The organism is Nocardia sp. NPDC059691, from assembly GCF_042733915.1.
Lineage (GTDB): Bacteria > Actinomycetota > Actinomycetes > Mycobacteriales > Mycobacteriaceae > Nocardia > Nocardia sichangensis.
Map to the genome: position 1 here is coordinate 1 of NZ_JBHWFB010000022.1, position 107,266 is coordinate 107,266.

The 107,266-nt window shown below is 68.8% G+C and carries 98 protein-coding genes and 1 riboswitch; of the genes, 62 read left to right on the forward strand and 36 right to left on the reverse strand.

Going from position 1 to position 107,266, the window contains the following annotated elements; all coding sequences use genetic code 11:
- Positions 1–453: 453 nt before the first annotated feature.
- Positions 454–1,590, reverse strand: coding sequence for a hypothetical protein (locus tag ACFV2O_RS34375; RefSeq protein ID WP_379255832.1), 1,137 nt, complete (start codon positions 1,588–1,590; stop codon positions 454–456).
- Positions 1,591–1,800: 210 nt separating this feature from the next.
- Between ACFV2O_RS34375 and ACFV2O_RS34380 the strand changes: the two genes are divergently transcribed.
- Entirely contained in the window at positions 1,801–1,980 is a 180-nt protein-coding gene (locus ACFV2O_RS34380; RefSeq protein ID WP_355081194.1) for a hypothetical protein, read from the forward strand.
- 72 nt (positions 1,981–2,052) lie between these two features.
- Here ACFV2O_RS34380 and ACFV2O_RS34385 read toward each other — a convergent pair whose 3' ends face one another.
- The 3 genes from ACFV2O_RS34385 to ACFV2O_RS34395 all read right to left on the reverse strand — a co-directional run bounded on the left by ACFV2O_RS34385 (position 2,053) and on the right by ACFV2O_RS34395 (position 3,920).
- Positions 2,053–2,799, reverse strand: coding sequence for a rhomboid-like protein (locus ACFV2O_RS34385; protein WP_379255834.1), 747 nt, complete (start codon positions 2,797–2,799; stop codon positions 2,053–2,055).
- Between the two features lie 166 nt (positions 2,800–2,965).
- Entirely contained in the window at positions 2,966–3,154 is a 189-nt protein-coding gene (locus ACFV2O_RS34390; protein ID WP_379255836.1) for a hypothetical protein, read from the reverse strand.
- Positions 3,155–3,326: 172 nt separating this feature from the next.
- On the reverse strand, positions 3,327–3,920 hold the full coding sequence (locus ACFV2O_RS34395) for a TetR/AcrR family transcriptional regulator (RefSeq protein ID WP_356968376.1): 594 nt from the start codon (positions 3,918–3,920) through the stop codon (positions 3,327–3,329).
- A 158-nt stretch (positions 3,921–4,078) separates the two neighbouring features.
- Between ACFV2O_RS34395 and ACFV2O_RS34400 the strand changes: the two genes are divergently transcribed.
- The 7 genes from ACFV2O_RS34400 (at position 4,079) to ACFV2O_RS34430 (ending at position 17,321) form a co-directional block, all read left to right on the forward strand.
- Positions 4,079–5,005, forward strand: coding sequence for a ParB/RepB/Spo0J family partition protein (locus ACFV2O_RS34400; RefSeq protein ID WP_379255838.1), 927 nt, complete (start codon positions 4,079–4,081; stop codon positions 5,003–5,005).
- A 55-nt stretch (positions 5,006–5,060) separates the two neighbouring features.
- The gene (locus tag ACFV2O_RS34405) at positions 5,061–7,277 is read left to right on the forward strand and encodes an MMPL family transporter (protein WP_379255839.1); all 2,217 of its coding nucleotides are present in this window, start codon (positions 5,061–5,063) and stop codon (positions 7,275–7,277) included.
- A gap of 15 nt (positions 7,278–7,292) precedes the next feature.
- Positions 7,293–8,438: an LLM class flavin-dependent oxidoreductase gene (locus tag ACFV2O_RS34410; protein WP_379255841.1), complete on the forward strand. Its 1,146-nt coding sequence runs from the start codon at positions 7,293–7,295 to the stop codon at positions 8,436–8,438.
- Positions 8,439–8,566: 128 nt separating this feature from the next.
- Positions 8,567–14,848 (forward strand): SDR family NAD(P)-dependent oxidoreductase, encoded by a 6,282-nt coding sequence (locus ACFV2O_RS34415; protein WP_379255843.1) that lies wholly within the window; start codon positions 8,567–8,569, stop codon positions 14,846–14,848.
- Positions 14,849–14,859: 11 nt separating this feature from the next.
- Positions 14,860–15,822: an AvrD family protein gene (locus ACFV2O_RS34420; protein ID WP_379255845.1), complete on the forward strand. Its 963-nt coding sequence runs from the start codon at positions 14,860–14,862 to the stop codon at positions 15,820–15,822.
- A gap of 62 nt (positions 15,823–15,884) precedes the next feature.
- Positions 15,885–16,634 carry an ATP-binding protein gene (locus ACFV2O_RS34425; protein ID WP_355081177.1) on the forward strand — a complete coding sequence of 250 codons (750 nt, stop codon included), beginning with the start codon at positions 15,885–15,887 and terminating at the stop codon, positions 16,632–16,634.
- Between the two features lie 9 nt (positions 16,635–16,643).
- Positions 16,644–17,321, forward strand: coding sequence for a class I SAM-dependent methyltransferase (locus ACFV2O_RS34430; RefSeq protein WP_355081175.1), 678 nt, complete (start codon positions 16,644–16,646; stop codon positions 17,319–17,321).
- Positions 17,322–17,405: 84 nt separating this feature from the next.
- On the opposite strand, the gene ACFV2O_RS34435 is transcribed toward ACFV2O_RS34430, so the two are convergent.
- A complete protein-coding gene (locus ACFV2O_RS34435) occupies positions 17,406–19,952 on the reverse strand; it encodes an ATP-binding protein (protein WP_379255847.1) in 2,547 nt (848 codons plus the stop codon).
- Between the two features lie 124 nt (positions 19,953–20,076).
- Here ACFV2O_RS34435 and ACFV2O_RS34440 point away from each other — a divergent pair, with 124 nt between their 5' ends.
- A complete protein-coding gene (locus ACFV2O_RS34440; protein ID WP_379255849.1) occupies positions 20,077–21,279 on the forward strand; it encodes a styrene monooxygenase/indole monooxygenase family protein in 1,203 nt (400 codons plus the stop codon).
- Between the two features lie 13 nt (positions 21,280–21,292).
- Here ACFV2O_RS34440 and ACFV2O_RS34445 read toward each other — a convergent pair whose 3' ends face one another.
- Positions 21,293–22,549: a cytochrome P450 gene (locus tag ACFV2O_RS34445; protein ID WP_379255851.1), complete on the reverse strand. Its 1,257-nt coding sequence runs from the start codon at positions 22,547–22,549 to the stop codon at positions 21,293–21,295.
- Between the two features lie 484 nt (positions 22,550–23,033).
- On the opposite strand from ACFV2O_RS34445, the gene ACFV2O_RS34450 reads away from it, so the two are divergent.
- The 5 genes from ACFV2O_RS34450 to ACFV2O_RS34470 all read left to right on the forward strand — a co-directional run bounded on the left by ACFV2O_RS34450 (position 23,034) and on the right by ACFV2O_RS34470 (position 28,275).
- The gene (locus tag ACFV2O_RS34450) at positions 23,034–23,429 is read left to right on the forward strand and encodes a hypothetical protein (RefSeq protein WP_355079285.1); all 396 of its coding nucleotides are present in this window, start codon (positions 23,034–23,036) and stop codon (positions 23,427–23,429) included.
- A 230-nt stretch (positions 23,430–23,659) separates the two neighbouring features.
- Positions 23,660–23,774, forward strand: a riboswitch (TPP riboswitch).
- Positions 23,771–25,135 (forward strand): purine-cytosine permease family protein, encoded by a 1,365-nt coding sequence (locus ACFV2O_RS34455; RefSeq protein ID WP_379255852.1) that lies wholly within the window; start codon positions 23,771–23,773, stop codon positions 25,133–25,135. Its footprint overlaps the riboswitch before it by 4 nt.
- A 21-nt stretch (positions 25,136–25,156) precedes the next feature.
- The gene (locus ACFV2O_RS34460) at positions 25,157–25,990 is read left to right on the forward strand and encodes a DUF72 domain-containing protein (RefSeq protein WP_379255854.1); all 834 of its coding nucleotides are present in this window, start codon (positions 25,157–25,159) and stop codon (positions 25,988–25,990) included.
- Positions 25,987–26,493: an LOG family protein gene (locus ACFV2O_RS34465; RefSeq protein ID WP_379255855.1), complete on the forward strand. Its 507-nt coding sequence runs from the start codon at positions 25,987–25,989 to the stop codon at positions 26,491–26,493. Before ACFV2O_RS34460 ends, ACFV2O_RS34465 begins: the two co-directional genes overlap by 4 nt.
- A 336-nt stretch (positions 26,494–26,829) precedes the next feature.
- A complete protein-coding gene (locus ACFV2O_RS34470) occupies positions 26,830–28,275 on the forward strand; it encodes an alpha/beta fold hydrolase (protein WP_379255857.1) in 1,446 nt (481 codons plus the stop codon).
- Here ACFV2O_RS34470 and ACFV2O_RS34475 read toward each other — a convergent pair.
- The 6 genes from ACFV2O_RS34475 to ACFV2O_RS34500 all read right to left on the reverse strand — a co-directional run bounded on the left by ACFV2O_RS34475 (position 28,272) and on the right by ACFV2O_RS34500 (position 32,983).
- Positions 28,272–28,595: a hypothetical protein gene (locus ACFV2O_RS34475; protein WP_379255859.1), complete on the reverse strand. Its 324-nt coding sequence runs from the start codon at positions 28,593–28,595 to the stop codon at positions 28,272–28,274. The genes ACFV2O_RS34470 and ACFV2O_RS34475 overlap by 4 nt on opposite strands.
- The gene (locus ACFV2O_RS34480) at positions 28,588–28,866 is read right to left on the reverse strand and encodes a hypothetical protein (RefSeq protein WP_355079297.1); all 279 of its coding nucleotides are present in this window, start codon (positions 28,864–28,866) and stop codon (positions 28,588–28,590) included. The genes ACFV2O_RS34475 and ACFV2O_RS34480 overlap by 8 nt, the downstream gene beginning before the upstream one ends.
- Positions 28,867–28,900: 34 nt before the next feature.
- Entirely contained in the window at positions 28,901–30,484 is a 1,584-nt protein-coding gene (locus ACFV2O_RS34485; RefSeq protein ID WP_379255861.1) for a DUF4153 domain-containing protein, read from the reverse strand.
- Between the two features lie 172 nt (positions 30,485–30,656).
- Positions 30,657–31,757 carry an ATP-binding protein gene (locus tag ACFV2O_RS34490; protein WP_379255862.1) on the reverse strand — a complete coding sequence of 367 codons (1,101 nt, stop codon included), beginning with the start codon at positions 31,755–31,757 and terminating at the stop codon, positions 30,657–30,659.
- Positions 31,754–32,449: a response regulator gene (locus ACFV2O_RS34495; RefSeq protein WP_379255863.1), complete on the reverse strand. Its 696-nt coding sequence runs from the start codon at positions 32,447–32,449 to the stop codon at positions 31,754–31,756. Before ACFV2O_RS34495 ends, ACFV2O_RS34490 begins: the two co-directional genes overlap by 4 nt.
- 84 nt (positions 32,450–32,533) lie before the next feature.
- Positions 32,534–32,983, reverse strand: a complete 450-nt coding sequence (locus ACFV2O_RS34500) for a MarR family winged helix-turn-helix transcriptional regulator (RefSeq protein WP_356968407.1) — start codon at positions 32,981–32,983, stop codon at positions 32,534–32,536.
- Positions 32,984–33,138: 155 nt separating this feature from the next.
- Between ACFV2O_RS34500 and ACFV2O_RS34505 the strand changes: the two genes are divergently transcribed.
- Positions 33,139–34,575, forward strand: coding sequence for an MFS transporter (locus ACFV2O_RS34505; protein ID WP_379255865.1), 1,437 nt, complete (start codon positions 33,139–33,141; stop codon positions 34,573–34,575).
- A 21-nt stretch (positions 34,576–34,596) separates the two neighbouring features.
- On the opposite strand, the gene ACFV2O_RS34510 is transcribed toward ACFV2O_RS34505, so the two are convergent.
- Positions 34,597–35,733 carry a lipase family protein gene (locus tag ACFV2O_RS34510; RefSeq protein ID WP_379255866.1) on the reverse strand — a complete coding sequence of 379 codons (1,137 nt, stop codon included), beginning with the start codon at positions 35,731–35,733 and terminating at the stop codon, positions 34,597–34,599.
- Positions 35,734–35,851: 118 nt separating this feature from the next.
- On the opposite strand from ACFV2O_RS34510, the gene ACFV2O_RS34515 reads away from it, so the two are divergent.
- From ACFV2O_RS34515 to ACFV2O_RS34535, 5 genes are all read left to right on the forward strand, one after another.
- Complete coding sequence (locus tag ACFV2O_RS34515) at positions 35,852–36,481, forward strand: TetR/AcrR family transcriptional regulator (protein ID WP_379255868.1); 630 nt, start codon at positions 35,852–35,854, stop codon at positions 36,479–36,481.
- 65 nt (positions 36,482–36,546) lie between these two features.
- Complete coding sequence (locus ACFV2O_RS34520) at positions 36,547–37,260, forward strand: endonuclease/exonuclease/phosphatase family protein (RefSeq protein WP_379255870.1); 714 nt, start codon at positions 36,547–36,549, stop codon at positions 37,258–37,260.
- A gap of 483 nt (positions 37,261–37,743) precedes the next feature.
- Positions 37,744–38,271 carry a hypothetical protein gene (locus ACFV2O_RS34525; RefSeq protein WP_379255871.1) on the forward strand — a complete coding sequence of 176 codons (528 nt, stop codon included), beginning with the start codon at positions 37,744–37,746 and terminating at the stop codon, positions 38,269–38,271.
- Between the two features lie 384 nt (positions 38,272–38,655).
- Positions 38,656–39,228, forward strand: coding sequence for a copper chaperone PCu(A)C (locus tag ACFV2O_RS34530; protein ID WP_379255873.1), 573 nt, complete (start codon positions 38,656–38,658; stop codon positions 39,226–39,228).
- The gene (locus ACFV2O_RS34535; RefSeq protein ID WP_379255874.1) at positions 39,221–40,432 is read left to right on the forward strand and encodes a Dyp-type peroxidase; all 1,212 of its coding nucleotides are present in this window, start codon (positions 39,221–39,223) and stop codon (positions 40,430–40,432) included. The genes ACFV2O_RS34530 and ACFV2O_RS34535 overlap by 8 nt, the downstream gene beginning before the upstream one ends.
- A 33-nt stretch (positions 40,433–40,465) precedes the next feature.
- Here the strand turns inward: ACFV2O_RS34535 and ACFV2O_RS34540 are convergent, their stop codons facing one another.
- Positions 40,466–40,771, reverse strand: a complete 306-nt coding sequence (locus tag ACFV2O_RS34540; protein WP_355079438.1) for a hypothetical protein — start codon at positions 40,769–40,771, stop codon at positions 40,466–40,468.
- Between the two features lie 525 nt (positions 40,772–41,296).
- Between ACFV2O_RS34540 and ACFV2O_RS34545 the strand changes: the two genes are divergently transcribed.
- From ACFV2O_RS34545 to ACFV2O_RS34565, 5 genes are all read left to right on the forward strand, one after another.
- On the forward strand, positions 41,297–42,199 hold the full coding sequence (locus tag ACFV2O_RS34545) for an aromatic prenyltransferase (protein ID WP_379255876.1): 903 nt from the start codon (positions 41,297–41,299) through the stop codon (positions 42,197–42,199).
- 243 nt (positions 42,200–42,442) lie between these two features.
- Positions 42,443–42,955, forward strand: coding sequence for a DNA starvation/stationary phase protection protein (locus ACFV2O_RS34550; RefSeq protein ID WP_355079322.1), 513 nt, complete (start codon positions 42,443–42,445; stop codon positions 42,953–42,955).
- 154 nt (positions 42,956–43,109) lie between these two features.
- Positions 43,110–44,177, forward strand: a complete 1,068-nt coding sequence (locus ACFV2O_RS34555; RefSeq protein WP_379255878.1) for a sensor histidine kinase — start codon at positions 43,110–43,112, stop codon at positions 44,175–44,177.
- The gene (locus tag ACFV2O_RS34560; protein ID WP_379255879.1) at positions 44,174–44,854 is read left to right on the forward strand and encodes a response regulator; all 681 of its coding nucleotides are present in this window, start codon (positions 44,174–44,176) and stop codon (positions 44,852–44,854) included. Before ACFV2O_RS34555 ends, ACFV2O_RS34560 begins: the two co-directional genes overlap by 4 nt.
- Before the next feature lie 155 nt (positions 44,855–45,009).
- Complete coding sequence (locus ACFV2O_RS34565) at positions 45,010–46,047, forward strand: NAD(P)-dependent alcohol dehydrogenase (protein WP_379255881.1); 1,038 nt, start codon at positions 45,010–45,012, stop codon at positions 46,045–46,047.
- A 106-nt stretch (positions 46,048–46,153) separates the two neighbouring features.
- On the opposite strand, the gene ACFV2O_RS34570 is transcribed toward ACFV2O_RS34565, so the two are convergent.
- Genes ACFV2O_RS34570 through ACFV2O_RS34580 form a run of 3 tightly spaced genes read right to left on the reverse strand, consistent with a single transcriptional unit; the run spans position 46,154 to position 49,872 of the window.
- Positions 46,154–46,954: a crotonase/enoyl-CoA hydratase family protein gene (locus ACFV2O_RS34570; RefSeq protein WP_379255882.1), complete on the reverse strand. Its 801-nt coding sequence runs from the start codon at positions 46,952–46,954 to the stop codon at positions 46,154–46,156.
- The gene (locus ACFV2O_RS34575; RefSeq protein ID WP_379255884.1) at positions 46,947–49,097 is read right to left on the reverse strand and encodes an acetate--CoA ligase family protein; all 2,151 of its coding nucleotides are present in this window, start codon (positions 49,095–49,097) and stop codon (positions 46,947–46,949) included. Before ACFV2O_RS34575 ends, ACFV2O_RS34570 begins: the two co-directional genes overlap by 8 nt.
- 1 nt (position 49,098) lies before the next feature.
- The gene (locus ACFV2O_RS34580; RefSeq protein ID WP_379255886.1) at positions 49,099–49,872 is read right to left on the reverse strand and encodes an enoyl-CoA hydratase/isomerase family protein; all 774 of its coding nucleotides are present in this window, start codon (positions 49,870–49,872) and stop codon (positions 49,099–49,101) included.
- Positions 49,873–50,029: 157 nt separating this feature from the next.
- On the opposite strand from ACFV2O_RS34580, the gene ACFV2O_RS34585 reads away from it, so the two are divergent.
- Positions 50,030–51,424: an amino acid permease gene (locus tag ACFV2O_RS34585; RefSeq protein ID WP_379255888.1), complete on the forward strand. Its 1,395-nt coding sequence runs from the start codon at positions 50,030–50,032 to the stop codon at positions 51,422–51,424.
- Positions 51,425–51,441: 17 nt separating this feature from the next.
- On the opposite strand, the gene ACFV2O_RS34590 is transcribed toward ACFV2O_RS34585, so the two are convergent.
- Complete coding sequence (locus tag ACFV2O_RS34590) at positions 51,442–52,341, reverse strand: MurR/RpiR family transcriptional regulator (protein ID WP_379255890.1); 900 nt, start codon at positions 52,339–52,341, stop codon at positions 51,442–51,444.
- 276 nt (positions 52,342–52,617) lie between these two features.
- Here ACFV2O_RS34590 and ACFV2O_RS34595 point away from each other — a divergent pair, with 276 nt between their 5' ends.
- Complete coding sequence (locus ACFV2O_RS34595) at positions 52,618–53,031, forward strand: nuclear transport factor 2 family protein (RefSeq protein WP_379255891.1); 414 nt, start codon at positions 52,618–52,620, stop codon at positions 53,029–53,031.
- 60 nt (positions 53,032–53,091) lie between these two features.
- Here ACFV2O_RS34595 and ACFV2O_RS34600 read toward each other — a convergent pair whose 3' ends face one another.
- A complete protein-coding gene (locus ACFV2O_RS34600) occupies positions 53,092–53,850 on the reverse strand; it encodes a dienelactone hydrolase family protein (RefSeq protein ID WP_364435462.1) in 759 nt (252 codons plus the stop codon).
- A 364-nt stretch (positions 53,851–54,214) separates the two neighbouring features.
- On the opposite strand from ACFV2O_RS34600, the gene ACFV2O_RS34605 reads away from it, so the two are divergent.
- Positions 54,215–55,321: a class II histone deacetylase gene (locus tag ACFV2O_RS34605; RefSeq protein ID WP_379255892.1), complete on the forward strand. Its 1,107-nt coding sequence runs from the start codon at positions 54,215–54,217 to the stop codon at positions 55,319–55,321.
- A gap of 147 nt (positions 55,322–55,468) precedes the next feature.
- On the opposite strand, the gene ACFV2O_RS34610 is transcribed toward ACFV2O_RS34605, so the two are convergent.
- Entirely contained in the window at positions 55,469–55,621 is a 153-nt protein-coding gene (locus ACFV2O_RS34610) for a hypothetical protein (RefSeq protein WP_355079345.1), read from the reverse strand.
- Between the two features lie 300 nt (positions 55,622–55,921).
- Complete coding sequence (locus ACFV2O_RS34615) at positions 55,922–56,737, reverse strand: class I SAM-dependent methyltransferase (RefSeq protein WP_379255893.1); 816 nt, start codon at positions 56,735–56,737, stop codon at positions 55,922–55,924.
- Between the two features lie 88 nt (positions 56,738–56,825).
- Here ACFV2O_RS34615 and ACFV2O_RS34620 point away from each other — a divergent pair, with 88 nt between their 5' ends.
- Positions 56,826–57,245 carry a YrdB family protein gene (locus tag ACFV2O_RS34620; protein WP_355079349.1) on the forward strand — a complete coding sequence of 140 codons (420 nt, stop codon included), beginning with the start codon at positions 56,826–56,828 and terminating at the stop codon, positions 57,243–57,245.
- Positions 57,246–57,425: 180 nt separating this feature from the next.
- Here the strand turns inward: ACFV2O_RS34620 and ACFV2O_RS34625 are convergent, their stop codons facing one another.
- Positions 57,426–57,911 carry a MarR family winged helix-turn-helix transcriptional regulator gene (locus ACFV2O_RS34625; protein ID WP_379255894.1) on the reverse strand — a complete coding sequence of 162 codons (486 nt, stop codon included), beginning with the start codon at positions 57,909–57,911 and terminating at the stop codon, positions 57,426–57,428.
- Between the two features lie 104 nt (positions 57,912–58,015).
- On the opposite strand from ACFV2O_RS34625, the gene ACFV2O_RS34630 reads away from it, so the two are divergent.
- The 8 genes from ACFV2O_RS34630 (at position 58,016) to helR (ending at position 67,586) form a co-directional block, all read left to right on the forward strand.
- Positions 58,016–59,644, forward strand: coding sequence for an FAD-dependent monooxygenase (locus ACFV2O_RS34630; RefSeq protein WP_379255896.1), 1,629 nt, complete (start codon positions 58,016–58,018; stop codon positions 59,642–59,644).
- Positions 59,645–59,687: 43 nt separating this feature from the next.
- On the forward strand, positions 59,688–60,533 hold the full coding sequence (locus ACFV2O_RS34635; protein WP_379255897.1) for a helix-turn-helix domain-containing protein: 846 nt from the start codon (positions 59,688–59,690) through the stop codon (positions 60,531–60,533).
- 532 nt (positions 60,534–61,065) lie between these two features.
- A complete protein-coding gene (locus tag ACFV2O_RS34640; RefSeq protein ID WP_379255898.1) occupies positions 61,066–61,710 on the forward strand; it encodes an ABC transporter permease in 645 nt (214 codons plus the stop codon).
- Complete coding sequence (locus ACFV2O_RS34645; RefSeq protein ID WP_379255900.1) at positions 61,707–62,990, forward strand: ATP-binding cassette domain-containing protein; 1,284 nt, start codon at positions 61,707–61,709, stop codon at positions 62,988–62,990. The genes ACFV2O_RS34640 and ACFV2O_RS34645 overlap by 4 nt, the downstream gene beginning before the upstream one ends.
- Complete coding sequence (locus ACFV2O_RS34650) at positions 62,987–63,724, forward strand: ABC transporter permease (protein WP_355079361.1); 738 nt, start codon at positions 62,987–62,989, stop codon at positions 63,722–63,724. The genes ACFV2O_RS34645 and ACFV2O_RS34650 overlap by 4 nt, the downstream gene beginning before the upstream one ends.
- Complete coding sequence (locus ACFV2O_RS34655; protein WP_379255901.1) at positions 63,721–64,707, forward strand: glycine betaine ABC transporter substrate-binding protein; 987 nt, start codon at positions 63,721–63,723, stop codon at positions 64,705–64,707. Before ACFV2O_RS34650 ends, ACFV2O_RS34655 begins: the two co-directional genes overlap by 4 nt.
- 69 nt (positions 64,708–64,776) lie before the next feature.
- Positions 64,777–65,223, forward strand: coding sequence for a nitroreductase/quinone reductase family protein (locus tag ACFV2O_RS34660; protein ID WP_379255903.1), 447 nt, complete (start codon positions 64,777–64,779; stop codon positions 65,221–65,223).
- Positions 65,224–65,375: 152 nt separating this feature from the next.
- Positions 65,376–67,586, forward strand: a complete 2,211-nt coding sequence (helR, locus tag ACFV2O_RS34665) for an RNA polymerase recycling motor ATPase HelR (RefSeq protein ID WP_379255905.1) — start codon at positions 65,376–65,378, stop codon at positions 67,584–67,586.
- On the opposite strand, the gene ACFV2O_RS34670 is transcribed toward helR, so the two are convergent.
- Complete coding sequence (locus ACFV2O_RS34670; protein WP_379255907.1) at positions 67,571–67,906, reverse strand: cupin domain-containing protein; 336 nt, start codon at positions 67,904–67,906, stop codon at positions 67,571–67,573. The two genes, helR and ACFV2O_RS34670, sit on opposite strands and share 16 nt — an antisense overlap.
- Positions 67,907–67,977: 71 nt before the next feature.
- Here ACFV2O_RS34670 and ACFV2O_RS34675 point away from each other — a divergent pair, with 71 nt between their 5' ends.
- On the forward strand, positions 67,978–68,925 hold the full coding sequence (locus ACFV2O_RS34675) for a GlxA family transcriptional regulator (RefSeq protein ID WP_379255909.1): 948 nt from the start codon (positions 67,978–67,980) through the stop codon (positions 68,923–68,925).
- Between the two features lie 9 nt (positions 68,926–68,934).
- On the opposite strand, the gene ACFV2O_RS34680 is transcribed toward ACFV2O_RS34675, so the two are convergent.
- The gene (locus tag ACFV2O_RS34680) at positions 68,935–69,522 is read right to left on the reverse strand and encodes an LppA family lipoprotein (protein ID WP_379255910.1); all 588 of its coding nucleotides are present in this window, start codon (positions 69,520–69,522) and stop codon (positions 68,935–68,937) included.
- Positions 69,523–69,668: 146 nt separating this feature from the next.
- Here ACFV2O_RS34680 and ACFV2O_RS34685 point away from each other — a divergent pair, with 146 nt between their 5' ends.
- The 4 genes from ACFV2O_RS34685 (at position 69,669) to ACFV2O_RS34700 (ending at position 72,828) form a co-directional block, all read left to right on the forward strand.
- Entirely contained in the window at positions 69,669–70,358 is a 690-nt protein-coding gene (locus ACFV2O_RS34685) for a TetR/AcrR family transcriptional regulator (RefSeq protein ID WP_379255911.1), read from the forward strand.
- Positions 70,309–71,532 (forward strand): oxygenase MpaB family protein, encoded by a 1,224-nt coding sequence (locus ACFV2O_RS34690; protein ID WP_379255912.1) that lies wholly within the window; start codon positions 70,309–70,311, stop codon positions 71,530–71,532. The genes ACFV2O_RS34685 and ACFV2O_RS34690 overlap by 50 nt, the downstream gene beginning before the upstream one ends.
- Before the next feature lie 54 nt (positions 71,533–71,586).
- On the forward strand, positions 71,587–71,841 hold the full coding sequence (locus ACFV2O_RS34695; RefSeq protein ID WP_379255914.1) for a hypothetical protein: 255 nt from the start codon (positions 71,587–71,589) through the stop codon (positions 71,839–71,841).
- 312 nt (positions 71,842–72,153) lie between these two features.
- Entirely contained in the window at positions 72,154–72,828 is a 675-nt protein-coding gene (locus tag ACFV2O_RS34700; RefSeq protein ID WP_379255916.1) for a hypothetical protein, read from the forward strand.
- Between the two features lie 67 nt (positions 72,829–72,895).
- On the opposite strand, the gene ACFV2O_RS34705 is transcribed toward ACFV2O_RS34700, so the two are convergent.
- Positions 72,896–74,428 carry an FAD-dependent oxidoreductase gene (locus tag ACFV2O_RS34705; protein WP_379255918.1) on the reverse strand — a complete coding sequence of 511 codons (1,533 nt, stop codon included), beginning with the start codon at positions 74,426–74,428 and terminating at the stop codon, positions 72,896–72,898.
- 193 nt (positions 74,429–74,621) lie between these two features.
- Here ACFV2O_RS34705 and ACFV2O_RS34710 point away from each other — a divergent pair, with 193 nt between their 5' ends.
- The 7 genes from ACFV2O_RS34710 to katG all read left to right on the forward strand — a co-directional run bounded on the left by ACFV2O_RS34710 (position 74,622) and on the right by katG (position 81,013).
- Complete coding sequence (locus ACFV2O_RS34710) at positions 74,622–74,894, forward strand: hypothetical protein (protein ID WP_379255920.1); 273 nt, start codon at positions 74,622–74,624, stop codon at positions 74,892–74,894.
- The gene (locus ACFV2O_RS34715; RefSeq protein ID WP_379255922.1) at positions 74,876–75,280 is read left to right on the forward strand and encodes a glycoside hydrolase family 19 protein; all 405 of its coding nucleotides are present in this window, start codon (positions 74,876–74,878) and stop codon (positions 75,278–75,280) included. The genes ACFV2O_RS34710 and ACFV2O_RS34715 overlap by 19 nt, the downstream gene beginning before the upstream one ends.
- A gap of 135 nt (positions 75,281–75,415) precedes the next feature.
- On the forward strand, positions 75,416–76,177 hold the full coding sequence (locus ACFV2O_RS34720) for an enoyl-CoA hydratase (protein ID WP_379255923.1): 762 nt from the start codon (positions 75,416–75,418) through the stop codon (positions 76,175–76,177).
- A gap of 193 nt (positions 76,178–76,370) precedes the next feature.
- The gene (locus ACFV2O_RS34725; RefSeq protein ID WP_379255924.1) at positions 76,371–76,886 is read left to right on the forward strand and encodes a hypothetical protein; all 516 of its coding nucleotides are present in this window, start codon (positions 76,371–76,373) and stop codon (positions 76,884–76,886) included.
- Between the two features lie 12 nt (positions 76,887–76,898).
- Positions 76,899–78,068: a zinc-dependent alcohol dehydrogenase gene (locus ACFV2O_RS34730; RefSeq protein WP_355079390.1), complete on the forward strand. Its 1,170-nt coding sequence runs from the start codon at positions 76,899–76,901 to the stop codon at positions 78,066–78,068.
- 234 nt (positions 78,069–78,302) lie between these two features.
- Entirely contained in the window at positions 78,303–78,746 is a 444-nt protein-coding gene (locus tag ACFV2O_RS34735) for a Fur family transcriptional regulator (protein ID WP_355079392.1), read from the forward strand.
- Between the two features lie 35 nt (positions 78,747–78,781).
- On the forward strand, positions 78,782–81,013 hold the full coding sequence (katG, locus tag ACFV2O_RS34740) for a catalase/peroxidase HPI (protein ID WP_379255926.1): 2,232 nt from the start codon (positions 78,782–78,784) through the stop codon (positions 81,011–81,013).
- A 118-nt stretch (positions 81,014–81,131) separates the two neighbouring features.
- On the opposite strand, the gene phoU is transcribed toward katG, so the two are convergent.
- On the reverse strand, positions 81,132–81,797 hold the full coding sequence (phoU, locus tag ACFV2O_RS34745; protein ID WP_379255928.1) for a phosphate signaling complex protein PhoU: 666 nt from the start codon (positions 81,795–81,797) through the stop codon (positions 81,132–81,134).
- A gap of 148 nt (positions 81,798–81,945) precedes the next feature.
- On the opposite strand from phoU, the gene ACFV2O_RS34750 reads away from it, so the two are divergent.
- Complete coding sequence (locus tag ACFV2O_RS34750) at positions 81,946–82,908, forward strand: MBL fold metallo-hydrolase (protein WP_379255929.1); 963 nt, start codon at positions 81,946–81,948, stop codon at positions 82,906–82,908.
- A 69-nt stretch (positions 82,909–82,977) separates the two neighbouring features.
- Here ACFV2O_RS34750 and ACFV2O_RS34755 read toward each other — a convergent pair whose 3' ends face one another.
- Positions 82,978–83,106, reverse strand: coding sequence for a hypothetical protein (locus ACFV2O_RS34755; RefSeq protein ID WP_379255931.1), 129 nt, complete (start codon positions 83,104–83,106; stop codon positions 82,978–82,980).
- Between the two features lie 161 nt (positions 83,107–83,267).
- Here ACFV2O_RS34755 and ACFV2O_RS34760 point away from each other — a divergent pair, with 161 nt between their 5' ends.
- Positions 83,268–83,894, forward strand: coding sequence for a hypothetical protein (locus ACFV2O_RS34760; protein WP_379255932.1), 627 nt, complete (start codon positions 83,268–83,270; stop codon positions 83,892–83,894).
- Between the two features lie 3 nt (positions 83,895–83,897).
- On the opposite strand, the gene otsB is transcribed toward ACFV2O_RS34760, so the two are convergent.
- Positions 83,898–87,878 (reverse strand): trehalose-phosphatase, encoded by a 3,981-nt coding sequence (gene otsB / locus ACFV2O_RS34765; RefSeq protein ID WP_379255933.1) that lies wholly within the window; start codon positions 87,876–87,878, stop codon positions 83,898–83,900.
- 141 nt (positions 87,879–88,019) lie between these two features.
- On the opposite strand from otsB, the gene ACFV2O_RS34770 reads away from it, so the two are divergent.
- The 8 genes from ACFV2O_RS34770 to ACFV2O_RS34805 all read left to right on the forward strand — a co-directional run bounded on the left by ACFV2O_RS34770 (position 88,020) and on the right by ACFV2O_RS34805 (position 95,999).
- On the forward strand, positions 88,020–89,015 hold the full coding sequence (locus ACFV2O_RS34770; RefSeq protein ID WP_355079404.1) for an Acg family FMN-binding oxidoreductase: 996 nt from the start codon (positions 88,020–88,022) through the stop codon (positions 89,013–89,015).
- An 87-nt stretch (positions 89,016–89,102) separates the two neighbouring features.
- The gene (locus ACFV2O_RS34775; RefSeq protein WP_379255935.1) at positions 89,103–89,369 is read left to right on the forward strand and encodes a hypothetical protein; all 267 of its coding nucleotides are present in this window, start codon (positions 89,103–89,105) and stop codon (positions 89,367–89,369) included.
- 121 nt (positions 89,370–89,490) lie between these two features.
- A complete protein-coding gene (locus ACFV2O_RS34780; protein WP_379255937.1) occupies positions 89,491–90,498 on the forward strand; it encodes an Acg family FMN-binding oxidoreductase in 1,008 nt (335 codons plus the stop codon).
- A gap of 59 nt (positions 90,499–90,557) precedes the next feature.
- On the forward strand, positions 90,558–91,442 hold the full coding sequence (locus tag ACFV2O_RS34785) for a DUF302 domain-containing protein (RefSeq protein ID WP_379255939.1): 885 nt from the start codon (positions 90,558–90,560) through the stop codon (positions 91,440–91,442).
- Between the two features lie 146 nt (positions 91,443–91,588).
- Positions 91,589–92,245 carry a DUF2267 domain-containing protein gene (locus ACFV2O_RS34790; RefSeq protein ID WP_364435374.1) on the forward strand — a complete coding sequence of 219 codons (657 nt, stop codon included), beginning with the start codon at positions 91,589–91,591 and terminating at the stop codon, positions 92,243–92,245.
- A 164-nt stretch (positions 92,246–92,409) separates the two neighbouring features.
- Positions 92,410–93,066 carry a response regulator transcription factor gene (locus ACFV2O_RS34795; RefSeq protein ID WP_355079413.1) on the forward strand — a complete coding sequence of 219 codons (657 nt, stop codon included), beginning with the start codon at positions 92,410–92,412 and terminating at the stop codon, positions 93,064–93,066.
- Positions 93,067–93,135: 69 nt separating this feature from the next.
- Complete coding sequence (locus tag ACFV2O_RS34800; RefSeq protein WP_364435370.1) at positions 93,136–94,899, forward strand: GAF domain-containing sensor histidine kinase; 1,764 nt, start codon at positions 93,136–93,138, stop codon at positions 94,897–94,899.
- Positions 94,900–94,949: 50 nt separating this feature from the next.
- Positions 94,950–95,999, forward strand: a complete 1,050-nt coding sequence (locus ACFV2O_RS34805; RefSeq protein WP_379255942.1) for a methyltransferase — start codon at positions 94,950–94,952, stop codon at positions 95,997–95,999.
- Positions 96,000–96,202: 203 nt separating this feature from the next.
- On the opposite strand, the gene ACFV2O_RS34810 is transcribed toward ACFV2O_RS34805, so the two are convergent.
- The 8 genes from ACFV2O_RS34810 to ACFV2O_RS34845 form a co-directional block, all read right to left on the reverse strand.
- Positions 96,203–97,540 (reverse strand): hypothetical protein, encoded by a 1,338-nt coding sequence (locus ACFV2O_RS34810; protein WP_379255944.1) that lies wholly within the window; start codon positions 97,538–97,540, stop codon positions 96,203–96,205.
- Positions 97,537–97,923 carry a hypothetical protein gene (locus ACFV2O_RS34815; protein ID WP_379255946.1) on the reverse strand — a complete coding sequence of 129 codons (387 nt, stop codon included), beginning with the start codon at positions 97,921–97,923 and terminating at the stop codon, positions 97,537–97,539. Before ACFV2O_RS34815 ends, ACFV2O_RS34810 begins: the two co-directional genes overlap by 4 nt.
- Positions 97,923–98,117, reverse strand: a complete 195-nt coding sequence (locus ACFV2O_RS34820; protein ID WP_379255948.1) for a hypothetical protein — start codon at positions 98,115–98,117, stop codon at positions 97,923–97,925. Before ACFV2O_RS34820 ends, ACFV2O_RS34815 begins: the two co-directional genes overlap by 1 nt.
- On the reverse strand, positions 98,114–99,988 hold the full coding sequence (locus ACFV2O_RS34825; RefSeq protein ID WP_379255956.1) for a hypothetical protein: 1,875 nt from the start codon (positions 99,986–99,988) through the stop codon (positions 98,114–98,116). The genes ACFV2O_RS34820 and ACFV2O_RS34825 overlap by 4 nt, the downstream gene beginning before the upstream one ends.
- A 77-nt stretch (positions 99,989–100,065) precedes the next feature.
- On the reverse strand, positions 100,066–100,941 hold the full coding sequence (locus ACFV2O_RS34830) for a 1-acyl-sn-glycerol-3-phosphate acyltransferase (protein WP_379255950.1): 876 nt from the start codon (positions 100,939–100,941) through the stop codon (positions 100,066–100,068).
- Between the two features lie 16 nt (positions 100,942–100,957).
- Positions 100,958–101,608, reverse strand: coding sequence for a hypothetical protein (locus ACFV2O_RS34835; protein WP_379255951.1), 651 nt, complete (start codon positions 101,606–101,608; stop codon positions 100,958–100,960).
- Positions 101,605–102,168 carry a hypothetical protein gene (locus ACFV2O_RS34840; protein WP_355079429.1) on the reverse strand — a complete coding sequence of 188 codons (564 nt, stop codon included), beginning with the start codon at positions 102,166–102,168 and terminating at the stop codon, positions 101,605–101,607. The genes ACFV2O_RS34835 and ACFV2O_RS34840 overlap by 4 nt, the downstream gene beginning before the upstream one ends.
- A 353-nt stretch (positions 102,169–102,521) precedes the next feature.
- Positions 102,522–102,788, reverse strand: coding sequence for a hypothetical protein (locus ACFV2O_RS34845; protein WP_355079431.1), 267 nt, complete (start codon positions 102,786–102,788; stop codon positions 102,522–102,524).
- A gap of 131 nt (positions 102,789–102,919) precedes the next feature.
- Here ACFV2O_RS34845 and ACFV2O_RS34850 point away from each other — a divergent pair, with 131 nt between their 5' ends.
- The 3 genes from ACFV2O_RS34850 to ACFV2O_RS34860 form a co-directional block, all read left to right on the forward strand.
- Entirely contained in the window at positions 102,920–104,008 is a 1,089-nt protein-coding gene (locus tag ACFV2O_RS34850) for a FadR/GntR family transcriptional regulator (protein WP_379255953.1), read from the forward strand.
- 3 nt (positions 104,009–104,011) lie between these two features.
- Positions 104,012–104,746, forward strand: a complete 735-nt coding sequence (locus tag ACFV2O_RS34855) for a cache domain-containing protein (protein ID WP_379255954.1) — start codon at positions 104,012–104,014, stop codon at positions 104,744–104,746.
- 598 nt (positions 104,747–105,344) lie between these two features.
- The coding region (locus ACFV2O_RS34860) for an amino acid adenylation domain-containing protein (RefSeq protein ID WP_379255955.1) at positions 105,345–107,266 on the forward strand (1,922 nt) is incomplete at its 3' end.

A 107,266-nucleotide genomic window follows, 5' to 3' on the forward strand; every position in this document is an offset into this window, starting at 1 on the left:
CCCGAACCACTCACCACCACACCAGCAACAACCAAAGCCGAGACCGTTATCGGAGCAGATACACGCATTCGGCCACACCCAATCCTCGACGTCGTCCGCGTCTCGGGACGGATGCACCGCACGGGACCACGGAGTCCTTCTGCCGGGCCGTATCCACGACCCCGGCCCGCTTCCTCTGTGCGAAGCGAACCTTCGATAACATAAGGTACACAACGCCGAAAATATCGCGGGTGGGATCACGGAAATTCGCAGTAACTTAGCGCTTCTGGCGACAGCCCCTGAAACCAGGGTACCGGCCCGAGCCGCCCCATGCCCGTGCCCGTTTCGTCCGCTGCCATCACAGGCTCGATGCGGTGATCCCTTGGCGCACCGCACTTGTCGGCCGCGGCAGCGTCGCTCGAGCTACTTCTTCGCGAGCCTCCGGCGGCGTGATGCGCGTCGCCTGCACCGAAGTCAGTCTCGCGCCATTCCGGTTCGCGCGACCTCGCTCGGCGCCGCCGCCGCGGTCGCCACGGTGGCCGCGGCGGCGCGCTCGGCCTCCTCGACAGTGCAGCGGCCCAGGCCGCACGCCGTCGCCACACCGTAGGCGGATCGCCCGGCGGCCGCTTCGAACAAGGCCAGGCTTCGGATACCGTCTTGCGCTTCCGCGGGAGACACGACCCCGGCGATGACGCGCCAGTCCGGGTCCAGCCGGCGCAGCGGCCGGTAGAACGCCGGCTCCAGCGGAGCAGGATGAGCACCGTAGGCACAGGGGATGTGCGCGGGTGGCAGCGGCACGGCGCGAGCGCGCAGGTCTCGTGCGACGGTGTTCAACAGCTGCACGGCCGGCGCGAGACTACGCGGGGCGAGAAGTTCTTTGTGCTGGTAGTCGCCATAGCACAGATGCAGGACGGTTCGCGCGCCTAGATCGTGTGCCCGCGCGAGGAAATCGGCCAACTGTCGCGCGACCAGACGCCCGACCGGAGCCTGCGCACCGAATCGCGCCGCCTTCACCAGTGCGAGCTGGGCGATCGGCGACTCCACCTGCCAGGTGATCATGTCGCCGTGCTCGGCGGTGACTCGGGCCATTTCGGCCAGCACGGCCTCCACGAAAACCGGCAGGTTGCGCAGCGCGGGAGTCACCGTCCGGAGGTGGCGCAGCGCGCGCCCGAGCGGAAGACCGTCGGCCACCGCGGCGCCTCCGAACACGAACAACGCCAAGTCCAGCGGATTCGGTTGACTGATCTGCAATCTCGTGTCGGCGAGTCCCGGATGTCGATCCCGCAGCGCGCGAAAGGCGGTGACGGCCGCGCCGATACGGTCGACGCGATCCATCGCCACGTGCCGGGGTTCGAGGGTGGCGCCAGGGCGAATGCCGTACACGCGCATGTCGGCGTAATCGGCGAAGTCCCCGCTGCGCACCACTTCGAAGACGTCGTCGTGTTTCTCCCGCTCCCGCAGGTACTCCACGACCCAGGTGGGATCCAGGTCCCGCGGTACGCCGGTGAGCCGGCGGCCCTGGCTGCGCTGGACGAACCACTCCAGCACGTCACCGTCATCGGTCGTCAATGGTGCGGGCAAGCTGCCCACGAAGTGCACGAGTCGGGTCATCGCCTGTCCAACACGTAGTCCACCCGAACGGATCAGGTGTTCACCTACCGCTCAGGGCCCCGATCCGGCAGCCGCCAAGCAGGATAGGCCGATCGATAGCCAGAAGTTCGCCACTGCTGGGAAGCCGACGCTGGACTACTGCGGCGGCTTTTCGGAAACGCACCGCGTGGTGCAATAGCGTCTGCCGGAACTACCTGGTAGAACTCGGCCATGGTCGATCGAACGCGGTTCGCGCGGTTGGCGCTGGACCAGGTTGCCGCCGAGTTGGACGGCACGGCTCTTCGCGGCGGCTACCTCACCTCGGAGCGGATGCGATTTCTCGCGACAAAGGTCCGCGACGCCGGACAGGCCTACGACAAAGCTCTCGAATCGAACGCGGCCCCGGAATAAGCTCCGAAGACTTGCCGACCGCCGATTACGGGAGGCCGGAAGAACGATCCGGCCGCCCATCCTTTCCCTGCGCTACCCGTGCCCGTTCGGCGGAATTCGAGACCCGGTGGCCTGCGCACGACCGCTCGGCGCTCGGTCGACGTGGATCCGGCGTCGCCAGATATCGGAGGGATTCCAGTCCGGCGCGGTCCGCCCACGCGTCAGGGGGAACGCGGCCAGCCCGATCAGCAGCGCCGAAAAATGCCCGATGCCGGTGAAGGTGGGGTGGATGAGCAGCGGGATGGCGAACCACACCAGGATTCCGCCGAGGTACAGCCACCGCCACGGCCGGGCGACATGGTAGGTCAGGACTCCGATGATCGCGGCGAGGAAGTAACTGACGCCGATATCGCGGACATCGATCATCCCGGGATCGGCGTAGCCGTGGCGGATGGCCAGGGCCAGGATGCCCTCGCTGAGGTACGTGGCTCCGACGTGCGCACCCAGACCGACGGTCGCCCAGCGCAACGCGCCGAGCCACCGTTCGGCCGGCGCGTGGAAGACGCAGAACAGCACGAAGTAGGGCAGCCAGAAGTAGCCGTCGATCCACAGCAGACTGGTCACGAGGACGTGCACCGGATCGGACTCGAGGTGGCGCAGGTTGGTGGAACGTTCACCCAGCAGCCGCTCCAGATCGCCGCGCGGCACCAGGTGCTGGATGATCGTGGTCCCCAGCAGCACAGCCAGCCAGGCGAAGGTCCACGGGGCGGTGCGGACGTACTGCCAGATGGACGCCGTGCGGCTGGGTCGCGTGCCGCCGACGTCGGCTGCTCGAGTCATGGCGCGGCCTTCCCTGTGGAGTCCTCCGCCCGGAGGACGCGACCGCCCGGCAGGATTGCCGACTCGAGACGCGCGCTCCTGGCTCTGCCAGGTGAAACACTACTCTCGGACCGGCTGGAGATCCCGCCGATGACCTGTCCGCGCCCGGCGAACCCGCCGAGCGAAGTCAGCCCGCCGCCAGCCCGGGACCGTACGCGGTCGAACGGAGAATTATCCCGCTCAGGTCCGCGGCCAGGTAGGGGCCGCCGTCCAGTCCGGCCGATACCTTCTGCTCCGCGTCCAAGCGGTACTCCAGGTCGACCTGCAAGCTGTATTTCGCGCCCGACTTGGCGAAACTCAACTGGGTTACGGCCATCCGACCCTACAAGCTGTGCCCGAACAACCGACGAGCCGACTGTCGCCGTCCCGTCCGCAGCGCTTGGACGATCCCGCGATCATGAGCGCGCCGTCGCCGACGAAGGCCTCCACCACGATGTGCGACACTGGAAATGTTCAGCCGCAGAGCTTTCCGCGCACTGCCGAGCCGTCTAGGTCGACGAGCAGCCGTCCTCGGGCGACTCCGGGGCAAGCGGCCCGGTGCGGTTGGCGGTGAGCATTCGGACGGCCGTGATGCGCAGGTCCGGACGGGGTCGCCGGGCGGTGAGCTCGGCCAGGCAGATCTCGCCGACCATGGCCACCTTCATCCGGGAGGCCGCGTCGGGGTCCGGCCATCCGGCGGCCACCATATCCGGTCGTCCCACCGCGATGAACAGCTCGTGGCGACGGCGGATCTCCTCGCGCAGATCCGGGTCGGTGCGCGCCTGCACCATGAACGCCTCGGTGCCGCGGGCATCCAGGCAGGCGTCCAGGAATGCGTCCAGGCTGGGGCCGATCCGTTCGATCCCCGGCGGAATCCCGGCCAGCGCCGCGGCCACCGACTGCGACAGCGCGTCGAAGAAGCGGCGGTGCAGCGCGATGACGTAGCTGCGGCGGTTGACGAAGTGGTGATAGAAGGTGCCCTTGGCCATCCCGGCTTCCTCGACCACCGCGTTGATCGAGAGACGGTGCAGCCCTTCGCGTTCCGCCACCACGGTGCCCGCGATGAGCAGCGCCGTGCGACCGGGGTCGGCAATGACTGTCATGTTTCCGAACTCTCCCCACTCTTTCTGAAAAGCCTAGTGTCGTGCACCGGCCGCACCTACGCTGTGACCGATCGGTCGGTCGAAGCCTAGCTGGGTTCCGGATGGGCCATCGGGTCATCGAGGACCGATCTGATTCCGGGCGACCCTGGGGGTTCGAAATGTCCGCTGAGTTTAAATTGGTGAGCGGCGATGTGGTGCCGCTGGCGTCGAACGCGTGCTATCTCGTATCGATCGACGACCTGTTGCCCGCGGATTCGCCGCGGTCCAACGGAGAGGATCGCAGGCATATCGCGCGACTGGCCGAGAGCGATACCGAATTACCGCCGATTCTGGTGCATCGCAGCACCATGCGCGTCATCGACGGAATGCATCGGTTGCGCGCCGCGCAATGGCTCGGACGCGAGCACATCGACGTCGTGTTCTTCGACGGGACACCGGCCGAGGCCTTTCTGCGCGGAGTCGAGCTCAATACGACACACGGTCTGCCGCTGACGCTTTCGGACCGCAAAGCAGCGGCCGAACGGATCATCGAGACGATGCCGGAATTGTCCGATCGGGCCATCGCGTCCACCGCGGGACTGTCCGCGCGCACGGTGGCCACGATTCGCCAACGTTCGAGTGCGGAGATTCCGCAGTCGAACATCCGCGTCGGCGCCGACGGCAGGCGCAGGCCGATGGACCGCGCGCAGCGCAGGCGCCGGGTCGCCGAGCTGCTGGCGGCCTCGCCGGACATGCCGCTGCGCGCGCTGGCCGCCGCGGCCGAGGTATCCATCAGCACGGCACACGCGATCCGCAAACGCCTGCGCGAGACCGGGTCCTGCGATCGCGACAACACCGCGGAACAGCCCGAGGGCAGCGCGCTGCTGCTGCAACAGCTCACCCGCGACCCGGCCATGCGGCACAGCCAGCAGGGCCGTGACCTGCTGCGCTGGCTGCACACCCATTCGATGCAGCGCGAAGTGTGGACCGCGCTGGTGGCCATGGTCCCACCGCATTGCATCCCGGCCGTCGCCGAACTCGCCAGCCGCAATGCCAAGGAATGGCGAGCGCTGGCCAGCTACATCGATCCCGGCGCCGCCGAATAGCGCCCGGCCGCATCGGCATTCGCCATCGCCGGAGTTCGAGAAAAGGTCATTCATCATGCTTGTTGGTCTCGCACGCCTGGCAACCCGGCGCCCGCGATCCATCCTGTACGGCGCGCTGCTCATCGGGATCGTCTGCGTCGGGCTCGGCTGGTCGGCGCCCGCCCACCTGAAGTCCGGCGGTTACATCCCGTCCGACACCGAATCCACCGCGGTCGCGGCGTTCCTCAATCGCGAATTCCCGGGTGCGGCACCGAATCTCGTGCTGCTGGTCACCGCGCCCGACGGGCTGGACAGCCCCGCGGCCCGCACGGTCGGCGAGCGCCTGGCCACGGATCTGCGCGTCCGCGACGAGGTCGACGCGGTCCAGTCCTACTGGGAGCTCCCGCCGGATCTGCGGCAAGGGCTGCGCGGCAACGACGGCCGCGCCGGCCTTGTCCTGGCTCATGTCACCGGCGACGACACCGACGCGCCGAAACGGGCGGGCGCGATCGCCGAACACGTGAGCGGCGACTTCGACGGCGTCTCCGTGCGGGCGGGCGGCCAGGCGGTGGCGTTCGACGAGATGAGTCATCAGATCGTCACCGATCTCCTGGTCACCGAGGCGATCGCGATACCGCTGACCGGCCTGGCCCTGATCCTGGTCTTCGGCAGCCTGACCGCCGCGCTGATCCCGCTGTCGGTCGGCGTGTTCAACATCTTCGCGACGCTGCCGATCCTGCGGCTGCTCACCGAGGTCGGCGACGTGTCGATCTTCGCGCTGAACATGATGAGCGCGCTGGGTTTCGCGGTCGCGATCGATTCGAGCCTGTTCATGGTCAGCAGGTTTCGTGAGGAACTCGCCGCAGGGCACGACACCGGCTCCGCGGTCTCGCGCACGGCGCGCACCGCGGGCCGCACCGTGCTGTTCTCCGGTGTGGTGATCGCGCTGTCGCTGTCGACGCTGCTGGTCTTCCCGCTGTATTTCCTGCGGTCGCTGGCCTATGCGGGGCTGGCGGTGCTCGGCGCGGCCGTATTCACCACGCTGCTGCTGGTGCCCGCCGCGCTCGCGCTGCTCGGCCCCCGCGTCGACGCGTTCGACCTGCGGGTGCTCCTGCGCCGCCGACTCCGGCGGCCGCAACCCGAGCCCGTCGAGGTCACCGCAGGCAGGTGGTATCGCCTGGTGCAGTTGGTCATGCGCCGCCCGGTGGTGGCCGCGCTCTCGGTGATCGCCTTGTTGCTGGTGCTGGGTTCGCCGTTTCTGTCCATCCGGTTCGGCGCCGCCGACGACCGGGTCATCGCGGGGGCGTCCAGCCACGTGGTCGGCGACGCCTTGCGCACCGGTTTCCGGGAGAACGCCATGGCCGGTGTGGTCGTGGCCATGCCCGGGTACCGGGGCGGCGACGCCGACATCGCGGCCTACGCGGAGCGTTTGTCACGAGTGGAGCACGTGACGTCCGTGCTCTCCGCGGCCGGCGTCTACGCCGGCGGGCTGAAAGTGGCCTCCGCGCCGCCCGGGATGCGCGACGACGCGGGCACGTACCTGCGGGTGGGCACCCGGCTCGACCCGTACTCCCCTGCCGCGATCGACCAGCTCGACCAGGTGCGCGCGGTCCCCGCACCGGGCCGGGCGCTGCTCGGTGGCGCGGCGGCCGAAAGTGTCGACTCACTCGACGCGCTCGCGGCGAAAGTGCCGGTGGCCGTCTTCGTGATCGTGCTGTCGACACTGGTGGTGCTGTTCTTCTTCACCGGCAGCGTGCTGCTGCCGATCAAAGCGCTGCTGCTCAACACGCTTTCGCTGGCGGCGACCTTCGGCGCCATGGTCTGGATCTTCCAGGAAGGGCACCTTGCGGGCCCGCTCGGCTTCACCCCGACGGGCTACCTCGTGCCGACCATGCCGATCCTCATGTTCTGCATCGCCTTCGGCGTCTCGATGGACTACGAGGTGTTCCTGTTGTCCCGGATTCGCGAGGAGTGGCTGTCCTCCGGCGACAACACCCGCGCGGTGGCGACCGGCGTCGCGCGCACCGCGCGGATCTTCACGGCGGCCGCCTGCCTGATGGCGATCGCCTTCGCGGGCATGGTGACCTCACACGTGTCGTTCATCCAGCTGTTCGGCCTCGGCCTGACCCTGGCCGTGCTCAGCGACGCGACATTGATCCGCGGCGTGCTCGCGCCCGCCCTGATGCGCCTGCTCGGCGCGGCCAACTGGTGGGCCCCGCGTCGGCTCGCCCGGTGGCACGAACGTATCGAAATCACCGAGACCAGCGCAGCTCTCGAGCCAGTACCCAAGTAGTGCGATAGGAACAACATGGCGAAATTCCGCACAGGCGTGATGGATTCCGGCGTCTACACCCGGTTCGCGCCCGATCTGCAATTTCGCGGCAGCCGCTCGGTGGCGATGGCGGGCGGGGCGGACTCGCTCTGGGTGACCGACCATTTGCCCTCGATCCTGCCCGCCTCGATCTGGAAACCGCGGCACGTCGGCATCACCCGGCTCGCACCGCACGCCGACGGCATCTACGAACCGTGGACGGCGCTGGGCTATCTCGCCGCGCAGAACCGCTTCGCCCGCCTACGGCTCGGCGTCGGCGTCACCGACGCGGGCCGCCGCAATCCCGCCGTGACCGCGCAGGCCGCGGCCACGCTGCACCAATTGAGCCGGGGCCGAGCCATTCTCGGCATCGGCACCGGCATACGGGACAACAACGAGCCCTACGGCGTGGACTGGTCGGCTCCGGTCGGACGGTTCGAGGAGGCGCTGGCGACCATCCGGGCCCTGTGGGATTCCCACGGCAGCCTGGTCACCAGGGATTCCCCGTATTTCCCCTTGCGCGACGCGGTCTTCGACGTGCCGCCGTACCGGGGCACCCGTCCGGAGATCTGGGTCGCCGCCGGGGGCCCGCGCATGCTGCGGGCCGCCGGGCGCTACGCCGACGTGTGGTTCCCCGGCTTCGCGCAGCGCCCACACGAATACCGGCATCGCCTCGACCTGGTTCGCACCGCGGCCTCCGACGCGGGCCGCGACCCGTCGTCGGTCGCGCCGGCCGCCGTGTTCAGCGTGCTCACCGCCGCCCGTCCCGGGCAGGTGGACGCGCTCGTCGAGAGCGTGGGCGCGCGGGCGCTGACCCTGTGCGCCCCCGGGGAGATGTGGACCAGGCACGGCGCGATCCACCCGCTGGGCGAGGACTTCACCGGCCTGCAGGACTACCTGCCGCAGACGTTGGACGAGCGCACCGTCCTGGACTACATCGAGAAGGTCCCGGCCGCACTGGTACGGGAATTCTGTCTGGCCGGAACGCCGGACGAGATCGTCGAGCAACTCGCGCACTGGCGCGACCACGGTCTGCGCTATGCCGTGCTCATGAATCTCAGCGCAATTCATCCGAGCATCACACGAGGGATGTTTTCGAACGCGCCCCTGGTGGCGACGTTACGTAAATTGAAACGTCTGTAACACAAGACAATTGACGGCCGAGCCGCCCGAGCAATAGCATGCATTCGAGCGAAGGAGCTCGTCACAATATTTGTGCTGCTGCGGTCGGGGGGCTCAGCATGGTCCCGCATTCAAGGCCAGGAGAAATAATGGTCGACATTGCAATAGTGGGTATCGGCTGCCGGTTTCCAGGCGGTGTATTCGATGCGGAAAGCTACTGGAATTTTCTGTTGAACAAAGGCGACGGGATCGTCGATATCCCGCCGGACCGTTGGAGTATCGAAAAGTACTACGACCCGGATCCGGACGCGCCGGGTCGTATGTACACCCGGCGCGGCGGATTTCTCACCCAGCCGCTGTGGGATTTCGACGCCGACTTCTTCGGCATCGCCCAGAAGGAGGCCGCCATCCTCGACCCCCAGCAGCGGCTGCTGCTCGAGGTGACCTGGGAGGCGCTCGACGACGCGGGCATGGCCGGCCGGGTCTCCGGCCACCGGGTCGGCGTCTACGTCGGCGGCTTCATCCTCGACAACGTGCTCGGGCGCAGCGGTCCGCTGGTCCGCTCGGCGATCACCAGCCACACCGCGATGAGCGCCTCGCACACGTTGTTGTCCAACCGCATCTCCTATCTGCTCGACCTGCACGGCCCGAGCCTGACGGTCGACACCGCCTGCTCGTCCTCGCTGGTGGCCACGCATCTGGCGGTGCAGGCGATCGCCAACGGCGAGTGCGAGATCGCGCTGGTCGGCGGGGCGAACGCGATGCTGCAGCCGGAGACGTTCATCTCGATGTGCAAAGGCCGGTTCCTGGCGGTCGACGGTCGCTGCAAGACCTTCGACGCCGCCGCCGACGGTTACGGCCGGGCCGAGGGCGCGGGCGCGGTGCTGCTCAAGCCGCTGGACGTCGCACAGCGCGACAACGACCGCGTCTACGCCGTCATCCGCGCGACGGGGGTCAACCAGGACGGCCGCACCATGGCCATACCGGTGCCGAATCCCGTCGCGCAGGAACAACTCGCTCGCCAGGTGCGCGACGACGCGGGTGTCGCGGCGCACGAAGTGAGCTACCTCGAGGCGCACGGCACCGGCACCGCGGTCGGCGATCCGATCGAGCTGTCCGCGCTGGGCGCGGTGTACGGCGCGGTGGACGGCCGCGGCGAACCGGTGCCGGTCGGCTCGGTGAAGAACAATTTCGGGCACACCGAGGCCGCGGCCGGGGTCGCGAGCCTGATCAAGGCCGCGCTCACCCTGCACCACCGCACGGTCGCGCCCCAATTCGAGCTGATCACGCCGAATCCGGCGATCGAGTTCGACGAGCTACGACTACGGGTGCCGCTGAGCGCCGAACCGCTGTCCGCGGAGCCAGGGAAGGGTGTGGTCGCGGTCAACGGCTTCGGCTACGGCGGCACCAACGCCCACGCCGTACTCGTCGAAGCGCCGCAGGCGGCCGCACGAACCGAGGACGAGCGCCCGGTACCGCGGGTGCTGCCGATCTCCGGCCGCCACGACACCGCCGTGCGCACGCTCGCCGGTGAACTCGCCGACGCGCTCGACCGGCATCCCGCCGAGTCGGTGACCGCCGCCGCCTGGACCCGCCGCGCCCACCACCCGCTGCGGGTCGGCTTCGCCTACGACGACGCCGACGATCTGCGCACCCAGTTGCGCGCCTTCGCCGCCGGAGAGGGTCGCGCCCCGTCCCGGATCATCGGCGACGGAGAGGTCGAACCCGTCTTCGTCTTCAGCGGAATGGGCCCCCAGTGGTGGGGCATGGGCCGCGAGCTGCTCACCAGCGACAGCACGTTCGCCAAGGTCGCCAGGGAGATCGACCGTGAGTTCGTCTCGATCGCGGGCTGGTCGATCCTGGACGAGATGCTCGCCGACGAGGACGGCTCGCGGATCATGCAGACCGCCTACGCCCAGCCCGCCAACTTCGTGCTGCAGGCCGCGCTGACCGCCGAACTGGCCGAGTACGGCGTGTATCCGGCGGTGGTCGTCGGGCACAGCGTCGGCGAGGTCACCGCCGCGTACGTGTCCGGCGCGCTCTCGCTTCGCGACGCGCTCACCGTCAGCTACCACCGCGCGCGACTGCAGGCGACCACCGCGGGCACCGGCGGCATGCTCGCCCTGGGCATGTCCGAGAGCGAAGCGCGCGAGTTGCTCGCCCGCACCGACAGCATCTCGATCGCCGCGGTGAACAGCCCCGGCGCGGTCACCCTCGCCGGCGACAGCCAGGACCTCGAACTGCTGCGCGACACGCTTTCTGCCACCGGCACATTCGCGCGCAGCCTGCGGGTCGAGGTGCCGTACCACAGCCATCTGATGGACCCGATCCTCGACGACCTGCGGGACGCGCTGGCCCAACTGGCGCCGCGAGACGCGAAACTCACCACGTACTCCACCGTGACCGCCGCCGAGATCGCGGGCACGGACTGGGACGCGGACTACTGGTGCCGCAACGTCCGCGAGCCGGTCCGGTTCGCCGACGCCATCGCAGCGCTGGTCGACGCGGGTCACCGGGTCTTCCTCGAGGTGGGCCCGCATCCGGTGCTCAGCGGCAACATCCGCGAGGTGCTGATCCATCGTGGCGTGATCGGCGCCGCGGTGACCACGCTCTCGCGCGATCTGCGCGATCGCAACAACGTGCTGCGCGCCGTCGCGGACCTGTATGTCGCGGGCTCGCTGGACGGTTCGGCCGTGCCGGGCCGTCCGGACTCGATCGTCGAGCACCTCGACCTGCCCGCCTACCCGTGGCAGCGCAAGCGGGTCTGGCACGACGAGGCGGTGACCCTGCTCGATCGCCTGGGCAGGCCGGACGGCTACGCGCTGCTGGGCGATCCCACGACGGCGGGGAGCCCGGAATGGGAGGTGCAGCTGTCGGTGTCGCGGCTGCCTTGGCTACGCGACCACGTCGTGGCGGGACATGTCGTGCTGCCCGGCGCGGCCTATCTCGATGCCGCGCTCAGCGCCGCCGTCGAGCGCACCGGACGCACGAGCCTCGGCCTCGAGTCGGTGGAATTCGTCGCGCCGCTGGTGATCGACGAGCACGACATCCCGGTACTGCGGGTGAGCGTCGAGGAGTCGACCAAACGCTTCCAGATCCGCTCACGCTCGGCCACCGCCGCCACCTGGACGCTCAACGCCCACGGCAGGCTCATCGAAGCCGATTTCACCGCCGCGGTCGTGGATGTCGACGCCCCCGAGCACGGCGTCGCGGTCGCGGGCCCGGATCTGTATCGCGGTCTGGCGGCGCGTGGGCTGGACTACGGTCCCGCCTTCCAGCGCATCGTGTCGGCCGTCGTCGGCGCGGACGCGGTGGTCGCCTCGCTCGCGCCGATCGAGGAGGAGACGCCGATCCGGCACCTGGCCCACCCGGCCCTCGTCGACGCCGCGTTGCAGTGCGTCGCCGCGCTGGCAGCGGACTCGGACACCGACGTGGCGATCGTGCCTGCCGCCATCGCCGGGGTGCGCAGGCTGGGCCCGCTGCCGGAGCGACCTCGTGTCGTGGTGACCCGGCGCGGAGTCGACCCGCTGCGCGCCGACATCGCGATCGTCGGCGAACAGGGCGAGGTGGCCATGCGGCTGCTCGGCGTCGAGTTCCGTCCGGTCAGCGCGGCGATCGATGTCACCCATCAGCTGGATCGCGTTTTCTACCAGCCGCTCTGGGAGATCGTCGAGACACCGTCCGGTGCGCGGCCCGCCGAGGAGGAGGCCGTGGTCGCCGTCTGCGTCGGCGCGGACGCCGCCGACCGCGCGGCGTCGCTGCTGGGCGAGCGGACCGCCGTCACCGTCGTGCTCGCCGACCCCGAGGCCGACGACAACGACGAGCGCCTGCGACTGTCGCTGCGCTCACCCGAGGGCGTACCGATCGCCGAACGGATCCGGGTGGTCAGCGTGTTCGGCGACGCGTTCGACGGGTCGCGCAACGTCTACTGGCTCGCGCGTGTGGCCAATGCGGTCGAGCATCTGCTCGCCGACGCGCCGCAGGTCCGTGTCCGCAGCGTCGTCGTCACCGAGGACGCGCTGTGCACGCCCGCCGACAGCGCCGCCAAGGTGGCGCACGGCGCACTGGTGGGCGCGCGGCGCGCGCTGCTCAACGAACAACCCGCGGCGGGCTGGCGGCTGGTCGACGCGTCCTCGCGCTCGGAAACGCCGCTGGCGGATCTCGTCTTCGCCGACGACCTGCTCGACGAGATCGGTGTGCGGGGAACCGACCACTGGGCGGTGCGGCTGGACCGGAATTTCGGCACGTATCTCGACGAGCGCAACCGGGCCACCCCGCTGTCGGATCCGGAAGCCTCGTTCGTGGTGGAGATTCCCAAGTCGCGGCTGATGTCGGATCTGGCGTTGCGCGAAACCGAGCGGGTCGCGCCGGGACCCGGCGAGATCGAGATCCGGATGGAAGCGGCCGGGCTGAATTACAAGGACGCGATGAAGGTCATCGGCGTGCTCACCGAAAAGGAGCTCGCGGGCACGTATTTCGGCACGACGGTCGGTATGGAGGGCTCCGGTGTGGTCGAGCGTGTCGGCCCCGGCGTCACCGATGTCGCGATCGGCGACCGGATGATGGTGTGTGCCCGCGACATCCTCCGCAAGTACGTCACCATGCCCGCCGACGCGGGCGCGACCATGCCGCACCGGCTGCTACCCGGCGAGGACTACGATCCGTTGACCTGCGGATCCGGGTTGCCTTATCTCACCGCCGAATTCGGATTGCGGACGCTGGCGCGCCTGCGGCCGGAGGAGACCGTGCTCGTGCACGGCGCGGCGGGCGGCATGGGCATGGCCGCGGTGCAGGTCGCGCTGGACATCGGCGCCACCGTGATCGCGACGGCGGGCACGCCCGAGCGGCGCGCGCAGGTGCGCGCGCTCGGCGCGCACCACGTGTTCGAGTCGCGGTCGGCCGACTTCGTCGACCAGATCGCCGATCTCACCGGCGGCCGCGGCGTCGATGTGGTCTACAGTTCGGCGCCCGGCGAGATCCTGCGCCAGAACTTCCGGGTGGCCGCGGAATTCGGCCGCGTCGTCGACATCGGCAAGGCCGACATCTACACCGGCGGCGTCATCGATCTGGGGCCGTTCGACCGCAACCTCACGTTCTTCTCCGTCGACATGGACCGCGCGCTGGCCCACGATCCCGAACTGCTGCGCACGCCGATGCGTGCCAGCCACGCGGCATTGCGCGCGGGCGCCTACCGATACCTGCCGCACACGGCCTATCCGGTGTCGGAGCTGGCCGCGGCGTTCGAGTCCGTCGCACGATCCGATCAGGTCGGCCGGGTTGTGCTGGACCTGCGCGAGGAACAGCCGATGGTGCGCCCGAGACTCGCCCACCCCCGGATCGACCCGGACGGCTGCTATCTGGTGACCGGCGGCTTCGGCGGCTTCGGCCTGGCCACCGCCCGGTGGCTGGTCGCCGAGGGCGCACGTAGGCTGGTGCTGGTCGGCCGCAGCGGCGCGTCCACCCCGCAGGCCCGGCAACAGGTCGCGGCGTTCACCGCGGCGGGCGTGACGGTGCTCGAGGAGCGGGTGGACGTCGCCGACTACGCCGCGACGGCCGCGTTGGTGGATCGCATCCGGTCGGTCGCGCCGCTGCGCGGGATCTTCCACGCGGCGGGAGTGGTGAACAACCTGCCGATCCCGCAGATCACCCGGGAATCGCTCGACGAGCTGTTCGCCAAGGTGCGCGGAGCGCAGCATCTGGACCGGGCGGTCGAGGAGGCGGGCATCGAGCTGGACATGTTCGTGCTGTACTCCTCGATCAGCGCGCTGGGCTGCATCACCCCGCAGATCGGCTACGCCGCCGCCAACGCCGCCCTGGACGCACTCGCCGCCGACCGCCGTGCCCGTGGCGCCGCGGCACTGGCGGTGAACTGGGGCTTCATGAGCGGCGGCGGCATGGCCGACAAGACCGAGGCGCTGGTGGACTACGTGAAGTCGATCGGTTTCCTGCCCATCGACATGGACCGGGCGACCGCTCTGCTGCGCGAATGCCTGGCGCTGGACACCACCCAGGTCGCGGTGGCGGACATCGACTGGACGGTGTGGTCGCGGGTGGCCCGGCCGTCCACCGACACCCGTCGCTTCCGGCAGCTGCTCGCCGACATCGGCGTCGGCGGCGAGGCCGGCGGCGCGCTGCGTACCGAAATCCTCACGCTGCCCGCCGAGCAGCGCGCCGACTTCGTCGCCCAGCGCCTCGCCGATCAGCTCGCGGTGGTGCTCGGCGTGAACACCGACGCCATCAACATCGACGAGCCGGTCACCGACCTCGGCATGGACTCGCTCATGGCGATGGAATTCGGGGCCCGCACCGAGAAGGAACTCGACGTCAAGATCTCCGCGCTCGAACTCAGCCGGGGCCTGTCGCTGCGCGGCATCGGCGCCAAGGTGGTCAGCCAGTTCGCCGAGCCCGCCCAGGCGCAGGCCGCGGCATGAAAGGCACCGACATGTCCACCGAACTCATCGCTTACGCCGATATCGACACCGTGCTGGGGCACCGCGACGGACGCTTCTTCGGCGAGGGCTACAAGCGGATCGCCCACCGCATCTTCGACATCACCCTCGACCGCGACGCGCACGACCGTCCCCGGCTGACGGCGACCGCGGGGGTGCACTATCCGCTGGACTGGTCGCGCAAGAGCACCCGCGTGCTGGTCCCGCACGTGAGCAGCATCGATTGCTCGATCTTCGGCTACCGGCTGCTCGAGGTGATCCTGCGCGAGTGCTACGGGCTCACCGACAGCGAGATCCGTTCGTGCTGGGTTCCTTTCGTCCAGTTCAGCAGTGGGACCATCGCGACGGAGTCGCTGGAGGAGTTCCCGATCAGCGCGACGGTGGTCGCGGTGGAGGGCGACACGATCAGCATCACCGGGGCGCTGGGCGGCGGTATGAGCCTGGAGGCCACCGTGGCGTTGCCCGCGCCACCGCGTCCGGCCCAGGCCGCAGGGCACACCGTGCACGAGACGGGCCGGGGGTACTTCCACGGCGGGGTGTACGCCCGCGGACAGTACCTGCGCAATGTCGTCGTCTCCGACGGCGGCAGCCGGGCGCAGGCCGATTTCGCGCTCGCGGAACCGGATCCGGCCGGGCCGTGGCACGGTGTGGCCGACGCCTACCAGCCCTCGGTCACGCTGGTCGACGCGACGGTGATCCTGGCGCAGCTGTCCCAGGTCGTGCTCTACGAACTGGACAACATCGCGCGCAAGGACAGCGAGACGTTGTGGATGCGCCGGATGACCGCCCGCGCGTCCGCTCCCCCGGCACCGTTCACCTCGGGCACCGCGACCACGCACATGGCGCGATCGATGGTCCTCGCCTTCGGCGGCGGCGACTGGCGCATCTCCAGCTGGGCGTCGGACTTCGCCGGGTGCGAGATCCGATACGACCTCGCGCACCGACTGCCCGCCTAACCCGCGCAATTCCGAACGTTCAGAAAGGCACCCCCATGTCGGGAAACAATTATCGACGCATCGTGATATCCGGGACCTACTCGACCGGAAAGACCACGACCTCCACGGCGCTGTCCCTGCTGACCGGGATTCCCCGGGTGGACGCCTCGTCCGCGCGCGAAGTGGTCACCGAGCTCTATCCGGGCATGCGGTTCCAGGACCTGAGCACCACCGAACTGATGGCGCTCGGCTTCCGCAGGCTGGAGTTGCGCATCCAGGCCGAGGCGATCCTCGATGCCCAGGGCGGATTCATCGCCGACGGTTCGGTGCTCAACGAGTGGGTCTACGGCACCACGCGGCTGATCACCGGCCCGAACCCCGGGTCGACCCGGTGGCACAAGGCCGTCAAGAACACCCTCACCTTGCCCGGCCGGCCGTTCTACCGCCGCTATCTCAACGCCTACGGCGATATGGCCCGGCAGCGGGCCCGGCAGAACTACGACATCTTCTTCCACCTTCCGGTGGAGGTGCCGATGGATCCCGACGGCCACCGGCCGGTCGACGAGCGCTACCGCGCCATCTCCGATCGGCAACTGCTGCACGCGATCAGCGAGCTCGGGCAGCCGGTGGTGACGGTGCGCGGCACCCCCGAACAGCGCCTGGAATCCATCGTCTCGATGCTCGACATCCCCACCGTGATGGACATCGACGTCGCGGTGAAGGAGGCGATGGAGATCGTGCGCAGCAGCCGCGAGCGGGTTCAGGAAACGATCATCTCCCAGGCACAACCGAACACTCTCGGCCGCAAGATCAAGTTCGCCACCCGCGTTTAGGAGCACGCCATGACCGTCCTGCTGGACAAGACCAAACGCTACAACCCGATCGACTCGTGGTTCTACGACAACTTCATCTCCGATGCCGTACGGGAGATGACCCCGACCCTGTTCGACGACATCGTCGCCCAGCTCGACGACGGCGCCCAGGTGCTCGACGTCGGTTGCGGCGGTGGGCAACTCGCGGTCGGGCTGGCCACCGCCGGGACCACGTTGCGGCTGACCGGCATCGATCTGTCCCCGCAGCAGGTGCGCAGGGCACGCAAGCGCGGCGCGGCGCTGGGCAGCCGGATCCAGTTCCGGGAAGGCTCGGCGATGGATCTGCCGTTCCCCGACGCCGCCTACGACGCGGTGATCAGCTCCGGCTCGATCAAGCACTGGCCGAATCAGCGCAAGGGTCTCGCGGAGATGATCCGGGTGCTGCGGCCGGGCGGTCTGCTGCTGGTGATCGAGGCGGATCGGGGCTGCACCTTCGAGGACGCGCGGTCGTTCGTCGACCGCTGGAAGCTGCCGCAGCCGATGGCGCGCGCCTGCCTGCCGTTCTTCCGCACCTACATCGCCGGCTACGGCATCGACCTGGAGGACGGCCGCGAGCTGGTGGCCGATCTCCCGGTCACCGAGGCGACGGTGCGGCGCATCTCGGGCGAGCCCGGTATTCAGATCACCGCGCGCAAACTGGACGAGTGAACACGGCTCCCGTCGGCGAATCCTGCCCGTGATCGAGCCGGGCGGCGGCACGGCCGAGACGCCGCCCGGCTCGACCCGGTGTTCTCACGAGCGCCGGCCGCGCTGGGGCTTGCGTGCGGCTTCGTCGGCTACCTGAGCCTGCCGTTCGGCGGGCACCAAGGCGCGGATGTCCTCTCGGGAGCCGATCATCAGTTTCGCCAGGATCGAGCTCATCTGGGCGTCGACGGTCTTGAACGAGCTGCCGCGCCGGGCGGCGATGGCGGTGTTCGTCCAACCGGCCGCCGCCAGCACGGCCACTTCCTGTTCGGCCGCCGACAATTCCTCCCAGTGCGAGGGACGGCGCTGCCGGACCGGATGTTCGACAGGTAGCCGGTCCAGCGACAGCTTCCCCAAAGCCAGCTGCACCACCTCGCCCAGCTCCGGACGCAGCAGCGCACCCTCGCGCTCGGCCTCCGCGAAGGCGGACTCGCCCAGGACCGCCCGGGCGGTGCCTGCGGCGATCTCGGTCTCGATGGCGAACGGGCCGAGATTGGACATGTTCACGCCGATTCTGTCGCGCAACGTTGCGCCGCCACCGACCAGGCGCGCGATATCGCGCGCCCGCGCGGTCACCGTGCCGGAGCCGCCGCCGGTGTCGGTGTCGCGGATCGAGCGCGCCAGTGCCCAGGCGGTGATGTGGACGGCCCACACCACGCCCCACTGATCGCGCATCGCCAGCTGAGTGGTCAGCGCGGTCCGTATCACGGTGAGCGCTTGTTCCGTGTCGCCGTGTCCGGTCAGCGCGATCCCCCGCGCCAAACCGGCCCACGACGCGGCCCATCGCGCGCCGGAGCGCTCGGCGTGGTCCAGGTGCCGCCGGGAGGTCTCCAAAGCCTGCGCCGGTGTGCCGAGCAACGCCGCGGCCAGCGCTTCGAACAGTTCGCTCATCGCGGCCCCGCCGCGGTCGCCGTCGGCCAGGAACCGGTTCCGAGCGCGGGCCAGCACGGCGATCGCGCGCACATCCCGGCGCACCAGCATCAGCTCGGCGCCTCTGGCGAATTCCACCGGGGCGGGCAGCTCGATGTCGTCGAGCCGCTCGCGCCACCCCGCACGAGCCGCTGGGTCGGGCAGGCAGAGTGCGACGCATTCGTCCAGCATCCGATCGGCGTCGTGGTGCATGCCCTGGCACAGGCTGATCCACGTGATCAGCGACATCGCCGTCACCTGCAACGGCACCGGCTGCGGGTCCAGCGTCCGGCTGGCGGCCAGCGTGCGCTCGGCCCAGCGGCGCGGTTCGCGCAGCGAACCGCTGAGGAACGGGATGCGCAGCGCGATCAGCCCGGCGGCGATCTCCAGCCCCACCACGGCCTCCTCCGGCACCGCGAGGCTGCCCGCTATGGCGCACAGCAGGTTGTCCCAGGCCGCGCGCGCCCAATCCAGCAGATCCTGCTCGTCCGGCCCGAACCATCCCGCTCCGGCCGCAACGACCTTGTCGCGGTAGTAGCGGCGGTGCCTGCCTGCCAGCCGGGCCGGTTCGCCGTCGCGTTCGGCCAGTCGCTGCTGGGCGAACAAGCGGACGCTCTCCAACAGCGAGTACCGCACCGTTGTCGCGGTCAAATGCACCGTGACCAGTGATTGGTCCGCGAGCCGTTCGAGCAGGCCGTCGATCTCCGCGCGAGCCAACCCGCCCGGCTCGTCGTCGGCACAGACCGCCTCGATCGCCTCCAGCTCCGCGCCGACGTCCGACTCCGCCGGGTCCGCGTTCTCCGGGTCGACGTCGTACCCGGCCGCGAACACCGACATCCGGTCGAACAGCAGCCGCTCTTTGTCCCGGCACAGGTCGTACGACCAGGCGATGACGTCGCGGATACCTTGATGCCGTGCCTCCGCGCCGATCCGGGGACCGTGCGACCAGCGCAGCCGCCGGTCGCTCGCCTCGCCGGTGAGGTCACGCAGGATCATCCGCAGCGGCTGCCGCAACAGCCGTGCGGCGGCCAGACGGATGTAGAGCGGATGGTTGTGCACATGGCGGCAGATCTCCACCGCCAGGTCGGTCTCCTCCTCGGCGACGGTGTGCCCGGTCAGACCGGCGCGCGCACGGAACAGGGTGAGCGCCTGTTCCCGCGACAGGGCGGGCACCGGCACCAACTGCTCGTCGACCCAGCCGATCGCCTCGCGGCTGGTGGCCAGCACGGTCAGCCCCGGCGCCGCCTCCAGCAGGTCGGCGATCACCCGCCCCGCGCCGTCCAGCACGTGTTCGCAGTTGTCCATCACCAGGATCGTCTGCAGGGTGCGCCCGACCGCGTCGCGGCGGCGCAGCGTGTCCAGCACCGCCTCCCACGCCGACCGCCCGGAGAAGTCGGCGTCGATGAGCGAGCGGGCGAGGAGTTCCTCGACCGCCGCAGCGCCGGAGTCCCGGGACAGCAGCGCCAGGCGCACCCAGTGCACCGGCACGCGTCGCGCCTTGTGGAACCGCTGCGCCGCCTCGGTCGCCAGCCTGGTCTTGCCGATGCCACCCGCGCCGATCAGCGTGACCAGGCGGGTTCCGCCCAGCAGCGCCATGCCGATCTTCTCCAATTCGCGCTCACGCCCGACGAAGTCACTGGTGGCCGCGGGTGCAGACCCCAGACCCGGCGTACGTCCTTCCGACACAACAGGGCAGCGTAGTCGGGTCGCGGCGGCGGATACGCGGGTCTCTACCGATGCGCGGTGTCCACCTATACGCGGACGATTGCGCTGTCACGGCAGTCGATCGCACGACCGGAAGGACACGATGGTGGGACGGATACTGGTACTCGGGGCGGGCGAATGCGGGTTACCCCTCGCCCACCGTCTGCTGCGCGGCGGCCGGACGGTGACGCTGGTGACCGATCGGGACGCCGACGCGGTCCTCGCGGGCACCGTGACCAGCACCCAGGTCAAGTTCCCGCCCACCCTGGACCTCGAATCGGATATCGGCCTGGGCTTCTGGCGCTCGACCGCGCCGAATATCGAGGGCATCCGGTTCACCATGGCCATCGATCGCGCGGCGGTGGTCGGCTGGACCGGACGATTCACCCGCCCGGCCCAGAGCGTTGATCAGCGGACGGTGTTCGCCCGCTGGCTCGGCGAGTTCCTGGCCGAGGGCGGCGACTTGCGCATCGCCGAGCCCTCGGTACCGGAACTCGACCAGCACGCCGCCGACCACGACCTGACCGTGGTGACCCGTGCGGGTCGTGAGCTGGCCGGCTGCTTCGAAGCCGATGCGGCGTGGCCGGTAGCCGCCGCACCGATGCGGCGACTGGCGGTGCTCTATCTCGACGGCGTCCAGCCGGACCCGGAGAACCTCGGCTACTACACCACGCTGCCCGAGCACGGTGAGGTGATCTCCTATCCCGGGCTGACCGGACGACCGGGGCAGGAACGCCGCTGCGAAATCCTGCTTTTCGAGGCCCGGCCGGGCGGCGTGCTGGACGTTTTCGACCAGCACGCCACGCCCACGCAACGCTGGGCGCAAACCCGGGAACTGCTGGACGCGCACCTGCCCGCCGAACTCGCCGAGCGCTACCGGCACGCTCAGCCGACCGATGCCGGAGCGACGCTGGTGGGCGCGGTGACTCCGGTCATGCGTCGTCCGGTGGGCACCCTGCCGTCGGGCAGGCCGGTGCTGGGCGGAGGCGACGTCGTCTGCCGGATGGACCCTGGCGGCGCACAGGGCGCCAACAACGCCGTGCACTGCGCGGTCCGCTACGGTGAGGCGATCCTGCACGATCCCGACGGCCCCTACGACCGCGCGTGGATGGAGTGGGCGGCCGCGCCGTGGCTGACGGCCGTCGCGCACCCCGCCGCGCGGTGGACGGCCACGGTGCTCGATCCGCCACCCGCCCTGCGCGAGATGATGCTGGCCGCCCAGCACGACACGACGCTGGCGGACGCCTTCGCCGACACCTTCGCCCGGCCGGCGAACCTCACCCGGCTCGCGGCGACAGCGCCGTCCTGACCGACTGCCGGATTCAGGATTGCCAGGGCGGCGTTTCGGGAAAGACGACCGGCAGCGCGGTCAGAGCGCGGTGAAAAGGCCCCGGCCGCCAGGTCAATTTGTGCACCGGCACGGCGGGCCGCAGTTCCGGCAGCGCGTCCAGCAACTGGTCCACCGCGTCCTGGCCGATCAGGTAGGCCGCGCTGCGGGCCGGACAGGCGTGTGGCCCGGCGCCCCAGGCCAGATGTGATCGGTTGCCGCTGTGGTCGTGCCCGCTGATCGCCGGATCGTTGTTGCAGGCGGCGAAGCTGATGACGACCGGCTGATGCGCGGGCAGCCAGACGTCGTCGATCAGGATCGGCTGGCGCGGATAGGTGACCGAGAAATTCGCCATCGGCGGGTCGGTGAACAACACCTCGTCGAGGGCGTCTCGGGTGGACAGGCTCCCGCCGAGGACGTCGCCGCCGAACCGGTCGTCGGTGAGGATCAGCACCAGGGTGTTGATGATCAGGTTCTGCAGCGGTTCGATGCCCGCCCCGTAGAGCACGACGAGCTGGTGGATCACCTCCGCGTCGTCCAAACCGGCCGGATGCCGCAGCAGCCGCGTCGTGATGTCCTGGCCGGGCTCGGCGCGCTTGAGTTCGAGCAGCCGCAGCAGCGCGGTGACGAGCAGGCGATTGCCCTCCTCGGCGTCCACCCCGTCGAACACGGCGCGGGTCGCGGCGGCGACTTCCTGCCCGATCTCCGGCGGGCAGCCCAGCATGGCGTTGATCGCCTCGAAGGCGAGCGGAAAAGCGTACTGCGACACCAGATCGGCGCTGCCCGCCGCGCAGAAGGCGTTGATCAGCGGGACCGCGATCCGCTCCACCGTCTCGTGTAAGGCGTGCAGATCGACGGCATCGATGCTCGCGGTGTTCGCCTGGCGGTAGCGCGCGTGCTCCTCGCCCGTGCTGCGCATGGCGTTGGGGCGCCACTCCAGCACCGGCAGCACCGGGCAGTCGGTGGGGACGTTCGCCTGCCAGGCGCGCGGGTCGGCGGGAAAGTGCGCCGGATCGTGCATGATTCGCACCGCCGTGTGATAGCTCAGTACCAAGGTCGCCGACACGCCCGGCGCGAGCTCGACCGGCGCCATCGAACCGTAACGGGCGCGCATGTCGCGGTAGGCGGCATGCGGATCGGACGCGAACTCCGGGGAATACAGCGATACGCGCTCGATGTCGTGGTCGATCGGCGAACCATGGTGTACGCCGGAGTTATTCGCGGTGCGATCGAGGTCTCGGGACGTGGTCAACGCGTCACTCCCACGGTAGAAGCGTGCACGGCGAGCGCGGGCGCACTCGGCGCGGATCGTCGCGGCGTCGTCCGGTCCATACGGCGCACCACTGCGACGCATCGTCCCGACCGCGCAGCGGATCGACACACAGGATGGTCGCGTAGGTAGAACGCGGGCATCGGTAGCCGCGCATGAGCTGCGATGATGCTACTGTTCCGCTGCACCGCAACCTGATTCGAGACGGCTCGACGCACGGTCGTCCTCCCCTGGCCGACATGGTCACCGACGGACGTTCACCGGCGGCGCCGCGCGGGCACGCGAATCCCTCTAGGACGCTGGGTATTCGCTACAGAACGCAGGACCGACGGACGCGTCCGCTCCGAAACGGCGGCCCGGCCGCGCGCCCGCATCCCCGGGAGCACAAGCACTTCGACGTGCAAGTGGCTGGTGTATAACTTCCATCGGCCCGGTCGACTCCACCGACAAGCGATAGCGAGAAACGATGCACGGTTACCTGAACCAGGTGTCCCAGAGCACGACCCCCTCCGGCTATCCCACGCGCGAGCCCGAGACCCGTGCCGTCACGCCGCCGCGCACCGCGGATCTCGTAGTCAGCGCGCTGTTGTGGTTCCTGCCCGCGACGCTGGCGGCGATGTCGACGATCCTCGCGCCGTGGTTCCTGATGGCGGGCGGCATCTGCGAGTCCAAGCCGGAGTGCCGGGTCGACACCAGCGCGGGCGTCTGGATCATGGTCGGCGGCGGAATCGTGGGCTTCGCCCTGGGCGCGTTGCTGTCGGTGCTGGCCGCCCGGCAGGGACGGGCGATGTTCCCTGGCGCGTTGGTCGGTGCGGTGCTGGTCCTGCTCGCGTGGTTCGCCGCCTCGTTCCTCATGGGCTGAACCGCGCGACGGCCGCCGCGACGGACCCGTGACCGCGCGGCGCTCGGGGAGGTCAGTGCGCGTCGTAGATGCCACGACAAGGGGCCGGCGCCGTGGTGCGCGCCCGCTCGTCGGTCCAGTGCGCGAAGCGCTCCGGGGCCATGGGAACTCGCCACTGCGCCACGGACCTCGGGCCGCTCTGTTCTCGTTCCCAACTCACGAAACTGGCGCGGGTGTACTATTCGCCGGAATCACCCCACCGCGGGAGCTCGGGCACGGCCGGGCTGAGAGGGCGGACCGCGCGCGTCGCCGACCGCATGAACCTGTCCGGGTAATGCCGGCGTAGGGAGAGCGTTTCCGTCATGTCGTCGACCCGCGCGAGCGCGGCGCAAGAAGCCCCGCTCACCCTCGACCAGCCCGCGCCGAAAGTGCTCTCGTTCTGGGACCAGAGCGCGTTCTGGGCCAATCTCGGCGTCAGCCTCATCGCGTTCTCCGGCGCGTACACGGTGCTCGCGCCGAACGCCGACGGCGCCGCGCAGATCTCGATCGCGGCGGGCATCCTGGCGACCGTCCTCGGCACCCTGGTGGGCGGACTGATGCTCGGCGCCGCCGCGCTGACCGGCGCGCGTACCGGACAGCCCGCGATGGTGCTGCTGCGTGGGCTGTTCGGCGCGAAACTCAGTTATCTGCCGACCATCCTCAATATCGCGCAATTGATCGGTTGGGGCACGTTCGAGCTGATCGTCATCGGCGACGCGGCCGGGGAGTTGTTCGGCGGCGGCCCGCACTGGCTCTACGTGGTGGTCGCTGGCCTGCTCACGACCGTCCTCACGATATGGCCGCTGGGCTCGGTCCGTCTGCTGCGCAGGTTCGTGACCGCCGGTGTCGTGATCGCCCTGATCTGGTTCTACGCGCAGTTCTTCCGCGCCGGTCTGCCCGATCTGCGGGCGAACCCTGGGCCGAGCGGGAGCGGGCCGTTCGGCGTCGACTGGAACCTCTTCTGGGTCGCCACCGATGCCGCCTTGGCCGTCTCGATCTCGTGGGTTCCGGTCGCCGCCGACTACACCCGGCACTCCCGCACCGGCCGCTCGGCGTTCGGCGCGGCCAGCGGCGCGTACGCGCTCACCCAGATCATCGCCTACGTCCTCGGCCTTTTCGCGCTGGCGCTGGCAACCGGCGCAGGCGGGCCGTACGCACCGTTCCTGCAGGTGAGCCTCGGTGCGCTGTTCTTCTTCGTCTTCGTGCTGCGGGAGGCGGACCAATCGTTCGCCAATGTGTACTCCACCGCCGTGTCGATCCAGAACCTCGCGCCGCGCGTCGACCGCAGGGTGCTCTCGATCGGCCTCGGCGCCCTGATCACGGTGCTGGCCCTGCGGTTGGACATGAGCAACTATTTCGGCTTCCTCGGACTCATCGGTTCGGTGTTCGTACCGCTGCTCGGCGTGCTGGTCGCCGACTTCTTCCTGCGGGCCCACCGCGAGTGGAACACCGCTCCCGACGCGCCGGCGCGGTGGGGCATGGTGGTCGCGTGGCTGGCTGGCTTCGCGGTGTATCAACTGATCAACCCGGGTGACGCCGGCGTGTGGACCGAGTTCTGGGATCGGGTTCGGCAGGCTTTGCACTTCACCGCGCAGGCGTGGATGAGCGCATCGCTGCTGTCGTTCCTGGCGGCGCTGGCGGCGGCCTGGCTGGTCGGCAAGGTGGCGGCGAGGACCGCATCGGCGTAGCGAATGCGCCACCATGGAGACATGGGCCAGATCAGGATCGGCACGTCGGGCTGGGTCTACCCGCCCTGGCGCGGGACGTTCTACCCGCAGGGCCTGGCGCACAAGCGCGAGTTGGCCTATCTCTCGGAGCAGCTCGACAGCGTGGAGATCAACGGCTCGTTCTACGCACTGCAACGCCCGTCCAGCTACCAGAAGTGGGCGGAGCAGACTCCGGACGATTTCCTCTTCGCGGTGAAGGGCAGCCGGTTCATTACACACATGAAGCGGCTGCGCGACGGAGACGAACTGCTGGCCAACTTCCTGGCCTCCGGCCCGCTGGCGCTCGGGCCCAAGTTGGGGCCGATTCTGTGGCAGCTGCCGCCGACCTTCCGCTTCGACGCCGATGTGCTGGACGCCTTCTTGTCCGGGCTGCCGCGCAGCACCGAGCAGGCCGCCGAGATCGCACGCCGGCACGATCACCGCGTCGATCCCGCGCATACGAGCACCGACGCCGACCGGCCGTTGCGGCACGCCCTGGAGGTCCGGCACGACAGCTTCGTGACCCCGGCCTGCACCGATCTGCTCGGCCGCCACCAGGTCGCCCTCGTGGTCGCCGACGCGGCGGGCAAGTATCCGCTGCTGGAAGAAGTCACCGCCGACTTCGTCTACATCCGGTTGCACGGGCACGACGAGCTCTACGTCAGCGGATACACCGACGAGGGTTTGGACATGTGGGCGGAGAAGATCCGCTCGTGGGCCGGATCGCTGGACGTCTACACCTATTTCGACAACGACGCGAAAGTGCGGGCACCGCGCGACGCGATGGCGTTGCGGGAGCGCCTGGCGTCGCTCGTGTCGCCATGGCCTGCGGGATGACGAAGGTGACGCGGCAGGTCGCGGTGTGCGGACCCAGGGAGTGCACGCGGCAGGAAGCGGAGTGGGCGCGTGCGGTCGGCGAACTCTTGGCGCGGGCCGGGATCACCGTCTTGTGTGGCGGCGGGTCCGGGGTGATGGCCGCGGTCGCCACCGGTGCCGCCGGAGTCGGTGGACTGGTGATCGGCGTGCGTCCGGACACCGACCGCGACGCGGTGTGTCCCGGGCTGTCGGCGGTGCTGTTCACGAACATGGGTGAGGCGCGCAACGCGATCCTCGTCGAGTCGGCGGACGCGGTGATCGTCATCGGCGGTTCGTGGGGCACGCTGTCGGAGGTCGCGCTGGCCCGCAGGCGTGGTGGCATTCCGGTTGTCTCCCTGGGCGGTTGGCAGATTCGCGACGCGAATGGACGTCCGGTGGCGGCCACGGTGGGCGCGGCCGATCCGGCCGACGCGGTGCGCCGGGCGCTGGACGGGATCGATTCCGCACCGGCCGAGCCGACCTGAGGCCGATCGATCCGGGGCGGACGGCGCGGTGCACAAGGCGTCGGGAGCCGACCATGCCTCGCGCCGCATGCACCGCGGACGGTCGTTGCGCCAGGCGTGAATTCGGCTCAACCGCGCTGCGCCGAAAATCGGCGCTGCGATTGCCCTCTGTGGCCGGCGCGACACTGCCACTAGTTTTCCGGATCGCCGAATCGCCTGATGGGTGCGGTCGGACGTAGTCCGTCCTCAGCCCGCGCATGGCCGAGGCGAAGGGGAAGGTACGCCTGATCTGCGCTCTCCCAGATCTTTCCGATCACGCAATCTTGCGCATCACGCAAGTTTCGCTACCGTGGAGCCGTGGCATTTGTACTCGGCTTGCGCGAACGCAAGAAACTCGCCACCCGCGAGGCGCTCGGTTTCGCGGCGCTGCGACTGGCCGTGGAGCGGGGGCTGGACAACGTTCTCGTCGAGGACATCGCCGCGGCGGCCGGGGTGTCGCCGCGGACGTTCAACAACTACTTCGCGAGCAAGTACGAGGCCGTCTGCTCGGTGGCGGTGGACCGGGCCCGCCGGATCGCGGACGACCTGCGCGCCCGCCCGGTCGCCGAGCCGCTGTGGCCCGCGGTGATCCACGCCGTGCTGGCGGAATTCCGCGACGCCGAGCCACCCGATCCCGCCTGGACCGCGGGGGTTCGCCTGATCACCCGAGCGCCGCTGCTGCAAGGTGAGTACCGCAGATCCCAGGCGGTGATCGAGGACGCGCTGGCCGAAGCCATCGCCGAGCGCACCGGCCGCCCGATCGACGCCGATATGTTCCCGCGGATCATGGCCGGCGCTCTCGCGGCAGCGCTGTGCGTGGCCGTCGACCGATGGGTCGATGCCGATCCACCCGTTCCCGCGCTACCGATCATCCGGGAGGCGTTGCGGCAGTTGTCCCTTCTCCCAGGAGCGTTTCCGATGGATGTCCCCACCCAGCACACTCTCGCCGTCCCCGGCGCGACCCTCTACTACGAGATCCGCGGCACCGGACCGCTGTTGCTGCTGATTCCCGGCGGCAACGGTGACGCCGCATCCTTCGACGCCGTCGCCGAGCGGCTCGCCGACCGCTACACCGTGGTCGCCTACGACCGGCGCGGCTTCACTCGCAGCCCCCTCGACGGACCGCCGCACGATCGCGTGATCACCGACGGCGCGGACGCCGCCGCGCTGCTCGCGCACCTCACCGACCAGCCCGCCCACGTCCTCGGTAGCAGTTCCGGGGCGATCGTGGCGCTCGAATTGCTGCGCGCCCGGCCGGAACTGGTGCGCACGCTCGTGGCGCACGAACCACCGCTGGCCACGCTGCTGCCCGACGGCGAGAAGTGGCTGGCCTTCCTGGACAGCATCCACGAGCAGAGCAAGACCGAAGGCACCTCCGCCGCCATGGCCGCGTTCTCGGCGGGCATCGGCATGCGGCCCACGCCGCCTCCCCCGCTCGAACAGCTGCCGCCGGAAGCCGTCGCGACAGTCACCAGGATCCAGCAGAACTTGGTCTTCTGGATGGAACACGAGCTGAGACAGTATCCCCGGTACGCCCCGGATCTCGCGGCGTTGCGCGCGTCGTCGGACCGGCTGGTACTCGGCGTCGGACGCGAATCGAGAGACACCTTTCCCGGACTTCCGAACGCCGTACTCGCGAAGGAACTCGGCCTGGACCTCGTCGAGTTCGCGGGCGACCACGTCGGCTATCGCATCGCCGCCGACGAGTTCGCCGCGCAACTCGATCGCGTCCTGACCCGCGACACACCAGCCGCCGCGGACTAAGCCGACTGGCGCAGGGGATGCAGGGCGGCCAGCGCCCGCAGGGCGTCGGCGCGTGAGATGGGCTGGTCGTTCTCCAGGGCGGCCAGTTCCAGTTCGATCCAGTCGCGGATGAGCGCGGACATGGTCACGTCGCGCTGCTCGGCGGCCTTTTTGACCCGCTGGTGCAATTCCAGTGGGATGCGCAGCGACGTGGTGACGGTGACCGTGTCCTCGGCGCGCAACGGCGGGGGCAACTCGGCCGCGTCGACCGGCGCGTCACTGTATTCCAGACCGGAGAGGAAGTCCCGGAGGGCCTCCGGGTTCGTCGGATAGTCAGTCATCGGTGTGCTCCCAACGCTCGAGTTCGGCCACCTGGGCCTCGGTCATCTCGACCGCGCCCAGGATGTCCCACTGCCAGCCTTCGGTGCGGCGGACAGCGACGATGAGCGGCCGGCCCGCCTCGGTCCGGCCCCACACCGTCAGGACCGCGAGCTCGTTCCGGCCGTGCGCCTGCCGAGGCCATCGGCGGGCGCCCATGAGCACCTGCAGCACTTCACGCGGGTCGATTCCCACCAGCGACAACAGTGCCCACTCAGGCCAGTTATAACCCACGATCAGCGATAATACAAGTGTATTACAAGGAAGCTCACCGCGCTCTCGCTCGGGACAGATTCCAGCTCTGCCAGCTGTCCTCGCCCAGGTCGGAGCGCAACCTGGCACGTACGTCCGCACGCAGCGGCTCGGGCAGCCGTTCGGTCGCGGGCATGATGTCCGGCGACAGCGTCACGAGGTATTCGGTGTCCAGCGCTTTGCCCCGCTGCCAGCGATCGATGTTCTCCTCGGCGATCAGTCGCTCCGGGTCCACCACGGCCAGCGCCACTAAGGTCGCCATGGCGGTGCCGAGCACGGCACGCGGCAACCATGCCCGGCGCAGTCGCAGCACCGCGAACAGGACCAGGACGTAGACCAGGCCGAGCCACAGTTCACAGACTTCCACCAGCAGGCGCAACACCGTGAAGCCGTAGGCTCGCTGGTAGGTCCACATCCGGCCGAGCGCCGAGGCGACGATCACCAGCGCCAGCAGGCTCACCGCCGTGAGCAGACCGCGCAGCCACCACCGGTCGGCGGGCGTGTCCTGGGAAGCCCAGCGCAACACGACCACGAGCACCGCGAGGGTCAGGACGGTGACCGCCGACAGCTGCCAGAAGCCGGCGCGGGCGTACTCGGCGTAGGTCAAGCCCGACGTCTTCCGGACATGCTCGTCGCCGCCGAACAGCACGACGAACTGGGTCGCGACGAAGGCCGCGAACAGGATCGCGAGCGCACCGACCGGCAGTGCCCATTCCGAACGGCGCAGTGTTCGCCCACCCGCGCGCGCGGTGGCAGGCGGCGGCGGGCCCGCGAGCACGAACAAGGCACTGACCGCACCGAGCGCGACCACCGCGAACAGGACGATCCACCGCACCACCGAGGGGATGTCCAGGTCCGGCGTCACGGTCTCGAGCAACGCGGCGAACATCGCGTCGGCGCTGCCGAGCAGCGGAACGAAGACCGCGAGCAGCGCGACGGTCACCGCCACCGACAGCCCGAGCCGCCGGGCCCGCGGCGTGTGCGCACCGCGCACCCTGGCGGTACCGGCGTACACCCACGGCACGGCGGAGACCGCCTCCAGGCCGACCGCCAGGGTGTCGTAGAGGATGCCGTTCGCCGAGCGGCGTCCCACGACCGCCAGCGAACCGGCGACACACGCCGCGAGCACGCACAAGGCGAACAGCCAGCCCGCGGCGCGGACGGCGCCTACCGCGAGCAGGGCGAGCGCGAGCGTCGCCCACCACGCGCGTCCCGCGAACCGCGCTCTTCGCGCGTAATGCGATGTCGCCACCGATCGTTCGGCCGCTTGTTCCGCGTCCCCTGTGCTGTCTTTCGTCGTGCTCGCCACGGCCCTGCGGGCGTTCCGGTCGACGAGGACGACCGCCGTCGCCGCGATCGCGGCGGCGAGAACCCAGCCGATGCCGGGCCGGTCCCAGCGGACGAGGATCGCCGCCGCCAGACCGGAGACGAGCGCGGCAGGCACCACGCCGGGAGGACAGACCACACGCCGCCACTTGGGTGGCCGCTGCCACGCGGTCGGGCCGCCCGGGGAGGGCTGGGCGGATCCGCCGGCCGGTGTACCCGCAGCGGCGATGCCTGCCGCCCGCATGTCCGATCCGGCGACCGGTGGATCGACCATCGCAGTGCCGGAACTGATTGCGGCAGAGATGGATTCGGTGCTCGACGCAGCAGAGGCCTCGGGTTCGGCCGTCGAGGCGGATTCGGGTTCGGGAGGCATGGTTCGTCCCTTCGATAGGCGTGCGGAATCACCCCGGAACCGTTCTGGTGGTCCGGGTCGGATGAGTGGCAGGTCAGCGCCCGGGCAGAACGACCCGGATACGGGAGCCCGGCTCGGCGACCGCGATGGTGCCGCCGTGCAGGTCGACCACCCAGCGGGCGATGGCGAGGCCGAGCCCGGTGCCGCCGCCCGTGGTCCGGCCGCCCCTGGTGAACCGGTCGAATACCCGGGCGCGTTCGGCGTGCGGGACGCCGGGGCCGTCGTCGTCGACGTCGATGACGGCCTCGCCTTGCGAGACCCGCACGGCCACGCGGACTTCCCCGCCCGCAGGCCCGTGGCGAGCGGCGTTGTCGAGCAAGTTGAGCAGCACTTGGTGCAGACGCGCACGGTCGGCGTACACGCGGGCGGCGCCGGGCAGCACGTCGGTGCGGAATCGCACGCCGCGCCCGAGCGCGGCGGTCATGACCTCCGCTTCGGCGACGACGTCGGCCAGCAGCGGCGCGATCGGCAACTCCTCGCGGTCGAGCGGGAAGGCGCCCGCTTCGATGCTGGAGAGATCGAGCAATTCGGACACCAGCAGGGTGAGCCGTTCGGTTTGGGCCAGTGCGGTGCGCAGGGTCGCCGGGTCGGGTTGGGAGACGCCGTCGACGAGGTTCTCCAGTACCGCCTGCAAAGCGGTGATGGGCGTGCGCAATTCGTGCGAGACGTTGGCGATCAGGTCGCGGCGTTGCCGGTCGGCCGCCGCGAGGTCGGCCGCCATCTGGTTGAACGCCTCGGCCAGTTGCCCGACTTCGTCCCGGGAACTCGCCCGCACCCGCAGGGTGTAGTCGCCGTGGGCCATCCGTTTCGCCGCCGCGGTCATCTCGCGCAGCGGCCTGGTGATGCCGTGGGCGAGGAATTGCGAAGTGAGCAGCGCGATCACCACCGCGGTGAGCGTGGTGCGCGGGGGCAGCCATCCGATCTTGAACCGGAAGAATCCGAACGCGACCCCGCCGGAGCACAGCATGAGGATGGCGAGCTTCAGCTTGATCGACTTCACCGGGTCCAGCGGCCGGGGCAACAGCTCGGCGATCCGATCGCTCACTCGGCGCGCCCACCGCCGTTCGCCGTATTCCGCTCCCCCGCCGCGTATTTCGCGTTTCACGTCCGGTGCGCTCTCGGGTTCGGTACTCATCGGGCATCCAGGGCGTACCCGACGCCGCGCACGGTGCGGATCAGGTCGGCGCCGAGTTTGCGACGCAACGCCTTGATGTGGCTGTCGACCGCGCGGGTGCCCGCCGCGTCGGACCAGTCCCAGACGTCTTCGAGCAGCCGCTCGCGCGCGAGCACCGCGCGCGGGCGGCGGGCCAGCCGGGCCAGCAGATCGAATTCCAATGGTGTGAGCAGGGCCTCGACGTCCCCGCGCCAGACCCGGCGCTGGTCGACGTCGATTCGCAGATCACCGACCAGGATCGTCGCGCCGTCGCGGTCGGCGGCCCGGTCCAGCCGGCGCAGCAGCGCGTGCACCCGGGCCGCGAGCACGCGCAGTGAGAAAGGTTTCGTGAGGTAGTCGTCCGCGCCGACACCCAACCCGACGAGCTGGTCGGTTTCCTCGGCGCGCGCGGTGAGCATGAGTACGGGCACCGGGCGGCGCGCCTGAATACGGCGGCACACCTCCAATCCGTCGAACCCCGGCAGCATGACGTCGAGCACCACGAGGTCCGGTCCGACGGCCTCGGCGGCGGCGACGGCCGAGGGACCGTCGTGCGCCAAGTCGACGGTGTACCCCTCCGCCCGCAGGCGAGCCGCGACGGATTCGGCGATGGTCATCTCGTCGTCCACCACCAGGATCCGCCGTGCGGACTGCGCCGGTGCGCTGTGTTCCATGCACCGAACCCTAGCCACCGGCTGTGGAGAGATCCGGGCTCGATTGTGGAGATTTCGTGTGCATCCGCGCGGGCGCGCCCGCGTTCAGGGCCGGGGCCACGGACGCTTGTCGATGCGTTCGATGTCGGTGTTGAACCGCTTCAGGAATTCGGCGAACGCGGCGATGTCCTGCGCCGTCCAGTTCGCCAGGACGTTTTCGAGAGCGCGGACGTTGTAGGCGCGTTCGGCGTCGAGCTGGCGCCCGCCCTCGGCGGTGATCCGGAATTTGCGCGCCATGCCGCCGTCCGGATCCGGAATACGTTCGATCAGACCGGCTCCGCGCATGGCGGTGGTCTGCCGGTGCAGCGTCGAAGTGTCCAGGCCGAAGGCATCGCTGAGTTCTCCCACGGACATCGGACCCTGCACCCGCAGCCTGCTCAGCACCGTGTAGGCGCTGCGGTCGAGGTGGCCACGGCCCCGGCGGGCCTTGGCACTGAGGCTGTGCCGCCCCAGCAGCATGGTCTCGAACTCCACCGAAGATACGGGCTTGTCCACACAACGCTCCTGCCGATATTCGCCAGCTACGGGCCCATCTCCGCACCTATACCACACTCCCGCGGCCCGACCAGCACATTTGCATAGTACAACTCTTGTGCATCATGCAATTCATATGTATCGTGCACAAGAATCGAAAAGAGAGGAAGACCCGCGTGACAGCACCATCGGCAGCTCGGTCCGAGGGCATCGTCGGCGTACTCGCGGCGGCAGGCATCGTCGCCGCACTGATGCAGACCCTGGTGGTGCCGTTGATCGGGGACCTGCCCCGCATCCTGGACACCACACCGTCCAACGCGTCCTGGGTGATCACGGCGACGCTGCTCGCCGGCGCGGTGGCCACCCCGATCACCGGACGCCTCGGCGATCTCTACGGCAAGCGCCGCATGCTGCTGGCGTGCACGGTTCCGCTCATCGCCGGATCGCTGGTTTGCGCGCTGGCGAGTTCGGTGGTGCCGATGATCGCCGGTCGCGGCCTGCAGGGCATCGGCATGGGTGTCGTCCCGCTCGGCATCAGCGCGTTGCGGGACGTCCTGCCCGCCGAACGACTCGGCACGTCCATCGCGGTGATGAGCGCGTCGATGGGAATCGGTGGCGCGCTGGGTCTTCCGCTGGCCGCGGCGGTGGCCGAGAACGCCAGCTGGCGCGTGTTGTTCTGGGGCTCGGCGGTGCTGAGCGCTGGTGTCGCCACGCTGATCTGGCTGCTGGTGCCCGCCATCCCGGCACGCGGCGGCGGCGGTTTCGACGTTCCCGGCGCACTCGGTCTCGGCACGGCGCTGGTGTGCCTGTTGCTCGCGGTGTCCAAGGGCGCCGATTGGGGCTGGACGAGCGGAACCATCCTCGGCCTGTTCGCGGTCGCGGTCCTGGTCCTCGCGGTGTGGGGCTGGTGGGAACTGCGTACCGCGGACCCGCTGGTCGACCTGCGCGTGACCGCGCGCACGCAGGTCCTGCTGACCAACGCGGCCTCGATCGTGGTCGGGTTCGCCATGTACGCGCAGTCTTTGATCATCCCGCAGCTGCTGCAACTGCCGGTGGTCACCGGGTACGGCCTCGGGCAGTCCATGCTGGCGATGGGATTGTGGATGGCCCCCGCCGGCCTGGTGATGATGGCGGTTTCCCCGCTCGGTGCCCGGCTGTCGGCCGCGCGCGGGCCCAAGGTGACGCTCGCCGTCGGCAGCTTGGTGATCGCCCTCGGATACGGTTCGTCGGTCGTGCTGATGGGGTCGACCTGGGGGCTACTCGTCGTGACCTGCGTGTGCAGCGGTGGCGTCGGCCTCGCCTACGGCTCGATGCCCGCGCTCATCATGGGCGCGGTCCCGCTGTCGGAAACCGCGTCGGCCAACAGCTTCAACACCTTGATGCGCTCGATCGGCACCACGGTGTCGGCCGCGGTCGTCGGCGTCGTCCTCGCGCAGATGAGCACCCGCCTCGGTGGGCACACCATCCCCACCGAGGCCGGCTTCCGCACCGGATTGCTGATCGCTTGCGGCGTCGCGGTGCTGGCGGCGCTGATCGCGCTGGCCATTCCGGTTCGCAAGTCTGCCGCGACGCTGCCGGAGGCCGACCTCGAGCCCGCGGCCGCGCGCGCCTGAGCGCCGCGGCCCGCGCGGGGGTCAGGCGAACAGGCGGGCGACGAACGGAATGCTGTCGGACAGCGAAGCGGCCATCGTGGCGCTGTGATCCTTGCCCGGATACACGTGGACCTCGGGCCGGACGCCGTGCGATTCCAGATCGGTGACCAGCTTCGCGGTCAGGGGAGCAGGGACGTCGGTGTCGTTGGTGCCCTGTCCGATGAACAGCGGCCGGTCGTAGCCCGTGAGCGGAACGTCCATGACGGAGCGGGCGGTGGCGACGAAATCGCCGTCCGCCAGCGGGCGCGAGAACAACCGGTTGACCGAGATCCCTTGCGCCCGCTCGGCCAGCGGCTGGAAGCACAGCGATTCCGCGGCGGTGGCCAATTGCTTGCCGACCGGGCTGAGGTAACTGTCGAGATCGAAGCCCGGTCGCGCCGCCCGCAGTCCGTTCATGACATACGCGATATAGGCGGTGAGGTGCGAATTGTCGATCGGAGGGGCGTCGGGCCCGAGGAACGAGGCGGCCTCGACGACATTGGAGGCGGGGCCGGTGGCGACCGCGCCGCGATAGTCCAGTTCAGGGGCGTACGCCGTGGCCAGCGAGGCGGTGAACACCGCGGCTCCGCCACCCTGTGACTGCCCGATGGCCACCCATTTCGACGACAGCGAATCCTCGACGGCGCGGGCCGCGCGCACCATGTCGATTCCGGCGTGCGCCTCGGCGCGTCCGTCCAGATACGCGTGCGGCCCCGGGGTGCCCAGACCGATGTAGTCGGTCGCGACGACGGCGTAGCCCTGGCGCAACCAGGTCGCCAGGTAATCCAGGTCGCGCTTGCTACGGCCCGCGGTCGACGGCGCGCATTCGTCGGCGAGGCCGACCGTCCCGTGCTCCCAGGACAGCACCGGCCAGCCACCGCTCGGCGGCGTCCCCGCCGGAACGAAGACCGCACCACCGGCCAGCGCCGGCCGGTCATCGGAGGTCCTGGTCCAATACGTCAGGCGGCGGGCCGCGCCCGCGCCCTCGATCCAAAGCTGTTCGGGCAGCGCCTCGTCGCTGGCGACCGCGCCCGGAGCCGCGCCCGGCCCCGTGGGGTCGGCCACGGCCGCCCCCACCGGCGGACCCGCGAAAAGCAATGCGGCCGCGGCCACGGTGATTCCTGCACGTCGCACCGACATGGCGCCACCTCTCGGTTCTCAATTTGGTGTCTCGTCGAGACACTGTAGCCCGATTTTCGGCTAATGTGTCACTTTGAGACACCAATGGGGACGACATCGCCGAGAGAGAATGCGGGGCATGACGGGTGTGAACGGTCCACGCGACCGCGAGAAGGCGCGGGTGCGGCGGGAATTGGTCGACGCGGCGCTGCGGCTGTTCGAGCTGCATGGGTTCGAGCAGACCACCGTGCAGCAGATCGCCGACACGGTACAGGTCTCCCGGCGGACCTTCCACCGTCATTTTCCGTCGAAGCTCGCGGTGGTGTTCAGCCACGAGGAAGACCTCATGGCCCAGTTGCTCGCTGCCGTCGACCGACGCCCGGCGAGCGAATCGGTGCTGACCGCGGTGCGCGCGGCGCTGCGCGACTTCTTGCTCGACGAGCGGGACGCACCGTCGCGGGACCGCCAGGCGGAGACCGCGCGCCGAGCCAGGCAGCTGCTGGTCGGCAATCCGGAATTGCGCCGGGAGAACTTCATCGGGGCGCTGGGACGCCAGCGCGCGATGGCGCTGAACTTCGCCGCCCGCGCCGGGCTTCCCGCCGATGACCTGCGACCGCAGCTCACCGCCGCGGCCTGTTTCGCGGCCTTCGGTGTCGGCCTCGATCACTGGATGATGGGAGCGGACCACTCGATCCCGGCCTTGCACCGGGTCCTCGATCGCGCGATCGCGTCGCTCCAGCAGGGCATCGACATCCAGGGCGCCGGCTGAACGCGCGCCGGATCGGCACAGCCCGCGCCGCAACCTGTTTCAATCGGTCGCATACCATCGCGAAGGTGATCACGGTGGCCACTTGGAACGTCCTGCATCGCGTCCACGCCGAGAACTGGTACGAGGACGTCGCCACCCGCTGGCCGGACGAGGGCGCACGGATCGCCGAAGTCACCGCGCGGGTGGCCGAACGCACCGAGCGGATCATCGCGTTACAGGAGGTCAGCGGCGATCAACTGGCCAGCCTGCGAATGGCGCTGCCGGATCGAACCTTCCACGCGATGCGGTATCAGCGGTTGCCGACGCCGCGGCGCATGCCCAGTTCCTTGCTCGACGGCGGGGAGTACCTGGTGGTGCTCACCGCGGAGCCGAGCAGGGAGGTGACCGCCGAATCCTTCGCGCACGACCACGGCAAGGGCGCCCTCGTCGTCGACGTCGGCGGGCTGACGGTCATCGCCACCCATGTCACCGGCGATCGGCGGCGCACCGACCAGCTCGCCCGCCTGGCCGAACTCGCCACCGATACCCCGGAGGACGCCGCGGTGCTGCTGGGTGACTTCAACATCGACCGCGCCACCGTCGCCGCAGGGTTGGGCGACCACTTCATGGTCGCCGAACACGTCGCGGGTGGGCTGCCCACCCGCCCGCGTTCCTCGGGAACGAAGTCACAGCACATCGACCACGTGGTGGTCCACGGCGCGACCGTCACGGCGGCGTCGGTCGACGACATCGGCGGGGTGTCCGACCACAATCTCGTCCACGCGAGCGTCATGGTGTGAGTCGGCCGGGGTCCGCGTCGATGCCGTCGTGCTGCCGATGCCGGGCGGGCCACGAGTTCGGTGCCGCGGCGATTCCGGTCGATCCGTGCAGGAGCTCGCAACGGAACTTCCGGAAAGTGGGGATGCCACAGCATGATCGGCGAGTTCGGGGAAGGAGCCGGGATGTCCGCAGGCGCGAAATCTCCCGCGCTCACAGCGGGTTCCGCAGCGGCGGCGCGTCTTCGACCCCACTGAGTCGTTGCCGTGTCACGTGCGCCGCAACAGCTCCCGACTGGTAACACCCAAGTCCCGAATTCCGGGAAGCACGAACGACCTCGGCGCGGACGACGAACGTCGTCACCCGCTCGCGGCAGAGATACTCCAGGCCAGAACGATTCGGCTCCGGTCTGTGGCCGGGACCCGTCGAGTCGAGTCCGGCGCGCGGGTCTGTCGGGCATCCGATCCGGCGCCTCCCCGCGCTACGACGGGCGGTAGTATGAGTCGGTGCGTAATCCGACGGTAGTGGCGGCGCGGCTGCGCGGCGCGTTCGTCGGATCCGCGGCCGGGGCGGTGAGCATCGCCGCGCACGCGCTCGGCGGCGGTGCGATGGCACCCGGCGCGGCGCCGATCGCCCTGCTGATCGCCGCGTGCGCGGCGGTCGGCGTGCTGGCCGGTGCGCGACCCCACCGGCACGGGCGCGGCGAGATGATGGCCACGCTGGCGGTGGCGCAAGCCGTCGCGCATTTCGCGTCCACCCTGTCGGCCGCTCATCACCACGACGCGGGCGCGACCTCGGTCATGCTCGGCACGCATCTCGCGGCCGTCCCGCTCGGCGCGCTGCTCATCCGCGCCGCCGAACACGCTGTCGTGCGCGCGGTTTCCGATGTGCGCCACACGGTGCGCGTGCTCGGCGAAGGTCCCAGCGCGCCGGTCCGGATCGGCTCGCCCGCGTTCGGGCATGTTCTCCCCCATCCGCGCCGCCCGCTACTGAGTTCGGGCCCCGGTCTGCGCGGCCCGCCACCTATCCGCTGACCCCTACATCGCGCCGACGAGCCTCGCCGAAGTGCCGGGCCGCGCTCGACGACCCAGCCGACGATGCGCTTCGGATCATGGCTTCCCGCTCCGGCTCGCGAACGCCGTTCCGACCTCGGGAATCACGGCGGTACAGCGCCGGAGAATCGACTCGCCGTGAACCGGATTGCGAAGCGGGCGTTTTCGGCGACTCGCAGTGCGGCTTCAGGGCCAGATCGGCTGCCGCCGACTCGGATGCCCGGCCTCCTCGCGGCGGGCCGGATGTGGCGTGTCCACCGACAGCACCGAGTGACCCGAGCCCGCCGACGGATCGGTCGATGCCCGGAGCTCCCGAGGCCTTCGTCAGCGCGCACCACACCGAATCTCACGACTTGCGGAGTTCTCATGACCGTCAACCTTTTCGTCGCACCGCGCACCGCTCGCCTCCTGCGTGGCGCGCTCGCCGCCGCGGCGGTGCCCCTTCTGCTGACCGCGTGTTCGTCGGCCGACAAGACCGGCACCGTCGCATCCGCCGATGCGGTGACCATCTCCGACCAGTGGGTCAAGGCCGCCGACAGCGGGATGTCGGCCGCCTTCGGCGACCTGACCAACAGCGGCGACACCCCGCGCACCATCGTCTCGGCCACCAGTCCCGCCTCCGGCCGGATCGAGTTGCACGAGGTGGTCACCGACGCGAACGGCACCAAGGCGATGCGGCCCAAGCCCGGCGGCTTCGTCGTTCCGGCGCACGGCCGCACCCAGCTGCGGCCGGGCGGCGACCACATCATGTTCATGGACCTGCACGGGCCGCTGCGCACGGGGTCGGAGACGTCGGTCACGCTGACCTTCGACGACGGCTCGACCACCACCTTCACCGCTCAGGTGCGCGACTTCGCGGGCAACCAGGAGAATTACGTGCCCGATCACGCGGGCGGCGAGGCACATGCAGGCGCGCAGACCCCCGCGCACGGTGGCTGACCGCAACGAACCGCGTCCCGCACGGATCAACCGGCGGCGTCTGCTGGGCGGCGGAGCCGCCGCGGCCGGCGTCGCCGGTGTCGGGCTCGGCGCGTCCGCGCGTACCGGACGGCGGGAATCCGGTCCCTCGGCCCGGGAAGCGACGGTGCCGTTCTACGGCCCGCACCAAGCCGGGATCGACACCCTCCCGCAGTCGCACGCGGCATTCGTCGCCTTCGATCTGCGACCGGGTGTCCGGCGCGATGACCTCGTCGGACTGCTGAGGATATGGACCGGGGACGCCGCCCGGCTGACCGAGGGGCGGCCCGCGCTCGCGGACACCGAAGCCGAACTCGCGCTGCACCCGGCGCGGCTCACCGTCACGGTGGGTTTCGGGCCCGCGGTGTTCACGGCGGCCGGGCTCGAGCATCGCAGGCCGTCGTGGCTGCGGCCGTTGCCCCCTTTCGCCATCGACCGGCTCGAATCCGCCTGGACCGGAGGCGATCTGCTCCTGCAGATATGCGCCGAGGAGGCGACCACGGTGTCACACGCGGTGCGTGTGCTCTGCCGGAGCGTGACCTCGCTGGTCACCGTGCGCTGGGTGCAACGCGGATTTCGCGATGCCGCACCAGGCCGGACACCGCGCAACCTGATGGGCCAGGTCGACGGCACGGTGAACCTGGCGCCCGGCACACCGGAGTTCGCCCGTCTGGTGTGGGACGACGGGGCCACGCAGCCCTGGCTGCGCGGCGGAACCTCGTGCGTACTGCGGCGGATCGCGATGACGCTGGACACCTGGGACCGGATCGACCGAGAGGAAAGGGAACTCACCGTCGGCCGCACCATCGCCGACGGCGCGCCGCTGACCGGAACCGGCGAGTTCGACGAGCCGGACTTCGCGGCCGTCGACGCGAACGGGATACCGGTCATCCCACCGTCATCGCACATCGCTCGCGCCCATCACACCCACGACGGCGAGCGTTTCCTGCGGCGCGGCTACAACTACGACGACGCCCCCACGCCGGGCGCGACCTCCAACTCGGGTCTGCTGTTCGCCGCCTATCAGCGGGACGTGGACACCCAGTTCCTTCCGGTCCAGCGTCGGCTCGCGGAATTCGACGCTCTCAATGTGTGGACCACACCCATCGGTTCCGCGGTGTTCGCGATCCCGCCCGGGGTCGCGTCACCGGGCGGCTATCTCGGGCAACCGCTGTTCGAGGCGTGAGAAGTGTTCGGCGCCCATGCGGCGCCGGACACCTCAGGTCCACAACACGGCCACCAAGACGTTCACGATCGCCAGCACGCCCGCGGCATCGGTCAACCACGGCACCGGCTTGCCTCGCTTCTCGTCCGCGTGCCCGATCTCCGCGAACGCCGCCACCGCCACCGCGACGACCAGCTTCACGCCGATCTTCACCATGTTCGGGTCCTTGCCGAGCGAATCGATCGACTCGGCCATGCCGACCAAGATCAATCCGGTGACCACCTGCAACCGCGCACCCCAGACCATCACCTCCGAGACCCGAGGCCGCCCCGCCACATAACCACCCACTACCGCCGCCATGCCGAGCAGGTGAGCGACGACTACGACGTTGTAGATCAACTCTGACACGTTCACGCAGCAAACTTGCCATGGTTCGGGCGCGAGTGCACTTCGCGATTTCGCTGCCCGATGGGACGAACTCGCCCGCACCGGTGCAGCGCATTCGAAGAGCTCGGTCACCGAACTACGTCGCGTACAGCGTCACCTGACGGATGTGGCGGGGATGCCGCACGACCCCACAGTGGACCACACGACTTGCATCACACCTGCTCGAAGGACCAACCACATGGTCGAAATCCGACGCGGTCGCACACGGTGGCGAACCAGCAAGACTGTCACCACAATCGCGGCCGCTGTCGCCGCGGGCGGACCCGCCGCCGCGACCCTACCGAAGCGAACTGCCGGACCGGCTACGACGCCGACCAGCCCGCGGAGAAACGCCGGCGTCCGTGTAGCGACACGGCCGGCCGCGCGACTATCGTGACGAGTCGATCTGTTGGTGGACTTGGCTTTTCACCCCCCGGTGGGAGTATTCGAGGTTGACGTATGAGCAGCACATCGGTCACTGTCACGCTCGACCGGCTGCGCCGGGATCTGCGCGAATTCGCGCGCTTGGCCGAAGCGCGTTACGACCCCGCGGTGGTGGATCCGGCGCTGGACGCTCTCGCCGATCTGTGGACCGGCTCGGTGGTCGGTGTGCGCACCACGACCCATCCGGTGCCCGAGCGCGAGGTCAACGCCAGGGTGCAGCACTCGGGCCCGCCGGCAGAACTGGTCGAGACGCTGCGCGGTGCCGGACTGATCACCTTCACCGGACATCCCATGGAGAAATTGCTGGCGGAGGTCTGTGCCGAGGTCCCGGCGGGATCGGCCGTCGACCTGTCCCTCACCGGTGGTGTGCAGAAGGTCTGGCTGTTCTTCGCCGATGTCCTCGAGGTCGAGCGGATGCTCGCGTTCCCGGGGATTCCGGACGCGGCGCGCTCGCACACCGAGCACTTGACCCGCTACGGCGGCAAGGTCGGCATTCTGGCGCTCGATTTCGCCGGTCGCACCATGAACTTGTATTCCCAGGTGCTGCCGCCCGGTGCGATCACTTCCGACGACATCGCCGCAATCCTGACCGACCTGGATTTCGTCGCGGCCACCGACGAAGAACTGACGCTGTTCGACGGCACATTCAACGTCTACCGCACCTTCTCTTGGACCTCGCCGCGCATGCGACGCATCTGCTTCCCGCAGCGTTATCAGGAATCGAATTTTCCGCGCGACCTCGATCCGGTGCTGGCCCGTTTCGTCGACGGGGCGCCGCGTGCCTTCGAAGGGCCACGCGGCTTCACCCTCTACGCCGCCTACGGTCCGCACTCGCGGTACTACAAAGTGCAAGCCGAATACACGACCGTCCATCGTGCCGTCATCCCCGGCGGCGGCGCCGCGCCGCGAGCGAAATAGGCGCGGCTCGTAGTGACCGCCGCTGACGAAGATGGCCTCGAGGTGCGGCGGACGTTCGGCGGCGGCGAGCGCCTGCATCGAGTGCGCGCAGACGATGGCGGCGTCGACCGGGCGCACACGTTCCTGACGTGACCTCGAGCCGTGCGCACGCCGAGGAGGGGTGATCCACGCGACAGTGCAATCTGGAATGATTCCAATAAAGTCGGAGTTGTTCTTCGTGAAGATCACGAGAGGAGTGCAACCATGACTACGGCACACAAGACTCAGCACCGAACCAATCGCCGTCTCGCCGACGAGGTCCGCAATTTCACCGGTTCACCCCGCCTGGCCGCCGATCTGCAGCGCGTTCTCGTCGATCTCGTCGAACTGCACTTGCAAGGCAAGCAGGCCCACTGGAACGTCGTCGGCGCCAATTTCCGCGATCTGCACCTGCAACTCGATGAGCTCGTCGATGCGGCACGGGAGGGCAGCGACACGATCGCCGAGCGGATGCGAGCCCTCGACGTGGTCCCAGACGGACGCTCCGACACCGTCGCCGCGACGACGAGCCTCCCGCCGTTCCCCGCCCAAGAGGTGAACTCCGCCGACGTCGTCGACTTGATCACGACCCGCACCTACGCGGCGATCGACACCATCCGCGACGTGCACGACGCGGTGGACGCCGAGGACCCCAGCACCAGCGATCTGCTGCATCAGATCACCGCGTCGCTGGAGAAACTGGCGTGGATGATCAAGTCGGAGAACCGCAAGGTCTGACGGCACGAGCGCGATACGCCGAGTGGAAGCACCCGCCGTTCCCTTCCAGGGGTCCGAGCGCGATCATTGAGGCGTGCACGACCTGATCCGCTCGGTGTGGCACGAGCCGCACGCCCCAGACGCTCCACCTCGGTCATGGCGGGATCGGGCGCTCGTGGGAACGTTCATCGCGCTCGCGGTTCTCGAAGGTTCGCTTCGACAAGACATCTCGCACCGGTTCGTGTGGATCGCGGTCGCGGTCGCGATCATGCCCACGCTGTTGTGGCGCCGGAGCCGACCGCTGTCGATGGTCAGCATCGCCTTCGTCGGCTCGACCTCGGCGACGGTGCTGCTGGGTGGCGATCAGTCGGACATCGCCGCCATGGGGGCGACGCTGCTGCTGCCGTACGCGTTGTACCGGTGGGGGTCCGGGCGCGACATCGTGATCGGATCGGCGATCGTCTTCCCCAGTGCGGGCATCGCGATGCTGACCGGCGGCCTCCCCGCCGCCGATGCGGCCGGAGCGTTCATCGTGCTGTTCGCGGCCGTCGCGCTGGGCTTGGCGTTCCGGTACCGGGCACGGGCGAAGGCTCGGGAACTCGATCAGGTCAAGCTCGTCGAACGCGAACGACTGGCCCGCGATCTGCACGACACCGTCGCGCATCATGTGTCGGCCATGGCGATTCGCGCCCAAGCCGGTCTGGCGATCGCGGAGTCCACGCCCGGCGCCGCCGTCGACGCGCTGCGCCTGATCGAGGCCGAAGCCGCGCGCACGCTCGCCGAGATGCGCGCCATCGTGCGTGTGCTCCGGCGAGACCAGCCGATCGATGATGGGGACCGCTCGCCCAATCCCGGCATCACCGATCTGGAACAGCTCGCCGGTTCCACCGGCAACGGTCCTACCGTAGAGGTGGAGATCAGTGGTGATGTCACCGATCTGCCCGCGACGGTCGGCACCGCGATCTACCGCTTGGCCCAGGAGTCGATCACCAACGCGGTGCGTCACGCCCGGCACGCCACCCGCATCGAAGTGCGTGTCACCAGCGACGACACCGCGGTCCGACTGCTCGTCCGTGACGACGGCGACGGCGGTCCCGCACGCCCGGCCGGATCTCCGGGTTACGGGCTGGCCGGCATGGCCGAGCGCGCCGACCTGCTCGGCGGCACCTGCGCGGCGGGCCCGAACTCCGACCGCGGGTGGACCGTGACGGCGGTGCTGCCCCGGGAGGTTGCGGCGACATGACCGCAGGCGAGCCGACGACGTCGAATCTGCGGGTGGTCGTCGCCGACGACCAGGAGATCGTCCGCACCGGGCTGGTGATGATCCTCGACGCCCAACCGGGTATCGAAGTCGTCGGCGCGGCCGGGGACGGGGCCCAGGCCGTCCGGCTCGCTCGCGATCTGCGCCCAGATGTGTGCTTGTTCGATATCCGCATGCCGGGCGTCGACGGCATCGAGGCCACCCGCCTGCTCGCCGGGCCTGCCGTCGACGACCCCCTCGCCGTGGTCGTCATCACCACCTTCGACCTCGACGAGTACGTTTACGCGGCGCTGCGTGCCGGCGCACGCGGATTCCTTTTGAAAGAGGCCGGACCCGCGATGCTCGCGCAGGCCGTCCATGCCGCCGCTCGCGGCGACGCGCTCATCGCCCCGAGTATCACCGCGCGTCTGCTCACCGCCTTCGCAAGCACCGGACGCGCCGCAGCGCCTGCCCGGCCCGCCATGGAACTCACCGAGCGCGAGGAGCACGTACTGGCCACCGTCGCCCGAGGGCGAACCAACAACGAGATAGCCGCGGAGCTGCACATCAGCCTCAGCACGGTCAAGACCCACATCGCGAGCCTCATGGCCAAACTCGGGGCGCGCAACCGGGTGGAACTCGTCATCTGGGCGTACGAGACCGACCGCGTCGGGCGCTGACCGGAGCACCTCGGCCGAAAGTATCCCCGGGCCCCGTCCTATCGGCCGACTCGGATCGAACCGCTCGTCCGATGTGGTCCGTCGGCCGGTTCGCCAGGATGGTTGCACAACCGACGCCGCTCGCGGCCCGGCGTGACCATTCGAGGGAGAAAACCATGTCGGCATCGACGAACGCGACCACGCCCGAACGCGACGCCACGATGAAGGCGATCGTCCAACGCGGTTACGGTGCACCGGAACAGGTACTCGCACCGGACGACATCGCCCGCCCCGCTCCCTCCGACGACGAGGTCCTGGTCCGCATGCGCGCCACCAGCGTGAACACCCCGGACTGGCTCGCGGTGACCGGTGTGCCGTACCTCCTGCGACTGGGGTTCGGACTCCGCCGGCCTGCGACACCGGTGCGCGGAAGTGACATCGCGGGAACCGTGGAGGCCGTCGGAAAGAACGTGACCGGCTTCCGCCCCGGCGACGAGGTATTCGGTTCGCTGTGGGGCAACAGCGCGAAATCGCTGGCAGGCACGTTCGCCGAATTCACGGTGGTACCGGCGTCCCAGCTGATCGGCAAACCCGCCGAACTGTCGTTCGCGGAGGCCGCGGCATCGGTCATGTCGGGCATCACGGCGCTGCTGGCAATGCGCGACGTGGGCCGGGCCGGGCCGGGGAAACGGGTCCTGATCAACGGCGCGTCAGGCGGTGTCGGAACGCTCGCGGTGCAGATCGCCAAGACGCTCGGCGCTCAGGTCACCGGCGTGTGCAGCACCCGCAACATCGAGCTCGTGCAGTCGTTGGGCGCCGACCACATCATCGACTACACCCAGGAGGACTACACCCGCGGCACACAACGCTACGACGTGATCCTCGACAACGTGTTGAACCATCCGCCCTCCGCGACAGCCGATCTGCTGACACCCACCGGAATATTCATCCCCAACAGCATCGGCAGCGCCAGAGGACTTTTCGGGAGCCTGCCGAGGATCGCCCGAGCGAAGATGATGGGTTGGGGTTCGACCGACGTCCGCACCGTCACCTGCCTCCCCGGCCAGGACGATTTGAACGATCTCGCCGCGCTCTTGGTGTCCGGCGACGTCAAGGTGATCATCGAGCGGGCCTATCCCCTCGGCGAAGCCGCGCACGCGGTCGCCCACATGCTCGGGCACCACGCCAGAGGCAAGATCGTCATCACCGATTAGCTTGCCCGGCGACCGCGGTCCAGCCTTCGCCGCACCTGTATCGGAGGGGCCTCGTTGGTTGAACCGCGCCGTCGGCGGAGTGGCTTGTGCGCCACCGGGGAGTTGCTCACCCACCAGTGAACTCGGGTGGTCTGCGCTCCAGCACGGCCGAGACGGCCTCGCGATGGTCCTCGGTGTGATGCGCGGCGGCCTGCATGGCCGCAGACAGCTCGAGCAGGCTTTCCAAGCTCTGGTGTGTTCCTTCGCGCAGCAGCCGCTTGGTCATTCGCAGCACATGCGGCGGATTGGCGCACACGCGGGCAGCGAGCCGGTGGGCCGCGTCCAAGAGTGCGCCGGGCTCCACCACCTCCGAGACCAACCCCCAGTCGAGTGCGGTGTGCGCGTCGATCGGCTCACCGGTGAACGCCATTTCGCAGGCCCTGGCCATGCCGATCGCCCTGGGCAGCAGCCAGGCTCCGCCGTCGCCGGGGACCAGGCCGAGCTTGACGAAGCTCTCGGCGAACACGGCGGTGGCGACGGCGATCCGCAGGTCGCACAGCAAGGCCAGGTCGCAACCCGCGCCGATGGCCGGGCCGTTGACGGCGGCGATGGTGGGTATCTCGCAGTGATACAGCGCTCTCGGGATCCGCTGGATCCCGTGACGGTATTCCTGACGTAGCCGCGCCGGTGTGCCGCCGAACATTCCGGCCCGGTCGCGCATGTGCTTGACGTTGCCGCCGGAGGAGAACGCCGAGCCTGCACCGGTGAGGATGGCCGCCCGGAGGCTGTGGTCCTGGTTGGCCGCCGCCACCGCGTCCTCGAGGGCGCTGATGGTGTCCGCTTCGGAGATCGGATTGCGGGCTCGCGGGTTGTTCAGGGTCCAGACGACCACATCGCCGGTCCGGTCGATCAGGATCGGGTCACTCATCGCGACCTCCGGACGCCGACTCGGACAGGACGATTCGCACATCCACCGGCGTGAGGTCGTGCCCGGACGCGATCACCGGATTGAGATCGAGTTCGGCTATCTCCGGGTGCGCGGCGACGAAATCCCCGATGCGCACGAGGAATCGCGCGAGCCCGTCACGATCGACCTCGGGCAGGTGCCGGTAGCCGTCGAGCATGCGGGAGGCGATGGTCTCCTCGATCATCTGGTGAGCTTCCGACTCGGTGAGGGGGACGGCTCGGAACGCGATATCCCGGACCGCCTCGACCAGCACCCCACCGGTGCCGAAAGCCAGCACCGGCCCGAAGATCGGATCCCGGGTCGCGCCGACGAGCAACTCCACACCAGCGTCGGCCATGGGGGTCACGATCATTCCGTCGATCCTGGCGTCGGGCACCTTCGCGGTCACCGCGTCGACAATGGAGTCGGCGTTCTCGGTCGCGGTGGAGGCCACCACTCCCAGCCGGACGCCACCGACGTCCGACTTGTGGATCACCTGGGCTGAGACGACTTTCAGTGCACACGGTCGCCGGTACGCGGCGACTGCAGGAGCCACCGCATCCACGTCGCGCGCGAAGGTCCACATGCCGACCTCCACTCCCGCGTCGGCCAGCACCCGCCGCGCGGTCGGCTCGTCGAGGATCCCCGAACCCGGGATGGGCGGGGCGGGCGGCGGCAGTGTCAGCGAGGAGCGCCGGGCGCGCTCGGCGATCAGGCGGCCGCGCCGGTGCAGAGCCGCCGCCGCTCGCACGGCGTGCTCGATCGAGCCGAGCACCGGTACGCCGCCGGCGCGCAGCCGGTCGTGATTGGCGATATCGAGACCGGCGTAGCAGCTCTGGATCACCAAGGGCACCTTGTATTCGGCCGAAAGCGCGAGCAGGACGCCCGCCGTCGCGTCTTCGCTGTCGCGCAATCCCGCGTCGAAACGCAGGTGGTAGCCACCGAACAGCCCGATGATCAGCACGAGGCCCACCGCGGGATCGCGCATGAGGATCTCGGCGGCTTCGGCGAAGACCATCGGGTCGGTATCGGTGGCGCCGGCCACATCGACGGGGCCCGAGACCGCGGCCGCCGCGCCGAGCACTTTCCGCAATTGTTGCCGGGTGTGCTCGGCGAGCCGTGCGGATTCGATCCCGTGCGCGGCCAGGCCATCCGCCGCCAGCGCGGCGTGTCCACCGCCGTCGCTGAGAATCGCGACCGTGCGCCCCGGGGTGATCGGAGCACACACGGCGAGGGCTCCCGCGACGACCGCGAGTTCGTCGGAGCGATCGACCAGTTCCACCCCGGCTTGGCGCAGGACGGCGGTCGCCACCGCGTCCGAGCCCGCGATCGAGCCGGTATGCGAGGCCGCCGCGCGCCGGCCCTCCTCCGAGCGGCCGCCGCGCAGCAGGACGACGGGCGTGTCCGGCGCGGTCCGAGCGGCCGCCACCAGGAACGACCGCCCGTCGGCGAATCCCTCGGAATGGACCGCCACGACACCGGTTTCCGGATGACGGGCGAGTTCGACCAGGCATTCGTCGTAACGGACGTCGGCTTGGTTGCCCAACCCCACGTACGCGTGAAAGCCGGGACCTCTGAGGACGTTGTTGTCGTTCACCAGCGACAACAGCATGTTCCCGCTCTGCGTGATGACGCTGATCGGTCCGCGCGGAACACCCTGCAGCCCTACCAGATTCGCACCCGAAGTGAGGTTGAGCAGGCCGGAGGTGTTGGGACCGATGACGCGAATGCCGGTCTCGTCGATCGCGGCTGCCAGCTCGGCGGCGAGATCGGCGCCGTCCACGCCGATCTCACCGAAACCGTTGGCGAGCACCACTGCTCCGGCGATGCCCGCGGCCGCGCATTCACGCAACGCGCCGGGCACGGCGGCGGCGGGCAGGGCGATCAGCGCGACATCGGCGCCGGGAGGAACCTGATCGAGCGATGCGCAGACATCCAGGCCGAGTATTTGTCCGGCATTGGGATTGACCGGGTAGACGGGGTTTTCGTAACCGGCCTCCCGCAGAGCGCGAATGGCCTGGTGACCGCGCTTCGCCGGGTCGGAAGACGCACCGACCACCACGACGGAGCGTGGATCCAACAGACGTTCGAGCGCGGTGCGGACCGAGGCGTCGAGTGTGGGCACGTCACTTCCCTTCGAACACAGGGGTGCGGCGTTCGGCGAACGCCGCGACGCCCTCGGCCCAGTCCCTGGTCGCCATCAACTCCAGGATCTGGCGCGGCTCACCGGCGAGCGCGACTTCCAGGGGATCGTCACGGCGCAGCGCGGCCTTCATCCGCGCCAGCGACAACGGCGCTTTCCCCGCCAATGCGTCGGCGAGTCCGCGCGCCGTATCGAGAAGGACGTCGCCGGGCACCGACGCGTAGGCCAAACCCCACTCGAATGCTTGTGTGCCGGAGCAGCGCTCGCCGAGGACGAGCAGATCGGTGGCGCGGCGCAGACCGACCAAACGCGGTAACCGATGGGTGACTCCGCCGCCGACGAACGTCCCGATGCTCACCTCGGGGAAACCGAGCTGCGCGTCATCGGCCATCACGAGGAAGTCCGCGCTCACCGCCATTTCGGCGCCTGCGCCCAGCGCGTATCCGCCGACGGCGGCGACGACCGGCGTGTCCATTCGCTGGATCTGCTCGCACGCCCGCTGGGCGAGATCGAGGTAGTGCGCTTGCTCGGTGGGCGTGCGAGAGCCGACGTGATGCGCCTTCAGGTCGGCGCCGGCGCAGAACGCGCGGCCCGCACCGTGCAGCACCACGCAGCGCACCGCCGGATCGGAATCGGCGACCACCAGGTGGCCGATCAACGCTTCGTAGAGCTCTTCGCTGACCGCGTTGAGCCGTTCCGGACGGTTCAACGTCAGCGTCGCTATCGGACCGGACCTGCTCACCAGCACCATGGACATTCGCTCATCTCCTCCTGCTCGGGTCGACGTCACACTATGCCATAACATTTGCATTCCCATCTCTGAATGCAAATCGATTTGCATGCACGGGAACGCGGGTGTTGCATGACCGACCATCAGTTACCCGGGTCACAGCCCACGGTCCTTGGGAGGCATCGTGCCCACCTCAATTCCCCCTACGCGAAATCTCCAGCACACCATCACCACTCGTCAGCTCACGATGATCGGGATCGGCGGCGTCATCGGCGCCGGGTTGTTCGTCGGCAGCGGCACCGCGATCGCGGCCGCCGGACCCGGCATCGTCCTGGCCTATCTGCTCACCGGCCTGGTCGTGATCCTGGTGATGCGCATGCTGGCCGAACTGGCCACGGCGCGCCCGGAGACCGGTTCGTTCTCGAGTTACGCCTCACGCGAACTCGGGCCATGGGCCGGACTGTCGGTCGGCTGGGTGTACAGCTACCACTGGTCGGTGACGGTCGCTTTCGAGGCCGTCGCCGGTGGCGCGATCGCCAACCAGCTGGCGCCCGCGGTGCCCGCCTGGGCGTTCGCCCTGCTCTTCCTGAGCGCCCTGACCGGAGTGAACTTGGCCGCGGTGAGCTCGTTCGCGCGTTTCGAGTTCTGGTTCGCCTTGATCAAGGTCGCCGCGATCGTCGTCTTCATCGGCGTCGGCATCGCGGCGATCTGCGGCGCGTTCGCCCACTACACCGCACCGGGCACGACGAACCTGCTGGGACGAGGCGGGTTGCTGCCCAACGGATTCACTCCCCTGCTGGCCGCATCGCTGACGGTCTTCTTCTCCTACTTCGGCACCGAATTGGTCACCATCGCCGCCGGTGAGGCCGACGATCCGGTCAACGCCGTGCGGGCGAGCATGCGCAGCGTCGCCGGGCGCATCCTCGTCTTCTACGTGGGCTCGATCCTGGTCGTCGTGACCTTGCTGCCGTGGGACAGCGCCGAGATCACCGAAAGTCCGTACACCGCGGTGCTGAATCTGCTGGGGATTCCCGGTGCCAGGACCATCATGAACCTGATCGTGCTCACCGCGGTGCTGTCGTGCCTGAATTCGGGGCTCTACTCCGCGTCGCGCATGCTGTTCGCGCTGGCCCAACGCGGAGAGGGGCCGCGACCGCTGGGCCGCGTCACCCGCTCCGGTGTGCCGACGGCCGGGGTTCTCGCCGCCGCGAGCGCCGGATTCCTGGCCGTGGCCGCGAACTACTTCCTACCCACCGGAGCGGTTTTCAGCTTCCTGCTCAGCTCGTCCGGCGCCGTCGCGGTGGTGGTCTACCTGTGCATCTGCGCCACGTACATCGCCGGCCGACGCAACCGCGCCGCCGTGGAATCCGCCGCGCCGGCCGTACGGATGTGGGGGGCTCCCTATCTGCCGTACCTGGTCTTGGTCACTCTGCTGGGCATCGTGGTGGGGATGGTGTTCGGTTCCGATACCCGAACGCCGCTGGCGCTCACCCTGGTGGTCACGACCCTGGCCGTCGCCGCGGGCCTGCTGCACCAACGTCGCGCCGACCGGGTCGCGGCGATGACGCCGGTGAAATAGCCACCGGCAGAACAGGATCAGACGCCGTCGGCGGCGTATACGCCGAATTCGCCCAGCAGTCTTTCCTCCTCCAACAAGGTCTCGCGGACCTCACGGCCGAGGAGGTGCGCCACCGCGCCGGACAACGCCTGGACGATCGACGTGAAGGCGGTGATCGAGCGCAGCACGCTCGCGCTCGACGCCTCGACGTAGAAGGTCTCGTGCGCCGCCGCCGCCAGCGGCGAGGCCGGGGTGTCGGTCAGGGCCACGACGTGGGCGCCACGCTGGCGGGCCCACCGCGCCGCACGGACCGTGTCGGAGCTGTAGCGATGGATCGATATCGCCACGAAGCAATCCCCCGCGCGAACACGGCGCAGTTCGTCGGTCAGCGACCCCCTGGTCCCCGTCACGGTCGCCACGTCCTCACGCAACAGACCGAGCAGGTAGCCCAGCAGATATGCAGGCGCGTGGCACTTGCGCAGGCCCATCACGTGGACGCGGGGCGCGCGCGCCAGCTGGGCGGCCACCGCGTCCCAAGTGGTGTCCGCGATGCCCGCGAAGGAACGGGCGATGTTCGCCTGGTCCAGCACCACCTGGCTCTCCCGCAGGCCCGCACCCTGCGCCACCAAGTGTTCGAGGTTCTCGAAACGGCGCAGCAACTGCGCCCGCTCCTGCAGCCGCTCCTGACACAGGCGGGCCAAGCCGGGATATCCCTTCAGCCCGAGGCCATTCGCGAACCGCACCACCGTCGCCTCGTTGACGCCGACCGCGCTCGCCAGATCGGACACGGTCATGAACGCCACCGCCTCCGGGTCGGACAGCACGCGCTCGGCCAGCTTCTTGTGCGAGGCCGACAGCGAATCCCATCTGGCGCGGATCTCGGTGACCAGATCGTCGAATGTCGCCGGACCCGTCGCCGACTCCGCATTCGCGCCCACCGCGCCTCCTCCACCACTTCGACCACCACGGATTCTTTCCCAATCTATCCGACCGAGCCGAGCGGCCCCCCGGGGTCGGCCCCCGATCCGGGGCGCAGGAAATCGGTCGCGCTGGAGCGCACATCCCGTCCCACCGCCCGGGGCGCACCGGATTTCGCGGCATTGTCGCGTTCGCCGTCTGATGCACGCCGCGAACACGACTTCATTGGTGATGCCAATCAAAGGTAGGTATAGTTGGCACCGCCAATGTTAGTGTCGCCAACGAAAGAGGCTCTCATGTCCACGAACACCCTGATCGCCGATCGGATCGAGATCGCCGATCTGTTCGCGCGCCTGGCGCGCCTGCTCGACGAGAAGCGATGGGAGGACGCGGCCACCGTCTTCGCCGACGATGTGGCGATCCACTCGCCCCGCAACGGCGACCTCCAGGGCATCGACAACCTGGTCGGCCTCATGCGACAGGCCGAGGTCGCGGACGAGCACACCCAGCACGTGACCACTGATCTACTGGTGGACGTCCACGGCGACCAGGCGGCCGCCTCGGCGAACTCGCTCGTGTACTTCTTCCGTGAAGGCCGAGCACCCCATCGAACGAGCGGCCTGCGCATGGCCTGCACCGTCGTACGGACGCAGGCGGGCTGGCGACTCAGGGAGTCGCGGACCACACTTGCCTGGATGCACGAGGAGTGATCTCTCCCCACCCCGCCGGCTCGGCCCGGCGGGCTCCGGGATCGTTACCGCGTAACCGGATCAGGACGCGGTCAGCTCGGCGGCGAAGAGCTCGCGCACCCGCTGCCAGGAATCCTCGGCGGCTTGCTTGTCATACACCTCACGGCCGGGGAAGAAGAAGGCGTGCCGAGCCTCGGGATACACCACCACGTCGTGCCGGACACCCGCCGCCGACAACGCCGCACCGATCCGCTCCCGCTGATCGGCATCGATGATGTGATCCTGCCCGCCGAAGAACAGCGCCAGCCGAGCGGTGATACCAGGCGTCGCCGCCGACAGCGGATCCGGAACGCTCAACGCCATACCCGAGTCGGGCACCCATCCCGGGTAGTAGATGGCGGCGGCGCGCAGCGGCAGCCGGGTCGCCGCGAAATAGGTGACGTGGCCACCGAGGCTGAAGCCCAGCATGCCGACCCGGTCACCGGCCCCGGCATGCTCGCGGGCATGGTCGGCGGCGGCGCGCAGGTCCGCCTCGACACCGTCGCGGGTCAATCGGCCCAGCAGTTCGAACGCGCGGGCCCGGTTGGCATCGCTCTCCTCGAACCCGGCAGAGGTCTCGGGACCGCTGCGGTGGTACAGATTCGGCGCGATCGCCACATATCCCAGGGCGGCGACATCGCGCACGACGGCCCGGACCTCATCGGTCAACCCCCACAACTCGGCTCCGACCAGGACGAGCGGGTAGTCGCCCGCCCCCTCCGGCCGGGCGAGATAAGCCGCCATGGGTGTCGCGTCGTCCTGGGGGATTTCGATCTGCTCGGCCGTGATCTCGTATGTCACGAGGCCACTCTAACCGCTTCGGATCGCCACCGCGCCAGAGGAAATCGCGCACCGGCTCTCCGGAATCACGGGCACTGCGCCAGGACGCCCAGCGGACCGCACCCGGGCGGCGGATCCGGCCCGACGTCCTCGGCTGCGCCGGGATCGTCGGCGACCGCCTATCCGATGTGTAGCGGCTCCCGCCCCGGACCGCGAGGGCCCCCGACTCGAGCGGCGAGGGTTCGCGCCGCACACCGTCACAGGTGGCAAGTCGTCCGGTTGCGGCGAGGTCGCTGCTGGGCCTGTAATGAGCGCGAGCACCCGCTGAGGCGGGGTGATACCCAGGTGGACGGCGTGGCGGTCCGCCGACCGCGAGGAGTGCACGATGACAACCGGATACGTGTGGAACACCCTCTACGGGTGGGCCGACACCGGCAGCGGCAGTTTGTTCCCGTCCGACGTCACGGTCGGTCTCCAGCCGATCGGCCACCACCTCGCGCATCCCGACACCAAACGACGCTTCCACGAATTGGTCTCGGTGTCCGGACTGCTGGACGAGTTGCACTCGATCAAGGCGGAACCGGCCGACGAGGCCGACATCTTGCGGGTGCACACCACGCAACATCTGGAGCGCATCAAGACCGAGAGTCTGCAGCCGAAGGGCGGGGATGCCGGCGACGGCGTCTCGTCCTTCGGCAAGGGCGGATACGAGATCGCCGCACTTTCGGCGGGCGGTGCGATCGCACTCGTGAAACATGTGCTGGCCGGGACGGTCGACCATGGTTACGCGCTGGTCAATCCGCCTGGGCACCACGCTACCCACGCAACCGGCATGGGCTTCTGCATCTTCAACAACATCTCCATCGCCGCCGCCTACGCGAAAGACGTACTCGGCGTAGGACGCGTCGCCGTCGTCGATTGGGACGTCCACCACGGCAACGGCACTCAGGACATCTGGTATGAGGATCCGTCGGTCCTTACCATCTCGATCCACCAGCATCTGTGTTTCCCACCGGATTCCGGCTACCGGGAGGAGCGCGGCACGGGCGACGGACACGGCTACGCGATCAACGTGCCGCTCCCGCCGGGCAGTGGAGACGCCGCGTATCTCCACGCGATCGACCGAGTCGTCGAACCCGCGCTGCACGCCTTCGCGCCCGAGCTGATCATCGTCGCGTCCGGTTTCGACGCGAGCATCCTCGATCCGCTGGCTCGGCAGATGGTCACCAGCGGCGGCTTCCGGCACCTGACCCGCCGGATGCTGGACATCGCCGCCGCGACCTCCGCGGGCCGGATCGCCTTCGTGCAAGAAGGCGGCTACAGCCCGCACTATGTTCCGTTCTGCGGGCTGGCGGTGCTCCGCGAACTGCTGGGCGAACCGTTCGTGGACGACCCGTACACACCGATCGTCACAACGCAAGGCGGCGACGTCCTCCTCGACCACGAGGCGGCCGCGATCGAAGCGGCCGCCGCCTTGGTCGCCGATCTCTGACCCCAGTCGGCCCATGGCGACACCTGCTGTCCGGCGCAGATTCAGAACGGCTCGGCGGGACGCGCTTTCGCCGAACCGCCGCACCGGGATTCGCTGGACAATCGCTACCGGTGACGACGACAACTGCGCCTCCGCTGGAGACATCGTTCAGTTCGCGGCGAACGCTTCGCCACGAATCCACTTCAGCAGGGTCGGATTGTCCACGGTGGTGATGACGCTGACCTCGTGCCCGGCATCGAGCGCCTGGCCGGTGAGCAGACGGCCGGTGGGACCATTGGCTCCGAACACTGTGATACGCATGGCAAACTGTTCCTTCCCGAGCACGACACGCACTGACAATCGGTTCGGAGGGCCGTGCACAGCCGAGTGACGCCTATCGCCCGTGCCCGAAAGGCTTCGGTCACGGCCACGGCGACGATCTCGACCGTCACGACCAACCGAGCGACCACAAGACGCCGGTGACGGCGCCCGCGTGACAGGTACGGACGCGTGACATGTGTCACCTGAAGGGCGACACCGGTTGGACCAGGTCCAGCGCCTGGCGCATCGGTCGGTCTCGGCTCGGAGTCACCTATGCCGAGGAGGCGAGGACGCCCGGGTTCACACCGTGCCGGCGTGGACCAGGTGCGGCACCGAATTCGCCGGCCGAGCGGCGGCTCCGACGCCATACGCGCTCAACAACTCTGTCGCAGTACGGTCTTCGATCCGTGTGAAGCCGAAGGACAGCAACGCATCGCGGATCTCCTCCGCGGTGAAGAAGCTGAGCCATGGCTCACCGACCGCGGCGACGCGATCCGCGCGTGCCTGCCTGTCGTCGGCCGCGACGTCATGCGGCGCCGAGGAGGGCGGGTACAGATAGTCGAAGACCACCTCCGCGGCGGCGCCGTGACCGGCGATGTAGCGCAGTGTGTCATCGATCGATGCCCTGGTCAGGTACATGACAACACCCAGCCAGACGAACAACGCGTCGCTGCTGCGGTCCAGACCGGCCGCGGCCAATCCGGCGGCGAGCGTGGACTCTTCGAAGTCGATCGGGGCGAACGTCAGCGATGGCGGGACGGCGATTTCGGCCTCGGCAAGCCTGCGCCGCTTCCATTGCTGGGTGTCGGGATGATCGACCTCGAAGAATCGCACGTTCTCGTGGGCATTGCGGTAGGCGCTGGTGTCCAGCCCCGCACCGAGGACGACTACTTGGTTCGTCCCCCGGGCCACCGCGGCCGCCACCACGTCATCGGCGAAGCGGCTGCGCGCCGCGATGAACAAGCGCCGTCGACGAGCCAGATCCTGGTCGATCCCTCGCTCGAATTCGCTGGCGCCTATGGCTGCTTCGCCGACGATCCGCACAGCCAGCGGATCCGTGAACACCCGCGGCTCGTCGGCGATTTGATGGTGGGCCCTCGCTCGCGCTACGGCCATGGCGGTTCTACTCGGTTCCCCGACCTGCATGCCGCCACCCTACCGATCGGACCGGATCACCCACACACCAGACGGTGACCGTCGCCGCTTGACGCACCACCACCTAGATGAGAGCATTGCTCTCAAGAAAGAGCGGTTATCACTGGAGGTAGTTGTGCTCGGCGCGGTCAAAGCGGCCAATCTCGGCCTGATGTTCTTGTTGGAGTTGAGCGTGCTGGGGAGCGCCGGATATTGGGGTTTCACCGTGAATGCGCAGTGGCCGATCAAGGTCGTGGCGGGCATCGGCGCACCCCTGCTGCTCGCGGTGCTGTGGGGACTGTTCGCCGCAGGCGGCGGAACCAATGCCACATACCCTTTGCACGGTTTCGCTCGAATGCTGTTCGAATTGGCCTGGTTCGGCACCGGCGCATTGGCGCTGTACGGCGCCGCGTCACTCACCCCGGCCGCGATCCTGTTCGTCTGCTACCTCGTCAACGGCGTGCTGCGCCTGGCATGGAACCAGGGGTGACGCGGCACCGACGCAGCTCCACGCCGAGAAGCCCGCCGAAGACCAGTTCCCCGCGGAGAACGGCGATTCGAATTCCCGTCCCATTCCGCGCTCCCGGTCGCGCGGCCCGCAGTCGGGCGCGCCGTCCACGATGGTTCACCGATCCCGGCCGCCGCTGGTGAGTAATACCGCACCGCAACACTATTCGATGAGAGGGTCCTCGACGACGGTGTCCAGGTGCGTCGACAGGTCGTCGACCAGGCGACCGAGCAGGCGAACGAGGTCGCGCTGATCGGACTCCGACCATCCGGACAGGGCCTGGCCGAACCAGCCGTCGATGACTCGCAGATAACGGCCGATCAGCTTCTCCCCAGCCGGAGTGAGGGTAATCAATCGGGCGCGTTGGTCGTCCGGGTCCGGGACACGCCGCACCAAGCGGCGCCGTTCGAGACCGTTGAGCAGGCGCGTGACGTGCGGCCCGGCCACCTGCATCCGGGCCGCTATCTCCCCCACCCGCAACGGTCGCCCGGCGGATTCCAGGATCACGAGGATTGTGACCGCGGGCCGCTCCAGGGTGATTCCGGCTGCCGCCGTGGCCGTTTCGAACAACTGCCCACGACCCAGCGTGTTGCTCAGCTGCGCCATGCGCGGCAGCAGCCCCTTCAGCGCGTCGTTGTCGCCGCTCATTTCCCACCTTGTTCAGATACCTAAGTTAGGTATATAGTACTCGGCATCCCACCCCCTCGACAGCGAGGGCGTGCGGTCGAAAAATAGATACCTAAGGTAGGTAGATGAAAATGCAGACATCAACGGACGTCCTGATCGTCGGCGCGGGCCCGACCGGTCTTGCCCTCGCGATCGACCTGGCCCGCCGAGGCGTCGGTTACCGCATCGTCGACCGCGCCGCCGGACCCAGCACGGCGTCGCGCGCCAAGACGATCCAGCCCCGAGCCCTGGAGGTCGCCGACGACCTCGGCGTGATCGATCGAGTGTTCGAGCTGGGGCGGGTGCATGTGCCGACCCGGCACTACGACCGTGACCGCGTGATCTCCGAGGCCGTGGAGGCCGCGCTGGGCGTACGCGATCCAGGGGTGCCGTACCCGCCGGTGTGGTTGTCACAGCCGCTGTTCGAGCAGATCTTGCGCGATCGGCTCGCCGAACTCGGCGGCCGGGTCGAGTGGGGAGCCGAGGTGACGGCCGTCGCACAGACAGATGACGCCGTGGAGGTGACCGTGTCCACGACCACCGGTGATCGGCGAATGCGCGCCCTCTACGTCGTCGGTTGCGACGGTGGGCGCAGCGTGGTCCGGGAGCGGATCGGCGCCACACTCGCCGGGGTGTCCTATGGCGACCACCGCTGGTGGCTCGGCGATGTGCGGATCGAGGGCTTGGACAATCGCTGCCAGCACGTGTGGATGAGCCCCGAGCACGGGATCCTCTCGCTGTTCCCGCTGCCCAGCACCGATGTCTGGCAAATCCAGGCGTCCATTCCCGCCGATGACCCCGATCCTGCCGCGCCGACACTCGACCTGTTCCGGCGCCTGTTCGCCGAGCATTCCGGACTGGGAGAGGTCCGCATCGAGGACGCCGGTTGGTTGTCGCTCTACCGGATCAACGTCTGCCTGGTCGACCGTTACCGGGTCGGGCGGGTCTTCCTCGCCGGGGATGCCGCGCATATCCACTCCCCCGCCGGTGGGCAGGGCATGAACACCGGCATCCAGGACGCCTACAACCTCGGCTGGAAACTCGCCGCCGTTCTCGACGGGGCCGATGAAAGCCTGTTGGACACTTATGAACTCGAACGCCGTGCGGTCGCGCGGGCCGTCCTCGACGACAGCACCGACCGTATGCACGCACTCATGCGCTCCGCGGGCAACGGCGACGGAGCGTCGGCCGTCCGCAGGCTCACCGACGATTTCACCACCGGGCTCACCGTCGCCTACCCCGACAGTCCGCTCACCGGCCCCGGCCCGAGGACCGGCCGCGTTCGCGCCGGTGACCGCGCTCCCGACGCCGTCGGTATCGAGGCCTCGTCCGGTCGCGAAGTCCGGGTGTTCGATCTGCTGCGCGGTCCCCATTGGACCCTGCTCACCTTCGACCAGGGCAACGCTCCCGACCAGACCGAAGCCCGCGGCACCGCAGCGACGCGAAGGATCCGGATCACAACCGACACAGCCGCTACCGGGGCCGACACTCTGATCGATGGGGACGGCAGTGTCCACCGCAACTACGAGATCACCGGTGGCACCGCGGTACTCATTCGTCCCGACGGCTACATCGCAGCCGTGTTCCGCGACGAACCCACGGTCGCGGGCTGGCGGCACCGCTCGGCCGACATCGGAGAGGACGTGCGGCCGGGCGTGGAGAACCAGGACTCGACGCGATCGGCGTATGGGGATGACAGAGCAAACCCGTCCTGAGCGGCCCGCTCCCATCGCGGGTCGAGGCGGTTAGCCTGAGCGGGTGGGACCGATCGGGCTCGAGCATGACACAGGGTGGGATTTTCGCCGTTCGTCCGGTGACGCGCCGGTGGGCGGCACGGCGATGATCGGGTATCGCGCTCGTGGGGCCGGCGGGTTGGACCTCCGGGTCACCGCGCTACCGGCGGTCACGGTGCTGATCGAGTTCGGGGAGAACGAACTGATCGTCGACAGCACGGCGGGCCGGCAGGCACTCAGCGGCTTCGTCTCCGGGTTTCCGCACGGGACGATGCGGGTGCGCACCGAGCGGGCCGAATGCATCGAGGCGCGCTTGTCGCCGCCGCAGTTCTATTCGTTGTCGACTATCGATCCGGTCGATCTGGGCCGCACGGTCGTCGGCTTGGACGATCTGTGGGGTCGCGGGGCGCTGTTGTTGCGTGAGCGGCTCGCCGGTGCCGCGACATGGGAGGAGCGTTTCGCGCTGACGAATTCGTTTCTGCGGCAGTGTGCCGACCCGACCCGGACCCCGGACCCGGAAGTCGTCGCCAGTTGGCGACGCATCGTCGCGAGCCGAGGGCAGGTCTCGGTCGGCGAACTCGCCGGATCCTGCGGATGGAGCCGCAAACGGCTGTGGTCCAGGTTCGAAGCCCAGATCGGACTGACCCCGAAGCGGGCCGCGATGCTGGTCCGGTTCCGGCACGCGGTCGAAGGCCTGCTGACGGGCCTTCCTGCCGCCGACGTCGCGGCGACCTGCGGCTACACCGACCAGTCCCACCTCTGCCGGGACGTGTCGAGCTTCGCGGAGATCACGCCGGGTGCGCTGACGGCGGAGCCGCTCACCGCCATCTCGAAACACCGCTACCGAGTGTGGGGAACATTCTTCCGGTGAACGCCTTCAGCTCCAATTGGGGCAGGCGGAGAGCCGATTCCGCGCATTCGACGCCCGATCACTCCCGACGGGAACGATCGCGTCGCCCATTTCGATCCGGCTGACTGTAATGCTGGCCGCACCGGGGTGGGCGTGGTTTCCTCTGACCCGATCATCCGGTTCGAGCGAAAGGCCCTGGTATGTCCGCCGATCACACAGCCGGCATCGCATCCGCTCCACAGGTGGTCGGGTCAGGCGGTCACGTCGGCGCGCCGAGCACCGTGATGGCGGGCAATGCCAGGCTCTATTCGACGGTCGACCCCGTCACACAGGCGGCATAACCCGTTCTCGTGACCAGAGGACTCGTGCCCACAGAACTCCTGTCTGGCAAAGAATCGGTTACGGTCGAAAAGGAGCGCGAATTCGGCCGTGCGGCGATTCGCTTTCCGCGCGCCGCCGGAAATCGAACCCGCATCGTCCACGACTTTTCGCCGGCTCGCGCGGCTGTACACGGACAGGTACCGACCGGTCTTCCGCTGACGATGGGAATCCCGTGAATTTATGGAGCTATATCCAGGGGCGGGGCGAAGTCCTGGCGTTCCTGACCTATCAACACGCCTCCCTGGCGTTCCAAACCGTGCTGGTCGGAACCGTGGTCGCCGTCCTCATCGCGGTGGCGGTCTATCGGCTTCCGCTGCTGTCCGCGCTCTCGCTGACCACCAGCCGGGTCGCGCTGACGATTCCTTCGCTGGCACTGCTGGCGATCCTGCTGGTCCCGTTCGGGCTGGGGGTGGTCCCGTCGTTCGTGATGCTGGCGTTCTTCGCGGCGTTGCCGGTGGTCGGCAACGCGATCGTGGGGTTGCGGTCGGTGCCGGCCTCGGTCGTCGAATCCGCCCGTGGGATCGGCTTCTCGCGCCGGCGCATTCTGCTGACCGTCGAATTGCCGATCGCCTGGCCGGTGATTCTCACCGGTATCAGGGTGTCCACCCAGATGATCGTCGGGGTCGCCGCCATCGTGGCCTACGTCCTCGGACCGGGCCTCGGATCGCTGATCTTCAACGGACTCTCCCGCCTCGGCGGCGCGAACTCCCTGGAGATGGCGCTCACCGGAACCATCCTCATCGTCATCATCGCGCTGGTGTTCGACGCACTCCTCGTCCTGCTCGGACGCCTCACGATCGCAAAGGGACTGTCATGACCGACGATGTGACCACCGGGCCCGCTCCCGCGCCGACGCAACGCTCGGTGACCGGCGCGTCCATCACACTGGACTCGGTCGTCAAGCGCTACAAAGGCCAGGACAAGCCTGCGGTGCGGCGCCTCGACCTCGAGATCGAGGCGGGAGACATCGTCGCGTTCGTCGGCCCGTCCGGGTGCGGCAAGACGACCACTTTGAAGATGATCAACCGCTTGATCGAGCCGACCGAGGGCCGCATCTTCATCGGCGGCCGCGATGTCACCAGGGAGGACCCCGACAAGCTCCGGCAATCGATCGGATACGTCATCCAGTCCGGCGGCCTGTTCCCGCACTGGAGCGTCGCCAGGAACGTCGGCGCCATCCCCCGGGTGCTCGGGTGGGACAGGAAGCGAATCGCCGAACGCACCGAGTACCTGCTGGATCTGGTCGGTCTGGATCCCGCCACCTTCGCCGACCGGCTGCCGAAGGACATGTCCGGCGGACAGCAGCAGCGGGTCGGCGTAGCGCGTGCGCTCGCCGCCGACCCGCCGGTGCTGCTCATGGACGAGCCGTTCGGCGCGGTCGACCCGATCACCCGGGTTCGCCTGCAGGACAGCTTGATCGCGATCCAGCAGGAACTCGGCAAGACCATCGTGATCGTCACCCACGACTTCGAAGAGGCCACCAAGCTCGGCGACAAGGTGCTCATCCTGTCCGAAGGCGGTCAGGTCGAGCAGTACGCGAGCCCGGAGGAGATCCTCACCGATCCGGCCACACCGTTCGTGGAGGAGTTCGTCGGGTCCGGCGCGAAGCTGGCCTATCTGACCGTGTCGCGGGTGCGCGACGTCGCGTACGACGACGTGATCACCGCGCGGATCGGCGAGTCGGCGCAGGGCGTGATCGACCGCGCCGAGTCCGCCGGACAGACCTGGGTCGTCGTCGTCGACGAGGCCGGGCGGCCCCGGTCGTGGCCTTCGCTCACGGAGCTGGCGACCAAACCGGAGGTCTCCGACTACCTGGATCGGCGGTTGCCCGTGGTCGCACGCTCCTCGACGCTCAACGACGCGCTCGACGCCATGCTCGCCACCAGCCAAGGCGCCGCCCTGGTCACCGACGGCCGCGGCGCGGTCCTCGGCTCGCTCAGCATCGACACGGTCACCGACGTGATCCGGACCAAACTCGCCGAAGGCCGCGCCGACGCGGAGGACCTCTCCTACGTCACCTACGTCGACGGAACCGATCCGGCGCCCACGCCGGTGGTCGCCGCCGACGAGGAACCCGGATCGGACGAGCCGTCATGAGCCGCCTGCGCCGCCTGCCGATCGACGTGTGGTTCGAACCGATCGTCATCCTCGTCATCGCTGTCGGATATGTCCTCTGGTACCGGTCGACGACATTCACCGCGACCGAGCAGGCGTCCCTCGGCTGGGACAACCTGCAGACCACGATCGTCCAGCACATCGAGCTGACCGTGGTGGCCACGGTGATCGTGGTGGTCGTCGCGATTCCGCTCGGCATCGCGCTGACCCGCCCGGCGTTGCGGCGGCTCGAGCCCATCGCGGTCAATATCGCCAATATCGGTCAGGCCGCGCCCGCGGTCGGGCTGCTCGTGCTGTTCACCTTCTGGCTGGGCACGGGATTCCGCACGGCGATCGTCGGTCTCGTCGTGTACGCGGTGCTGCCCATCCTGCAGAACACGATCGTCGGGCTCCGGCAAGTCGATCAGCGCACCATCGAGGCGTCCCGCGGCATCGGCTATTCCGCCGCGCGCACGCTGTTGCAGGTCGAACTGCCGCTCGCGGTCCCGGTGATTCTGAACGGGGTGCGCACGGCGTTGGTGATCCTCGTGGGCACCGCGACGTTGAGCACGTTCATCGGCGCGACCAGCCTCGGCACGCTGATCACCACCGGCGTCACCCTCTTCCTGCCCAAACTGCTGGTCTCCGGCGCGATTCTGGTCGGACTCCTGGCGTTGATCATCGACTGGCTCGGCCGACTGGTGGAACTGGCCGCGACCCCACGAGGTATCTCATGAGGTCGCCACGAGCCCGGCTGGTCGCCCTGCTCTGCGCACTCGTCGTATCGGCGGCGGCGCTCGCCGGGTGCGGTCTGGTGAGCTCCTCGGGAACCTTCCATGACGCGCGCCTGCCCGGCGGTGACCGGCCGCTGGACGGCGCCGAGCTGGTCGTCACCTCCAAGAGCTTCACCGAGGGCGTGCTGCTGGGCAAGATCACCGCGACCTACCTGGCGGCGGCGGGCGCGAAGGTCACCGACCTGACCGGGGCGCCGGGCTCGGCCTCGTCCCGGCAGGCTCAGCTGGGCGGCGACGCCGATGTGCTCTGGGAGTACACCGGCACCGGCTGGGTCAACTACCACAACCAGACCGAGACGATCTCCGACCCGACCGAACTCTGGCAGCGCGTGCACGACATCGAGAAGCGCGACCACGATCTGGAGTGGCTGCCGCCGGCGAACTTCAACGACACGTACGCCTTCGGCGCGTCGACCCCGACCGCCGAACGCCTGCGCGTGAAGTCGCTGTCCGACGTGGCCGCGCTCCCCGTGCCCGACCGTACCTTCTGCGTCGACGACGAATTCTTCAGCCGCTCCGACGGTTTCATTCCGATGCTGCAGAAATACGGTATCCCCTACAACGATCCGAACGGTGTCCCCTCCAGCAACGTCACGCGGATGGACGCCGGTGTCGTCTACACAGCCACGGCCAAGAGCGCCCCGTGCAATTTCGGCATGATCTACACCACCGACGGCCGGGTCAAGAACCTGAACCTGGTGGTCCTCGATGACGACCGGAAGTTCTTCCTGCCCTACAGCGGCACCGCCGTCGTGCGCGGCGCGATCATCGATCGGTACCCGCAATTGCGCGCGCTGCTCGCAACCATCTCCGAGCACCTCACCGACGAGCTGATGCAGGACCTCAACGGCCGGGTCGACATCGACGGCGAAGACCCCGCCGACGTCGCCTACGACTGGCTCGAGAGCGCGAGGCTGGTCGAGTAGGGCCGGGACGATTTCGGCCGCCGCGACATGCCCGGAATGGACCTCGCCCTTCGGACAGTTGCCATCCACATGACCGAGTTCGACAAGGACAGACTGGCTTCCGACACCCACGCGCTGGACGGCTTCAACCGCGGCATCGTGGAAGAGTTCCGCGCCAACGGCGGCGAGGTCGGCGGCTTACCGGGCGGCAGGCTACTGCTGCTCCACACGACGGGCGCGAAGTCGGGCGCGGCACGGCTGTCACCGCTGGCGTATGTGACCGTCGACGGGCGGATGCTGGTCGTCGGCTCCTACCTCGGCTCGCCCAAGGATCCGGCGTGGGTGCACAACCTGCGTGCCGACGCGCGTGCCCGAGTCGAGGTCGGCACCGATGTCTATGCCGTGATCGCTCGTGAGTTGCCGCGCGACGAACGCGACCGGTATTTCGAGCGAGTCGTCGAGCTGGCGCCCGTTCTCGCGGAGTACCAGGCGAAGACCGAACGCGTCATTCCGCTGTTCGAACTCACCCGCGTCTGACCCCCTCCACCTACAACCTATAGCGCACCCGGGGGCTTGCGGCAAGACCCGGGTCGTGCCGCAGAATCGCTGGCTGCGGCGTTACTGCTCGATGTGCTCAGGCGAGCAGCGGCGTCCGCGCGGGATCGTCGAGCCACGAAACGGAGGGGCCTGTGTCAACTCAGGGGTACGAGGACGAATTGCGGTCCGAGCGGAGCTACGTGGCCGGGCTCTACGCGCGGCTCGACGCCGAGCGCGCGCGAGCGAGGAGCGGATACACCGCGGCTCTGCGCGGAAACGGCGGAACGCCGATGGAACGGGATGTCGAGGTGCGCACGCTGGCCAGGGAGGTGAAGCGGCTGGACGTAGCGGACAACGGGCTGTGTTTCGGGCGATTGGACGCCTTGTCGGGCGAACGTTCCTACATCGGCCGGATCGGCCTGTTCGACGCGCAGAACGAGTACGAACCGCTGTTGCTCGACTGGCGGGCGCCCGCGGCGCGCGCGTTCTACGTCGCCACCGCCGCCAGCCCGGAGAACATGCGCAGGCGCAGGCAGTTCCACACCCGCGGGCGCCGAGTGGTCGATTTCACCGACGAGGTCCTCGGCCGCCCCGGCGGCGCCGAGCGCGGCGACGCGGCGCTGCTCGCGGCGGTCGACGCGCCGCGCGGCGAGGGGATGCGCGACATCGTGGCGACGATCCAGGCCGAACAGGACGAGATCATCCGGCTCGACCACCCGGGCGTGCTGGTGATCGAGGGTGGCCCCGGCACCGGCAAGACCGTAGTGGCGTTGCACCGCGTCGCGTATCTGCTCTACACCCAGCGGGAGCGGATGGAACGCCACGGCGTGCTCGTGGTCGGCCCCAATCCGGCGTTCCTGAACCACATCGGCCGCGTTCTGCCGTCGCTGGGCGAGACGAACGTCGTGTTCACGACCACCGGCGACCTGGTGCCCGGCCTGCACGTCACCGCGGAGGACGACCCGGACGCCGCCCGGCACAAAGGGTCGCTGCGGATCCTGGACGTGCTCGCGGCGGCCGTAGCCGATCGGCAGCGGGTGCCGGAGCATCCGCTGTCGATCGAGTTGTCCGACGTCACCGTGCGAATCGACGCCGAAACCGCGGAGTGGGGCCGGGAGGAGGCGCGGGCGAGCGGGCTACCGCACAACGAAGCTCGCGCCGTGTTCACCGAGATCGTCACCTGGGTGCTCACCGAGCGGGCGATCGCCCGCATCGGCCGGGGCTGGCTGACCCGCGACGACCGCGAAGCATGGGAGAACCTGCGGTCGGACCTGCGCGCGGAACTCGCGGACAACGACCGGTTCACCGCCGCGCTCGACGAACTCTGGCCGATCCTGACACCGGAGACGCTGTTGGCGGAGCTGTACGAATCCCCGGAACGGCTGGCAGCGGCGGGCGCCGACCCGGCCCTCTTGCGCCGCAGAGGCGGTGCCTGGACGGTGTCGGACGTGCCGCTGCTCGATGAATTGGTCGATCTGCTCGGCCGTGTGAAGCGGGACGACGACGCCGAGCGGGAACAGCAGGCCCAGGCCGAGTACGCGGCGGGTGTACTGGACATTCTGGTCGGCCGCGAGGACATGATGGACGACGAGGACCACTTGTTCGCCCAGGACCTGCTCTACGCGGAGGATTTGGCGGATCGCTTCCTCGAGCGCGACAGCCGGGAACTCGCCGAACGCGCGGCGGCGGACCGGGACTGGACCTACCGGCACGTCGTGGTGGACGAAGCCCAGGAACTGTCCGAAATGGATTGGCGGGTGCTGATGCGGCGCTGCCCCGGACGGTCTTTCACGATCGTCGGCGATCTCGCCCAACGCCGGTCGGCCGCCGGAGCGACCTCGTGGGGCGCGATGCTGGATCGGTACGTACCGGGCCGGTGGGTCTACCGATCGCTGACGGTGAACTACCGCACCCCGGCGGAGATCATGACCGTCGCCGCCGAGTTGCTCGCCACGTTCGCACCCGGCGTCCAGCCACCGGAGTCCGTTCGCGCATGCGGGGTACGGCCGTGGTCCAGGCAGGTCGCCGCCGACGAAATGGGTTTCGCCATAGACGAATTCGTCTGCGACGAAGCCTCACGCGAAGGCACCAGCGTCGTGATCGGGCCACCGGACGTGCCGGGCGCGGTGGCAGCGGCGGAGACCAAGGGTTTGGAATACGACGCCGTCCTGGTCGTGGAGCCGGAACGAATTCTGGCCGACGGCCCGCGCGGCGCGGCCGAACTCTACGTCGCCCTCACTCGCGCCACCCAACGTCTCGGCGTGCTGCACCAGGGGCCACTCCCGCAGGCGCTGACCGGCCTCGCCGAAACCTCGACGCCCGTCAGCGCCGGAGACCGCCGGCGCGATCAGCCTTCCGGGTAGAAGACGAACAGCGTGCAGCCGGTCGCAGTCCCTGGCACATGCCACGATCCGGCCGGGGCGTGCAGGAACGTCCCGGCCGGGTAGTCGCGCGCGCCGTCGTTGAAGGTGCCCGCGACCACGTAGACCTCCTCGGGGCCGGGCTCGTGGACGTCGCGGCGCGGCCACGACGTACCCGGGTCCATCTCCAGCACGTTGGCGCTCGCACCGGACGGCCCGGTCCACAGGTGCCGTACCCGGATTCCGGGAAACAGCTCCCGGACCGGGGATTCCGCGACGGACACAGCGGTGTAGCCCTCCTGGGCGAGGATTTCGGAATGCACGGCTTTCACGGTGCCGCGTGGAAGCAGGCCGAGAAAGTGTCCAGTCGGACACCACCGGGTACATTCTTGCCATGCATCGCGTGGTGGCCCTGGTGCGGCCGGTGCAGTCGACATTCGAGCTGGGCTGCGCCGCGGAGGTATTCGGCACACAGCGGGCCGGGGTGCCGCACTATTACGAGTTCGAGGTGTGCACGGAGACGCCAGGGCCGGTGCCGACATCGGCCGGGTACACGCTCGAAGTGTCGCAGGGCCTTTCGGCGCTCGCTTCGGCGGACACCGTGCTCATCCCGGGCTGGGCGCCGGTGGAGGCGCCGCTCTCGGCGCCCGTGCGTCGCGCGCTGCTGCGGGCGCACGCCCGTGGGGCGCGGCTCGTGACGATCTGCTCCGGAGTGTTCGCGCTGGCCCGCACGGGCTTGCTGGACGGACGCTCGGCGACGACGCACTGGGCGCGCGCCGCACAGCTGGCGCGGGAATTCCCGGAGGTTCGGGTGGAACCGGACGTGCTCTATGTGGACCACGGCGATGTCGCCACGAGCGCCGGAGCGGGCGCGGGCATCGACCTGTGCCTGCACCTCGTCCGGAAGGACCACGGGGCCGCGCATGCCACCCTCGTCGCGCGGCACATGGTGATGCCGCCGCACCGCGAGGGCGGCCAAGCACAGTACGCCCCGCCCGCACCACCCACGGACGCGCTGGACGGCCTGCTCGAGTGGGCAGGCGCGCGGCTCGGGACAGCGCTGTCGGTAGGCGATCTGGCCGCACACCTCAGCGTCTCGCCGCGCACGCTGGCCCGGCGTTTCGCCGATCAGCTCGGTACGAGCCCGGGGGCATGGCTGCTGTCGCGCCGGGTGGCCGAGGCGCGCACCCTCCTGGAGGAGACGAACCTGCCGGTGGAGGCGATCGCGGCACGGGTCGGCCTGACCTCCGCGGTCAACCTGCGCCGCCGCTTCCGCGCCCAGGTGGGCACGACCCCGGGCGCCTACCGGCGAGCGTTCCGTGGCTCGGGAATACGGATGTGACAGGGAAAGTCACCGAGGCGACCGCTCATCCGCGGGTAGTCGGCAACCCACGGTCGCGGTGATCGTCATCGACCGGGCATCGGCGAACACCGACAGCTCGGTGTTGCTGTCCCACTCGGCCCCATCCGGGCCTTCGAACGTGACGTACCGGTCCGGCGACGATGCCGCGCTCGACAGCATGTCCGTCGCACCCACCGACGCGGCCAGCGCTCGGGCCGTTTCCTGGAACCCGGGCCAGGCTCCTGCGGGCAGGGAACCGTCGGCGCGATAGCGCGGCAAGACGACACGCCTGCCGCCGGTGTGCGCATAGGGCCCATAGCAAGGTCCCACGGCGCGGTCCTCGCTTCGGATCCACCGCAGCGCCGGTTCGATCGCCGAGGCGGCGTTCGCGATCTCCTCGACGACCGACGCCATCCGCTGCTCGGCCACCTCCGAAGCCGGCAGTCCGGCCAATTCCGCTGCCGCGGCGGCAATCTCCTCGGGCGAAGGCGGCGGGGCGGGCTCACCGAGCAAGGTCGCGCATCCGCCCGTCCAAGCCGCGACCGCGAGCACGGCGGACCAGCGCAGCGCTACGGTCGGCCATCGCGGTCCGGTCATCGTCTCCCACGTTTCCCGCGGCCGCACGGATCGCGAGTCCGCCTCCCGCGCAATTCTATTCGTGGCGGGTGATACGGGAGCGACAAACATGGCGCGGCGACGAACGCGACCGGTGTCGCGGCCGCATTCTTCGAATCATTGACTCAATGACACAGTCTTTGTATGTTTGTATCACGAGCGAGGGTTCCGACCGCGTCGACGAACGGATCATGGACGCCGCGCTCGAACGCATCCTGCAGGTCGGGATCCGCCGAGCCAGCCTGGAGGACATCGCCCGCATGGCCGAGCTCAGCCGGATCACCATCCACCGCCGGTTCGCGGGCAAGGACAACCTGATCCAAGCGGTACTGGCCCGCGAGACCCGGCGCATGCTCGCGGAGGTGACCGCGATCGCCGCCACCGCCACCGGCGTGGACGCCCAGATCGAGGACACCATGCTGTACGTCCTCTTGCAGACCCGCATCCACCGCCTGGTCACCCAGCTGCTGCGGGTCGCCCCGGACGAAGCGTTGCGCTTCTCCACCGTGCAGGGCGAACGCCTGGTGTCCATCGGCATCGAGTACATCGTCGGCATGCTCACTCATGCCCAGTCCGCGGGCCTCGTCGACGAGTACGACCCGCGCCCGGTGGCCGAACTCGTCGCCCGCCTGGCCCACTCGCTGATGCTCACCCCCGGCGGCGGCAGCGTCGACTTCACCGACGACGACCGCGCCCGCGCCTTTGTCCGCACCACCATCGTGCCTTTGATGAAACACGGCATCACCCGCCCTGACGAGGAGCCCACCCATGACGACGTCCGCGACAATCCCGGCCCGGCATCCCGGTCGGCCTCGTAAGGCGCCCGGCCTGGGCCCGTTCGCCGCGCTGCTGCGCATCGGGAAACCCTCCCCGCAGCGCTGGCAGCTGCTCGGCGCCTCGTTGCTCGTCGGCGACGAGCCGATGGACAGCCTCGTCGAGTGGATGTACACCGAAGGCATGGCCGTCACGCGGCCGTTGTTCGAGCAGGCACTCCGGTCGGGCATCGACAGCATCCCCGGCGCGCCCGCGCCGCTGCGCGAGTTCTTCACCGCCGTCGAGGACACCCCCGCCTGGGTCGACCCGAAGTTGTTGCGCGACGGCGAGCGTGTGTTCCGTTCCGGCGGCAACGACGGGCTGTATTTCGCCCGTGACGTCTCCTTCATCGGCGGCTATCTGGCCTCCGGCTTCAACAAGACCCTGCTGCGCACCGGCGCCCTGGAGAAAGGCCCCGCCCGCCGGTTCGCCGAGACCCTGCAATGGGCGATGGACGTGTCCACCGAGAACGGCATGGACCGTTACGGTGTCGGCTACCGCTCCACCCTGCACGTGCGCCTCATCCACTCGCTGGTCCGCAGGCACGTCGCCGCCATGCCCGACTGGCGCACCGAGGAATGGGGCCTGCCGATCAACCAGACCGACATGGCCGCCACCCTGGTCGGCGCCCTGCTCGCGCCCGTCGTCGGCGGCATGGCGCTCGGCGTCATCCTCTCCCCCCGTGAGCTGGCCGCCGCCGCCCACCTCACCCGCTACGTCGGCTGGCTGATCGGCGTCGAAGAGCAATGGCTGCCCACCAGCTTCCGCGACGGCATCGCCATCCTCGACCACTGCCTGACCGCCATCACCAATCCCGACGAGACCAGCCGCCAGCTCGCCCTACCTATGGCCGATGATCCACTGAACTGGTCCTATCCCAACCTGCCCACGCTGCGCGGCCGGCTCGCCCGCGCCCAGCACCTGTCCGTCAGCAGCGCCTTCCTCGGACCCAAGGCGATGCGTATCCTCGGCCTGCCCGCCTATGTCCCGCCCTGGTACCCCGCGCTGCGCATCCCCGTCAACCTCGTGCGCACCGCCTACACCCACCTGACTCCCGGCGGCCTCGACCGCGCCGCCATCCACGGACGCGAGCAGCAGGAAGCCTTCCTGCGGCGCCTCATCGGCGAAACCAGCGCCACGATAGGGCATTCCGCGCTGCGGCTGGATCGCACCGCCTGACCGCCGATCCGGCAGCGCGACCCCGCCGGCGCTGCCGGACAACCGGTCGCCGACATGAAGGTCACCGGCGATGCCTTCGGCCCGCAGCTGCGGAACGTGCTGGCGGCCTTGCGGTTCGGCACCGGACCGCATCCCGGGCTGTTGGTGGAACAGGTGCTGCGGCGGCTGGCCGGATTGCTCGACGAAGTACGAGAAGTGCGGTTCCTCGAAGTCGACGCGATTCGCCCGATCCACGACCACGCCCCTGGGATAGCCCGACGGGACCTCTCGATCACCCGCTCGAGGCCCGACGAACGGCTTTGCGGCTGACGCCGCCCGGGAAAGGCTGCCGCCGCTGGGTTCACGCTTGTCAACACGTCCTGATGCCGACGCCGCCCGCGCGGGTCCGAGCACACACGGCGGGGAGCCGGCCCGCCGCAGCGCCGACCTGGACGAACAACCCGCGGCAGTCGGCGAGACGGTGAACCGAGCGCGGTAGCAGAGGCCGTGGGTTCGAACATGTGACGCGGACGAGTATGCGCTGTTGTCGACAACGTCACCGGTCGATCTATCTACACTGACAACGCTGAGCACCACCGGATCGACGCCTTGTCCGAAACCACACTTCGACGGAGAAGTTCTATGTGCGGCCGCCGGAACCCCAAGCGCAACAACAACTCACGTCGTCCGGACACCGTACCGGCGATTCGGTATCCGGCTCGATCCGTCATCGACATCCTGCTGCCCGCCATGATCACGCGCCGCAGCGGTGCGCCGACCACCGACACCGGCCTCGTCCACATCTGGGGTTTCACCGGCACCGGCGAGGACGACAGCGCGAGCGCGGCGGGCTTCGCGGAATTCTCGCCCAACGACACCCCCACCGTTGCGGGCTCTCCCATCCTGGACATCGCCGGGCGGATGATGGCGGGTATGAACGGCCGCCTGTGGGGATTCGGGCTGGCTCACCAGGCCGCCGCGGACGCCGTCGTGCACGGGATCGACAACCAGCCCGACCCGATCGCCTCATCGCCGGACGGGCCGGAAGAATCCTCCACCACCGAGGAAGTGTGGGCCGCCAGCATCTTCGACGCCCGCGGAAGGGAGATCACCCAGCTGCGCTACGTGCATCTGCCGGAGCTCGAACCGATCACCTTCGACAGCGACACCCTCGATCGGCGCAGCACCATTCACGACTGGATCGACCGAGTCCAGACCGGAGTCATCTCGGCGCACGTCTGGGCGGCAGCCCTTGCCCTGGACGCGCAACGCAACCGAGCCGTCCTCGCGCAACTGGAACAGCGACTGCTGAGCTGACCGCAGCGCCCGCCGAACCCGACCCGGCGATGTCACCGTCACCGGGTGCGGCGCGGTCCGCGCGAATTCAGGTGTGCGCGCGAGCACCGAACCAACGGGCCAGCGATTCCTCGAGGCCGTCCAGGTCGCCACCGTCGGCAGCCCACGCCACACAGCCGTCGGGACGAACCAGAATCGCCGAAAGCTCGCGCGGCTGAGCGGCTTTCGCGGTGACGACTCGCACCCGCCCGGACCATCCCGCGGCGCGGGATCGCAAGTCGCCGGAATCGACGAGGTCGAGCAGGATGCCCTCCGCGCCGGTGAAATGCTCACCGAGGCGGGTGCCGTCGGCCAATTCGATGTCGGGAGCGACCGATCCGACGAGCGAGTGCCCCCCGCCGATGTCGTAGCGCTGCCGAACACCGGAGATGTTCTTGAACACGCCGGTCGCGCCGTCGCGCGAGGCGAGCAGTTCGGCGGCGACGGCGCGCAGGGCACGGCTGCGGATATCGGTGCGCATCAAAGCGACCTGCGCGCGCGTCCAATCCAGCACCCACGCGCCGATGGGATGACGTTCGGCGGTGTAGGTGTCGAGCAGACCGCCGGGCGCCCAGCCGCGCACTTCGGCGGCCAGCTTCCAGCCGAGATTCACCGCGTCGCCGATACCGAGGTTCAGGCCCTGACCTCCGAAGGGTGAGTGCACATGCGCGGCGTCACCGGCGAGCAGCACCCGACCCTTGCGGTAATCGGGGACCTGGCGGGTGTTGTCGGTGAAACGGGTGGCCGAATGCACGGCGGTGACGACCACAGGGACTCCGCTCACGGCACGGATGCTCTGCTGCAATTCGGCCGCCGTCACCGGGGTCTCCCGGTCGGCGGGCGGGCCGTCCAGTTCGACGGTGAGCACGCGGCCGGGCATCGGTCCATAGGCGTAGATACCGGTTTCGGTGGCATTCCAGCTCATTCGAAGGTTCTCGGCTCCGGTCATGTCCACGATCGCCTGATGGCCGGTGATCTCCGGGTCGAGGCCGGGGAACTCGAACCCGGCGAGCTTGCGGACCGTGCTGCGCCCGCCGTCACAGCCGACCAGCCAGCCGGCGCGCACCCTGCGGTCACCGCAATCGACGGTGACACCCGCGCCGTCGTCGGACAGCCCGATGACCTCCACCCCGCGCCGGACCTCCACGCCGAGTTCGGCAGCGCGGCCACCCAGTATCGCCTCGACGGACTGCTGGGCCACCAGGAAGACCTCGGCGGCCGGACCGACCTCGGCGAATTCCGGATCGTCGAAGTCGACGGCGTCCGAATTCAGCATGATGCCCGCGAAGTGACCCACCGCCGGCCGCCGCCCCCGGTCGATCGGCGGCATGCCGCCATCGCGACGGAACTGCGCGAACCGGTCGAATGCGGCGTCCTGCTCGGCGCGCAGCTGCGGCAGCAGCCCGCGCCGGTACATGGCCTGAGCGGTGGGCACATTGATCGCCCCCGCTTTGATCGTGCGGTCCGGCTCGGCGAGACGCTCCACCACGAGCACATCCACCCCCGCGAGCCGCAGCTCACAAGCCAGCATGAGCCCGACGGGCCCGGCGCCGACCACCACCACTTCACGTGTCTCGTTCATACGAAACACGGTGCGGCGCAAGCATTGCCCGGCACTTGCACCGGCTTGCACGCCGCTTGCGCGGAGTCGTCACCGCCGGAGTCGACAGACACTCGAAGCGCCCGCTGGATATTTCCCGCTGGGTGAGACCCGCCTTGTCACAGCTGGGGAGAGAATGGCGGACGTTTGCGCTGGTCATGCGAGAATCGTGGACATGGGCTCCCCCTACGACCCGTTGCAGGCGGATCCCTGGGGGCGGGCACGATACGGTCTGCTCGCACTACCGGCCAAGGTACTCGGGTCGGATCCGACCCCGCAGGCGTCTTCGGCGGTCGCCGATACCCGGAAACAGATCGAGAGTCTGATCGCCCCACCACAAGCCTCCGCCACGCTGCGGGAAGTCATCGAGTTCACTCGAAACGCCTTGGATCTCATGGTCGACCAACTCGGCAACGGACACCCCGAGGGGTGGAAACCGACGACCTGAAAACGCTCGAGGAATACGGTGACGACGAATACTTCAACCGCCTCTACGGGCCCGGCTCCGGCGTCGGCCGAAGCTTGGGCAACAACAAGCCCGGCGACGGCGCCCGCTTCCACGGCCGTGGCGCGTTGCAGTTGACCGGTCGCAACAACTACCGGGAGGCGGGCGAGGCCCTCGGTGTCGATCTCGTCGGCGATCACAAGCTGGCCGCCGATCCGAAGTACGCCTTCGCAACCGCCGGGTGGTTCTGGGACGCCAAGAATTTGAACGACCGGGCCGACGAATCGGATGTCGGCGCGATCACCAGATCGATCAACGGAGGTTCCAACGGCGCTTCGGAGCGCAAGGAGAACTACGACCGTGCCCGCAAGGTACTCGACGCGGAATGAACCCGAATTGTTCGCCACGCATCCGCGGACCCGGTGAGCTCGGCGATGGATCTCCGTTCGGCGGTCAGAGCGCTCCACGAGTCGGTGCGCGGTCCCGAGCGTCTTCTGACCGTCCCCGGCGCCTACGATCCGGTCATGGCGGAGATCAGGAGTGAGCGGCGGGACAAGGTCGCGGTCATCACCGTGCACGACCCGGATCGGCGGAACGCGTTGACACCGGCGCTGTCCGAACAACTGGCCGCCGCGGTGGCCGAGGCCGAGCGCGATACCGGCGTGCACGCGGTGCTCGTCACCGGAACCCCGCCCGCATTCTGCGCCGGGGCCGATCTGAGCGCGCTCGGTGCGGCACGCGAGGAGGGGCTGCGGGTGATCTACGACGGATTCCTCGCGGTCGCGCGCTGCGCACTGCCCACCATCGCGGTGGTCGGCGGCGCCGCCGTCGGCGCGGGACTCAATCTGGCGCTGGCCGCGGATGTCAGGATCGCCGGTCCCCGCGCGCGGTTCGACGCGCGATTCCTGCGGCTGGGCCTTCATCCCGGCGGCGGGATGACCTGGATGCTGCAACGCGCCGTCGGACCGCAACGGGCCGCCGCGATGACGCTGTTCGGGGAGATCCTCGACGCCCAGGCGGCGCTGAGCGCAGGATTGGCGCACCGGGTGATCGACGGCGATCACGACGCGCTGCTCGCCGGAGCGATCGACTTCGCCGCCGGCGCGGCCGAAGCGCCGCGCGATCTGCTCATCACCACCAAGCGCACCATGCGCCACACCGCGAATCTCGACGCCCACGCCGATGCCGTCGACGCCGAGATCGTGCCGCAGGTCGCCTCCCTCGACTCCCCGGAATTCGCCGCGCGCCTGGCGGCGAAGCAGGCCGAGATCGGCCGATCGAGATGAACGGCGGCGGCGCGGTGTGGGCGGAGGTCGTCGAAGCGGGACGGAAACGGTTTGGCGTTTCCGGCGGCGGGTAGCCGCTCCGAGACCGCATAGGAAGCGCACGACTCTGCGGCCGATGGTTCGTATCCGGATCGCAGGGGCCCTTCGTGTGTGCCGGGTGCCCTGCGACCACGGAGAGCGAGAGGAGGGCCCTATGCACTACATCGATGACACCAAACACCTGCTCAGCGATCTCGTGGGGCGGGTGATCGAGTCGGCGACCAGCTACTCGGGCAGCCAGACCGTGACCATCGCCCGGCCACGAGCCGAGGTCGAGCAGTTCTGGCGCGACCCGACGAGCCTGTCCGAGGTACTGGGCGACGTCGCCGAGGTCGGATCTCCGGCTCCGTCGACCTACGAGTGGAGGCTGTACGCGGGCGCCGACGGACACACGACCTGGAAGACCACACTGCGCGAGGAGGACGGACACTTCCGGTTCGTCGGCTCCGCCGACCAGGACGCAGGCCAGGGTCTCGAAATCGAACTCACCTTCCGGGAAGCACCGCGGAATCTCGGGACCGAAGTGACGATGCGAGCCCGGACCCCGCTGCCCGACCTGCTGACCGGCGCGGGCATGTTCACCGCGCTCTACCGAGCCCGAGCCCGGCTGCAGACCGGCGAAATGCCCACCCTGGCCCACAATCCGAGCGCCCGCTCTTCCGCTCGGTGAACAGGAGGAGACATGCACGCGCTCTGCTGGAACGGCGTCAACGAACTCGCCGTGGAAACCGTCCCCGATCCGGTTCTGGTCAATCCGCACGATGTCATCGTCCAGGTCCGCCTGACCACCACCTGCGGGTCCGATCTGCACTTCATCGACGGATATCTGCCGGGAATGCGGGAAGGCGACGTCTTCGGACACGAATTCATGGGCGAGGTCGTAGAAACCGGAGCCGAAGTCACCTCGATCGCCGTGGGTGACCGTGTCGTGGTCCCGTCCTTCATCGGATGCGCATCGTGCTGGTATTGCGACCACGAACTGTATTCCCTTTGCGATACCACCAATCCGAACAGCGCTCTGCAACAACCGCTTTTCGGCTACCCGACCGGCGGAATCTACGGTTACACCCATCCCTTCGGGGGTTATCAGGGTTCCCATGCGCAATATGTCCGTGTTCCCTTCGGCGACACCAACTGTTTCCGGATACCGGACGGCATCACCGACGAACAAGCATTGTTCCTGTCCGATGCCGTGCCGACGGGACTGATGGGCGCCGAATTCTGCGACATCCACCCCGGCGACACCGTCGCGGTGTGGGGCAGCGGCGGCGTCGGGTTGATGGCCGGGCACACGGCACGCCTGCTCGACGCCGAGCGGATCTTTGTCATCGACCGCCTTCCCGAGCGGTTGCGCGTGGCGGAAGAGCAGTTCGGCGCGGAAACCATCGACTACACCGCCGTCGACAGCGTCCACGAGATCCTGCGCGAAAGTACCGGTGGCCGCGGGCCCGACGCCTGCATCGAGGCCGTCGGGATGGAAGGACACGGCACCGGACTCCAGCAACTCTACGATCGGGCCAAACAGTTGCTCCGGCTGGAATCGGATCGCGCGACACCGCTGCGCGAAGCGATTCTCGCGTGCCGGAAAGGCGGCATCGTCTCGGTGCTCGGCGTATACGGTCTCACCGACAAATTCCCCATGGGCGTCGTGACGAATAAGGGCCTCACCATCCGCACGGCACAGCAATACGGACAGCGGTTCGTACCCCGCATGTTCGATTACATCCAACAGGGCGATCTCGACCCCTCCTACCTGATCACCCACGACATGCCGCTCGATGACGCGGTATACGGCTACGACATCTTCAAGCACAAAAAGGAAGGCTGCATCCGCTCCGTTTTCCGGCCCTGAGCGGGCCCATGGGGCCGCAGCGCCGAGATAGCTCACTGGTTGCTCATCCGATCCGGTAGCCGGATCATCCGCGCCTCGTCGGCTCGATCGAATCGCCGCAAACGCCCACGTGCTCTGCGCGGCAGTGGGTACGCTGCCCGATGACCCCTCCGGGGCGGCCTCCGCGCGACCCGTACCGCGCAACTTCCGAACAAACTCTTGACTCGTTCCAGAAAACGGACGAGACTTCCGAGCATGCCAACGGCCTCGGAGTTCCAGCAGATGCTGCGAGGAGTTTCGCTCCGTGTGACCCGCCCGCGGGTCGCGGTGCTCAGCGCGGTCCACGACCACCCGCACGCCGACACGGAGTCGATCATCCGCGCTGTTCGATCCGCGCTGCCCGAGGTGTCCCACCAAACGGTCTACGACTCCTTGAACGCACTCACCGCCACCGGCCTGGTCCGGCGTATCCAGCCGTCCGGGTCCGTCGCCCGCTACGAATCGCGGGTCGGCGACAACCACCATCACGTCGTATGCCGAGGATGCGGGGTGATCGCCGATGTCGACTGCGCCATCGGCGAGGCCCCGTGTCTGACCGCGTCCGATGACAGCGGCTTCTCGATCGATGAAGCCGAGGTCATCTACTGGGGCCTGTGCCCCGATTGTGTGGAATCACAGGCTTCCCGATCACATTCGTGATCGCAGCCCACATCACTCATTCAGGAAGGAATGCTGTGTCATCCGATAGCCGCCCGCCCAATCCTGACACCAAGACGCAGAGCGCGAGCGAGAGCGAGAACCCGGCGATCCCGTCGCCCACCGCGAAGACGGACCACCGCCCCCGCAGCAACAAGGACTGGTGGCCGGAGCAGATCGATGTCTCGGTGCTGCACGCCCATACGTCCAAGTCCAACCCGCTCGGAGAGGACTTCAACTACCCAGAAGAATTCAAGAAGCTCGACGTCGACGCCCTCAAGGCCGACGTCGCGGCGGTCCTGACCAATTCGCAGGACTGGTGGCCCGCCGACTACGGCCACTACGGCGGCCTGTTCATCCGGATGAGCTGGCACGCCGCGGGCACCTACCGCATCTCCGACGGCCGCGGCGGCGGCGGTCAGGGCGCGCAGCGTTTCGCGCCGCTGAACAGCTGGCCGGACAACGCCAACCTGGACAAGGCGCGCCGGCTGCTGTGGCCGGTCAAGCAGAAGTACGGCAGCAAGATCTCGTGGGCCGACCTGCTGGTGTTCGCGGGCAATGTGGCCCTCGAGTCGATGGGGTTCAAGACCTTCGGCTTCGGCTTCGGCCGTCCGGACATCTGGGAGGCGGAGGAGGTCTTCTGGGGTCCGGAGGACACCTGGCTCGGCGACGAGCGCTACAGCGGTGACCGCGAGCTGGCCAACCCGCTCGGCGCCGTCCAGATGGGCCTGATCTATGTGAATCCCGAAGGGCCCAACGGTCAGCCGGATCCCGTGGCCGCCGCGCGCGACATCCGCGAGACGTTCGGCCGCATGGCGATGAACGACGAGGAGACCGCCGCGCTGATCGTCGGCGGCCACAGCTTCGGCAAGACCCACGGTGCGGGCGATGCAAGCCTGGTCGGCGCCGAACCGGAAGGCGCTCCCATCGAACAGCAGGGCCTGGGCTGGAAGAGCGCCTACGGCACCGGCAAGGGCAAGGACGCCATCACCAGCGGCCTGGAGGTCGTCTGGACCGCCACCCCGACCAAGTGGGGCAACGGCTTCCTGCAGAACCTGTACGGCTACGAATGGGAGCTGACCAAGAGCCCCGCCGGGGCCTGGCAGTGGAAGCCGAAGGACGGTGCGGGCGAGGGCGCGATCCCGGATCCGTTCGACGGACCCGCGCGTACGCCGACCATGCTGACCACGGACCTGTCGCTGCGCGAAGACCCGATCTACCGGGAGATCACCCGGCGCTGGCTCGATCACCCCGAGGAGCTGGCCGAGGCGTTCGCCAAGGCGTGGTACAAGCTCCTGCACCGCGACATGGGCCCGATCAGCCGCTACCTCGGCCCCTGGGTTCCCGAGCCGCAGCTGTGGCAGGATCCCGTTCCCGCTGTCGATCACGAGTTGATCGATGAGCAGGACATCGCGGAGCTGAAGAGCAAGGTGCTCGAGTCCGGCCTGTCGGTCGCGCAGCTGGTCAAGACCGCCTGGGCCTCGGCAGCCAGCTACCGCAGCACCGACAAGCGCGGTGGCGCCAACGGTGCCCGGATCCGGCTCGAGCCGCAGAAGAACTGGGAAGTCAACGAGCCGGACGAGCTGGCGAAGGTGCTGCCGGTGCTGGAGCAGATCCAGCAGAACTTCAACGGTTCGGCCTCCGGCGGCAAGAAGGTCTCGCTCGCCGACCTGATCATCCTGGCCGGGTCCGCGGCGATCGAGAAGGCCGCCAAGGACGCGGGCCACGATGTCACGGTGCCGTTCGCACCCGGACGCACGGACGCCACCCAGGAGAACACCGACGTCGAGTCGTTCGCGGTGCTCGAACCGCGGGCCGACGGGTTCCGCAACTACACGCGGACCGGCGAGAAGGCTCCGCTGGAGCGCCTGCTGCTCGACCGGGCGTACATGCTGGACGTGACGGCTCCGGAGCTGACGGTGCTCATCGGTGGTCTGCGCGCTCTGGGCGCCAACTACGGCGGCACCGACCACGGTGTGTTCACCGACCGGCCGGGCGTGCTGACGAACGACTTCTTCGTCAACCTGCTCGACCAGAACACCGAGTGGAAGGCGTCGGAGTCGGCGGAGAACGTCTACGAAGGCTTCGACCGCGCCTCCGGTGCGGCGAAGTGGACGGCGACGGCCAACGACCTCATCTTCGGATCGCACTCCGTGCTGCGGGCGGTGGCCGAGGTGTACGCGCAGGACGACGCGAAGGCGAAGTTCGTCGACGACTTCGTCGCGGCGTGGGTCAAGGTGGTCGAAAACGACCGGTTCGATCTCGCCTGATCGATATTCGACGATTCAGGCCGGTCCTTCGTGACCGGCCTGGATCGTCTCGTCACCCGCCGTCCGATGCACCGTCGAGCACAACGGATTCCGTTCCGCGCACCCATGATTCGCGGTCCTATAGCGATTGCGCGACCTCGTCGTCCGGGCGGCGCCCGGTGGTCATGTACAGGGTGCGGCGGCCCACCTCGACGGCGTGGTCGCCGAAGCGTTCGTAATAGCGGCCGAGCAGAGTGACGTCGACCGCGGCCGCGGTGCCGTTGTCCCATCCTTCGGCCAGGATCGCCGCCAGCAGCGCGCGGTGTAGATCGTCCATGGTGTCGTCGCGAGCGTCGAGGTCCGCGGCGTCGCCGGGGTCGGCGGTGGTCAGCACACCGACCGCGGCGTCGGCGAGGTCGACGGCCGCCGCACCCATGTGGGTCATCAGATCTCGCACCGGTTCGGGGACCACGTCGGCGGGATGCCTGCGTCTGGCGGCGTCGGCGATGTGCTCGGTCAGCGCGCTCATCCGGGTGAGGTCATCGACCAATTGCAGCGCCGTCACCACCTGCCGCAGTTCTCCCGCGACGGGAGCTTCGAGGGCGAGAAGGGTGACCGCGGCGTGCTCGGCGTCCTCGCGCATCGCGGCGGTTTCGGCGCAGTAGTCGATGGTGCGTTCGGCCAGCTCCAGATCCGCGCCGAGAAGGGCGTCGGTGGCCATCGCGATGGCCTCCCGATTGCGCACGCACATCGCTCGCAAGTGGTCGGCGAGCTGCTCGAGGTGATCGTGGAAGCGGGTGCGCACCCCTCCATCATCGCGCGCATCCCGCCGGCGCGCTGCGGGTCCGCGATCGCGCACCGGTCGACTGCCGGAACCTGAGTTAACATCGTGGTTTGCCTGAGAAAGCTGTTCGTCGGCCGCGCCGCTGCCGGTCGGGCTGGAAGGGGCCGGTGTGGATCTGCCATCAGCGGGGCCGTTGACGGCGCGGACCGGTACCGCCGGGACGTGGTGGTCGTGTTGCGCCGCCGGGATGTCGATGCCGTGGCGCACGCTACAGCCGCGACGTCGCGACACGGAGTTGCTCGACACGCTCACCGACGCGGGATTGCCCCGGGCGCGAGCCAGGGTCCGGCTGACCGCGCTCATCCATGGTGTGCGGCCCGCTCCGGCCTACGGGGTGATCGAAGGAGCGTTGCGGCCGCCCTCGGTAGCGATCGCTATGACCAGTTTTCTGGTCGAACACCCACAGGCTCGTTTCGTGGTCGATCCGGCGATGTGCGCCGACGTACACGCCCGGGTCCTGCCGCAGCTGCGCCGCCCGTATCGCGATCTCGTCGCTCCACGTAAATCGCTTGTCGGCCTAGCTGATTCGCTCGCGATGTCCGCTGTCCCCGTGGACGCAGTCGACTTCGCTATCGCGACGCACATCCACTGGGACCACGTGGCCGGACTGCTCGACCTGCCGGCATCCCTCGCGTTGCGGGTGACCACGGCCGAATTGGGATGGGCGACGAACCCCGAGACGGCCCCCATGGGCGTCGCGGAGTCGCTCGGCTCACGACCGACGCCGTCCTTCGACCTCGACGGGCCCCCCGTACTCACCTTTTCCCGCAGCCACGACCTCTTCGGCGACGGCTCGGTGCTGGCGGTGGACCTCTCCGGGCACACCCCCGGCAGCATCGGGCTCGTTCTCGCGGTAGCGGACGGGGGCACCGTCCTGTTGGCGGGCGACGCCGTCTGGCGGCGGGAGCAGATCCGGCTGCTGCGCGAGAAACCCCCGCTGCCAGGGCTTCTCGTCGACCACGACCGATCCGCCGCGTTCGCGGCGATCCACCGCCTGCACCGCCTGCCCGCGGACGTCGAGGTCGTTCCCACCCACGACCACACCGCGGCGAAAAGATGGGCGCATCGATAACCGCGCGGCCGTCCGCCGCCCCGGCGGGCTCGATCGGCGCCGCGCCGGTCACCAGGCGGTGTACCTCGCTCATCTCCTGACGCGATCGACGAGGGCGGGCAGCTTCGAGGCGGTCGGCAGCGAGCCATGATCGAGGCTCATAGCCCGGACCAGGAAACTCCACCAGTATTCCTTCGCCCAATCGAGCAGCCAGCTCACGTCGGTTTCTGATCCGCGGTCTCCGAACCCGCCCGATCACACGCCGAGGACGGGGCCAAGGTCCCTCGGCAAGTGTAGGTTCGACTCTGTGCGCGGTCTTTCACGCCGTATAGCGTCCGTGGTACCCGCGTTCGGCGAGGCGCGGTGCGGAGGAGCCAGCCATGCGCGCACGAGTCGTCTACGAATCGATGTTCGGCAACACCGCGGCGGTCGCGGAAGCCATCGCGGAAGGGCTGCGCGAGCACGCCGACGTCGAAGTCGTGCCGGTGGCCGCGGCCGCCGAAGTGCCCGCTCCGAAGGTGCATCTGCTCGTGGTCGGCGGACCGACCCGCACCTTCCGGCTCAGCCGTCGGCGTACCCGCCGCGACGCCGCCAAGCGAACCGATGCGCCGATCGCCGACATCGGTGTCCGGGAGTGGCTCGAAGCGGCACTGCCCGTTCCGCGGGGCCACACTGCCATCGCGTTCGCCACCAAACCGGCCGGTCAGTCGTGGCTGTCCGGATCGACCGCACGCGGCATCGGAAAACGACTACGACGTTTGGGCTATTCCCTCGCCGACGACCCGATGGATTTCCTCCTCGAAGACTCGACCGGCCCGCTCGGGCCAGGAGAGCTGGAACGCGCCCGTGCCTGGGCCGCGCGCATCGCCCACACCGAACTGGACCGGATCTCGCACCCGGATTGCCGGCACCGGAACGACGCACGAGATCAACGACTCGACCAATGGGCAGCTCCGGCTGACGACCGCGGGCGAGCGGTGCCGCCGCACCGGCGGAAGAGCCGGTGATCATCACTCGCTCACCGAGTTCATCGGCAGCCGGACCGTCGCTCCCGCCTCGAGCCGCGCGGTCTGGTCCCGGCAGGTGACCTCGATCGGCGGCGACGCGCCGGGATCCGAGCCGATCTCGACGCCATCGCCGCTGACGCGCACGGTCAGCCGATGGCCGCGATAGATCATCGGAAACGACAAGGCGCCCAAGGACTCCGGCCAATACGGGCAGAACACCAGGCGGTCGCGGCGCAGTTCCATACCGGTGAAACACCGTTGCAGCAGATCGACGCTGCCCGCCATCGCGGCGAGATGAATCCCCTCCGCGGTGGTTCCGCCCTGGATATCGGCGACGTCGGAGCCGAGCACCAGATCGAAGAACTCCACGACGCGCTCCCGGTTGGCCCGCGCCAGCACCCACGAGTGCACCAGCGCGCTGAGCGTCGAGCCGTGCGACGTGCGCGACAGGTAGTAGTCGATGGTCCGCGGAATCATCTCGGCGGGCAGTTCGTATCCGAGATGTCCCAGCAGTTCCCGGAGTTCGTCGGCCGACAGTAGATAGAACAGCATCAGGACATCGGCTTGTTTGGCGGCCCGATAGCGGTTGACGTCGTCGCCCTCGGCCTCGAGTAGCCGGTCCAGCCGCTGGATGTTGCCGTATCGACGACGGTAGTGATCCCAATCGAGTTCGGCCAGTCGCTCGTATCCCTCGAACTGGCTGATGACTCCGTCGTGGAACGGGACGTACATTCGCCGAGCGACAACGGACCAGTGCTCCGATTCCGACGGTCGCACCGACAGCTTCTCCAGCAGCTCCGATCGTTCGCGCGGTGCCAGCAGAGCGAGCGCGTCGATCGCCCGCAGGATCACCCAGGCCGCCATCACATTGGTGTAGGCGTTGTTGTCGATACCGGCCTCCGGCGCGTCCGGATAGCCGGAATGGAACTCGTCCGGGCCGATCACGCCACGGATGGTGTAGCGGTCGCGCTCGGCGTCGTAGCGCGCCAGGCTCGACCAGAAACGAGCGATCTCCACCAGCAATTCCGCGCCGCATCCGACGAGGAACTCCAGGTCGCCGGCGGCCTGGTAGTACTGCCAGACGTTGTAGGCGATCGCGATCCCGATGTGGTGCGCACGGCGGCTGGGATCCGGATTCCAGCGTCTCGACAGCGGATTCAGGTGCATCCGCTGGCTTTCTTCACGGCCGTCACTGCCGGACTGCCACGGGAACATCGCCCCGGCGAGTCCCGCTTCCGCGGCCGCTCGCCTGGCCTCGGGCAGCCGGCGATAGCGGTACCGCAGCAGAGAACGGGTCAGCTCGGGAAACCGCGGATTCAGCACGGGAAAGACGAACAGCTCGTCCCAGAACACATGACCGCGATAGGCCTCACCGTGCAGGCCGCGCGCGGGCACGCCCACATCCATGTTCGTGGTGTTCGGTGACAAGGTCTGCATCAGGTGCAACAGGTGCAGGCGCACGATGCGCGTCGCGTCCTGGGCACCGTCCAGGTCGATCCGCAGCCGCGCCCACAGATGCTCCCACGCCACCGCGTGTCCCTCGAACAGATCCGCGTAGCTGTCGACCGCGTCGATCCAGCGCGCGGCTTCCTCGTCGGGTCCCGCCGTGGCCGGGTCACGTCCGGTGAACACGGCGACGATCTTCTCCACGGTCACCGCGTCCCCGCTGGTGACCGGAACCGAGAAATCGTGCCCGATCAGGCCGTCCTCGTGGATCGCTTCGCATGCCGGGTCGATGGGCTCCCCGCCGCGTCGCAGACCGCTGCGCGTCGCGACGGCCACCGGCGTTCTCGAGGCGCAGGTCCGCGCGGAGAGCAGCACCGATCTCGCGGACAGGTGGACGGCGTGTTCGGTCACCAGGTGGGTGTCGGACAGGTCCCAATACCGCTGCACCAACTGATTGCGCACGGATCCATCGATCGCCGAGCGGATGGTCAGTTCGCCCGACCAGTTCTCGGCGGTGATCGTCGTCGTCATCGCGCCCGAGTGCGGACGATGCATGGCGGCGAACCGGCGTTGCGTCACCGCGGTGATCCGACCCGACGGATCGCGAAAACGGAACCGCCGCACGAGTTCGGCGCGGCGCAGATCCAGCTGCTGCCGGTAATCCAGCAAATCCGCGGTATCGATGTCGAACCAGGGGCCGCGTTCGATCCGGAAGGTCAGCGGGAGCCAATTCGGCAGATTGACCAGACTTTCGTTGTCGACCACGTGGCCGGTGATCGTGTCGGAGAGCCGGTTGTACACCCCGCCCACATAAGTACCCGGGTAGTGGACCGCTCCCGCCCCGCATTCCGGCGCCACACCGCGGGTGGCGAAATAACCGTTGCCGACCGTGCACAGTGACTCCCGGAGCTTCTCTCGGGCCGGGTCGTATCCATCGAAGTCGAGTGTCCACGACTCCGGCGCGGCCGCGACGGTATCGGGTCGCAGGCTGCGGGCCAGCCGATCGAGGAAGTCGCGGACCCGATGCGGCCCGTCGATCGCGTACCTGGCGGCGGTGTGCCTGTCGCCGGTCTCCCCGTGGCGCACCACGATGGCGAGCCCATCCGCTTCGACGGCATCGAACGCGTCCTCGTCGGTCAGATCGTCGCCGAGATAGACCGGCAGCACCGGGACGGTGAGATGGTCGAGAATCCACCGCACCGCGGCGCCCTTGTCCCAGTCCACATCCGGACGCAGCTCGGCGACACGCCTGCCGTGGGTGACGCGCAAACCCGCCGTGTGCCCTGCCTCGTGCACCGCGGCGACCACTCCCCCGACGTGTTCCGCCGTGACGTTGCGGTAGTGAACGGCGACCGCGAACCGCTTGTGCTCCACCAGGATTCCGGGGACATCCCGCAGGCGACGCCGAAGTACACCGGCCGCCGCGGCGAGCGCCTCCTCGGCGCCGGGTGCGGCGTCGTGCACGTGCCCGGTGCCGTCCGGGGCCACCAGATCGAAGCCGTGACTGCCCGCGTACCAGATTCCGCCGACGCCGACGCGGGCACGTAAATCGGCGAGATCGCGTCCGCTGACGACCGCGACGGGGCATTCCGCTGCCAGCTTCCGCAATGCGGCCGCCACGCCCGCGACGGGTTCGGCGGCATTCGGATCGGCGACGATATCCGCGACGGTGCCGTCGAAGTCGAGCAGCACCGCGACTTTCTCGGTGCTCAGACGGTCGGCTATCCGAGGCCAGCCCTCCTCGACGTCCGGCAGCTCCGACATCCGCCGGAAGCCCCCGCGCAACCGCACCCGAGCGAGGTCATCGACGACGACGTCGGCTCCCCGCGCCAGCAGCCCATCCGCGTTCGCCCGCCGATCGACACCGATGACCAGCGCGAAGCCCCCATTGCGACCGGCGGCGACGCCCGCCTCGGCATCCTCGACCACAACCGTCCGGTCCGGTCCGGCCCCGAGTCGGCGCGCGGCCTCGAGCAACATCGCCGGATCGGGCTTCCCCGCCAGGCCCAATTCCTCGGCATCGTTCCCGTCCACCCGCACCGTGAACAGGTCCGCGACACCGGCGGCCGTGAGCACCTGCGCGCAATGCCGGCTGGCGGAGAAGATGCCCGTGCCGATGCCCGCGGCCGTCAGACGACGAACGAGGTCGACGGTCGACGGGAACACCCGGACACCGTCACGTGCGACGCGCTCGCGGAACAGACGATCCTTGCGGTTTCCGAGCCCACATACGGTTTCGGCCGTCTCCGGATCGGCGGCGGTACCCCAGGGCAACGCGATACCTCGCGCCGCGAGGAAGTCCGCCACGCCTCGATAGCGTGGCTTGCCGTCGACGAAGCGGAGGTAGTCGGTTTCGGTGAACGGCGACCGGTCCTGTCCGGCACCGGCGGGACGCCGGGTGAGGAAGTCGTCGAACAATTCCGTCCACGCCGCGGCGTGCATCGACGCGCTGTCGGTCACCACCCCGTCCATGTCGAAGATCACCGCGTCGTGGCGGCGCGAATCGATCCGCGGCGTCGCCCGCACACCGTTGCCCACGACTTCAAGCCTGACCGAGCCGCCGGTGTCCCGTCCAGGGACGAAAGTCCGCAACAACGGCCTGACGTGGGGGCCACCAGCGACTAGATCCGGGACCAACGACTGTTTTCCCATCGGCATGGGGGACCTACCGTCGGCCATATGAACGAGCTACCCACCGGAGAAACCATCGAGAAGGCCGTCCTCCTCGCCGGCCGGGCGCCGTCGCTGCACAACAGCCAGCCCTGGCACTGGACGTTCGACGGCCAAGCGCTGCGGCTGTTCGCGGTACCCGAACGCCGCCTCCCGGCGACCGACACCACCGGTCGTCAGATGCTGATCAGCTGCGGTGTCGCGCTGGGCCATCTCCGCGCGGCCATGTCCGCTGCCGGTTGGCGCACCCTCGTCGCCCATTTCCCCAACCCGAATCGTCGCAATCATCTCGCCACCATGACGTTCCACCGGGCGCATTTCGTGACCGACGCCGACCGCGCCCGCGCCGACGCCATCCTGCGCAGGCACACCGACCGGCTGCCGTTCGCGGCACCGCCCGGATGGCCCGATTTCGAAACCGTGCTGCGCAGCACGTTCGATCCCGCCGACGCCACGCTGAACGTCCTGCACGACGACAGCCGCCCCACGTTGGCCCGCGCCTCGGAGATGACCGCGTCGCTGCGCCGCTACGACCCGGATTACCACGCCGAATTGCAATGGTGGACGGGGCACGTCGTCGCCGACGCCGGTGTCCCCAAGGAGTCGCTGATCTCCGAGCAGGAACGGCAGCGGGTGAGCGTGGGCCGCAAGTTCCCCACCGTCTCCGGTGACCGGCGCGGTGAGGTCGCCGACGACCATTCGGTGATCCTGGTCCTCTCCACTGACAGCGACACCCCCGACGACGTGGTGCACTGCGGTGAGGTGCTGTCCACGGTGCTGCTGGAGTGCACCCTCGCGGGGTACGCGACCTGTCCGCTGACCCACCTGACCGAAGTCCCGCAGAGCCGCGCGCTGGTCCGCACGCTGACCGGCGGTTTCGGCTTGCCGCAGGTGCTGGTCCGGGTCGGCTCGGCACCCGAATCCGCGCAGGACGCTCCACTGACGCCGCGCCGTCCACTCTCGGAGATCCTCGAGATGTCCGGTCCACAGGGCGAGGTGGACTGAGGCCACATCGATATCGGGACCTTCGCCCCCGCTCTACGGGCAGCAGTACCCTCCCCTCGCACCCGCCCCCCGAGCAGGCTGTGTGCTATGTCACTCCGTCGTATATCTCCACGTCCATCCGACGGAACTCCGGACCCGGACTCGGTGCCGCTGGCGGTTCCCGCGGTGGTGCTCGCTTCGATCATGCTGATCGGGATGCTCGTTGCGCTCGTCCTGTTGCTGCCCGATTGGGCGCGCGACTACGGCGCGGACCTGGTGTATCTGGCGGTGCTGATCTATGCCGGTCTCGCGCTGCGGCTGTTGTGGTGGGGCGTGACGATCCTGCGTGCCGGGGTGGCGGACACCGAGGAGTAGAACGCCGCGTGGAAGGTCACGGCGGCCTCGCGCCGGATCGGCGGGCGACGGTGACCAAGGACCCTGCGTCGCGGGCGGAACGCCCGTATCCGCCCCGGACGATCCCGCGAAGACTCGAACCATGACCGCGAACGACGAAGCACCCGCCATATCGGTACCCGATCATCGGGTGATGCTGGCTGCGTTGCGGCTGGCCACCCGGGCGCCGTCGGTGCACAACACCCAGCCGTGGCGGTGGGTGTTCGACGGAACCCGCCTGCACCTCTACACCGACGCCGACCGGCTGCTGCCCTCGACCGACCCGCACGGCCGCCAGCTGGTGATCAGCTGCGGAGCCGTCCTGCATCACGCGCGAACCGCCTTCGCCGACCAAGGCTGGCACACCGACACGGTGCGCGTGCCGGATCGGCAGCGACCCGACCATCTCGCCGTGATCGAATTCCGGCCGTGGACCGACCCGCCCGAGGGGATCCACACCCGAGCACGCGTCATCGACCGGCGCCGCACCGACCGGCTGCCGATGCTCGAACCGCAGGGCTTCGCAGGCCTGCTGCCCCGGCTGCGGATGCTCACCTCCCCGCACGAGGTGGAACTCGACGTCTTGGACGACAGCGCCCGGCCTCGGCTCGCCGCCGCTTCGGAACAGATCGGTGCGCTGCGCCGCCAGGACTTGCTGTATCAGACCGAATTGGAATGGTGGGCCGGGCATTCGGAGACGCTCGAAGGCGTGCCGGCCTCCGCGCTGGTGTCCGACGCGGAATTCGCCCGGGTCGGTGTCGGGCGCGCGTTCCCCCCGGCGCCGCGTTCGATGCGACGGGCCCGGCTCGACGATCGCGCGCGGCTGGTTCTGCTCGGCACCGACGGGGATTCGGTGACACGCTGGTTGCGCACCGGCGAGGCGCTGTCGGCCGTGCTGCTGGAATGCACCGCCGCGGGTCTGGCGACCTGCGCGCTCACCCATGTCACCGAACTGCCGACGACCCGGGGACTGCTCGCCGGCCTGGTTCCCCGTCCGGCGACGCCTCAGGTGCTGCTCCGTGTCGGCACCGCGCCCGACGACGCCGACATGGTCCCGCCGACTCCCCGGCGCCCGGTCACCGACGTCTTCACCGTCACCGGTTCCCGCTGAGCCCACCGACACCCGAAGGGCGGCCCGCGCCCACAGCACGACGAATCGAGGAGGACGCGGTGGAATACCGGATCGCCCTGGTCGAGTCCGCACCGGAAACGGTGCTGCGGATGGCACGCAGGCTTCGTCCCGACCCAGGTTTGCTCGGCGAGGACATCGCGGAGGGAATGCGGGAAGTGACCCGCGTCGTGCAGCAGGCCGGTTTGGTAGCCAGCGGCGCGCCGACGATCACCTTCCGCGACGACACACTCGAAGGCGAAGCGGCCGCGGTGGAATTCGGCGTCGCGGTGGAGCCCGCACCCAACCTCGGGCCCAGCTCCGGCGCGCAAGTGGTCGTCCTGCCGGGAACTCTCGTCGCTCGCACCTGCCACCGCGGCAGCTACCGCGACCTCGCCGCCGCGTATCAGGCGCTCCAGGAATGGCTGCGCGACAGCGGCTACCGGCCGATCGGTCCCCCCACCGAGGCCTACCTCATCGGCCCGGACGAGGTCACCGACGCCCGGCGTCTGCTCACCGAGATCCGGTTGCCGGTTGCTCCCGCCGCCACCGTGGCGGTGCACCTCGACGCCCCCTTCGAGGAGGCGGTGCGCAGAACCAGGGATGCCTTGCGCGGTGCGGAACTGGCGGTGATCGCCGAAGTCGACCTACAGGCCACGCTGCGCGAGACGATCGGCGAACAGATCGAGAACTATCTGCTGCTGGGCGTCTGCGACCCCCAGCTGACCTACCGGGCGCTGTCGGCCGACCGCCACGCCGGGGCGATGTTCTCGTGCGGTCTCGTGGTGCGCTCGACCGACACCGGCACACAGGTCGAGGTCGCCGATCCGGAACTGCTGGTCTGCGTCACCGCGCAGCCGGGGCTGCGGTCCGTCGCGGGCGAGCTGCGGCGGCGGCTCGCCGCCGCGTTGGCGATCCTCCGCGACTCGTCGCCCGCGCGGACGTGATCACGTCGCGTCCACGGCGATCCGGCATCCGGGGTGACCATGGTCCCGTCAGTGCGGGTAGGAGTCCTCTCACCGGTCCCGGCTCGGACGAGCAGTCTCGTGGATATCGCACCTCGACCACGATTCACCCGTGAAAGGCACACGTCATGAGCTACCACCGCGACCCCCTCGCACCCGCGGTGCACACCGCGCACGAGTGGCTGCGCACTCTGACCGACGAACTCGCCACCGAAGACCGGGCATTCGCGCACCGCGCACTGCGCGCCTGGCTGCACACGGTGCGTGACCGCATCGGTGTCAACGCGGCCGCGCACCTGAGCGCCCAGCTGCCCGAACTGCTGCGCGGGATCTTCTACGAGGGCTGGGTGCCCGCACACGTTCCTTTCCCGCACGACGTGCCCTCCTTCCTCGATCAGTTCGCATTGGAAGCAGGCGTCTCCCGAGACGAGGCCTACGCTCTCGCGGGTGCGGTGACCGACGCGCTGGCCGATCTGTTCTCGCCCGGCCAGCTCGATCACGTGTTCGCGCTGTTGCCCGAAGATCTGCGGGCCGTCCTGCGCGGAGCCGACCTCGCGGGCACCTTGCAGCAGGACGCCACTCCGGTCACGCGACCGGAATCGTCTCGTCTCGACGAGTTGGACGGCCGGCTACGCGCACTCACCGACGCGGTGGCGGTGCTCGCCCGCAGCCTGGAAAGTCTTTCCGGCGGCGAACCGCCCGACAGCGCGCAGGTCTCCGCCGCGCAGCAAGCCCACCGGATCCTGATCGCCGAAGGCCTCACCCGCTCGGAGGCGCCGACCTGATCGCTGCCGGGCAGCTCCGCGACCGGCCCTACCGAATACTTCCCAGCGGGGTGCGTCGCACCGCGGGAGTCCCGTCGCCACGCAGGAAGGGACTTTGGCCCGTACCGAGCGGCCTGCCCGATGCGTAGTGTCGACCCCACCCCCGCTCCCGGATTGGACACTCGATGATCACGGTGTTTCTGGTCGACGACCATGAGATCGTCCGCCGCGGCCTCGCCGACCTGCTTTCCGACGACCCGGAACTCACCGTGATCGGCGAAGCAGGCGACGTCGCCCAGGCCCTAGCCCGCATTCCCGCACTCCGGCCGGACGTCGCCGTTCTCGACGTGCGCCTGCCCGATGGCAACGGGATCGAGCTCTGCCGTGACCTGCTGTCCAAGCTCGACGATCTGCGCTGCTTGATCCTGACCTCGTTCACCGACGAACAGGCGATGCTGGACGCGATCCTGGCCGGAGCCAGCGGCTACGTCGTCAAGGACATCAAGGGCATGGAGCTGGCCAAAGCCATCAAGGAAGTCGGCGCGGGGCGCTCCCTGCTCGACAATCGCGCCGCCGCCGCCTTGATGCAACGACTACGCGCCAACACCCACCACGACGGCCCCCTGGCCGGACTCACCGATCAGGAACGCAAACTGCTCGACCTCCTCGGTGAAGGACTGACCAACCGCCAGATCGCTCAGCGCATGTTCCTCGCCGAGAAGACGGTGAAGAACTACGTATCCCGCCTGCTCGCCAAACTCGGCCTGGAACGGCGCACCCAGGCCGCGGTCTACGCCTCCAAACTCCGGTCCCGGCCGTCCGGCTCCACCATCGACTCCTGACCGGTGGCGTGTCCATATCCACTCGGCGGTGGCGTTCATTTCCGGAACCGGGTGAAATATTCTTGAGCCATGGCGAGAAGCCGCGCTGACGGCGTTTCAGGGACGCATACGACTGATTACGCGTCGGCCGACCCCTACTCCGTGCGGGACACGCTTTCCCAACTGCGGCTGCGCGAACTGCTCGGCGAGGTAAAGGATCGCATCGAGCAGATCATCGATGCCCGTGACCGCATGGACGGCTTGGTCGAGGCCATGCTCACCGTCACCTCCGGCCTCGACCTCAATCGCACCTTGCGCACCATCGTGCACACCGCCATCTCGCTGGTCGATGCCCGCTACGGCGCGCTCGGCGTCCGCGGCCACGACCAGCAACTCACCCAATTCATCTACGAGGGCATCGACGAACCGACCCGCGAGTTGATCGGCGACCTCCCCCAAGGCCACGGCGTGCTCGGACTACTGTTCAGCCAGCCCAAACCGATCCGGCTCGACAACCTGGCCGACCACCCCTCCTCGGTAGGATTCCCCGCCCATCACCCGCCGATGCGCACCTTCCTCGGCGTGCCCGTCCGCATCCGCGACGAAGTATTCGGCAACCTCTATCTCACGGAGAAAGCAGGCGGCCAACCCTTCACCGAAGACGACGAAGTCATCGTGCGAGCCCTGGCCGCCGCGGCCGGAATCGCCATCGACAACGCCCACCTCTACGAATCCGCCCGCACCCGCCAAGCCTGGATCGAAGCCACCCGCGACATCACCACCGAATTCCTCGCAGGCACCGCCCCCGGCCAGGTCCTCACCCATCTCGTCGAAGCCACGCACCGGCTCACCGGCTCCGAACGGACCTATCTCGCGGTCGTCCCGGACTCCGAGGGGCCACCCGAAGAGATCACCGAACTTCTGATCACACATACCGCCGGCGCCACGCACGACCAGCGGCTGATCAAGCTGCCGTTGGGAGACACCACCATCGGTCAGGCCTTCCGACAGCGTTCTCCCCAGCGGGTGGACGACGCTCGCCGCGCGGATCTCGGCAAGATCTTCCCCGACGCCGGGCCCGCACTCGTGCTGCCCATGCAGACCTCCGATTCCACGGTGGGCGTGCTGGTCGCGCTGCGGGCGGTGGAATCGGCCCCCTACAACAACGAGATCCTCGAACTGACCTCCGCCTTCACCGACCAGGCCGCGCTGGCGATGCAACTGGCCGACGCGCAACGGCGCATGCGGGAACTGGACATCCTTTCCGATCGCGACCGCATCGCCCGCGACCTGCACGACCACGTCATCCAGCGGCTGTTCGCCGTCGGACTGAGCCTGCAGGGCACCGTCCCCCGAACCCGCGTGCCCGAAGTGCGCGAGCGGATCACCGAGGCCATCAACGACCTGCAAGACGTCGTCCAAGAAATCCGCACCTCGATCTTCGACCTGCACGGCGGCGACAGCGGGCGGGTGCGCCAACGCATCGAGGAAGCCATCCGCCAGCAGACCGCGCCCAGCGGCATCCGCACCTCCGTGCGTATCAGCGGGCCACTCTCGGTCATCGATCCCGAACTGGCCGATCACGCCGAAGCCGTTGTGCGCGAAGCGGTCAGCAACGCCGTACGGCACTCCGGAGCCGACACCGTCTCGGTCGAGATCACCGTGGCCGACGACCTGATCATCGTCGTCGAGGACGACGGCTGCGGGGTGCCCACCGACGTCGCCCCGAGCGGTCTGACGAATCTGGCCCGGCGCGCCGAGGAATCGGCCGGGACCTTCACGATCACGGCCGGTACCGAACCGGACGGGCGTACCGCGGGCACGCGATTGTGCTGGCAGGTGCCGCTGCGCTGACCGCCGGAGCCATGTGATCGGCGACCCGGAGCCGACGAGCGAGGAGGGTTATGGCCGAGGAGCCGATCGAATGGGGCGGGGCGCTGTGGGCCGCCGCCGACCTGGTGACGCCGATGGCCATCCGCGTGGCCGCGACGCTGCGGCTGGCCGACCACGTCGCCGCGGGCAGGCGGACGAGCGAGGCGCTGGCCGCCGCGGTGGACGCGGACCGGGACGCGCTGGGGCGTCTGCTGGACCACCTGGTGACCGCCGGTGTGCTGTCTCGTGGAAGTACCGGCGGCTATGGGCTGACGTCGTTGGGTGAGCGCCTGCGGGACGATCATCCGGAAGGGGTGCGGCGCTGGATCGATCTGGAGGGCGCCGTCGGGCGCGCCGATCTGTGCTTCGTCCAACTGTTGCACACCGTTCGCACCGGTGAGCCCGCCTTTCCACGTCAGTTCGGCCGGACGTTCTGGGAAGATCTGTCCGCCGATCCCGCGCTGGGAGCGTCGTTCGACGCTCTGATGGGCTCCCGGTTGGCGGCGGATGCCCCGGCGGTGGCCGACGCCTACTCATGGGGCGCGCTCGGTCACCTCGTCGATGTGGGTGGAGGCGACGCCAGCTTGCTCGTCGCCCTTCTTCGCGCCCATGGCGACCTGCGCGGGACGGTGCTCGACTTGGCCGGCCCGGTCGCTCGTGCACAGCAGGCCATTCGCTCGGCAGGCCTCGACCACCGGGCCGATGCGCAGGTCGGCAGCTTTTTCGATCCCCTTCCCGCCGGAGCGGGCGGCTATCTGCTCTCGGGTGTCCTGCACGACTGGGACGACGAGGCCGCCGTAAGCATCTTGCGACGCTGCGCCGACGCGGTTCCGGAGCACGGGAAGGTCCTCGTGCTCGACCACATCGGCGATGCCGACGGTGGCGCACCCGATACCGAAGGCGACCTGCGGATGCTGTGCTACGTCCGCGGCCGGGAACGCCCCCTCGGCAGGCTGCGTGAGATCGCCGAGTCGGCCGGTCTACGGGTCGGCTCGGTCATTCCGGCCGGTTCCCGCTCGATCATCGAGTTACACCTCGCCGATCCGCGTCCATCCAGCTGCCCGGCGGTCGCGCCTGGGTAGGCGGTCCCCAGGCTTCGCGAATTCGGGCATCTTCCGGGTGAGCGCGTCCGTCGCGCCGATGAGTGTGCGCGCAGGGATACGAGCCAACTCGTCGACGGTGGCCCGCGCCCAGTTCCGCGGCGATCGTCGCGGACACCGCGGCGGCGAGCCTTCCAAAAGACGTTGCGCGAAATGCTTGTCGCGGTGGGAGATTCGGATGTGCCTCAGGACTCGAAGAGCAGGTAGAGACCGGTGAAGGTGAAACCGACCATGGTCAGCATCAAAGCCAGTTGACCCGTCACCCGATGGGCCCGCGGCAGCAGTCGCAGGCAGCGGTCGTGCGCGGCGGCGACGCCGAGAATATGGCCGATCACCACGGCCAGAACCTTGATCGTCCCCAGCACCGCGGGATGGGTGGACAAGAGGTAGGCGACGTCGCGGTCGGCCAGTCCGGCCAGGTTCCATCCTCGTCCGAACGGATCCGCGAACAAGAGCACCGTCGCCTGGCCCTTCTCGACCAAGAAGGTGAGGTAGTGGGCGACGAGATAACCCGCGACGATCGGGGACAAACTGTACGCGAGGCGAGCCGGGAGCAGTTTCCGCTCGGCTTCGGACAGGCCTCCGGTCGCCCTCGCGGCGGTACAGAACAGGCCGCCGACGACCACGATGAAACCCAGCAGCCCCACCGTCTTCAGCACGGTCGGCAGGAACTCGTATCCGCCGCCACCGGCGTCGGCCAGCAGACCACGCCAGGAAGGGAAGGTGCTGAAGCTGTCGAACGCCGTCGAGCCGAGCAGGGTGGCGGCCACGGCCACCGCGGCCAGCCGGAGCGGAGTTCCCGCCAGATTGTTCAACGGCGATCGCAGCACGAGTTCACCGCTGTCGCGACGCCCCAACGGGCTCAGCCTGCCCAGCAGACTGCTGTACACCTCCAGCGGGTCGGCACGCTCGGCCCAGACGGTGCCGCACATGATCAGTCCGGCCGTGTTCACGACGAGATACGCCACGAGCCAGGTGGTCACGGCGGCCACCGAACCCGGTTCCGGGTAGGCCAGTTCCATCCAAACGAAGGAGAACAGACCCAGCACCGCGGGCCACTGCCCCCAAGAACCGGGATAACGCATCAATCCCTGGGCGGGTGGACGGCGCCGCATCAGGCACAGCGCGCGGTGCACGGCGCGCACCGGCGACAAGACCTTCCACACGGGTCCGGCCACCAGTGAGGCGACCATGACACCGACCCAGAGGTAGATGTAGACGACACCGGGCACGGGATTGCGCGCCGGATCGGAACTTCCGAAGACACCGATCGCGACGACCACGAGAGTGACGGCCACGCTCGCTCCCGAAATCACGACCCGGACCGCCCTGGAGTCCACGATCGCACCGACCACCGAGGGAAGCGTGATCCCCGGTGATCGCGGGTCCAGCCGCGGTTCGCGCCAGGCGAGCACCAGCACCGCGAACGAGAACGTCAAGGCCCAGGCCGCTCCGACAAGCGCGTACGACAGTGGGATCGGCAGATCCGTGGCGCCGCCGATGCCGTGAGCGAGAACCGTCATCCGCGAACGAGCAATGTCGCCACCGTTCGCCGCGCGTGGTGCAGTTCGATCTCCACCCGCCCTGGCACATCCACGGTGAAGCGGAACCGCTGTCCAGCCCCCGGGGTGATCGCGAACGTGTGCTGCGGCGTGCCGTGTACGTGCAGTTCGTCGTCGGCGTCGCTGTCGACCACCACCTCGATCGGTCGTCCCACCCGGGTCTCGAGGCGGACATCGGCCGGGCTCACCGACCCCGCCGCGATCCGGACCGCGACGACGAGACTCTCCGAGTCTCCAGCCGTCCCGCTCGCCGACGAGGCGGTGTCGGGATCGGAGGAGGCACAGCCGCTCACGACCAGACCGCTCAGCAGCACGAGCGCCCCCCACCGCCACACAGATGCCATCACCGCTCCTTCTCCGCGTCCGCGCCGTGCTCGGACGGCGAGCCAGATGTGCGATCACGCGCCTCGGCGCGGCGGTCTCGCACGGCGACGAACACGACGACGGCGACCACGACCAGGGCGGGCAGGAAGGCCGGTATCGCGAGCAGCAGCGAGTGATGGGCCAACACGTCCACGCTGTCGGCGCCACCGGTCATCGCGAGACCGCCGGTTCCGCCACGGCCGTCCGGCTCGTGTGCGGATACCGGTCGTTGATCCGCGCCGCGCCCCAGGACAGCGCGCCGACGAGGACGAGGCTGCACACCAGGACGACCAGCGATGCCGCGCCGAACAACCAGGACGGATAATCGAACGAGCGCTCCCGCTGCAGCACCGTGATCTCGGCGATGAACGGGCGGTCGAACGACGCGAGCGCGGGAACCTCGTCGACGCCGATGCCGGGGTCGGCGGCCATGAAGATCGGCGCAGCGGTCAGGACGCGCCCGTCCTGCAGCCGCAGAACTGTTTTCCACGACCCATGAGCCGGGACGGGTTCGGTGGAGACGTAGTGCCCCGGACCCACTCGTTGCAGGTGATCGACGACCAGGCCGCGGCCGGGACTGTCACTGCCGATGCCACCTTGCCAGGACAGGATCTGCATCCATTCGGGGTCGGAGCCGACCAGATCGGCGGGGGTGACGCGGACGTCCGCCAGCACCATCCTGCCGCCTGGACCTGATTCGACGTCACGCAGCGCGACCGTGGCGGTGGCCTGCTCCGGCACGTCGATGAGCAGCCCGTTGGCGGTGGCAGCCGCCACGATCACGACCGCGGCGACCATCAATCCGCGCCGCACCGGTGGGCGTGGCAGCGGTTCGCCGCGCAGCGTCATCGCCAGCAGTGCGCCGACGACACCACCCGCGATACCGGTGGGCACGGCCATCGCCAGCAGTTCCGGCCACATGGCGGCAGGCCACGGATTGACGTACACCGCCCGAACCCAGAGGGATTCGAGCCACAGGCCGACTGTGGCGATCCCGAGTCCGCACAGCGCGCCCCACCAGATCGGCCGCCGGATGAGCGGTAGCAGCGCGAGCAGTTCCACCACCACCGCGCAGCCGAGATACAGCGGGAAGACATTGCGCGGGGCATCCATGATCGGTCCGCCCACCAGCACGGCCACCACGGTGCGGACCAGGGCGGCGAAGCCCACCACCACCAGTGTGCTGAACGGCCCCAGGCTCGCACGGGCGGCGACGAGGGACACCGCGGCCGCGGCGGCGATGAGCATCGGCTGCAGGACGAGCCGGAATTGCTGCACCCCGAAGTCGAATTCCACCTGGAATACCGACAGTCCGATGAGCAAACCACCGAAAGCGAAGGACCGCAGCAGCCACATCAGCCTGCCGTCGGCGCGGTCGGGCTCCGGTTTGCTGTGCCTGCCCTCGAATTCGAGCAGCAACACACCGACCAGTGACAACCCGGCGCCGCCGATGAGCATCAGATGCGTCGGCCCCCACAGCGTGACATCCTGCCCGAAGATCCGATGCCAGATGTCGTCGAGGGGGAAGCCGATCAAGGCGTAGAGACCGGCGCCCGCGATGAGGATGCCTCCGACGGGCGCGTACCAGGTGCGGGTGATCCGCACCGCCGCGGCACCGGGCTTCTCGTCCAAGGGCAGCACGATCGCCGACATCCCGGCGGTGAACAGGAAGAACAATCCCGCCAGGATGAAGTAGTGCGCCGGATTCGCCAGTGGCCCGTTGTCCCGGCCGTTGCCGACGTGCAGGCTGACATCCCAGATGAAGCCCAGCAGCGCGGTGAGGATCGTCGCGAGGAACATCGCCAGCGGAAGGGCGACCCAACCGGGACGGTTGAACAGCCGCCCGAGACGGTCGGCGACGCGTTGCAACCAGGTGATCCGGCGGGTTCGGTGGAGATACCCGATCCACAGCAGAACGACCGCGACCAGTCCGGCGGCGCCGGTCATGATCGCCACCTGGTCCAGCGCCGCTCCCCCGCCCTCGGTGCCGGGAGCGGCCAGCCATTCGATCCGTGCATGCGCGGCGTCGCGCATGGTGACCTCCATCACACGAGCGAATATATGTTACTAACGGTATCATGAAAGCGGCGGACATCGGCCGTAAATCGCGCCGCCGTTTCGGGTCAGCCGACGATCGGCAGGGCGCGCTCTTCGTCCAGCCTGGTCAGCGCCCCTTGCATGATTCCGGTGACGTGCCGGTAGGCAGCGTCCAGATCCAGTTCGGGCCCCAGCACGTCGCGAAGATCGATCGGGTCGAGGAACTCGACGGTGATCTTGCTGGGCAACGGCAGATGCCCAGCGAGATCACCGAGGTCGAGTCCCCACGGCAGCGCGATCGAGATCGGGAACACCTTCAGCCGCAGCATCCGATCCAGCCGCAGCAGGCGCGCGATCCGATCACCGCGGGTGAGCACCAACTGACTCTGCTGCGCACCGATGTTCACCACCGGCACGATCGGAACCCGCTCGTTCCAGGCCAGGCGGAGAAAACCGGTGCGACCGGCGAAGTCGATCCGGTCCTCCTCCCACGTCGGACGGTGCACCTCCCAGTCACCGCCGGGGTAGACCAGCACCGCCGCGCCGTCGCGCAGCACTCGCTCGGCATTACCCGCGTCGGCGTTGACCGTTCCGAAGCGGCGCAGCAACGAGCCGATCACCGGGTAGGCCATCACCATGTCGTGGGCGAGCTGGAAGAAGGGCCGCTGCGGTCCGAAACGCCGGACGAAGGCCAGCGTGGTCACCAAGACTTCCGGCGATACGTTCCCGCCGGAATGGTTGCTTACCAGCAAGACCGGCCCCTCTTCCGGAACCCGCTCCAAGCCGCGCACCTCCGCCCGGAAGTAGAGGCGCACGAGAAGCCAGCCCAGATCCACGGTGTCGGCGATGAACTCCGGGTCGCGATCGGCGGGGTCGGCGGTGGGCACTCGCGCCTTCACCTGCCGGGCGACCCAATCCGTCGCCCGGTCGACCGTCCCGCCGGCCAATCGGAAGACCTTCATGACCAACGGCTTCCGGCTAGCCGCCGATCGAGAGCAACTGGTCGAAGAACGCCCGGTACCCGCGCAACGCCTGCCGCAGCCCCTCGGTGTCGGACGTGTCGCCGAGCCGCTCGTCCAGTTCGCGTTTGCGCTGGTCGTAGGTGGCGGTCAGCTGGTGGATGGTGTCGCCGAGCAGCTCGTCCGCGCGAGCGACCGCGTCTTTGGGGTTGTCGACGAAGGTAACCTGCACTTCCCGCCACTGGGTGCGCAGGCGATCGAGATCGGCATCGGGCAACAACGGCGCAGGCCCGCCCGCCGCGGTTTCCGCCGATGGCGCACCTTGGGCGGCGGTTTGCCCGGTCGTCCCGGTGTCGCTCCACTCGCTGTCGATCACATCCCGTCGCGAGGCATCCGCGCGCGCCGGCTCCGATCCGGGCGCTGCGGGCGTGTTCGATTCGGGCGCCGTACCGGTGGTCTGCGCGGGCTCGGCCTCGCCGATCCCGCGGGACGCCTCGGTCTGCCCGGGATCGCGCCGCGCCGCTGCCGTTTCGCCTGCCGGTCCGGCTTGCCGACCACGGTCCGCCTGCTCGGTTCCTCCGTACTGCGACTCGACCCGCCGCTCAGCCGCTGTCGGTGAATTCTCTTCCGCCCCATCGCGATAGGGGCGACGCTCGGATTCGGTGCTCATGCTTTCACGTCCTTCTTGCCTTCGCCGCCCACGCCGATCAGATCTTCGAACACTTCTCGGTAGTGCACGATGGCTGTGCGCCGGTCTTCCGTGGATACCGCCGTGCCTGCGGGGCGGGTCGCGATGTCGTGCGCGGCGCGATAGTGGCCCAGCGGCTCGGCATGCTCCACGGAAAGATCAGCCACCTGCTGCTCGTAGTTCTCCGTGGGGTAGCCGCGCTCGGACATGATCGTGGTGACGAGGCGGTCGGCTTCGGTCAACGCCCCGGCGGGGTCGTCGATGAATCGCTCCTGCACCTCTACCCAGCGGGTGGAATAGACCCGCTTCTCGTCGTCCGACAGGTCGCGTAGCCGCAGTTGCGCGTGCCTGCGCTCGCGCTCTGCCAGTTCCCGCTCCGCGGTCTTGCGATCCTCGTGCTCCTGGACCGTCCGGTCGTATTCCGGGCCGAATCTGCGGCGTAGTCGCTGTCTGCGCAGCATCGGCCACACCAGGAGCGCGACAACGGCCGCGACGACGACAATGGCGATGACGACGATGATTACCCATACTCCAGCCGACATCTGAACCTCCTTGTCGAGCTTGTCCGCTGGGGTAATGCCTCCTGACCGTGGTCCCAAACATATGTTCGCCACGAGGCTTCGACGGGGTCGGGTCAGCGAACCAGAACTCGTTCGCGGCGGCGACCTGTTCCTCGTCGAGCCCGACGCCGAGACCGGGGCGCGACGGCAAGGTGCGCAGCTTCAGGAAGAAGCGTTCGGGCCCGGCGGCGCGTGGACGGGGCCATCACGCGGGACCGAGAGCCGGTCCGCGCCGGATACGAAACCGCGCGGGCGCCCCTGAGGGCGAAACGAGCGGCTTTCAGCGACAGTGCTGGTGAGCAGGTCCAGGCGGTGCATTCACCGAGGTAACCGGCTCACGCCCAAGCCCGTTGCCTGGTCACCACGGGCAGTGGCGGGATGAGTTTGTCCCAGAATTCGCGGCGCACCGCGTCCCAGAGCCGCGTCAGCTCCGGAAGAAGTTCTCGTGCCTGCGCGAGGTCAGGGTAGTTGCCGGGGCCGAACGCGACCAACGGAGAAGCATCCGATGCCTTGTCCACGGCGACGATCGCGATAAGGTGGTGGTGAACGAAACGCCACGTCACGCATACACCGTCGACTTCGGTATGGCGTATGTCACTCATCGTCGGAACCCTGGCGTCGTACGCTCGGCTCGCACTTGCGCCGATCCGCGCCCCCGGCCGTATTCCCCTCCGCGCCACCTGCCGGGCCGTCGACTCGGCACGGTCGCGGTGAAGTGACCGTAGTGCACGCTATGGCTGTTCTGGTTCGTTTCGAACATGGGAAATCCTGTTTCGATCGTGACGCCGCCGCGTCCCGGTGCCCAGAAAGGCAGTTCCACTCGTCTGAACATAAGACATTAGATTTCATAGTTCAACGCGTGGCAGGTAATGATTGCGTTAAGTTCACTGCCAGGCCGGTATGCGACCGAGACCTCCGGGGCGAAGTCGGAGCCCCCAGCGCCAGGCGCGACCGCGATCGGCGGCGGACCCGGGGGCAGGATCACTCATTCGCAGCGTGTACCTCTAACTCTAGAGTTCATAGTTCAAGTGTTCGTTGGCTAGGATCGAGGTACATCCCCCACCGAGGAGTCGCGTTGTCCAAGCAGGAGAGCGCCGGATTGACCGCTCTCGGCGCCGTGCTGGCCCCCCTCGAGGGCGGCGGCCCGAAGACCGAGGCCGTGGTGCAGCGACTCTGTGCCGCCATCAGCCTCGGCCTGATGGTCGACGGCCAGCAGTTGCCGAGCGAGACCGATCTCGCCGGTCAGCTCGGGGTGTCGACGATGACCCTGCGCGAGGCACTGGCCGTGCTCCGCCAGCAGGGAATCGTGCAGACCAAGCGCGGACGCGGCGGCGGCAGCTTCATCCGCGGTGCGGCGGAGATCCTCGAGAGCAGCTCACTGGTGCGCTTGCAGGAGATGAGCATCCAAGAATTGCGCGATCTGGGGGACGAACACTTCGCCGTCACCGGAGCCGCCGCCGTGTTCGCCGCACGCCGCGGGTTGCGAGCCGATATCGCGCGGCTGCGATCCCTGGCCGACCGGCTGAAGGACAGCAGCGAGCCCATATCGGCCCGCCGGGCCGACAGCCGCTTCCATATCGAAATGGCGGTGTGCGCGCAATCCACCCGTTTGACCCGCGCCCAGGTCGCGCTACAAGCCGAACTCTCCGCCCTGCTCTGGTTACCCCGACTGAAACTCGACCCCACCGCCGAAGCCACCGTGCATCGCGATTTGGTGGACGCGATCGAAAGAGAAGACGACGCCCGGGCGAGGGAACTGGCAGAATCACAAATCGAATCACGCATCCGCCGCCTCGTCGCCCTACGTTTGGAGCTCAGTTGATCAATGAGGGATACCGATAGTTCTTCCACCCCGGTGACCGTCGAATCGCTCGTCCACGCCGTCACAGAACTGGCCGAGGAGGTCTACGAATCGCTGGGCATCATCGGGGCCGAATTGGCGGCACTGTGGGCGAGATCGACCGAGAAGCTGCAGCGCCCGCCCCGATCGACCGACCTCGCACCGCTGCGCGACACCATCGTCGGCGAGCTCGAGCGGCGTGGAAAACTGCTCGAAAGCGCGGGCGTGGTGATGGCCGACGGCGTTCTCGCGGATCGCCCCCGATTCCTGGAGTGGTGGTTCCTCGACACCGACCGCGGACCGCAACGTCTTGTGCTGGAATTGAATCCGCACAATGAGTACTTCTACGACTACACGGCCATGGACTGGTTCACGATTCCGCGCGACCAGGGTCGGCGCTGGGCGTACGGGCCGTCCGTCGATTACGCGTGTACCGATCAGTACGTCTGCACCTTCGCAATTCCGGTGACGATCGATTCGGGAGCCTTCCTCGGAATCGCCGGTGCCGATGTTCCGGTCGCTTCGATCGAGGAAGTCCTGCTTCCGCGATTCCGGGCATTCGGTCAGCGGGTGGTGCTGGTCAACAGCGAGGGGCGCGTCATCATGGGCACCGATCCCGCATTCACCACCGGATCCAAGATCAGCCGCATGGCCCGATCCGCCGCGGCGATGCCGATCGAGGCCACGTCGTGGTCGTTGCAGCCGCTGGACTCACACTGACGCGACGCGACAGCGCTGCGGGGCGCCCGCCACGAGCCGGATGGCACGCGGTGCGCCCCGATGAATGGGGTCGTGCGGCACGGAGGGGTTCGCCGAATACTCGTCCCCATGAAGGCGATCACCGCGGGCCTCCTTGCGCCGGCCACACTCCTCGCACCACTGTCGACCGCGCACGCCACGCCATTCGAGCAGGAGGCGAACATCGCGGAACGGCAACCGTTGTAGACGCAACCCGAACTATCGCCGTGATCGCCTGTCGGGCTTGCCATCTGGGAATTTCGGGCGGAATCTTCGCGGCGGAGTCGCATTAGCCACGGAAGCAGTCGACCGGAATCATCGTCTGGGTCGGTGCCGCATTGGCACACTTGATCAGTGAAAGGTGTGAAACACAGCATAATTCGCCGGCGCCGCCGTATGCCGTGCCGTAAGCGGGTTACCGGCTGTGTACTGTCCCGACGGGGCCGAACAGTCCGGGACTTCTCGCGAGAGAGCTCCCGGGCTGTCTGCGACACCAGTGCGAGCAAGTAGCGAGGTTGTGGGTTGGATCGTTGGTGTGCGGCCGCGAGCGCCGGCACCACCTGAAGGAGAAAGCACGGAAATGAAGATGGACCGCCGTTCTGCGCGTGGAAACCGCCGTCGCCGTTCCGGCGGTCTGCTCTTCGGGCAACTGCTCACAGCCGCGGTCGAGTCCGCCGCCGACACGGTGGCGATCCGGTTCAGTCCGACCGGCGATCCCGCCGATACCACCCAACTGACCTACCGAGAGCTCGACGAATCCTCGTCGCGGCTGGCGCGGGAGTTGATCGACCGGGGATTGGGCCCCGGCGACGTGGTGGCGATCGGCATTCGGCGCTCGATCGAGTCGGTGCTGTCGGTGTGGGCCATCGCCAAGACGGGCGCCGCGTATGTGCCGATCGATCCCACCTACCCACCGGAGCGGATCGCCTACATGGTGTCCGATTCCGGAGCGGCACTGGGTCTGACCACTTCCGCGTACCGCGAAGCGCTGGGCACGTCGATCCCGTGGATCGAACTCGACGACCCGCAAGACCGGGAACGGATCGAACGGCGGCCCGCGCACCCGGTCTCGTACGCCGATCGGGTGCGACCGCTGACCGAACAGCATCCCGCCTACGTCATCTTCACCTCGGGTTCGACCGGTCGGCCCAAGGGAGTCGTGGTCACCCACTCCGGATTGGGCGCGATGGTGGCGTCCGAACGGGAGCGCTACGACGTCACCGAGGGCTCGCGGGTGATGCACATCTGCTCGCCGAACTTCGACGTGTCGGTACTGGAATTGCTGCTCGCCTTCGCCACCGGGTCCACCCTGGTGATCGCGCCGCCGACCGTATTCGGCGGATTCGAACTCGCCGATGTGCTGAGGCGCGAACGCGTCACGCACATGCTGATCACGCCGGGCGCTCTGGAATCGGTCGATCCTGAGGGGCTCGCGGACCTGCGCGTCGTGATGGTCATCGGCGATCGGTTCGGTCCGCACCTGGTCAGCCGGTGGAGCGGGAACGGCCGCGCGATCATCAACGGCTACGGCCCCACCGAAGCCACGGTCATCGCGACCAGCAGTGCGCCGCTGGTTCCCGGCGAGACCATCACCATCGGCGGTGCGATACCGGGCTTCGGTCTGTTCGTGCTCGATTCCCGCTTGCGCCCGGCCCCGGCCGGAGTGATCGGCGAGCTGTATCTGTCCGGCCCCGCGCTGGCGGAGGGCTACCTCAACCGGCGCGGTCTCACCGCGGCGCGTTTCGTGGCCAACCCGTTCGGCGGCGAGGCGGGCAATCCGGGATCGCGCATGTACCGCACCGGCGACTTGGCCCGCCGACTCGGCGGGGGCGGCATCGAGGTATTGGGACGTTCCGATTTCCAAGTGAAGGTCCGTGGTTTCCGCGTCGAACTCGGCGAGATCGATGACGCGCTGAGCCGCCATCCGGATGTCGAGTTCGCGGTGACGTTGGGCAAGCGGCAGCAGAACGGCACGACCATGTTGGTGTCCTACGTGCTTCCCGAGGCGGACGCGGTGGGCTTCGGGGCCGAGTTCGACACCACGGCGCTGCTGGACTTCATCTCCGAGTCGTTGCCGGGGTACATGATTCCGGCGTCGATTGTGGTGTTGGATGAGATTCCGTTGACGCCGGTGGGGAAGTTGGATCGGGCGGCGTTGCCGGAGCCGGTGTTCGCGGTGCGGGCGTTTCGGGCGCCGTCGACGCCGGTGGAGGAGATCGTGGCGGGGGTGTTCGCGGCGTTGTTGGTGGCGGAGGAGGACGGCCGCGTGGGTGCGGATGACGACTTCTTCGAGTTGGGTGGGAATTCGTTGTTGGCGGCGCAGGCGGCGGCGCGGATCGGTGCGGCGTTGGATGTGCGGGTGCCGGTGCAGTTGTTGTTCGAGGTGAGCACGGTTGCGGGGTTGGCGGCGCGGGTGGAGGCGCATGCGGGGTCGGCGGCGGGGCAGGCGTTGCGGGCGTGGCCGCGGCCGCAGCGGGTGCCGTTGTCGTATGCCCAGCAGCG

Coding starts and splice junctions, on each gene's coding strand:
- ACFV2O_RS34375 (WP_379255832.1), bottom strand. CDS start 1,590: ATGACCCGACTCGTGCACTTCGTGGGCAGCTTGCCCGCACCATTGACG.
- ACFV2O_RS34380 (WP_355081194.1), top strand. CDS start 1,801: ATGGTCGATCGAACGCGGTTCGCGCGGTTGGCGCTGGACCAGGTTGCC.
- ACFV2O_RS34385 (WP_379255834.1), bottom strand. CDS start 2,799: ATGACTCGAGCAGCCGACGTCGGCGGCACGCGACCCAGCCGCACGGCG.
- ACFV2O_RS34390 (WP_379255836.1), bottom strand. CDS start 3,154: ATGGCCGTAACCCAGTTGAGTTTCGCCAAGTCGGGCGCGAAATACAGC.
- ACFV2O_RS34395 (WP_356968376.1), bottom strand. CDS start 3,920: ATGACAGTCATTGCCGACCCCGGTCGCACGGCGCTGCTCATCGCGGGC.
- ACFV2O_RS34400 (WP_379255838.1), top strand. CDS start 4,079: ATGTCCGCTGAGTTTAAATTGGTGAGCGGCGATGTGGTGCCGCTGGCG.
- ACFV2O_RS34405 (WP_379255839.1), top strand. CDS start 5,061: ATGCTTGTTGGTCTCGCACGCCTGGCAACCCGGCGCCCGCGATCCATC.
- ACFV2O_RS34410 (WP_379255841.1), top strand. CDS start 7,293: ATGGCGAAATTCCGCACAGGCGTGATGGATTCCGGCGTCTACACCCGG.
- ACFV2O_RS34415 (WP_379255843.1), top strand. CDS start 8,567: ATGGTCGACATTGCAATAGTGGGTATCGGCTGCCGGTTTCCAGGCGGT.
- ACFV2O_RS34420 (WP_379255845.1), top strand. CDS start 14,860: ATGTCCACCGAACTCATCGCTTACGCCGATATCGACACCGTGCTGGGG.
- ACFV2O_RS34430 (WP_355081175.1), top strand. CDS start 16,644: ATGACCGTCCTGCTGGACAAGACCAAACGCTACAACCCGATCGACTCG.
- ACFV2O_RS34450 (WP_355079285.1), top strand. CDS start 23,034: ATGCACGGTTACCTGAACCAGGTGTCCCAGAGCACGACCCCCTCCGGC.
- ACFV2O_RS34455 (WP_379255852.1), top strand. CDS start 23,771: ATGTCGTCGACCCGCGCGAGCGCGGCGCAAGAAGCCCCGCTCACCCTC.
- ACFV2O_RS34460 (WP_379255854.1), top strand. CDS start 25,157: ATGGGCCAGATCAGGATCGGCACGTCGGGCTGGGTCTACCCGCCCTGG.
- ACFV2O_RS34465 (WP_379255855.1), top strand. CDS start 25,987: ATGACGAAGGTGACGCGGCAGGTCGCGGTGTGCGGACCCAGGGAGTGC.
- ACFV2O_RS34475 (WP_379255859.1), bottom strand. CDS start 28,595: ATGACTGACTATCCGACGAACCCGGAGGCCCTCCGGGACTTCCTCTCC.
- ACFV2O_RS34485 (WP_379255861.1), bottom strand. CDS start 30,484: ATGGTCGATCCACCGGTCGCCGGATCGGACATGCGGGCGGCAGGCATC.
- ACFV2O_RS34490 (WP_379255862.1), bottom strand. CDS start 31,757: ATGAGTACCGAACCCGAGAGCGCACCGGACGTGAAACGCGAAATACGC.
- ACFV2O_RS34495 (WP_379255863.1), bottom strand. CDS start 32,449: ATGGAACACAGCGCACCGGCGCAGTCCGCACGGCGGATCCTGGTGGTG.
- ACFV2O_RS34510 (WP_379255866.1), bottom strand. CDS start 35,733: ATGTCGGTGCGACGTGCAGGAATCACCGTGGCCGCGGCCGCATTGCTT.
- ACFV2O_RS34515 (WP_379255868.1), top strand. CDS start 35,852: ATGACGGGTGTGAACGGTCCACGCGACCGCGAGAAGGCGCGGGTGCGG.
- ACFV2O_RS34530 (WP_379255873.1), top strand. CDS start 38,656: ATGACCGTCAACCTTTTCGTCGCACCGCGCACCGCTCGCCTCCTGCGT.
- ACFV2O_RS34540 (WP_355079438.1), bottom strand. CDS start 40,771: ATGGCGGCGGTAGTGGGTGGTTATGTGGCGGGGCGGCCTCGGGTCTCG.
- ACFV2O_RS34545 (WP_379255876.1), top strand. CDS start 41,297: ATGAGCAGCACATCGGTCACTGTCACGCTCGACCGGCTGCGCCGGGAT.
- ACFV2O_RS34550 (WP_355079322.1), top strand. CDS start 42,443: ATGACTACGGCACACAAGACTCAGCACCGAACCAATCGCCGTCTCGCC.
- ACFV2O_RS34560 (WP_379255879.1), top strand. CDS start 44,174: ATGACCGCAGGCGAGCCGACGACGTCGAATCTGCGGGTGGTCGTCGCC.
- ACFV2O_RS34565 (WP_379255881.1), top strand. CDS start 45,010: ATGTCGGCATCGACGAACGCGACCACGCCCGAACGCGACGCCACGATG.
- ACFV2O_RS34570 (WP_379255882.1), bottom strand. CDS start 46,954: ATGAGTGACCCGATCCTGATCGACCGGACCGGCGATGTGGTCGTCTGG.
- ACFV2O_RS34580 (WP_379255886.1), bottom strand. CDS start 49,872: ATGTCCATGGTGCTGGTGAGCAGGTCCGGTCCGATAGCGACGCTGACG.
- ACFV2O_RS34595 (WP_379255891.1), top strand. CDS start 52,618: ATGTCCACGAACACCCTGATCGCCGATCGGATCGAGATCGCCGATCTG.
- ACFV2O_RS34605 (WP_379255892.1), top strand. CDS start 54,215: ATGACAACCGGATACGTGTGGAACACCCTCTACGGGTGGGCCGACACC.
- ACFV2O_RS34610 (WP_355079345.1), bottom strand. CDS start 55,621: ATGCGTATCACAGTGTTCGGAGCCAATGGTCCCACCGGCCGTCTGCTC.
- ACFV2O_RS34615 (WP_379255893.1), bottom strand. CDS start 56,737: ATGGCCGTAGCGCGAGCGAGGGCCCACCATCAAATCGCCGACGAGCCG.
- ACFV2O_RS34625 (WP_379255894.1), bottom strand. CDS start 57,911: ATGAGCGGCGACAACGACGCGCTGAAGGGGCTGCTGCCGCGCATGGCG.
- ACFV2O_RS34630 (WP_379255896.1), top strand. CDS start 58,016: ATGAAAATGCAGACATCAACGGACGTCCTGATCGTCGGCGCGGGCCCG.
- ACFV2O_RS34645 (WP_379255900.1), top strand. CDS start 61,707: ATGACCGACGATGTGACCACCGGGCCCGCTCCCGCGCCGACGCAACGC.
- ACFV2O_RS34650 (WP_355079361.1), top strand. CDS start 62,987: ATGAGCCGCCTGCGCCGCCTGCCGATCGACGTGTGGTTCGAACCGATC.
- ACFV2O_RS34655 (WP_379255901.1), top strand. CDS start 63,721: ATGAGGTCGCCACGAGCCCGGCTGGTCGCCCTGCTCTGCGCACTCGTC.
- ACFV2O_RS34660 (WP_379255903.1), top strand. CDS start 64,777: ATGACCGAGTTCGACAAGGACAGACTGGCTTCCGACACCCACGCGCTG.
- ACFV2O_RS34675 (WP_379255909.1), top strand. CDS start 67,978: ATGCATCGCGTGGTGGCCCTGGTGCGGCCGGTGCAGTCGACATTCGAG.
- ACFV2O_RS34680 (WP_379255910.1), bottom strand. CDS start 69,522: ATGACCGGACCGCGATGGCCGACCGTAGCGCTGCGCTGGTCCGCCGTG.
- ACFV2O_RS34685 (WP_379255911.1), top strand. CDS start 69,669: ATGACACAGTCTTTGTATGTTTGTATCACGAGCGAGGGTTCCGACCGC.
- ACFV2O_RS34690 (WP_379255912.1), top strand. CDS start 70,309: ATGACGACGTCCGCGACAATCCCGGCCCGGCATCCCGGTCGGCCTCGT.
- ACFV2O_RS34695 (WP_379255914.1), top strand. CDS start 71,587: ATGAAGGTCACCGGCGATGCCTTCGGCCCGCAGCTGCGGAACGTGCTG.
- ACFV2O_RS34700 (WP_379255916.1), top strand. CDS start 72,154: ATGTGCGGCCGCCGGAACCCCAAGCGCAACAACAACTCACGTCGTCCG.
- ACFV2O_RS34705 (WP_379255918.1), bottom strand. CDS start 74,428: ATGAACGAGACACGTGAAGTGGTGGTGGTCGGCGCCGGGCCCGTCGGG.
- ACFV2O_RS34710 (WP_379255920.1), top strand. CDS start 74,622: ATGGGCTCCCCCTACGACCCGTTGCAGGCGGATCCCTGGGGGCGGGCA.
- ACFV2O_RS34720 (WP_379255923.1), top strand. CDS start 75,416: ATGGCGGAGATCAGGAGTGAGCGGCGGGACAAGGTCGCGGTCATCACC.
- ACFV2O_RS34725 (WP_379255924.1), top strand. CDS start 76,371: ATGCACTACATCGATGACACCAAACACCTGCTCAGCGATCTCGTGGGG.
- ACFV2O_RS34730 (WP_355079390.1), top strand. CDS start 76,899: ATGCACGCGCTCTGCTGGAACGGCGTCAACGAACTCGCCGTGGAAACC.
- ACFV2O_RS34735 (WP_355079392.1), top strand. CDS start 78,303: ATGCCAACGGCCTCGGAGTTCCAGCAGATGCTGCGAGGAGTTTCGCTC.
- ACFV2O_RS34760 (WP_379255932.1), top strand. CDS start 83,268: ATGCGCGCACGAGTCGTCTACGAATCGATGTTCGGCAACACCGCGGCG.
- ACFV2O_RS34770 (WP_355079404.1), top strand. CDS start 88,020: ATGAACGAGCTACCCACCGGAGAAACCATCGAGAAGGCCGTCCTCCTC.
- ACFV2O_RS34775 (WP_379255935.1), top strand. CDS start 89,103: ATGTCACTCCGTCGTATATCTCCACGTCCATCCGACGGAACTCCGGAC.
- ACFV2O_RS34780 (WP_379255937.1), top strand. CDS start 89,491: ATGACCGCGAACGACGAAGCACCCGCCATATCGGTACCCGATCATCGG.
- ACFV2O_RS34790 (WP_364435374.1), top strand. CDS start 91,589: ATGAGCTACCACCGCGACCCCCTCGCACCCGCGGTGCACACCGCGCAC.
- ACFV2O_RS34795 (WP_355079413.1), top strand. CDS start 92,410: ATGATCACGGTGTTTCTGGTCGACGACCATGAGATCGTCCGCCGCGGC.
- ACFV2O_RS34800 (WP_364435370.1), top strand. CDS start 93,136: ATGGCGAGAAGCCGCGCTGACGGCGTTTCAGGGACGCATACGACTGAT.
- ACFV2O_RS34805 (WP_379255942.1), top strand. CDS start 94,950: ATGGCCGAGGAGCCGATCGAATGGGGCGGGGCGCTGTGGGCCGCCGCC.
- ACFV2O_RS34810 (WP_379255944.1), bottom strand. CDS start 97,540: ATGACGGTTCTCGCTCACGGCATCGGCGGCGCCACGGATCTGCCGATC.
- ACFV2O_RS34815 (WP_379255946.1), bottom strand. CDS start 97,923: ATGGCATCTGTGTGGCGGTGGGGGGCGCTCGTGCTGCTGAGCGGTCTG.
- ACFV2O_RS34820 (WP_379255948.1), bottom strand. CDS start 98,117: ATGACCGGTGGCGCCGACAGCGTGGACGTGTTGGCCCATCACTCGCTG.
- ACFV2O_RS34825 (WP_379255956.1), bottom strand. CDS start 99,988: ATGGAGGTCACCATGCGCGACGCCGCGCATGCACGGATCGAATGGCTG.
- ACFV2O_RS34830 (WP_379255950.1), bottom strand. CDS start 100,941: ATGAAGGTCTTCCGATTGGCCGGCGGGACGGTCGACCGGGCGACGGAT.
- ACFV2O_RS34835 (WP_379255951.1), bottom strand. CDS start 101,608: ATGAGCACCGAATCCGAGCGTCGCCCCTATCGCGATGGGGCGGAAGAG.
- ACFV2O_RS34840 (WP_355079429.1), bottom strand. CDS start 102,168: ATGTCGGCTGGAGTATGGGTAATCATCGTCGTCATCGCCATTGTCGTC.
- ACFV2O_RS34845 (WP_355079431.1), bottom strand. CDS start 102,788: ATGAGTGACATACGCCATACCGAAGTCGACGGTGTATGCGTGACGTGG.
- ACFV2O_RS34850 (WP_379255953.1), top strand. CDS start 102,920: ATGGCTGTTCTGGTTCGTTTCGAACATGGGAAATCCTGTTTCGATCGT.
- ACFV2O_RS34855 (WP_379255954.1), top strand. CDS start 104,012: ATGAGGGATACCGATAGTTCTTCCACCCCGGTGACCGTCGAATCGCTC.